A 110,414-nucleotide genomic window follows, 5' to 3' on the forward strand; every position below is an offset into this window, starting at 1 on the left:
TTAGGGCTGGGCCGCCTGCACCAACTCCGTCAGCATTCCTCCCACGTCCTTGGGGTGCAGGAACGCGATCTCGGAGCCCATCGACCCGTGCCTGGGACGCTCGTCCAGGAGCCTCACACCCTTCTCGTTGATCTTAGCCATCGCCTGGGCGACATCGGGCACCCCGAATGCCACATGATGGACGCCCTCGCCACGCTTAGCGAGGAATTTTCCCACAGGAGAGTCCTCGGAGAGAGGCTCCAGAAGCTGAATGTAGGAGCCCCCACCTTCGCCGTCGGAGATGCGCAGCATGGCCTCCTTCACGCCCTGCTCCTCGTTGACCTCCCTGGCGACCACCGTCAGCTCGAACGTCTCCGAGAAGAACGCGATCTTCTCTTCGATGTCCTTGCACGCGATTCCGATGTGGTCGATCCGCATGAACATATGTGGCCCACCTCCATAGCGAGCGTCCGCCTACTCGTGGGTATGGTGTCAAAGAACCCGACGTGAGCGTAGGAGGCCCCTGTCATGTCCAGTTCCGTCATCGTGGCCGGAGCTCGCACGCCCATCGGCAAGCTCCTGGGATCCCTGTCCGGGCTGGCCGCCGTGGAGCTCGGGGGCATCGCCATCAAGGCCGCGCTGGAGCGTGCCAGGGTCGCGCCGGAGGCCGTCGAGTACGTCATCATGGGCCAGGTCCTGCAGGCCGGCGCGGGCCAGATCCCCTCCCGCCAGGCCGCCGTCAAGGCCGGCATCCCGATGACCGTCCCCTCCCTCACCGTCAACAAGGTCTGCCTGTCCGGCCTCGACGCCATCGCGCTGGCCGACCAGCTCATCCGCGCGGGCGAGTTCGACATCGTGGTGGCCGGCGGCATGGAGTCCATGACCAACGCCCCCCACCTCCTGCCCGGCCTGCGCAAGGGCGTCAAGTACGGCGGTTCGCAGGTCGTCGACTCGATGGCCCACGACGGCCTGTTCTGCGCGTTCGACCAGCGCGCGATGGGCGAGTCGACCGAGCACTACAACGCCCGGCTCGGCATCGGCCGCGAGGAGCAGGACGCGCTGTCGGCCCGCTCCCACCAGCTGGCCGCCGCCGCCATCAAGAACGGCCTCTTCGACGAGGAGATCGTCCCGGTGGAGATCCCGCAGCGCCGCGGCGAGCCGCTGATCGTCAAGGAGGACGAGGGCGTGCGCGGCGACACCACCCCGGAGACCCTGGCCAAGCTCCGCCCGGCCTTCGCCGCCGACGGCACGATCACGGCCGGCTCCGCCTCGCAGATCTCCGACGGGGCCTGCGCCGTCGTGGTCATGTCGAAGTCGAAGGCCGAGGAGCTGGGCCTGGAGTGGCTGGCGGAGATCGGCAGGCACGGCAACGTCGCCGGCCCGGACGCGTCCCTGCAGTCCCAGCCGGCCAACGCCATCAAGCACGCGCTGTCGAAGCAGGGCGCGACGGCCGCCGACCTGGACCTGGTGGAGATCAACGAGGCCTTCGCCAGCGTGGTCCTGCAGTCCGCCATGGAGCTGGGCGTGCCGCTGGACAAGGTCAACGTCAACGGGGGCGGCATCGCCCTGGGCCACCCGATCGGGGCCTCGGGGGCGCGGATCGTGCTGACGCTGGCGTACGAGCTGAAGCGCCGGGGCGGTGGCCTGGGCGCCGCCGGGCTCTGCGGCGGCGGCGGGCAGGGTGACGCCCTGATCATCTCGGTCCCCAGGCAGTAGGAGTCTCTCGCGGGCCCCGGGGAGAGCCCCGGGGCCTTTCGCGTGCCCCGCGATGTAAAGAATTCTAGACATCGTGTCCGCGCTGCTTTACATTCGTAGGCATGGCACCCGAAGAGAGACGCGCGTGGATCATGGCCGTGGTCGCGGTCTGCGCGTACGGCGCGTACGTCGCGATCATCCTCGGCCGAGCGGCCGGCACCCCCATCACGGAGGTGCCCTACGCGGCGGCGCTGCTGTGGAGCATCGGGGGCGCGATCGCGGCGACGATCGTCCTCGACATTGCGCTCTCGGCGGTCTTCCGCCGGGACGCCGGCACGAAGGACCGGCGTGACCGCGAGATCTGGCGCTACGGCCAGTACGCCGGCCAGTGGTGCCTCGTTCTGGGCGGGCTGGCGGCGTTGTGGATGGCCCTGGCCGAGGCCGACCACTTCTGGATCGCGAACGTGATCTACCTGGCGTTCGTGCTGTCGTCGGTGCTGGGGTCCGCGCTGAAGATCGTCGCCTACCGCCGGGGCCTGCCGGCATGGTGAAGTCCACCAAGGTCACGAACTCGATCCGGGCCCTGCGGTTCGCCCGCGGGGAGATGACGCAGGCGGAGCTGGCCGAACGGGTCGGCGTGACCAGGCAGACCATCATCGCCATCGAGCAGGGCCGCTACTCGCCCTCCTTGGAGATGGCGTTCCAGATCGCGCGGGTGTTCGGGGTCCCGCTCGATGACGTGTTCCAGTATCCAGAGGAGTCGCCATGAAGGCGATCGTTCAGGACGCGTACGGACCCGCCGATGTCTTGAAATTTCGGGACATCGAGAAGCCCTCGCCCGGCGAGGCCGACGTGCTGTTACGCGTGCGCGCGGCCGGGCTCGACATGGGCGTCTGGCACATGATGACCGGCATCCCCTACCTGATGCGCCCGGCGATCGGGCTGCGCGCGCCCAGGAACCGGCCCGGCACCGACGTCGCGGGGGTCGTCGAGGAGGTCGGCGCGGGCGTGACCCGCTTCCGGCCCGGCGACCGGGTGTTCGGCACGTGCGGCGGCGGGGCCTTCGCCGAGTACGCGTGCGCCCGCGAGGACCGGCTCGCGCCGATCCCGGACGGCCTCGGGTTCGAGCCCGCGGCGGCCGTCCCGACCTCGGCCCTCACCGCCCTGCAGGCGCTGCGCGACCAGGCCCGGGTGCGGGCGGGGCAGCGGGTGCTGGTCATCGGCGCGGGCGGGGGAGTGGGGACGTACGCGGTGCAGCTCGCCAGGGCGTCCGGGGCGGAGGTCACGGGCGTGTGCAGCGCGGCCAAGGCGGACCTCGTACGGTCGATCGGCGCGTCCGAGGTCGTCGACTACGCCCGCGAGGACTTCGCCGGCCGGGGGAGCCGCTACGACGTCATCATCGACACGGCGGGCAACCGCGCGCTGCGCCACCTGCGGCGCGCCCTCACGCCCCGCGGGACGCTGGTCATCGTCGGCGGCGAGCGCGGCGGGCGGTGGCTGGCCGGCACCGACCGCCAGCTCAGGACGGTGCTGCTGGACCCGTTCGCCCGCCAGCGGCTGCGCGTGGTCTTCATGGCGTTCCGGGAGGCCGACCTGCGAGCCGTGGCGGAGCTCGTCGGCTCCGGCCGGGTCACGCCGGTCGTCGACCGGACGTACCCGCTCAGCGAGGTCCCCGAGGCCGTCCGCAGCCTGGAACGGGGACAGGTACGCGGCAAGGCCGTCATCACCGTCTGAGCCGCCTGGGCTGCCTGGGCCCGGACAGCGCGATGCCCCGGTCCGACCAGGAATGGACCGGGGCTCCGCGATCCAGGAACCCACCAGGATTCGGGTCCCTGACGTCGCCCCCTACGGGGGCTGTTCAGCCCGGCCGCGAGGGAGGGTGCGGCCGGGCTGCTTGTGGACGGTCATGACGCGAGGAACTTGGCGAAGACCGAGCGGCTGCGGCGCTCCGACCGCAGGCTCTTCTGCGCCTCGCGCACCCGCCGCTGCTCGGCCGCGGCGCGGCGGAGCTCGGAAGCGTGGTGCTGCATCATGGTGTACTCGAGTTCGGCGTTCATGGAGGCCCCTTGTGGCTCGTGGTGCTTCTTGCCTGCACTCTTAAGACTCCTCCTAAGGCCCTCCCGGACACATCGGGCGGATGCCTTATCTCCGGACGTAAGGCCAGATAGGAAGGTACTTAGGCAGGCGCACCAGGCGGCTAAGGCGCCGTGAGCCGTCCCTAGGGCTCGTCCGTGAACTTCACCGTGACCTTCGTGAAGCCGAGCGACTTCAGCAGGCCGGTCATCATGGCCTTGGTGTTGGCGTCCGCCCTGGCGCGCAGGTCGCTCGCCACCGCCGCCTCCGTGATCTTCTTCTCCGCCAGCAGATAGAGCTCCCGCTGGTCCCCCGGCGACCCGGACAGGAAGTCCTGCACCCGGTCGAACAGCCCGCGCTGCTGCGCGAACACGTACGAGCGGCTGTTGTCCAGGTTGGGCTTCTCCAGCTGGGAGCGGGGCAGGCGCACGGTCGCCTGGGTGCGGTCCTGCGAGACCGTCACGGCGTCCCCGCCCAGGGCGGAGAAGTCGACGTACGCGTCCACCCCGCCCGCCCCGACGAACAGCGTGCGGGTGCCCTTGATCGCGTCGGGCAGGAAGTTGGCGTCCTTCTCCAGGTCCACGACCACCTGGAAGTTCCCCGTGGCGGCCTCGAAGCGGCTCATGTCCTTGATGGACTGCAGGAGCACCGGCTGGCTACGGTCGATGACCTGCTCGCCGAGCGGGTTGAGCCAGGTCCAGGCCAGGCGGCCGCCCACCACGAGCAGGACCGCCAGGACCAGGAAACCCGCCGCGTATCGCCACCAGCGGCGCCGCGCGGACGTCACCTCGCGCGGCGTCGTACGGGAAGTCGTCATGGGTGCATGACTACCCGCCGGGCGATCATCATTGCCAGCCGTTTGGTGACATATTCAGATCCATTGGCCGCCGCCTAGCTCAGACCGGCCATGGACGTGCTGGGGGCCGAGTTCGGGGTGCCTTCGCCCTCCGGGTAGACCGGGTAGACGTGGCTCGACTCCGGCGTCGGGCGGACCGGCGGCGCCTCCTGCACCCTCGCCGCGCCTCCGCCTCCGCCTCCGCCGCCGCCGAAGTACATGCTCGACAGCCCGCAGTTCTGGAAGTCGCTGTAGAACATCCGCAGCCACTCCCTGCGCTGGTGCTCGCTCAGCCACGAGAACCACGACGCCGCGTACTGGTGCTCGGGCAGCGGCCCGCCGGGCAGGGGCTCCCCGCGCAGCCACGCCATCACGATCTCCCGGTAACCGTCCGCGACCGTGCCGGGGCAGCGGGCGGCCAGGGACTCGATGTACTCGTACGCCGCCTCCTCCGCGAACCCCGCGGACAGGTCGGGCACGTGGATGGGCGCCAGGCCGTTCGAGGGCTTCAGCTCCTCCTCCAGCGGCCGCTGCTCCACCCGCGTGAACGCGGCGGGCGTCCCCGCCAGCCGGGAGGCGATCTGCGTGAACGCCGCCCCCAGCTCGGTCAGCCCCGCCCGCATCCCCGGGTGCACGCACACCGTGATCGGCCAGTCCTGGCAGCTGTAGGCGATGTCCACGGCCGCGGCCGGCTTCGGCTGGGCCAGCACCCGGGACACGCCCATGCCGGCCGCCAGCACGGACAGCAGCGCGCACGCCAGCACCAGCGCCTGCCTGGTGACCAGCGCCGCCCAGCCGAGCAGCAGCGCCGCCGTGATGCCGAGCAGCCAGATCGTCTGGTCGAAGAACGGCGCCCCGTTCAACCCCTGGAACAGGTCGTACGGCTCCCCGGTGCCGGGCGCCAGCTTGTCCGCCCAGCCCCGGTCGTCGGCCAGCCACGAGAACAATCCATAACAGGCCAACCCGGCCAGCGGCGGCGTGAACGCCTTGGGCACCACCCAGCCGGCCACCCAGCCGATCACCGAGTAGAGCGCCAGCCCCGCCATGCCCATGCCCAGGCCGGACAGGCTCAGCCGCCCCGACTGGTCGGTGAGCACCGTCTTGACCGCCAACACCAGCACCGTCGCACCGAACGAACCCAGCACCACCACCACGATCGCCAGCGGCGCCTTGAGCGCCCGCCACGTCGTGAGCGAGCGCCCGCGCAACGCCCTGCGCTTGCGCAACGCCACCCACGCCGCGAACGCGGCGGCCACCGGCCCGGTCATCCGCAACGAGCCGATGACCGCGGCCACGATGTTCTCCCACGCGTCCACGCCAGGTATCAGGACGTTCCACGCCGCCAGCAGCCCGAGCGCCAGGAGCACGGCCACCGTGACGGCCGCGCTCTGCTTCAGCTCCTCTCGTGAAACGCCCGCGTGCTCACGCACCCTTTTCCCCGTTGACCTTCATCAAGCACCCCCCGTGCCCCTCGGCAAGGCCGAAGCGAATGAGTCCGGCCTGTCCCCACAGGCCGATGGACTTGGCTTCTGCGTCACCATACGTAGGAGAACCATAACTGAGCGTGATGATTGACGTCCGGATTCTTGGTCAAGCGGGGAAGCCTGTCGCTCCAGGTCACCAGACGAACCGGGACGAGGGGCGCGCTACCGTATGCGCTGTGTCGCACCCGAAGCCGCTCAACCTGCCGTTCGACCCCATCGACCGGGCCGCGGAGAGCTGGCGTGCCCACTTCGGGCCCTCCTCCGCCATGGCCGCCGTGACCTCGATCATGAGGGCCCACCAGATCCTGCTGTCGCAGCTCGACTCGCTCCTGAAGCCGTACGACCTGACCTTCGCCCGGTACGAGGCGCTGGTCCTGCTGACGTTCAGCAAGACCGGCGCGCTCCCGCTGTCGAAGATCGGCGAACGGCTCATGGTCCACCCCACCAGCGTCACGAACACGGTGGACAGGCTGGAGAAGTCCGGGTTCGTCTGCCGGCTGCCCAACCCGCGGGACGGGCGCGGCGTGCTCGCCGAGATCACCAAGGCCGGCCGGGACGTCGTGGAGCGGGCCACCCGCGACCTGATGGGCGCCGAGTTCGGCCTCACCATGTACGCCGAGGACGAACTCGACCGGATGTTCACCCAGTTGCGCACCCTCCGGGTGGCGGCGGGCGACTTCCAAGAGGGCGGCGGGTGACTGCGCCGCCCCGGTGATGCGGCAAGATGAAGAGCATGGCGGACTTCTCTAGGCCCGGGTCGCTCTACGGAGCGATTGACCTGGGCGCGCGCAAGCAGGCCCTCGAGGCGCAGGCCCGGCGTGAGGCGGCGGGTCCCCAGGCGGCCGCGTCGGCCTCGATCGTGGACGTGACCGAGGAGACGTTCACGACCGAGGTCATCGACCGCTCGATGACCACGCCCGTGGTCCTCGACCTGTGGTCGCCGCGGGCGCCGGGCAGCGCCCAGCTCAGCCCGGTGCTGGAGAAGGTCGTCGGCGACCTCGGCGGCCGGGCCGTGCTGGCCAAGGTCAACGTCGACGCCAGCCCGCAGATCGCCCAGGCGCTGCGCGTGCAGGCCGTGCCGACCGTGCTGGCCATCTTCCAGGGGCAGGCCGTCACCGGCTTCCAGCAGGTGCTGCCCGAGCAGGAGGTGCGCCGCTGGCTCGACGAGCTGATGGGCGCGGTCGAGCAGTTCTACCAGGCCAACCCCGACGCCCGGCCCGCGGCGGCGCCCGGCGAGGAGGAGGCGCCCGCTGGGCCGCCCGCCGACCCCGACCTGGTGGCCGCCGAGCAGGCCATCGACAGCGGCGACCTCGACGCGGCCGCGGCGGCGTACGAGCGGCTGCTGGCCCGCGCGCCGGGCAACGAGGACGCCAAGATGGGCCTGGCCGGCGTCAGCCTCATCAAGCGCACCGAGAGCGCCGACCCCGCCGACGTCCAGCGGCGCCTGCAGGACCCCGCCGACATCGAGGCGCAGCTGCTCGCGGCCGACCTGGAGATGCTGTCCGGCTCGGTCGACGAGGCGTTCAGCCGCGTCATCGCCGTGGTCAAGCGCACCTCGGGAGACGAGCGCGACAAGGCCAGGCGCCACCTGCTCGGCCTGTTCGACGCGTTGCCGGCCGACGATCCTTCTTTGGCGAAAGCACGTAGAGCTTTGGCGAGCGCGCTGTTCTAACCTGGGTGTATGCGGGTCGTCACGATATCCGCGACCTACGGCACGGCCGGTAGCCAGATCGGCCCGGCCGTCGCGGAGCGCCTCGGCGTGCCCTTCGTCGACCGCGCCATCCCCAGCGCGGTCGCCCAGGAGCTGGGCTGCACGCTGGAGGAGGCGCTCGCCCACGACGACCGGGCCGAGCACGGCCTCGGGCGGCTGCTGTCGGGGGCGATGCGGCTGCCGACCGTCACGTTCGGCGGCGTCGACATGTACGTGCCCGGCGCGATGCCGCACGCGCCGGAGGAGTTCGTCCGCCGTACCGAACGCATGCTCAAGGACATGGCCCGCGACCAGGGCGGGGTGTTCCTCGGCCGGGCGGGGGCCGTGGTGCTGGCCGACCACCCCGGCGCGCTCCACGTCCGGCTCGACGCGCCGATCCAGCGCAGGATCCGGCAGACGGCCACGCTGGCGGGGATGAGCGAGCGCGAGGCCCGCCGGATCATCGAGGACAACGACCGCGCGCGGATGGCCTACGTACGGCACTTCTATCGGGCGGATCCGACGGATTCCTGTCAATATCATCTGGTCGTCGACAGCACCACAATCCCCGTTCCCACCTGCGTCGAGCTCATCGTCACAGCGGCCGAGGCACTGGATTGACCTGGCGCCCCCTATCATGGGGGAATTCTTGGTCAGTCCCGAAGGAGCGATTGACGTGGCGACCGTCCCGAGTGTGTCGTACTCCATCACCGTGCGTCTCGAGGTGCCGGCCGGCGGCAAGGCCGTCAGCCAGCTCACCCACGCCGTAGAGTCGGCCGGGGGCGTGGTCACGGCCCTCGACGTCACCAACGCGGGCCATGAGAAGCTCCGCATCGACGTGACCTGCGCGGCCAGGGACACCGACCACGCCCAGGCCATCGTCGACCAGCTCGAGGCGGTCGAGGGCGTCGTCATCCACAAGGTGTCCGACCGCACGTTCCTCATGCATCTCGGCGGCAAGATCGAGATGAAGTCCAAGGTGCCGCTGCGCAACCGCGACGAGCTGTCCATGGCCTACACCCCGGGTGTGGCGCGCGTGTCGATGGCCATCGCGCGCAACAAGGAGGACGCCCGGCGCCTGACCATCAAGCGCAACACCGTGGCCGTCGTCACCGACGGCTCGGCCGTGCTGGGCCTGGGCAACATCGGCCCCGAGGCCGCGCTGCCGGTCATGGAGGGCAAGGCGGCGCTGTTCAAGCGCTTCGCGGGCATCGACGCCTGGCCGATCTGCCTCGACACGCAGGACGTCGACGAGATCGTCCGCACGGTGCAGGTGATCGCGCCCGGGTTCGGCGGGATCAACCTGGAGGACATCGGCGCGCCGCGCTGCTTCGAGGTGGAGCGGCGGCTGCGCGAGCTGCTCGACATCCCGGTCTTCCACGACGACCAGCACGGCACGGCGATCTGCGTGCTCGCGGCGCTCACCAACGCGCTGCGGGTCGTCGACAAGGACATCGAGTCCGTCAAGATCACCATGGCGGGCGCGGGCGCGGCCGGCAACGCGGTGCTGCGCCTGCTGCTGGCCGCCGGCGCGCGCAACGTGGTCGTCTGCGACTACCTGGGCGCCGTCCACCGCGGGCGCGACGACCTCGACGAGTCGCTGCAGTGGATCGCCGACCACACCAACGCCGAGGGCTACTCGGGCGACCTGCGCGGAGCGGTCAAGGACGCCGACGTCTTCGTCGGCGTCTCGGCGCCGGGCATCCTGACGGGCGACGACATCGCGACGATGGCCAAGGACGCGGTGGTGTTCGCGCTGGCCAACCCGGAGCCCGAGGTGTCGCCGGACGACGCGCGCGAGCACGCGGCCGTGGTGGCCACGGGGCGCTCCGACTACCCCAACCAGATCAACAACGTGCTGGCCTTCCCGGGCGTCTTCCGGGGGCTGCTGGACGCGCAGGCCAACGGGGTGACGCAGGAGATGCTGCTGGCCGCGGCCGGCGCCCTCGCCGCCGTCGTCACGCCGGAGGAGCTGGGGCCCAACTACATCATCCCCAGCGTCTTCCACCCGGACGTGGCGGGGGCCGTTGCTGCCGCGGTGCGCGAGTCGGCGGGGGGCCGTGCGAGAGGCTTCACCGAGGCATAAACATCGTTATTTACGGCAGAGCACGGGTGGCGCCAACCGCCGCCCGTGGCGTGAGAAGCGTCGCTTTTTACGGCAGAGCACGGGCGGCACCAACCGCCGCCCGTGGCTGGGGGCCTCCAGGGGGACGGCCGCTGACCCGCACGTGGCCGGCCGCCGTTACGGCGATCCTTTGACCGGCTCCGTGGCACCTGCCCGTCCCGCCGTGCCCGTCCCGCCGTGCGCGTCGCGCCGGGCTCTACTGCGCTCCCGTCCCGCCGTGCGTGTCGCGGCGGGCTCGACCGTGCGCCAGCCTCGCCGTCCGCGTGGTGTTGGCCTCCATGGCGAGCCCGTCTCGCTGTCCGCGTCGCGGCAGGCTCCCACGGCGCGCCCGTCCTGCCGCCCGCACTGCGCCGCGTTCCGCTGCGCCCCGTCCCGCCGTGCGCGTTGCGCCGGACCCCGCCGCACGGCTGCTCGCCGCACCGGCGCTCGCGGGGTGCTGGCTGTTGTCGGCGGCTGCGACGTGGGTGGCTGGTGGGCGTCATAGGGCTCGTGAGGCGAGCAGCGGCGGCTCGGTCCAGTGGTGGCGCCCGTGCGGTGGTTGCGCCCGTGCCCGTTCGGTGGCCTGCCCGTCCGATGGTGGCGCCCGTCTGACGGTGGCGCCCGTTCGGTGCCCCGCTCGTCTGGCGGTGGCGCTCGTCTGGCGATGGCGCCTGTCCGGTGGCCCGCTCGTCTGGCGGTGGCGCCTGTCCGGTGGCCTGCCCGTTTGGCGGTGGCGCCTGTCCGGTGGCCTGCCCGTTTGGCGGTGGCGCCTGTCCGGTGGGCCGCTCGTCTGGTGGTGGCGCCTGTCCGGTGGCCTGCCCGTTTGGCGGTGGCGTCCGTGCGGTGGTCCGCCCGTCCGATGGCTCGCTCGTCCGGTGGATTGTCCGGTTTGAGGGGTGGTTGGTCGGTGAGGTGTTAGGCGGGTTGGGTGGTTATGGCTGGGATGAGGTGGTAGCTCTCCTGGAAGACGAGGTTGTGCGCGTCGCCGGCGGCGATCGCGCGTAGCGTGTCGAGCTGGGCCTCGGCGTCCGCCGGGGCGAAGACGTTCAGCGGCCAGTCCCCGACCGTGTTGCCCCGCAGGTGCGGGTGGTGGAAGTCGCAGCCGTAGTGGGCGACGATCGCGATCGGCTGGTTGTGGGTGGCGCGCTGTTCCGGCCAGGTCAGCGACCACATCGCGTTGAGCCCGCCCTCGCGCGACCGGGTGACCCCGCTGGCCACCACCTCGCCGGTGCCGAGCAGCAGATCGGTGTTGATCTCGTCGAGGGCTCTGCGTGCCACCGGGTCGAGCAGTTCGGCCGCCGTGGCGAAAACGTGTTCCTTGTCCTCCCGCGTGACGGCCCCTCCGTGGTCGCCGTCACGCAGGTCGCGGAAGTGCCTGAGCAGGGCTTCGTTCATCGGAGTGCACATGTCTACCCCCTGCCCAGATCCGGGTCAGGTGAGCAGGGCGGCGATGCGGTCGCGTACGTCGGGCGTGTCGAGCCCGCGTACCGTCAGCGTCGTGCGGCGGCGTACGACGTCGTCCACCGTGGCCGCCCACTCGCGGTCGCGCGCGTAGACCGCCTGGGCCCAGATGTCGGGGCCGTCCGGGTGGATGCGCTCGCCGAGGGCCGGGTTGTCGCGGATGAGCCGGGCCAGGTCGAACGCGATCGACCCGTAGTGCGTGGCCAGGTGCCTGGCCACCAGCGGGTCCATGCGCGCGCCCGGGTCGCGGTCGGTCCACAGCCGCAGGGCCACCGCGTCGGGGCTGGCCAGCCCCGGCAGGGGCACGGCGGGCAGGATGTCGGCCAGGTCGTCGCCCAGGGGCCGGCCGGGCAGGTGGGCGAGCGTGTCGAGGACGTGCCTGCCGATGTGGCGGTAGGTGGTCCACTTGCCGCCCGCCACCGAGAGCATGCCGCCCGCCCCCCGGGTCACCACGGTCTCCCGCTTGGCGGCCGTCACCTGCCCTGGGCCGCCGGGCAGGACGCGCAGCCCGGCGAAGGCGTAGGTGATGTCCTCGCGCCTGAGCTGGGTGTCGCGTACGGCGTGACCGGCCTCGTCGAGGATCTGCGAGATGTCGGCCTCGGTGGCGCGCACCCCGCCCGGATCGCCCTCGTACGCCTCGTCCGTGGTGCCGAGCAGCAGGTGGTCCTCCCACGGGATGGCGAACGACACCCGGTACTTGTCGATCGGCGTGGTCAGGGCCGCCTTCCACGGTTCGTGGCGGCGCAGCACCAGGTGGGCGCCCTTGGACAGCCGGATGCTGGGCGCGGCGTCCGGGGCCTCCATACGCCGCAGGTGGTCCACCCAGGGCCCGGTGGCGTTCAGGACGAGCCGGGCGGAGACCCCGAACTCGGCCCCGTCCAGCCGGTCGCGCAGGTCGGCCCCTGTGACCGTGCCGCCCGTCTTGCGCAGCCCGACGACCTCGGCGTGGTTGAGCACGACCGCGCCCGCGTCCACGGCGGCCCGTACGGTCATGACCGCGACGCGGCTGTCGTTCATCTGGTGGTCGCCGTAGACGGCGGCGGCTCGCAGCCCCTCGGTACGCAGCGCGGGCACCTTGGCCAGCGCCTGGTGGGGCGTGATCACCTTGCCCATGCCGTCGCCGAACACCGACAGCGCCGAGTACAGGAACACCCCCGCGCCCAGCTTGGCCGCCCCGTGCGGCCCGCCCTTGTAGATCGGCACCAGGAACGTCAGCGGCTTGACCAGGTGCGGCGCGATGTCGGCGGCCAGGGCGCGGCGCTCGCGGTGGTTCTCGGCGACCAGCCGGACGTTGCCGGTCTGCAGGTAACGCAGACCCCCGTGGACCAGCTTGGAGGAGGCGCTGGAGGTCGCGCCGGCGAAGTCGCCCGCGTCCACCATCGCCACCCGCAGCCCGGCCTGCGCGGCCATCCAGGTCACGGAGGTGCCGAGGATGCCGCCGCCGATCACGAGCAGGTCGTAGGCGGTGCGCGAGAGCTCCTCACGGGTCTGCGCGCGGTCGGCGGCGGTCGTCGTCGTCATTGCCATGCTCCCTAGTGATCGACCTGCTGCTCGACCCAGTCGAGGGTCCGGGCCACGGCCTTCTTCCAATTGCGGTATTCGTGCTCGCGCGCGGCCTCGTCGATGGCCGGGCGCCACTCGGCGGCCTTGTGCCAGTTGGCGCGCAGGCTGTCGAGGTCGGGCCAGTAGCCGGTCGCCAGCCCGGCGGCGTAGGCGGCGCCCAGGGCGGTCGTCTCGGCCACCATGGGCCGGATCACCGGCACCGCCAGCACGTCGGCGAGGGTCTGCATGAGCAGGTTGTTCGCGGTCATGCCGCCGTCGGCGCGCAGCGTGGTCAGGTCGAGCCCGGAGTCGGCGTTCATCGCGTCGACCACCTCGCGGGTCTGCCACGCCGTGGCCTCCAGCACGGCCCGCGCGATGTGCCCCTTGGTGACGAACCCGGTCAGCCCCGCGATCACGCCGCGCGCGTCCGAGCGCCAGTGCGGCGCGAACAGCCCCGAGAAGGCCGGTACGAAGTAGCAGCCGCCGTTGTCGTCGACCGTCCTGGCCAGCGTCTCGATCTCGGCCGCGCTGGAGATCAGGCCCAGGTTGTCACGCAGCCACTGCACCAGCGACCCGGTGACCGCGATCGCGCCCTCCAGCGCGTAGGTGGCCGGGCCGTCGCCGATCTGGTAGCCGACCGTGGTCAGCAGGCCGTGCTTGGAGACGACGGGCTCGTGGCCGGTGTTCATCAGCAGGAAGCTGCCGGAGCCGTAGGTGCTCTTGGTCTCTCCGGGCGCGAAGCACGTCTGGCCGAACAGCGCCGCCTGCTGGTCGCCGAGCGCCGAGGCGACGGGGACGCCCGCCGCGGTGCGGCCGTAGACCTCGGCGGACGGGCGGATCTCCGGCAGCATCGCGCGGGGCACGCCCAGCGCGTCGAGCAGCTCGTCGTCCCAGGCCAGCGTGTGGATGTTCATCAGCATCGTACGGCTGGCGTTGGTCACGTCGGTGACGTGGCGGCCGGTGAGGTTCCACAGCAGCCAGCTGTCCATCGTGCCGAACAGCACCTCGCCGCGCTCGGCCCGCTCCCGCAGCCCGTGGGCGTCCAGCAGCCAGCGGATCTTCGGCCCGGAGAAGTACGTCGCCAGCGGCAGCCCCGCCTTCTCCTTGAACAGCCCCTCGTGCTCGGCCAGCGACCGGGTCAGCTGGTCCGTGCGGGTGTCCTGCCAGACGATCGCGGGGCAGACGGGCCGGCCCGTCGCCCGCTCCCACAGCACGGTGGTCTCGCGCTGGTTGGTGATGCCCAGCGCGGCGATCTGGCCGTCCTCGATGCCGGCGCCGCTGACGGCCTCGGCCAGCACGCCCTGCACGGCCTGCCAGATCTCGGCCGCGTCGTGCTCGACCCAGCCGGGCTTGGGGAAGATCTGGCGGTGCTCGCGCTGGGCGACGGAGATGATGTTGCCGGCCTGGTCGAAGACGATGCAGCGGCTGGAGGTGGTGCCCTGGTCGATGGCTGCGACGTATTGAGGTCGAGGCACGGGGCTCCTCGCTTGGTTCCGGTTCGGCAATGCCGAACGAATGCTATTTCGTGGTCTTAGGGATGTTCAAGTGAGCGGGTGATCGCGCGGGCGGCGTCCCGTACGTACGAGACGAACTCCATGTGCAGGGTGCCGTCGGGAGCCAGCCGCTCGAGGGCTCCGCGGATGCCGATGGCGCCCACCACCAGGCCGCGCGGGTCCTTGATGGGCGCGGCGACGGCCACCTCGCCCTCGGTGAGCTCCTCCGTCTCGGCGGCCCAGCCCCGCGTCCTGACCAGGTCGAGCTCCTTCTCCAGCGCCGCGGGGTCGACGATCGTGTGCTTCGTGTACGGCTGCAGCGGCGGCTCGGGCGGCTCGCCGTACGGGTCGTGGGCGAGCAGGACCTTGCCGAGCGCGCTGGCGTGGGTCGGCAGATACGTGCCCACCTGGAGCGTCTGCATGCTGTCATCGGGCCGGAACACGTGGTGGATCACCAGCACGTGGCCCTCGTGGAGGGTGCCGATCCAGGCGCTCTCCCTGCTGCGCCCCGCGAGGGCGTCGGCCCAGTTGATGGCGCGGGTGCGCAGCTCGTTGACGTCGAGATAGCTGCTGCCCAGATGGAGCAGCGTGGCGCCGAGCCGGTATTTCCCGCTCGCCGGGTCCTGCTCGACGAACCCGACGTGGACCAGCGTGCGCAGGATGCCGTGCAGCGTGCCCTTGGGCAGGCCCAGCGCCCTGGCCAGCTCGGCCACCCCGAGCTGGCGCGGCCCCGAGGCGAGCAGCCTCAGGATCGCGGCCGCCCGCTCGACCGACTGAATCGTCTCTCCCACAGCCCGCACACTAGCGCAGATTCGTTCGGTATTGCCGAACGGCTAATGGGATGGAACCGATCTTCGGATGGTTGCGTCCAGGAGGTGGGGGAAATGCGCCGTCAATCCTTAATGGGATGACAGTTCCGTTAAAATGGAACGTTGCGACAAGGAGCATAGATGGACCAACCTTCCCGTTCGGCGGGAACCGTGCGGCCAGGGGGCCGCACGGCGCGGGTGCGCGCGGCCGTCATGGAGGCCACGCAGGACGAGCTGGTCGAGCACGGCTTCCATGGCCTGACCATGGACCAGGTGGCGGCCAGGGCGGGTGTCGGCAAGACCACGGTCTACCGGCGGTGGGGGAGCAGGGCCGGCCTGGTCACCGATCTCATGACCGAGCTGGCCAACCAGTCCACGCCCCATGCCGACACGGGTGGCGTCGAGGCCGACCTACGGGCCAACGCGCTGTCCGTCCTGGGAGCGATCAACGACGGCCGGCTCGGTGCCACGTTCCAGGCGGTGATCGCCGCCGCCACGAGCGACGAGCAGGCCGCCGGCGCGCTGCGCGCCTTCTACCTGCGCAGGATCGCGGAGTGGGCCAACGTCGTGGACCTGGCCGTCAAGCGGGGCGAGCTGCCCGCGGGCACCGACGGCGCGGAGGTGATCCGCGCGATCTCCGCCCCGCTCTACTACCGGCTGGTGGTCACCAGGGAGCCGGTGACCGACAAGGACGCGGAGCGGTCCGTGACGCGCACGCTGGCCGCGGCCAGGGCCGGCGCGTTCGTCGTGGAGGAGCCCTAGCTCACGGGGTCGAACGCGGCCAGATGGACCCGTACCACCACAGGATGCCGCCCACCACGATCAGGCCGCCCGCCGTCGCCAGCTTCCCCATGAGGTCGGCGGGCGGGCCGGTGAAGGGCAGGTTGTCCAGGTGGTGGCCCCACGGGCAGTCGTTCTTGACGCGGGAGGAGTCGACGAGCGTGTTGCGCTGCGAGTCGGCCAGCGAGTACGCCTCCACGTCCGCGGTGCTGCCCTTGGGCACCGGCACCTGCTTGACGATCGTCTTGTGCGCCGGGATGGAGCCGTTCGCCACGCTGACCCCGTCGGCCTGGACGTCGAAGCGGGCGGCCTGCTCCGTCAGGTTGTGCAGGGTGACGTGCGCGCGCCCCGAACGGCAGTGCACGTCGTCCACCGTCATCGTGAACGGGTCGTCGTGATCCTCGTGCCAGGGCCACGCCTGCGCGCTCTGGGGGAAAAGCAGGACCGCGCACACCGGGAGTGCGGCCAGCACGAGACGTGTCCTGATATGCATGAGCTCCCCCCACCGAGTGATCTTTGCTACAGAAGGTGCCCAAGTGGGCACGAAAAGTAACATCGACGGACTGGGGGAGCGCGAGCCTCGCGAAGCCTTCATGATGGAGGTATGGCGGAAGCGATCTACGTCGGCGGTTTGTTGGTGGCGACGCCGCTTCTCGACGACCCCAACTTCCGGCGTAGCGTCGTGCTGATCCTCGAACACGACCACGACGGCGGCACCCTGGGAGTGGTGCTCAACCGGCCGAGCGACATCTCCGTGACCCAGGTGCTGCCGGTGTGGGACCCGCTGGTGACCGGGCCCTCCGTGCTCTTCGAGGGCGGGCCCGTGCAGACGGACAGCGCGCTCGCGCTGGCGGCGGTCCCCAGCGGCGAGGAGCCGCTCGGCTGGCGCAGGCTGCACGCGGGCACCCCGGCCGTCTCCAGGCTCGGGACGGTGGACCTGGACGCGCCGCCCGAGATCCTGCAGGGGGAGATCGCCCAGATGCGCATCTTCGCGGGGTACGCCGGCTGGTCGTCGGGCCAGCTGGAGAGCGAGATCGCCGAAGGCGCCTGGTACGTGGTCGACTCGGAGGTCGGCGACACCTTCCACGCCGATCCCCGCGCGCTCTGGCGGCACGTGCTGCGGCGGCAGCCCGGCGAGCTGGCCTTCGTGGCGACCTGCCCGGACGACCCGACGATGAACTGACTAGCGGTCCCAGCCCGGCCGCAGCGAGCGCTCGGCCAGCTCGATGGTCTCCGCCATCCGCTGCGTGATCTCCGGCAGGCCGCTGTCGCGCCGCGGGCACTCGAAGCCGACGCGCAGGGTGCAGGCGGCGAACGCCACGATCAGGGGCGTGAGCATGTCCTCGTCGGGGTCCACGCCCCTGCGTGCGGCGATCACCTCGATGAGGCGGCGCTCGGTCGCCGCGCCCCTGGCCACCGACATGCCCACCAGCCTCGGGTGGTCCTCCATGAGCCGCCGCAGCTTCAGGAACCTCGCCCTGTCCTCGGGCGTTGAACCCTCCAGGTCGCCCACGACCGCGCGCATGGCGGACATGAGCGCCGTGAAGGGCGACTCATCCTCCGGGCGGGACGCGAGCGTCTCGAGCATGATCTCCTCGCCGTGCTCGTGGTGCCACAGCGCCAGGTGGTCCTTGCTGTTGAAGTAGCGGAAGAAGGTGCGCGGCGAGATCTCGACCGCCCCCGCGATCTGCTCGACCGTGGTCGACTCGTATCCTTGTTCGAGGAACAGGTCGAGCGCGGCGTCGAGGATCGCCAGGCGCGTCTTCTCCTTCTTGCGTTCCCGTAGACCCACAGCCGTCACTCCCTCGCAACCTTTCTGTCACAGTGTGCCATAAGTCATAGGACGACGAATAAAACTCGTTTGTCATTAGTCAGCGACTGTCATAGATTACCTGAGGCTTACGAGATCTATGCCCCGGTGTGGGGCGGTTTGTGTACTTAGGGGGACTTCATGGCTCACGCGAAGGCGGTGGATGCGCCGTCATCGCACGGCCCGGTGAAAACGGGGACCGGCGGCAATCCTTGGCTCGTGCTGCTGGCGGTCAGCTTGGGCGTCATCATGGTCATGCTCGACGGCACGGTCGTCGGCATCGCCAACCCGTCGATCCAGGCCGACCTCAAGGCCTCGCTGTCCGACCTGCAGTGGGTGACCAGCGGTTACCTGCTGGCGCTGGCGGTGTTCCTGATCACCGCCGGCAAGCTCGGTGACCTGTTCGGGCACAAGCGGGTCTTCCTGATCGGCGTGGCGGGGTTCGCCATCTCCTCGGTGGGCATCGGACTCAGCGCCGAGCTGGCCGACATCATTCCCGGCCTTTCCCCGGTGGGCGCGCTGATCGCCCTGCGGGTGCTGCAGGGCCTGTTCGGCGCGCTGCTCCAGCCGGCCGCCCTGGCGCTGCTGCGTGGTGCGTTCCCCGGTGAGAAGCTCAACCAGGCCATGGGCGCCTGGGGTGCGATCATCGGCCTGTCCAGCGCCGCCGGCCCGATCGTGGGCGGCCTGCTGGTCGAGAACGCGAGCTGGGAGACGGTCTTCTTCATCAACGCCCCCGTCGGCCTGGCCGCCCTCGTCCTCGGCACCATCCTGATCAAGGACAACCGCGCGCAGACGCTGGCGCGGATCGACTGGCTCGGCGTGCTGCTGCTGTCGGGCGCGATGTTCTCGCTGGTCTGGACGATCATCAAGGCTCCCGAGTGGGGCTGGGGCGACAGCACGACGCTGACCTTCGCGGCCCTGTTCGCGGTGCTGATCGGCGGGTTCATCTTCTGGCAGAGCAGGGCGAGCCAGCCGCTGGTGCCGCTGTCGCTGTTCAAGAACGCCTCGATCTCCATCGGCACCGTGCTGATGATGATGGTCGCGTTCGCCATGTTCGGCGCGATGTTCTTCCTCGGCTTCTTCTTCCAGGGCGTGCACGGCCTGTCCCCGCTGGAGGCCGGCCTGCGCATGCTGCCGATGAGCGCCGGCATGATCGTCGCCTCGCCGCTGGCGGGCATGGCGATCGGCAGGCTGGGGCCGAAGATCACGATGGCCACGGGCCTGCTGATCACCGCGTTCTCGATGTTCCTCATGTCCCAGCTCAGCATCGACGCCTCGTTCATCGAGAGCGGCATCCCGTTCCTGCTGCTGGCCTTCGGCATGTCGCCGGTGTTCGTGGGCGCCACGGAGATCATCGTGGGCAACGCCCCGATCAACCTGACCGGCGTCGCGGGCGGCGTGCAGCAGTCGGCCATGCAGGTCGGCGGCGCGCTCGGCACCGCGATCCTGGGCGCCGTGATGGCCGGCGAGATCTCCGACAAGCTGCCCGGCTACCTCGGCCCGGCGGCCCAGGCCATCCCGCCCGCCCAGCTGACGGGGCTGGAGAAGGCCGCCGCGTTCGGCACCGTCCCGCCCGGCGTGCCGCAGCAGATCGGTGACGCCGTCCACAACGCCTTCATGGACGGCATGCACGTGGCCTTCCTGGTCAGCACCGGCATCGCGGTGCTGACGGCCGTGCTGACGCTGTTCGTCAAGGCCGGCAGGAAGACCGAGGGCGCGCCCGTCCACGTGGGCTGAGCCTGATTCCACGTACGGCCCTCGCCACGCGGCGGGGGCCGTATCGCTATATGGGGGACCTGGTCGTGCTCGGGCATAAACTCTGTGGGGTGAGCACCACGAAGATCCTCCCAGAGCAGGAGACCACGCCCCGGACGTCGCACGGCGACGGCGATCACGAGCGGTTCGCCCACTACGCGGACAAGCACAAGATCACGGAGAGCATGGTCACGGGCACGCCCATCCGGGCCCTGTGCGGCAAGGTCTGGGTGCCCAGCCGCGATCCGAAGAAATATCCGGTCTGCCCGGAGTGCAAGGAGATCTACGACGGCCTGCCCCCGGGTGGCGGCGACGGCGGGGACAACAACAAGCAGTGAGTGTTGCTGACCGGTAATCTCCCCAGGTCAAGCTACGGTCGGTAGCCAGACCGGCTCGATACGTAGTGGGGGATTGCATGGTCCGGCGCGTGACCGCCGTCTCGTTGGCATGTCTGCTCGCGGTCGGGTTCGCGCCGCCGCCGCCTACCGAGGCGGCGCAGGCGTCGCGTTGCGCGGGCCACGTCCCCCGCAGGACGGGGCCGCGATCGCCCAAGCCCGAAGACGTGGCCAAGGTCCTCGTCGAGCTGGGCAAGCGGCTCGCCGGCGTCACGACGCCCACCCAGGTCACCGTGCCCACGCGCGTGCACGTCATCACGCGCGGTGAACGCAAGGTGACCGACGAGGACGTCAAGGCCCAGATCGAGGTGCTCAACTCCGCCTATGGCGGCACCTACGGCGGCGTCGACACCGGCGTGCGCTTCCGCCTGGACGGCATCTCCGTCACCGACAACGCCTTGTGGTTCAACGACCCCGTCGGCAACGAGCGGCTGATGAAGGTGGCGCTGCACCAGGGCGGCGCCGACACGCTCAACCTCTACATCGCCCAGCTCAGCGAGCAGATGCTGGGCTTCGCCAGCTATCCGTACTGGTATCACGAGGCGCCCAGGCTGGACGGCGTCGTGATCGACTGGCGCAGCCTGCCCGGCGGCGCGATGACCAACTACAACCGCGGCTTCACCGGCGTGCACGAGATCGGGCACTGGCTCGGCCTCTTCCACACCTTCGAGAACGGCTGCGAGCTGCCCGGCGACGGCATCGCCGACACCCCGATGGAGGCCCGGCCGACCGAGGCCTGCCCGGCGGACAAGGACAGCTGCGCGCAGCACCCCGGCCTGGACCCGGCGCACAACTTCATGGACTACGCGCACGACAAGTGCATGTCGGAGTTCACCCCGGGGCAGGCGGAGCGCATGCACCAGATGTGGGCGGTGTACCGGAACACCACCACCCCTGCAGCCTAGATTTCCGGCAAACTACGATATGTAGGTGACAGGTCCAAAGGCACTCGACACTCCCTACGCATCCACCCGCATCCTCAGCCCCGAGTACCGCATCGCGACAGTCGGCATCGTCCTGACGATCACCCTGGTCGCCTTCGAGGGCATGTCGGTCGGCGTCGTCATGCCGGCGGTGGCCCGCGAGCTGAACGCCCTGGACCTGTACGGGATCAGCTTCTCCGCCTTCCTCATCGCCAGCCTGTTCGCGAACGTGGTGGCGGGCCTCTGGTCGGACCGCCGCGGCTACCAGCTGCCGTTCCTGTCCGGTGTGGTGCTGTTCGTGGCGGGGATGGCGCTGGCAGGGGCGGCGCACTCGGCGGGGCTGTTCCTCGTGGCGCGGGCCGTGCAGGGGCTGGGGGCGGGCGCCTCGATCGTCGCGCTGCTCGTCATGATCGCGCGGGTCTATCCGGAGGCCCTGCGGCCCAAGGTCTTCGCGGCCGTCTCCGCGGCCTGGGTGGTGCCCGCCATGGTGGGGCCGGCCGTGGCCGGGTTCGTGGCCGTGCAGTGGGGCTGGCGGTACGTCTTCTACGGGATCATCCCGCTGGTCGTGCCCGCGCTGGTGATGCTCGTGCCCGCGCTGCGCAGGCCGTCCTCGCCCCATGAGCCGTCGACCGGCCCGCGCTCCAGGCCGGTCGCGATGACGCTGGCCGCCACCGCCACGGCGGGCGGGGCCGGGGCGCTGCTGCAGGGCGTGGACCTCCTGCACCAACACGCCGTGACCGGGGCCCTGGAGGCCGTCGCGGGCCTGGCGTTCCTGGTCTACGGGCTGCACCGGCTGCTGCCTCCCGGCGCGCTGCGCTTCGCGCGCGGGCTGCCCACGACCGTGCTGATGCGGGGCCTGTTCTCGGCCGCCTTCTTCGGGGTGAACTCCTTCATCCCGCTGGCGCTGCAGGAGGTGAAGTCCTTCGACCTCAAGCTCGCGGGGATCGCGCTGACCACCGGGGCGCTGGGGTGGTCCACGGGGTCGTACCTGCAGAGCAGGCGGGAGGGGGAGGCGTACAAGCGGATCCGGCTGGGGGCGGGGTGCGTCACCGCCTCGATCCTGATCTGCATGCTCTGCGTCGTCCCCGGGGTGACCGGGTGGGTCGCGGTGCCCGCGTGGATCGTGGCCGGGTTCGGGATGGGGTTCGGCATGACCACCGTCAGCGTCACCGCGCTGCGGCAGTCCCCGGTCAACGAGCAGGGGGCGAACTCCGCCGCCCTGTCGGTCACGGACATGCTCGGGTCCGCCCTGGCGATCGGGGTCGGGGGCGCACTGGTCAACCTGATCGGGCACGCCCCGGACGAGATCGCCACCGGGTTCGTCGTGATCTCGCTCCTCATGGCCGCCATCGGCCTGGCCGCCACGCTGCTCGCCGGACGCACCCGCTGATTTCCGCCCCTCCTGTCACACCGATCACGGTTCTCCTGACCTTCGCCGCGCGGGGTGATAGGACAGCGGTCAGGGAGGTGCCATGGAGGATGACGCCGAGGACGACCGCCGGGTCTGGCCGCCTGCGCCCGCTCCCAGGCATCGCCGTCCTCCTCCGCGCTACGCGTGGGGCGCGCCCTACGAGGAGGAGTCGCGGCGGGGGCGTAAGAGCCCTCTGGAGGCCGTGCCGGACCCCGACCCGGAGCCGGTACGGCGGCATGCCCGCTCCAGCGGCCCCGAGCCGGTCCGCGGCGAGCCCGACCCGCTGGACCTCGAGCCCGAAGAGCCGTGGAACCCGCAGATCCGCAGGACCGCCGCCTACGGCCTGGACCGCGAGTTCGAGCCCTGGGAGTCGCTTCCCCCCTCCGCGCGCCTCTACGGCTCTCCCGCGGACCCCGGGCGGCGCACGGTCGTGCCCGCGAGGGCGCTGCGGCGGTGGGCCGTCGGGTCGGTGGCCCTGCTGGGCGGGCGTGGGCCTGGTGGCGGGGGCGACCGTCGTGGTGCTGCGGATCACCGCGCCCTCGGCGGAGAGCGGGCGGCTGAGCGACTCCCTGGCCAAGGTCTCGGTGACGCTGCCGCAGGGGTGGAGCCAGGAGGCGGTGCCCCCCGTGACGGGCTTCACCTCCGTGGCCAGGGACGGCGGCGGCGGGCTCGTCATGGCCAGGCCGGTGCCGGGGGCCGTGGCGGACGCCAGGAAGGCCACGGCGGAGGCGGCGGAGCTCTACTCCCGGCTGCTGCTCAAAGGGGACCGGGTGACCGTCGTCGAGGACAAGGAGCTTCCCGGCGGCCACACCCGGGCGCTGCGGGCGGAATATCAGGATGTGGCCAACCGGCCCGCGTTCCTGAGAGTGACGCTGCTCACTCGCGGGGGCTCGGCCGTCATGCTCCTCGGGCTGCTCCAACCCGAGGAAACCGCACGCAGACAGGCCCTCGACACGGTCATGACGAAGATCAAATAGACCGCCTATCACGTGGAGACGAGCTTGGCCAGAATCCTTGACTCACGGCACGTCTTGTCGGTCGGCCCGATTACTATCGGGTCACTGTGAGAGAGCGAAGCACACGAACCCCAGAGGTGATGCGGTGAGCACCTTCGCCGCGTCCCACCTATCGCCTTCCTATCCCGACCGAGCCGCATGGGGCACCGCCCCCAAGCTCCGCGCGTGGCAGCAGGAGGCGTTCGACCTCTACTTCAGGCGCGAGCCGCGTGACTTCCTCACCGTGGCGACCCCGGGCGCGGGCAAGACGACCTACGCCCTGCGCATCGCCAGCGAGCTGCTCGCCAACGGCGTGATCAGGTCGATCACGATCGTCACGCCCACCGAGCACCTCAAGCGGCAGTGGGCCGACGCCGCCGCGCGGGTCGGCATCGGCATCGACCCCGAGTTCAAGAACAGCCAGGGCACCACCTCGCGCGACTACACCGGGGTGGCGGTGACGTACGCGCAGGTCGCCATGCACCCCGCGCTGCACCGGGCGCGCACGGAGGCGCGCAAGACGCTGGTGATCTTCGACGAGATCCACCACGCGGGCGACGCCAAGTCGTGGGGCGACGGCGTGAGCGAGGCGTTCGAGCCCGCCACGCGCCGCCTCCAGCTCACCGGCACGCCGTTCCGGTCCGACGACAACCCGATCCCGTTCGTCGCCTACGAGGAGGACGCCGAGGGCCTCAAGCGCAGCGTCGCCGACTACTCCTACGGCTACGGCCCCGCGCTCGACGACGGCGTCGTGCGCCCGGTCATCTTCCTGGCCTATTCCGGCGAGATGAAGTGGCGCACGCGGGCGGGCGACGAGATCGCCGCGACGCTCGGCACGCCGCTCACCAAGGACCAGCTCTCGCAGGCGTGGCGGGCCGCGCTCGACCCGAAGGGCGACTGGATCCGCCAGGTCATGCAGGCCGCCGACCGGCGGCTCACGGAGGTGCGCAGGGGCGTGCCCGACGCGGGCGGCCTGGTCATCGCCACCGACCACGAGACGGCCCGGGCCTACGCCCGCCACCTGCGCAACATCACCGGCGAGGGCGCCACCGTGGTCCTCTCCGACGACCCCGGCGCGTCGAAGAAGATCAAGCAGTTCGCGGCCTCGCCGGACCGCTGGCTGGTGGCCGTGCGCATGGTGTCGGAGGGCGTCGACATCCCCCGCCTGTGCGTGGGCGTCTACGCCACCTCCACCTCGACCCCGCTCTTCTTCGCCCAGGCCGTGGGCCGCTTCGTGCGGGCCCGCAAGCGCGGCGAGACCGCCTCGGTCTTCCTCCCCTCGGTGCCCACGCTCATGGGGCTGGCCAACGAGATGGAGGTCGAGCGCGACCACGTGCTCAACAAGCGGCCTCCCGAGGACGGACTCGACGACAGCCTCCTCGAGCAGGCCAACCGCCAGAAGGACAATCCCGACGTCCTGGGCGACGAGCTCCCGTTCGAGACGATGGAGACGTCGGCCACGTTCGACCGGGTGCTGTTCGACGGCGGCGAGTTCGGCACGGGCGCGGCGGTCGGCTCGGCGGAGGAAGAGGACTTCCTCGGCCTGCCGGGGCTGCTGGAGCCCGACCAGGTGGCGACGCTGCTGCGCAAGCGGCAGTCCGACCAGCAGGCGGCCAGGCGCAAGCAGGCGGAGGAGCAGCCGGCCGAGACGCTGGCGCCGCACGAGCAGATCGCGGAGCTGCGGCGCGAGCTCAACGGCCTGGTGGGCGCGTGGAACCACCGCACGGGCCAGCCGCACGGGGTCATCCACTCGGAGCTGCGCCGCTCGTGCGGCGGGCCGCCGATCGCGCAGGCGACGGCGGAGCAGATCCAGGAGCGGATCGCCACCATCCGCCGCTGGGCCACCCAGCGCCGCTGACCGGCCGGCTCGCGCTCAGCCGAGCTTCCTGACCAGGATGCGGCAGAGCTCGGGCCGGAGTTCGAGCCCGCCGTTCGGGTGGTAGACGACGTCGGTGGTGGCCAGCTCGCCGTGCGGCCATTCGGCGTAACCGCGGCGCTGGTACAACCTCAGGGCGTCGGGGTTGTCCAGGCCCACGCCGAGGGCGACCTGGTCGTGGCCGTCGGCCAGGAGCCGCTCCTCGGCGGCCCAGAGCAGCGCGGTGCCGATGCCCCGGTTGCGCATCCAGGGCACGACCTCCAGGTGCGTGAGCAGCGCCACGCCCGGTAAGTGGGTACGCAGCTCGGGCTCCTCCGCGGGCCCCAGCCACACGTAGACGTCGCCGACCGCCACCCCGCTCTCCCAGGCGACGAGCAGGACGCCGTGACCGGAGTCCTGCCTGGCGAGCCGGTCGGCGAAGTAGCCCTCCTGCCCGAGCGAGCCGACCATGGCGGGCAGGTCGGTATGGACGGCCTGGCGGATGTCACGTGGCCCCACGGACGACAGTTTCCCGGTTTGCCCTCTTATGAATCAAATGAGGTCCACTGGCGCAGTGGTGGCGCGCCAGGTTTGACCAGCCATTTCATGGCATCGGCCACGTACGGCCCTAGTTGCGGGATCCTGGCGAAGTGGTCGGCCCACTGGTCGCGGTCCGCCGCCCACGCCTCGAGATATTTGACGCAGAACTGCGGCGTGATGCGGTTGAGCCGGCCCAGCGCCGCCAGCAGGGACTCCTCCATGGCCCGGCGGCTCATGGCCGCGTCCGGCGGGAGCTCCCTGACGCGGCGCAGCACGTCCTTGACGAAGTCGCCGCGCCTGGCGAGGGCGCCGACCCAGTACGCCGGGTCGGCGGCGGCCCGCCAGCCCGTGCCCTCGCCCCCGTCGAGCAGCCAGTAGACGCCCTCGGCCAGCACGTCGCCGAGCTCCTGGTCCCGCGCGCGCATGGGGCGGTCGAATGGGTCGTACGGGCGCTGCTTGACCATCCCCGTGACCGCGAGCGGGCGCACCGACCTGTCGCCCAGCAGGTAGAACCAGTCCTCGTTGTAGATGTTCGGGAAGAACGAGGGGTCGCGGGTCGTCTCGACGGCCAGGGCGCCGCCGCCCACGAACGACTCCTGATGCCCGCCGGTCAGCCGGTGGGCGTGGCACACCACCGAGTTGTCCGGGTAGCCGCCGATGTGCATGCCCACGGCGTCGTAGGAGTCGAGCAGCGCGGCCGCGTGCGCGACCTCCTCGTGCCCGCCCACCTCGATGTCGTCGTCCAGGAAGACGATGCGCCGCCAGCCCATCAGGCGGGCCAGGAGCAGGCCCATGTTGCGCTTGGCGCTGAGGTCGGTCGCGCGGGCGAACGGCGTGCCCTTCAGCAGGGCCGTCGTCGCGAAGTCCGGCAGGTTGAGGCGGGCCAGGTTGTCGATGTCGACGGAGAGGAACTGCAGGCCGGCCGGCATCAGGAGGAGGTCCGGCTTGCTCCACTTGCTGTGCAGGGTCACGAGGGGGCAGTCCAGGGCGATCGCCAGCCGGATCGCGTGGCTGAGCCAGACCGGGTGCCTGATGGTCGGCACGACGATGGCGTCGACGCGGCCGGACTTCGCGACTCGCGGGTGGAACTCGATCAGATCCCGGTGGGAGCCGTGGTGGTGCTCCGATCCGACCTCAGTCCCCACGAGAGGGCTCCGACCACTCATGCAGCCGGAACGTGTCGAGGGTCCAATCAGGTGTGACGACCACGCGGTCCCTGATCCTGACCCGCGTGAGAATGCTGTAGGCCGCGGCGGCGCCGAAACGCGTCCGCAGATAGACGGCGTTGCGGTCGCGGAATCGCTCGTCGGTCAGGGCCCGCACCGCACCGTAGACGCCTCTGCCGTACATGCCATTGCAAATGGTCAACGTGCGCTCGACATTGTCGGGATTGACGCCGCGGTAGAAGAACCCGACGTCCTCAAGGAGTTGCAGATTATCGCCGGACCCGGCGGTGACGGTGTAGTGCCGGCGCGTGTCGCCCCCCTCGATGACCTCGAAATACGGACCCTTTTCCCCCTCCCAGTCGGGCACCTGCCGCACCGGGAGTTCGGCCTGCGCGAGCACGGCCCCGGTCACCGCGTTGTAGTCGACGCCGCCCAGGAGCACCACGTGCGTCGTCAGGTCGTCGGAACGCAGATCCTCGGTGGAGACCAGCTTCACCGGGCTGCGCGGATTCGCGGCCCGCAGATGGCCCCACAGTTCGAAGAGAGAGTCGAGGTCGGAGTACTTGTACAGCTCGATGTAGTCGGGGCTCGACGGGTCCGCGTACGGGATCTTGGCCCGGTCCTCCTCCGGCACCTGCGAGCAGATGACCGTGATCGGCTCCCCGTCGCGGAAGTGCCAGGGGCCTGCCTGGAGCGCGTCCCGCGCGGCCGGCTCGCCGTTCTCGCCCGACGCCTGGGACTTCAGCGCGGCCTGGCGCAGCCGGTCCAGCTCGGCGAGCAGATGGCGGTGGTCCTCCAGCTCGCCCGGCGTCAGGTCGGAGACCGGGAGCACGCGTGCCTTGCCGTTGGAGACCGATCGCTTGGTCGCGAAGAACGCGGCGTACTTCTCCAGCCGGTGTAAGGGCGGGATCTTGCCCGCGTGGGCCGACTCCCACGACGAGATCAGCGCGACGCTGACCTGGAACGCCTCGCGCAGCTGTGCCTGGGTGACGCGCAGGTCAGGCCAGTGGCTCTCGCGCAGCTCGCGCAATCGGCGCGCCAGCGCGGAATTGACGCCGCTCATGCCAGCCCCATTGGTGTGAACTTCAGTAATCTCTAGTGAACATCAGCCTGGCGGCGGAATCGATGAAGAATCCGCAGCTAAGGCCTAACAGAACAGCCAACCTGCACAAACCGGTGCGCACAAGAGCCACCAGTCTAACCATTCAGCTGTCACCGCCGTGTACGAATAGGGCGGTTCAGTCGGGGTAAACCTCTAATTGGAGAAGATTCACTGAAGTTAGCTGAATATGGGTGGAGGTGGTTCGTGGCGAGGGTCCGATGAGCCACACCCGGCAGGAGCGGCATCCCCACGCAGAAAGACAGCGGAACACCCCCGCGACGAGCCCAATCATCGGCGGAGGTGCCCGCGAGCGAGGTTTCTGTCAGAGCGCGTCTCCGCACCAGGGAAAACCTTCATGACCACACTAGCCCTCCACCTCTCGGTGGCAATACCAACATCAACCGATACCAGAGCCTTGACCCTCTTCCTCCTGACGACCTTGATCACGCTGGCAGCGGCGGCCATCCGCTGGACGGTGAAGCGGGCGAACGTCGTCATGGTGATCAGTGGCACGGGCGTCCTGGTGATCGTCCTGTCCGTGCTGCTCGCCGCCTATGTGATCACCTTCGGGACATCCTGAGGGAGCCGTCGCGCGCGGCGCTCCGCCCCCCGGCGCTGCGCGCGTGCCGGTCGCCTGTGACGATGGGTGACTCTGTGCGTTTGGCCACAGAGCGGTGCCCATCTGTTAGAAACTCGACGGAAGAGGCAACAACCACTCTTGGCTTGTCTCGGGATACGCAGAAGGACTTTGCCCATGTCGTCTGAGGTCACCAGAAAGCCGATGCTGACCGTGACTTCCGGCCTCTCGCGAAACGCCGTCATCCTCAAGCTCGAGGGCGAACTCGACGTCAACGTGCTGCAGGTGCTGCGCGAGCACCTCGAGCCCGTCTGGGCCCTTCCCCCCAAACCCTTCCTGATCCTCGACCTGGGCGAGCTCTCCTTCTGCGACTCCATGGGGATGAACGAGCTCGTCGGCGTCATGCAGCGGTGCGAGTCCAGAGGGACCCGGCTGCTGCTCGGAGGGGTTCAGGGGGTCATGGCCAGGGTGCTGTCGATCACCGGGCTGCGGCACGCGTTCGAGGTCTTCGCCCGGCTCGACGACGCGTTACGGCTCGCCGTGGCCACGCCCTGACTACGTCTGGGGAATGCGCCGCCCGGTGCGGCCGTCGGTCAGGACGTAGTCCGGCTTCTCCCGCAGGGGCAGCTTCAGCGCGGCCCGGCCGCTCTCGACCTGCACCGGCAGGGTGAACACGCGCTGGTGGTGGCTCGTGAGCGCGGCCGGGTGGCTGCCGACGCCGGGCCCCTCGTACAGCCATAGGCGCAGCCTGCGCCCCTCGGCCCGGACCACGACCTCGGCCGCCCCGCACTCCTGCGGGGCCGCCGCCCAGGTCAGCACGATCTCGTGGGCCACCTTCGCCGAACGGGGGACCGGGACGCGCTCCTGGCAGGAGGCCACGAGGTCGGCCACGATCGCCGGAGGGGCGGGGGTGGGCCGCTCTTCGGCGCCCATCGCGATCGTCCCGCCTTCCAGCAGCATCAGCGTGACGACCGCGGCCACCCGTTCGCCGGTGCTCCCCCGGACGAGCAGCCACAGGCAGAGAGGGCCGAGGACGAGCCAGGCCGCACCCAGGGAGATGGCCAGCATGTATCTACCTCCCGCGACAAGGAGTTTGTGACTCACCGTATTACTACGGCTCCGGAGGGGGTTCGTCCTCTTGAATATCACATGAACGCAGCGTTGCCTATCGCATACGTTTGGTGATCAAGTGTGATGCTGGTCACCCCAGGACGGGCGCCCCCCGCAGGGTGGCGCCCGCGTCCTTCAGCTCCGCCAGCGCCACCTCCGTGGTCGTCGCGGCCACGCCGGCCGTCAGGTCGAGCAGCACCCGCACCGCCAGCCCGTGCTTGACCGCGTCGAGGGCCGTCGCGCGCACGCAGTGGTCCGTGGCGATCCCGACCACGTCCACCTCGTGCACCCCGCGCTGCCCGAGCCACTCGGCCAGCGGGACCCCGTCGCTCGAAAGGCCCTCGAAACCGCTGTACGCGGCGGCGTAGGCGCCCTTGCTGAACACTTCCTCCACCTCCGACACGTCGAACGACGGGTGGAAGTCGGCTCCCGGGGTCCCGGCCACGCAGTGCGCCGGCCACCTTGAGACGTAGTCGGGAGATTCGGCGAAGTGGTCGCCGGGCGAGATGTGGTAGTCGCGGGTCGCCACCACGTGGTCATAGCCGTGTTCGGCCATGTGGCGAGTGATCGCCGCCGCCACCTCCGAGCCGCCGGCCACGGGCAGGCTGCCGCCCTCGCAGAAGTCGTTCTGCACATCGACGATGATCAGTGCGGTCCCCATATTCAGCACTCTAATGACCGGGCCCGCCCTCCGGCCCCCCGCCCCGCTGCCGGGGGCGCGTCAGGCGAACTCCGTGGGGATGGCCGCGTACCCCCTGCCGAGGTGCAGGGCCTCCTGGGGGAGGCTGGCGACGGCGGCGGCGTGGCGCTCGCGGGCGGCGGTCAGGGGCTCCCTGCCCACCACCTGCCCGTCGCGCACCAGCTCGTGCAGCAGGGGGATGCCGCCTTCGGGGGCCAGGCCGCCGGTGGTGATCAGCTCGGTCTCCACGTTGCCCGCGTCGTCCAGGAGCCGGTACGCCTGCTTGCGGCCCCCGCGCGACGGCTTGCCCACCGAGCGCTTGGCCACGGCCTCCAGCCTGCCCGTGGCTGTCTCCCTCGCCACCAGCTTGTACACCAGGGCCGCCGTGGGCACGCCGGACCCGGTCACCAGGGACGTGCCGACGCCGTAACCGTCGACGGGGGCGGCGGCGAGCGCGGCGATGGCGTACTCGTCCAGGTCGGAGGTGACCAGGATGCGGGTGTCGAAGGCTCCGAGCGCGTCGAGCTGCTCGCGCACCTCCTGCGCGGCGGCGGCCAGGTCGCCGGAGTCGATGCGGACCGCGCCCAGCTCCGGCCCGGCCAGCTCCACGGCCGTGCGCACCGCCTCGGCCACGTCGTACGTGTCCACCAGCAGCGTCGTCTTGCGGCCGAGCGAGGCGATCTGGGCCTCGAACGCCTCCTTCTCCGAGTCGTGCAGCAACGTGAACGCGTGCGCCGCCGTGCCGGCCGTGGGCACGCCGTAGGCGTACCCGGCCATGAGGTTGGAGGTGGAGGCGAAACCGGCGATGTACGCGGCCCGGGCGGCGGCCACGGCGGCGCCCTCGTGGGTGCGGCGCGAGCCCATCTCGATGAGCGGCCGCTTGCCCGCGGCGTTGGTCATGCGGGAGGCCGCCGAGGCGATCGCGCAGTCATGGTTGAGGATCGACAGGGTGAGGGTCTCGAGCAGCACGGCCTCCGCGAACGTGCCCTCCACGATCATGATGGGGGAGGCCGGGAAGTAGAGGTCGCCCTCGCGGTAGCCGTAGACGTTTCCGGAAAACCGGTAATCGGCGAGAAACGCCAGAGTGTCGTCGTCGACGACGTGCCTCTCCCGCAAATAGGTGAGTTCTTCCTCACTGAAGCGGAAGCGTTCTAGCTCGTCCAGGACACGTCCGGTCCCGGCGACCACCCCGTAGCGCCTGCCACCCGGCAGATGCCTGGCGAACACCTCGAAAACGGCGCGCCTGTGCGCCGCCCCGCTCCGGAGCGCCGCCTGCAGCATCGTCAGCTCATAGTGATCTGTGAGCAACGCAGTGCTCATGGTCAATGTCACGACTCGAAGACTACGGCCCAGATAGGGCAGACTTCTGGATGTGGGTAGCACCGCTCCAATCGCCGTCGAGCGTCCGTCATCGGACGTCCGGCCCGATCTGCCATGGGTGACCATCGTCTGGAACGACCCGGTCAACCTGATGTCCTACGTGACCTATGTCTTCCAATCGGTCTTCGGCTACACGAGGGAGAAGGCCGAAAAACTCATGCTGGACGTACACCACAAGGGCAAGGCCGTCGTGTCCAGTGGCACGCGGGAAGAGATGGAACGCGATGTGCAGATTCTCCACTCCTACGGCCTGTGGGCGACGGTCCAGCCGGACTCGGTCAAGTGAGGCACATGAGGTCAGTGAGGCGGCACGGGTGACATCGGGGTTCTCGTCGGGCAAGGGCGGCGTCGTCGTCGCGGAGTTCGAGGCCGCGGAGGTCTCGCTCCTACGCTCGCTCGTGTCGATGATGCTGGGCATCGTGGAGCCCGGCCGGACCAGCGACGACCCGCTGGAGCGGGCGCTGGGCATCGGCGGGGGAGAGGCGCCGACCGACCCGGTGCTGGCCAGGCTGTTCCCGTCGGCGTACGAGGACGAGAAGGATTCGGCGGAGTTCCGCCGCTACACCGAGGCCACCCTGCGCGACGGCAAGCGGGCCGACGCGCAGACCGTCTTCGACACCGCCAGGTCGGGCCGCGCGGAGCTCACGCCCGAGCAGGCCCAGGCCTGGCTGCGCTCGCTCAACGACGTGCGCCTGACGCTCGGCACCAAGCTCGACGTGACCGAGGAGGTCCACGACGAGATCGCCGTGATGTCCGAGGACGACCCCCGCTACCCGGCCTACCTCACCTATGACTGGCTGACCTACCTCCAGGACAGCCTGGTCCGGGCCCTCTGGTAACTTCCGGGCATGCTGTCGATCTCGCAGGAACTGGTGGACAAGATCGTCGCCCATGCCCGCGCCGACCACCCCGACGAGGCGTGCGGGGTCATCGCGGGCAGGAACGGGGTCCCCGAGCGGTTCGTCCCGATGGAGAACGCCGAACGCTCGCCCACCTTCTACCGCTTCGACTCCATGGAGCAGCTGCGCGTCTGGCGTGAGATGGACGACCGCGACGAGGAGCCCGTCGTGATCTACCACTCCCACACGGCCACCGAGGCGTACCCGTCGCGCACCGACGTCTCCTACGCCTCCGAGCCGGACGCCCACTACGTCCTGGTCTCCACGCGGGACGAGGACGAGGTGGAGTTCCGCTCGTACCGCATCCTCGACGGAGTGATTACCGAGGAAGAGGTAAGGTTTCTCCCATGATGGCCAGGCCGGTGCAGAGCTTCCTCTTCGCGCATACTCCGGCTGTCGTTCTCTACGACTGTCCCGCGAGAAATCTGCCGCTTCACTGCCACTGGGCGTGACAGCAGGGCGGCAGCCCGACGAACAGATTTCTTGCCGGAAGGTCCCGCGGAATCCGCATCCCGCAATCGGTGTTGCTGCGGATGGGACGACCTGATCTGAGGAGACTGAGCGCGATGGCCATCGAGGTTCGCATTCCGACCATCCTGCGTAATTACACCGGCGGCGCCAAGGCCGTCGACGCCGAGGGCGCCACCCTCGAAGAGCTGATCAGCAATCTGGAGTCGCGCCACCCCGGCATCAAGGAGCGCCTGGTCGACGCCGGCAACCTGCGCCGCTTCGTCAACGTCTACCTGAACGACGAGGACGTGCGCTTCCTGGGCGGCCTGGGCACGCCGCTGTCCGACGGCGACACGGTGACCGTGCTGCCCGCCGTCGCCGGCGGGTGACATGCGGTTCGACTCGCTGATCGACTCGGTCGGCCGCACGCCCCTCGTGGGGCTGCCGAGGTTGTCGCCCTCCGCCGACGTGCGGATCTGGGCCAAGCTCGAAGACCGCAACCCGACCGGGTCGATCAAGGACAGGCCCGCCCTGTGGATGATCCAGGAGGCCGAGAAGGACGGCCGGCTCACGCCCGGCTGCACGATCCTCGAGCCCACCAGCGGCAACACGGGCATCTCGCTCGCCATGTCGGCCAAGCTCAAGGGCTACAAGCTGATCTGCGTGATGCCCGAGAACACCTCGGAGGAGCGCCGCCAGCTCCTGCGCATGTGGGGCGCGCAGATCATCTCCTCGCCCGCGGCGGGCGGCTCCAACGAGGCCGTGCGGGTGGCCAAGGAGCTCGCGGCCCAGAATCCCTCCTGGGTGATGCTCTACCAGTACGGAAACCCGGCCAACTGGCGCTCGCACTACGAGACCACCGGCCCGGAGATCCTCGAGGACCTGCCCACCGTCACCCACTTCGTGGCCGGGCTCGGCACGACCGGCACGCTGATGGGCGTCGGGCGGTTCCTGCGCGAGCGGGTGCCCGGCGTGCAGATCGTCGCCGCCGAGCCGCGTTACGGCGAGCTGGTCTACGGGCTGCGCAACGTGGACGAGGGCTTCATCCCCGAGCTCTACGACGAGTCCGTGCTGACCACCCGCTTCTCCGTGGGCTCGGCCGACGCGCTGCGGCGCACGCGCGAGCTGCTGGCCGCGGAGGGCATCTTCGCCGGCGTCTCGACCGGCGCGGCGCTGCACGCGGCGCTGGGCGTGGCCACGAAGGCGGTCAAGGCGGGCGAGCGCGCCGACGTCGTGTTCGTGGTGGCCGACGGCGGCTGGAAATACCTGTCCACGGGCGCCTACGAGGGCACCCTGGACGAGGCGGAAGAGCGCCTCGAAGGCCAGCTCTGGGCCTGACGGCACCAAAACCGGGCGGCACAAAAACCTGACGGCACAAAAAACCGGGCGGCCGGTCCCTCGTGGACCGGCCGCCCGGTTTCAGTTGAACAGCACCCGCAGCGAGAACGTCGCCTCGGTGTCGGTCTGCGTGCCGCTCATCCCCACGGCCCGCAGCACCTGCAGGTTGGCCTTGTCGTCGCCCTGCATGGACTTGAGGTAGAGGCTCTCCACCTTGTCCAGGTCCACGAAGACCGCGTAGTTGGCGTCGTCCGCGTTGGGGATCGCCGTCTGGAACGTCTCCGAGTCGCCCAGCGTGCCCTCACCGGCCAGCTGCTTGGCGTACTCGTCCGTCGTCGCCACGGTGAAGACGCCGTCGCCGGCGACCTTGGCGATCTGCGGCGCTCCCTGACCCTGGGAGGTCAGCGCCTGCTGGACCTTGTCGACGATGGCCTGCGCCTTGGCCGGGTCGGTGGCGATGCGCACGCCGCCCTTGATCTGGTCGCCGCCCAGGCCCTGGCTGTCCACGGCGAGCGTGAAGTTCTTGCCGAAGATCGTGGCCAGGTCGCCGGGGAGCTGCAGCCCGAGCTGGCTCTGCGCCTGCTCCAGCATCTGCTTGACCTCGGCGCCGCCGGTCGCCGCGGCCTGCTTCTGGATCTGGGCCCACTGCTTGGTGACCATCTGGTCGAGGCCGGAGATCGACACGGCGCCCGCCGTGGTGGCGGGCAGCGTGCCCAGGTTGGCCTTGGGCAGGTCGCCCTCGGGGGTCATGCCCTTGGCGCCGCGCACGAGGCCGGCGAGCTCGACGTACGCGCTGTCGAAGCGCAGCGCGCCGGCGAACCTGGCGTCCTTGACCTGGTCCACCAGGGCGGCCTGCTCGGCCGGGACCTCCTTCTTGGCCAGCTCCATGAGCCCGCCCATGTCGGCCCAGAACGACAGCACGCCCTGCTCGCCGACCGCGCCCATGTCGTCGCTGAACTCGGCGTTGTCGGCCAGGCTGCCCTCCGACTTCGCGTACTTGTCGGCCAGCTCCTGGGTCGAGCTCAGCAGCGCGTAGTCGTCACGGAAGGCGAGGCCGTACTTCTCGCCCTTCATCAGCTTGGCGATGCCGGCCTTGGCCTGCGCCTCGTCCTTGATCTGGACGGCCACCGCGAAGTCGGGCTCCTCCTTGCCCGAGGGCACGGCGGCGAAGCCGACCCTGCTGCCGAGCCAGGGGTCGACGTCCTTGGCGAAGTCGACCTTGGCATCGGAGTCGGAGTTGAGCGTGTCGAAGAGCGCCTTGCGCGGGTCCTCGCCGGTGAAGGAGTCCTTGGTGACCGTGAACTTCCTGGCGATCTGGAACAGCGCCAGCTTCTGGTTCGCGGCCGGGTCCAGGTCGAGCCGGGCGTAGGCGATCGAGTTGGCGGGCAGGACCTCGTTCGGCTGCGTGCCGCCGCCGCCGATGGCGTTCATGGCCCACACGGCGCCGCCGCCGAGCAGGATCACCGCGAGCGCGGCGGCCGCGGCGATGATCCAGGTCTTGCGGCCCTTCTTGGCCGGTTGCGCCGGGCCGAACCCCTCGGGTCCCTGCTGCTGCCAGCCGCCCTGGGCGTACTGGTCGTTCTGCCAACCTTGCTGCTGCTGTTCCTGCTGCCAGCCCTGGCCCTGTTGCCAGCCCTGCTGCTCCTGCTGCCAGCCCTGCTGCGGCGGCTGCTGCTGCTGCCAGCCGCCCTGGGCCTGCTGCTGGCCCTGCTGCCAGCTCTGCTGCTGGCCGTAGGAGCCCTGCTGGCCGTAGCCGGCGTCGTAGGGGGGCTGCTGCTGCTGCTGCCCGTACCCCTGCTGAGGGTTGTACGGCTGCTGCTGGCCGTAGGACGCCTGCTGGCCGTAGCCCCCCTGCTGGTAGGGCTGCTGCGGCGGGTACGGCTGTCCCGATGACTGAGGCATCGGCGCGGGGTTCTCCGGCTGCTGCCCCTGGTTCCAGTTGTACGCCGTGGTCCGGTCAGGATCCTGGCCGTAGGGGGGATTATTCGCAGACATCACTCAACTCACAATGTGGACTTTTGACCACAGAGAAGTTAGCTGATGTTGCTAGACGGGCGCTTGCAATGTGCTGAAGTGAGATTCAGACCCGGGTGAGTTCCTTTCTGAGCGCATTGATGTGGACCTCGCCGGTTCCGTAGTCGGCGACGCACGACCACGGCACGAATGTGCAGCCCACATAGACCAGGCGGGACAGCGAGCGGGACAGCCAGGACGCGCGGTCCTGGTTCTCCCGGGTGAGACCGAGCAGCAGCGGCGCCCGGCGGCTGGAGACGATCAGTCCGTAGACGGTGTGGCTCTTCTGGAGTTCGCCCCTGTGCTTGATCACGCGGATGTCGACCACGTGGCCGACCCATATCCCGTCGGAGTCCCAGACGGACTGACCGAGGAGTTCGGTGACACTTGCCATGATCGAACTTTCTCAACCGAATCATGTTTTCGCAGGTAGGCACGCTGATAGCGGGATGCCATAGACTATGCGGGCGCTAGAACATAATTCCGGAGTTGAGGCGGGCGCGGATGACCAAGTTCGACGAGGCGACTCAGGCGATCAGGATCGACGAGGGCACGTACGACGTGTGCCTCGACTCCGGATACGCGATCGGCGGCCCCCTCAACGGCGGCTACCTCATGGCCGTGATCCTGCGCGCTGCGGTGGACGCCTCGCCGTTCGAGCATCCGGTGAGCACGACGGCGCAGTTCCTCAAGGCGCCGGTCGCCGGGCCCGCGCAGGTCAGGATCGAGCCGCTCAAGGCGGGCAGGACGGCCGCGTTCGCCAGGGCCACGCTCGTGCAGGACGACGTGGCGCACATCGAGGGGCTGATCACGACGGCCACGTTGAACGAGGTCGAGCCGATCTACGCCGAAGAGCCGGCCTACGACATGCCCGGCATCGAGGACTGCGTCAAGCTCCCCGACCCCAAGCCCGAGTCGGGCATGAACCTCAATGCCCGGATGGAGCTGCTCTTCGACCCGCCCACGATCGGCTGGCTGAAGGGCGAGCCCTCCGGCAGGCCCGAGTCGCGGGCGTACTTCAGGATGGCCGAGCCCCAGGACCCGGACCCGTACGTGCTGGCGCTGGCCGTGGACGCGCTGCCGCCGGTGGTGTTCTCGGCGGGCGCGCGGGGCTGGGCGCCGACCGTGGACCTCACCTGGCACCTGCGGGCGCTGCCCGCCCCCGGCTGGCTCACGCTGCTCGGCAGTGGCCGGCTGGTCTCGGACGGCTGGTTCGACGAGGAGGTCGAGGTACGCGACTCCGCCGGCCGCCTTGTCGCCCAGGCGCGCCAGCTCGCCCGGGTCGGACGCGGCTGACCGGCCCAGATGATCGGCCCGGATGTGACCAAGACAACACCGCCGCACGCCCACGTGCCGTACTTGTGAGCATTCTTACGCAGAGTTGATCGTGCAGGTCGCCTACCCTCTAGAGCGTGCCGGACACGAGTATTGGGATCTTCGACAGCGGGGTCGGCGGCCTGACGGTCGCCCGCGCGATCATCGACCAGTTGCCCCATGAGTCCATCACGTACGTGGCCGACACGGCCCGTCAGCCGTACGGGCCCAAACGCATCGCGGAGGTCCGCGCCTACGCCCTGGAAGTGATGGACCACCTCGTCGAGCACGGCGTGAAGATGCTGGTGATCGCCTGCAACAGCGCCAGCGCCGCCGTGCTGCGCGACGCCCGCGAGCGTTACGACGTGCCGGTCGTCGAGGTGATCCAGCCCGCCACCAGGCGAGCGGTGCGCGCCACCCGTACGGGCAGGGTCGGCGTGATCGCCACCAGGGCCACGATCGAGTCCATGGCCTACCACGACGCCTTCACCGCGGCGCCCGACGTGCAGCTCACCGGCGTGGCCGCCCCACGCCTGGTGGAGTACGTCGAGCGCGGCGAGACGATGAGCGGCGAGCTCATCGAGGTGCTGAACGAGTACCTGGAGCCCATCAGGGCCGCCGGGTGCGACACCCTCATCCTCGGCTGCACCCACTACCCGCTGCTCACCGGCGCCATCTCCTATGTCGTCGGCGACGGTGTCACGCTGGTCTCCAGCGCCGAGGAGACGGCCAAGGACGTCTACCGGATCCTGCACGACCGCGATCTGGCGGCAGGAGGCGAGGCCACCCCCCGGCACCGCTTCCGCGCCACCGGCGACTCCCTGCTCTTCGCCCGGCTCGGGCGACGTTTCCTGGGGCCGGAGATCGATGTGGTCGAAGTCGCACCAGTGGGGGGTACTACCTCTAACGGCCACTCGGCCGCGCCGGTGTCGGGACTGACGAGCGACGACACCGGATTCCCGCGGCCGGGTCGCGACGCGGAGCGTCGCATCGGGAAGGAGCCCACATGAAGGTGACCATCGTCGGGTGTTCGGGCAGCTTCCCCGGGCCCGACAGCCCCGCGTCGTGCTACCTCATCGAGGCGGACGGGTTCAAGTTGCTGCTCGACCTCGGCAACGGGTCGCTCGGCGCGCTCCAACGCCACATCAGCCCGTACGAGGTGGACGCGATCTGCCTGTCGCACCTGCACGCCGACCACTGTCTCGACCTCTGCTCCTACCACGTGGTCCGCACGTACGGGCCGGGCGCGCCGTACCCCACCCTGCCCGTCTACGCGCCGGCCGACGCGCCCGCCCGGCTGTCGGCCGCGTACGGGATGCCGGACGAGCCGGGCCTGGACACCGCGTTCGACTTCCTGCCGCTGGCGCCGGGCTCGTTCGAGATCGGGCCGTTCACGCTGACCGCCGGGCTGGTCAACCACCCGGTCGAGGCGTACGGCTTCCGCGTGACCGGCGGCGGCCGGTGCGTGGCCTACTCCGGCGACACCGGCGAGTCGAGCGAGCTGGTGAAGCTGGCCACGGGCGCCGACCTGCTGCTGTGCGAGGCGTCGTTCGTTGAGGGCCCGGACCTGCCCGCCGACCTGCACCTGACCGGCCGCCAGGCCGCCCGGCACGCGGCCGAGGCCGGCGTCGACCGGCTCGTGCTCACCCACCTCGTCCCGTGGAACGACCAGGCCACCGTGCTGGAGGAGGCGATGGGAGGCGGGTTCGGGGGCCCGATCGAGCTGGCCCGCAGCGGCGCGGTCTACGACCTGGCCTGAGTCTCGGTGAAGTCGCGCATGCGGGGTAACGGGGAGAACAGCAGCGGCACGAAGGTCAGCAGCCGGGCCGCCATGATCGTCCACAGGGCCTGGCGCACCCCGATCTGCTGGGCCAGGATCCCGCCGAGCAGCGCGCCCAGCGGCATGATGCCCCAGGTCATGAACCTGACCGAGGCGTTGACCCGGCCGAGCAGGTGCTCGGGGGTCACGGTCTGGCGGTAGGTGACCTGGCCCACGTTCAATAATGTCGCGCTCCAAGTGAGCGCGATCGAAGTGATCGCGAAGCACACCACGCGCCAGTCGGCCTGCGTCATCGGCAGCAGCAGGCCGAAGGGCGAGCCGAGGATGACCGCCAGCCAGGTCATCCTGGCGGTGCCGTACCGCCTGGACAGCCACGAGCCGGTGAAGCCGCCGATCAGGCCGCCGATGCCGCCCGACATGAGCAGCAGGCCGATGGTGCTGGGGGGCAGCTTGACCACCTGGGCCAGGAACAGCACCGACAGGCCCAGCACGGCGCTGGTGCACAGGTTTCCGGCCACCGTCGAGACGGCCAGCATGCGCAGCAGCCGGTCGCGCCACAGGTAGGAGAGGCCCTCGCCGATGCCGCGCAACAACGGGGTGCGCTGGGTGACGGCGGGCGGCTTGTCGGGGACCTTGATCGTGCTCAGGAAGAGCACCGAGGCGAGCGCGCCGAGCGCGGTGGCGAACAGCGTGCGCGGCGCCCCGAGCAACTGCACCAGCGCGCCCCCCACGGCCGGCCCGGACATGAACGAGCCGGAGCGCACGATCTCCAGCTTGGAGTTGCCGTCGGTGAGCTGCCCGGTGCCGACCAGCTCAGGCAGGTACGTCTGGTCGGCCACGTCGTTGAAGACCTGGGCCATGCCGACCAGCAGCGCGATGGCGAACATCAGGCCGATCGACAGCAGCCCCACCTCCGCGGCCAGCGGGATGCAGGCGAGCAGCAGGAACCTGGCCAGGTCGGAGACCAGCATCACGCGCCGCCGGCGCATCCGGTCGACCCACACCCCCGCGGGCAGGCCGATGAGCAGGAACGCCGTCGTCTGCAGTGCTGACAGGACCCCGACCTCCACGGGACCGGCATTCAGCGCGAGTACGGCCGCCAGCGGAAGCGCAACACGGGAGATATTCGCCCCGAGTTCACTGGCAACGTGCGAACTGAGGAACCGGAGGAAGTCAGGGTTACGCAACACCCCCGTTGTCATTGCGTAAGGATCCATGTGGCGGACACATTTGGTCAAGAGTGTCGTGGCGCGGAGATAGGGTGATCTGCATGTCCCGACAGGATGGCCGCAACTCTGACCAGCTTCGCCCCATAACCATCACCAGGCAGTGGCTCGCCCACGCCGAGGGATCGGTGCTGGTCGAGTTCGGCGGCACGCGGGTGTTGTGCGCGGCCTCGGTCCAGGACAGCGTGCCCCGGTGGCGACGGGGCAGCGGCCAGGGGTGGGTTACGGCCGAATACGCCATGCTGCCCCGGGCGACCAATACCCGCAACGACCGCGAATCGGTCCGCGGCAAAATCGGCGGCCGGACCCACGAGATTTCCCGGCTGATCGGGCGTTCCCTCCGCGCTTGCGTCGATTACAAGGCGCTGGGGGAAAACTCCATTCTGCTCGACTGCGACGTGCTGGACGCCGACGGCGGCACCAGGACCGCCGCGATCACCGGTGCCTACGTCGCGCTCGCCGACGCGATCGCCTGGATGCGCGAGCGCCGGATGTGCCCGGGCGAGCCCCTGATCGGCTCGGTCGCCGCCGTGTCCGTCGGGGTGGTCGGCTCGGTGCCGCTGCTCGACCTCTGCTACACCGAGGACGTCGCCGCCGAGACCGACATGAACGTCGTGATGACCGGCGAGGGCAGCTTCGTCGAGGTGCAGGGCACCGCCGAGGGCGCCCCCTTCGACCGCGCGGTGCTCAACCAGCTCCTCGACCTGGCGGTGTCCGGCTGCGAGGAGCTCACGCTGATCCAGCAGGAAGCCCTGGGCTCATGAGGATCGTGCTGGCCACCCGCAACGGGGGCAAGATCGCGGAGCTGCGCCGGATCCTGTCCGGGTTCGACATCGTCGGGCTCGAGGAGTTCCCCTCGATCGGCGAGGTCGCCGAGACCGGCGTCACGTTCGAGGAAAACGCGCTGCTCAAGGCGCACGCCGTGGCCCAGGGGTCGGGGCTGCCCGCGGTGGCCGACGACTCGGGGCTCTGCGTCGACGTGCTGGGCGGCATGCCGGGCGTCTTCTCCGCCCGCTGGTCGGGGCGGCACGGCGACGACGACGCCAACCTCGATCTGCTGCTCGCGCAGGTCTCCGACGTGCCCGCCGGCAAGCTGACCGCCCACTTCGCCTGCGCCGCCGCGCTGGCGCTGCCTTCGGGGGAGTCCCGGGTGGTGGAGGGCGCGCTCCAGGGCCACCTCGTCTCCGCCCGCCGGGGGTCCAACGGATTCGGGTACGACCCGATCTTCGTGCCCGACGGCGAGGAGCGCACGACGGCCGAGCTGTCGCCGGAGGAGAAGGACGCGATCAGCCACCGGGGCCGGGCCTTCCGGGCGCTGGCGCCCCTCGTGCGTGATCTGCTCAGCTCGTAACCACCGTGTAAGAACCGCCCGGGGCCGGGCGGCGTAACGTCGGACTGTGCAGAGTAATTCGGTGGTGCCCGCCTGGGCGCGGGCCCTGATGGGGCTGGTGGCCGGGGGCGTAGCCCTCGGGATCGCGCAGCTCGTGGCCGCGTTCGCCGGGGCCGGGTCGTCGCCCGTGGTGGCGGTGGGCGACGCGGTGATCGACCTGACGCCCGCTCCGGTCAAGGACTTCGCGATCAGGACGTTCGGCGAGAACGACAAGACCGTCCTCATCGCGGGCGTGCTGATCGTGGTGCTCGGCGGGATCGCGCCCCTCATCGGGACGCTGGCCGTCCGCAGGCTCGCCTACGGCTTCGCCGGGCTGGCCGTTTTCGCGGTGATCGGCCTGGCGGCGGTGCTGACCCGGCCGGATGCCGGGGTTCTCGACGTGCTGCCGACCGTGGTGGGGGCGGCGGCCGGCGCCTGGGCGCTGAGATGGCTGGTACGGCGGGCCGCGGCCGAGCCCTTCACGCTCCCGGCACCCCCACCCGCCGGCACCCTCCCGGCACCCCCGCCCGCCGACGCCACGGAGCCCACCGGCGCCGCCGAAGACGTTGGAGCCGGCGGGGCCACCGACGCCACCCAACCCGCCAGTGCCGCCGAGTCCGGCGGTGCCCGTGGGGGCGGCAGCGGCGGGGGCGGCGATAGCGTGGAGCGGCCCGCGGTCATGCTGGCCGGGGCGGACCTGTGGACGTTCGACCGGCGGCGGCTGCTGACCGGAGCCGCCGGTGGGGCGGTGGTCGCGGTCGGCAGCGCCGTGCTCGGGCAGGCGCTCGGCGGGCGGCGGGCCGTGGACGCCGCCCGGGTGAGGGTGGCGCTGCCCAAGCCTGCGACCCCCGCCAAGCCCATCCCGGCAGGCGCGGACCTCCACATCAGGGGCTTGTCTCCATTTATTACGAAAAACAGGGACTTCTATAGGGTCGACACGGCGCTGGTCGTCCCCCAGGTGGATCCCAACGACTGGAAGCTGCGCATCCACGGCATGGTCGACCGGCCGGTCGAGCTCACGTACCAGGAGCTTCTCGGCATGCCGCTCACCGAGGCCGACGTCACGCTCACCTGCGTCTCCAACGAGGTCGGCGGCGAGTACGTCGGCAACGCCCGCTGGCTCGGCGTCCGCATGGCCGAGGTGCTGCGCCGGGCCGGCCTCCGGTCCGGCGCCGACATGCTCCTGTCCACCTCGGCCGACGGCTTCACCTGCGGCACCCCGGTCGACGTGGTCATGGACGGCCGCGACGCGCTGTTCGCGATCGCGATGAACGGCGAGGCCCTCCCCGTGGCCCACGGGTTCCCCGTGCGCCAGGTGGTGCCCGGTCTGTACGGGTACGTGTCAGCCACCAAGTGGGTCGTGGACATCAAGGTGACCAGGTTCGACCAGGACGAGGCGTACTGGACGCCGCGCGGCTGGGCGGCCAAGGGTCCCATCAAGACGCAGTCGCGGATCGACGTGCCCAAGTCGGGCGATTCGGTGAAGGCCGGGCGGGCCGCGATCGCCGGTGTGGCCTGGGCGCAGCACACCGGGGTGGACGCCGTGGAGGTCAGGGTCGATCAGGGGCAGTGGCGGCAGGCGAGACTGGCCGAGGTGCCGGGGCCCGACACCTGGCGGCAGTGGTCGATCGACTGGGACGCCACGGCGGGGGAGCACACGATCCAGGTGCGGGCGACCGACGCGGCCGGGCGTACCCAGACCGAGCAGGAGGCCCCGCCCGCGCCCGACGGCGCAACCGGCTGGCACACCATCACGGTGACGGTGACCTGAGCCCCGCTTGTCCCTGTTTCCGCAGGTACGGCCGGTGGTTCTGGTGGAGAATCTTGCCGACTTCCCCTCCCTGCCACGGCGACCCCTCTACGATCGGTCGTCGAGCATGACAGGAGGCAGGACGTGTTCCGCGAGCGCAAGCCGGCCGTCCGGTGGGTCCTTCCAGACGGACAGTACAACCCCGTGGTGGCGGAGGGGGTGCGGTGGCTCGACTACGAGCGCGCCGCCGAGACCGGCACCGCCCCCGCGCGCTCTGCGGGGGGCCCGGCCACCTTGGAGCCCGAAGCGCCCGCCGCCCCCTGGGCCGGAGGGCACGACCCCCGGACCGACCGCGACCCCCGGACCGACCGCGACCCCCGGACCGACCGCGACCCCCGGACCGGCGATCGCGATCGCCGGACCGGGGATCACGATCATCGGGCCGGGGATCACGATCATCGGGCCGGGGATCACGATTCTCGGTCCGACCGCGATCACCAGACCGGGCATGATCACCGGTCCGGGCACGATCACTGGCCCGGCCGTGATCACCGGTCCGAGCGTCCCCACCTGGCCGACGTGCCGGGCGACCTGCTCGACGCAGAGGAGGGCGACTGGTTCGATCGGACGCGCCGGCCGTCCAGGCTCGCCGACGCCAGGCCGTACGGGGTGCCCGGCGGGCTCGCCCAGCCGGACCCGCAGGTGGAGCAGGACCTCGCCGAGGCGCTGCGGCCCGGCGACCGCTTCCCCGACCCGCGCGGCACCTGGGTGCGCCTGATCAACGGCGGCGGGCCCGCCGACGACCCGTTCCGGGCCTCCAACGCCGCGGACTGCGCGCTGGCCGTGCTGTCCACCTGGCACGGCGAGCCCGCCACGGCCGCGCCCAGGTTCCCGGAGTACGACCGGATCGGCCGGCCCCTGCTGACCGGCGAGCAGGGGAGCCTGTCCAGGATCGAGCGGTGGATCGGGCAGCGCTTCCAGTACGCGGGCCAGGGCCGGCACGCCTATCCGATGATCGCGCGGCGGCTGCGCGACGCCGGGCACGGGGCCGCGGCCGTCATCGTGGTGCGCTGGCCAGGAGGCGGCTCCCACGCCTGGAACGCGGTCAACTACGACGGCGAGGTGATCTGGATCGACGCTCAGAGGGGGCACATGTCCGTCGAACCCGCCTATATGACGGTGACCGGGGTGTTCTGCGTGATACTCGACCGGCAGGGATGGCCGCGGTGAACCTCGACCAGGCCCGGGCACTGGCCGAGGAGTACTTCAACGGCGTTCTGGCGCCCGACGAGGCGGTGCCGGTGGGGGTACACGGGTTCCGCGACGGATATGTGGCGTGGGTACGCGAGCTCGAACCCGACGACCCTGCCACGCTGCCGGAGACGATCGGGGGCGGGTGCATCGTGATCGACCGCGCCACGGGCGAGGTGGTGGCCCGGCCGCTCCTCGACCCCGAGTCGGTCGCCGACCTCTGGCCCGGCCGCACACCACGCTGAGACAGCCCTGGTTCCGCGCCCGAGAGCCGCGGCTCCGCCCGAACGAGAGGCCCGAACGAGAGGCCCGAACGAGAGGCCCGAACGAGAGGCCCGAACGAGAGGTCGGACGGGCGGGCCGCCGGGGTCAGCCGGCGGCGAGGGAGCCGACGATCGAGGCGCGCGCGGCGCGGCGGGCCGGGAGTACGGCGGCCAGCACGCCGGCCGCCCCGGACAGCAGCACGAACAGCGCGATCTGCCCGATGGGCACCGACAGGACGGCCCCGTCCAGCATCGCCATGATCGCGGCCCAGCCGAAGACCCCGCCGAGCACCACCCCCACCAGCGCTCCGATCAGTCCGAGCACCAGCGCCTCGACGGACAACATGCGGCGAAGCTGCGGCCGGGTCAGGCCGAGGGCGCGCAGCAGCGCCGACTCCCGCGTGCGCTCGTGGACCGACAGGGAGAGCGTGTTGGCGATGCCCAGGAGCGAGATCAGGATCGCCAGGCCCAAAAGCCCAGTGATGATCATGAGCAGCATGTCCAGCGTCTCGTCGAACTGGCCGCGTACCTCCGTCGAGCTCGACACCTGCACGGTCGGATAGGCGGCGACGGCGGCGTCCACCACCTTGCGGGCCCGCTCGGGCGGCACGCCGTCCTTGATGTTGATCAGGACGCGGGAGTCGGGCAGGGCGCCGAAGTACGTGTCGAACGCCGCCTCCGCGACGATGACCGACGGGAGCGACGACTGGGCCCCGTCGAGCAGCGCCACCACCTTCAGCGAGACGACCCCGGCCTCCTCGGTCTTCAGCGAGACCGAGTCGCCGAGCCGCACGCCGCGCTCCGTGGCCACGTTGTCGGCCACCGCCGCCTGCCCGGGGCCGAGGCCCTTCATGGAGCCGGCGGTCACGGACGGTTCGATCGCCCCGCTGAAGGTGCCGACATCGAGCCGCCGGTCCGAGAGTTCGGCCTTGGTGGCGCGCACCTGCGCCACGGAGGCCAGCTCCGGCCTGCCGCGCAGCTCCGTGGTCACGGACCGGGGGATGACCGCCTCGCGCTGCTGGCCGGCCAGCATGTAGTCGATCGGGAACTGGTTGTCCAGCTTGGCCGTCAACGTCAGCCTGGTGGAGGCGGTGACCACCGAGATCAGCGTCATGAGCGTCACGCCGATGGTCAGCGCGACCGTGGTGGTCGCGGCCCGCTTGGGGTTGCGGCCCGAGTTGTCCACCGCGAGCCGCCCCGGCACCCCGAAGAGCCTGCCGGGGATCCAGCCGACCAGCGCGCTCAGCGGCCTGATCAGCACCGGGCCCAGGATCAGCACGGCCAGGAACGTCAGCGCGCCCCCGGCCATCACGACGAAGAGCGAGACCTGCTGGCCGGGAGTGATCATGAAGACACCGACGGCCGTCGTGCCGAGGCCCGCCACCAGGAAGAGCGCGGCGAAGATGCCGCGTACGAGGCTCGCCCGGAACGTCTGCTCCTCCACCTGGCTCCGCAGCGCCGCGATCGGCGCGACCCGGGTGGCCGACCGGGCGGGCAGCAGGGCCGCGCCCACCGTGACCGCCAGGCCGACGGCCAGGCCCACCCCGATCGTGGCGGGGCCGAGGGTGACGGCCGCGTCCGTGGGCAGCGGGGCGTCGAACGAGGCCAGGACCGTCAGCGTGAGCGAGGCCAGGCCGTACCCGATGACCAGGCCGAGCGCGGAGGCGATCAGCCCCACCACCGTGGACTCCAGCACGATCGCGCCGAACACCTGCCCGCGCGTGGCCCCGATGCACCGCAGCAGCGCCATCTCCCTGGTGCGCTGCGCGACGAGGATGTTGAAGGTGTTGTAGATGACCAGCGCGGCCACCATCATCGCCACGACGCCGAACATCAGCAGGCCCAGCGTGAACATGCGGGTCTCCACCCCGGCGGCCTTGGCCAGGTCGTCGGCCAGCTCGCCGCCGGTCTTGACCACGTACGCGCCGCCCACGGCCGCCGCGACGGCCTGCTTCAGCCCGGGGGCCCGGCCCGCCACGTCGATCTCGCGGTAGCCCTGCGCGCCCGTCATCCGCTGCGCGGTGGCGGCGGTGAAGCCGACCGCGCCGGTGTAGGAGAGCTCCTGGTCCACGCCGGGGTCGAGCAGGCCGACGAGCCTGAACTGGTGCCTGCGCTGCTTGGCGTCGAGCACCGTGAGCGGGTCGCCGAGCTTGAAGCCCTGGGTCTTGGCGGTGTTCTTGTCGAGCACGGCGGCCTGGTCGTCGGTGCCGGGGCCGGTGCCCGAGACGATGTCGGTGCGGTCGAGCGGCCCCTGGACGATGGACAGGGCCGTGGTGGGGGCGTTCCCGACGGTCTTGCCGTCCTTGCCGAGCACGGGAGCGACGGCGCGGATCAGGCCCTGGGCCTCGGTGACGCCGTCCAGGGCGCGCACCTGCTCCAGGACGCGCTCCGGCAGCAGGGCGTCGGGGCCCTTGGGCAGCACGGCCACGTCCACCTTGCCCGCGTCGGCCGTGACGCGCTGCGCGAACCCGGCCTGCACGGTGTCGTTCAGCACGAACGTGCCCGCGATGAACCCCACGCCCAGCGTGATCGCCAGCGAGGTGAGCAGCAGCCTGAGCTTGTGCGCGCGCAACCCGGCCAGTGCCGTCTTCAGCACCTCGTCACGCCCTTTCCAGCTGCACGAGCGTGTCAAGCACGGACTGCGGCGTCGGCGCGCCGATCTCGGTGACCAGCTCGCCGTCGCGCAGGAACACCACGCGGTCGGCGTACGAGGCGGCCACCGGGTCGTGCGTGACCATGACGATGGTCTGGCCCAGCTCGCGTACGGAGGTGCGCAGGAAGGACAGGACCTCGGCGCCGCTGCGGGAGTCCAGGTTCCCCGTGGGCTCGTCGGCGAAGATCACCTGAGGCTTGCTGATCAGTGCCCTGGCCACGGCCACGCGCTGCTGCTGGCCGCCGGACAGCTCGCTCGGCCGGTGTCCGAGCCGGTCCTTCAGCCCGACGGTCTCGATCACCCGGTCGAACAGCGCCTGGTCCGCCTGGCGGGCGGCGATGTCCAGCGGGAGGCGGATGTTCTGCTCGGCGGTGAGCGTGGGCAGCAGGTTGAAGGCCTGGAAGACGAACCCGATCCGCTCGCGGCGCAGCAGCGTGAGCTGCCGGTCGTTCAGCCCGGTCAGCTCCACGTCGCCGATGTGCACGGTGCCCGAGGTGGCGGCGTCGAGCCCGGCCAGGCAGTGCATCAGCGTGGACTTGCCGGAGCCCGACGGGCCCATGATCGCGGTGAAGGCCCCGGTGGCGAAGGACACGTTCACCGCGCGGAGGGCGTGCACCTGGGCGTCGCCCTCGCCGTACACCTTGGTCAGATCTCTGGCCACCACCGCGGGCGGTGCCTGGCGCCTGGTATCGGTGAGCGTCACTTTCACTCCTTGTCGCGGCTTTTCAACGCGACCCACGCTAGGAGTGGAAATTTCAGGATCTGTGGGACCTATGGATGGACTTTGTGTAGGACTACAGATGACTCCGGTCAGACTTTCGGCCGATGGCTTCCGGTCGATGTGACGGCACGATCAGCCCCGCCTCGTACGCGTACACCACGACCTGGGCCCGATCCCGCAGCCCCAGCTTGGCCAGCACCCGCCCCAGGTGCGTCTTCACCGTCGCCTCCGCCACCTGCAGCCGACCGGCGATCTCCATGTTGGACAGGCCGCGGGCCACCATGAGCAGCACCTCCCGCTCGCGCGGCGTCAGGTCGGCCGTCGCCACCGGGTCGTCCGTCGGGAGCTGCGCGGCGAACCTGTCCAGCATCCGCCGTAACGTGCTCGGCGACACCACCGAGTCGCCCGCGTGCACGATCTTGATCGCCTCGACCAGGTCGGCCGGCGGCACGTCCTTCAGCAGGAACCCGGCCGCGCCCGCCTTGACCGCGGCGAACGCGTACTCGTCGAGGTCGAACGTGGTCAGGATCAGCACCTTCGGGCCCTGGATGCGGCTGGTGGCCTCGACGCCGTCCATGACCGGCATGCGCACGTCCATGAGCACGACATCCACCTCGGTGCTCTCCAGCAGCTCCAGCGCCGCGGCGCCGTCGCCGGCCTCGGCCACCACCTCGATGTCCGGCTGGGCCGCGAGCACCATCCTGAACCCGGCGCGCAGCAGCTCCTGATCGTCGACCAGCATCACGCGAATCACCCGGCCACCTCCTCTATGCCGCCTTGACCATGGGCAACCTGGCCAGCACCTCGAACCCGCCGTCCCGCAGCGGCTCCGCCGAGACGGCGCCGCCGTACATGCCGACCCGCTCGCGCATGCCGATCAGGCCGTGGCCGCCGGCGCTCCTGGGGGCCGCCGCGCCCCGGCCGTCGTCGGTCACGCGTACGACGAGCTCGGGGCCGCTGTAGTCGATCTCCACGAGCGCCTGGACGCCGGGGCCGCCGTGCTTGAGCGCGTTCGTGAGGGCTTCCTGGACGATGCGGTAGACCGCGAGCTGCTGGCCCTCCGGCAGCTCGACGGGCGCGCCGCCGACCTGGAGCCGGGTGGGCACGGCCGAGCCGCGCACCAGGTCCTCCAGCTGGCCGAGCCCCGGCTGCGGCGTGTAGTCGGTGCTCTCCTGCTCGCCCTCGCGCAGGACGCCGACCAGCCTGCGCATCTCGGCGAGCGCGGCGCGGCCGGTCTTGGAGATGGCCCTGACGGCCTCGCGGGCCTGCTCGGGATCGGAGTCGAGGGCGTAGCCCGCGCCGTCGGCCTGCACCACCATCACGCTGACGTTGTGGGCCACGACGTCGTGCAGCTCCCTGGCGATCCTGGCGCGCTCGGCCGCGGCGGCCATCCTGGCCTGCTGGTCGCGCTCGCGCTCCGCCCGTTCCGCGCGCTCTTCGAGCCCTTCCAGGTATCGCCTGCGGGTGCTGGCGTACAGGCCGGTCAACCAGACCGTCACGGTGAAGATCGAGCCGCTGAAGAACATCCCCAAGGTAGGCGTGTCCCACCTGGCCAGGGCCAGGAACACCCCCAGCTCCGTCACCAGGCCCGCGGCCAGGCTCCAGCGGAACGAGCACCGGTACGCCACCGCCCAGAGGGCGACCAGCACGGCGAGGTTGGCGGGCAGCGGGTTGACCCCCGCCAGCCACTGCCCGAAGCTGATCAGCGCGATCACGGCGAACGAGGCGACCGCGCGCTCGCGCCAGAGCAGCGGCAGCAGCAGCGCCGCCGACAGGGCCAGATATCCGGCCACGCCGAAGTAGGGGCCGGCGGCCGTGGCCGGGGGGACGGCCGCGTACGGGATCGCCAGGATCGCGCACAGCGTGGCGAGCGGGGCGACCCGGAGGACGCCCGCCAGCTTCTCGTGGCGCCTCGACCACGCCCGCACCTTGCCGAACACACCATCACGATATGTACCGCCGTCTGACCGTTGTTCCGCCTGTAGGTGGAAGTGCGTCTACGACCCAGGTCTTACGCGGCGGGGGACTGGCGGGGGTCTTACGCCGGGCTTACGGTGACTTGGGCATTCTTGTCTCTGGGAGCGCCCCTCTTGCGGGCGAGTAAAGGGAGATCGTGATGGCGGATCATGATCGCGACGCCGGGTCGCGCGGTGAAGAGGAAGCACCGCGCGACCCGACCCCTGATGACGACCTTCACGAGTCCGGGGCGCGGAGCCGGCTGAAGTACGGCGAGGCCCCTCCGGGCCCCGGATTCACGACGCCTCTCGAGCCGCCTCGGCACCCCGACTCCTACCGGGAGTTCTTCCGGCAGAAGCAGGCCCAGGTCCTGGGCGCCGGACTCATCGGCCTCGTGATCGGCGCCCTGCTGGGCGGCACCGCCGTGGCGGTGGTCAGCGGATTCGCGCACCGGGACGAGGTGCACAGGGTGTACTGGCAGGAGCCGGACCCGATGCCCAGGCGCTTCCAGGTGCCCGAGCGCCTCGACTCCGCCTGCGAGGAGGAGGGGAAGGGCCGCGTCTTTTGCGGCTGGGTGGTGCCGAAGGCTCCGCAGTCCGTCGCTCCGCCGGCGCCGGTCCCGTTCCCTACCAGCAGCGGGCAGGTCCTCAACATGATCGAGTAGCAAACCGGGCGATTATTACAGTAAATGGTCGATCGGTGAGAACGGGCGAGATCGTTTTCGCGAAAGTGTCGGTCCCCGGCTTTATTCTGCGTCCATGTCGAACGCCGATCCAACCCCCGAAGAGCTGGCCGGATTCGTGCGCCGGGCTCGGTCGATCACCGAGGTCGTGTCCTTGCTGGGTCTGAGAAACTCCGGCGGCCGGCGGGCGAGCTTGAGCCGGAAAATAGCCGAACTCGGCATCGATACCAGCCATTTCCGTCGCATCTCGCGAAGTAAATACACTCTCCAGATCTTGACCGAGGCCGTGGCGGCGTCGACGAGTGTCTACGAAGTGCTCGATCGCCTCGAAATTCCACGTAGTGGTGGGGCGCATTCGCATATCAGCCGTCGGATCAAAGCCATGCGCATCGATGTATCACATTTCAATCGCCTTCCCGGGCATCGGGAGAGCGCGCTGCCCGAGGCGTTCGAGCGCGACGCTCTTGAAGAGGCGGCCAAGGGTGCGAAGAGCATGCGGGAAATTCTGCGGCGCCTTGGCGTGGCTGAGAGCGGGAGATCCCGGGAGGAGGTCCGTCGTCAGCTCCGAGCTTTCGACATCGCCGAACCCGCCGGCTTCCAGCGTCTCCGGCTGAATGAGCACGATGTTAGATCCGCGGCGAAAGAGTCCCGATCGGTGGCGTCGATGATGCGCCGGCTTGGCCTGCCCGTCAACGAAACGAATCGGCGGCGACTCCTTCGGCACATCGCACGCCATGGCATCGACACGGCCCACTTCGAACGCAAGATCACCAGTTCGGTGATGAGCAAGCCACGCAGAGACCCTGCCGCCGTTCTCGCGGAGCGCCCTCTTCGGACGAGCCGCACTTCAGGTGCGGTGCTGCGACGTGCCCTGGACGAGATCGGCGTGCCCGCACGTTGCGTCATGTGCGGGACCGGAGACACCTGGCAAGGGAAACCGCTGATCCTTGAAGTGGACCACATCAATGGCAATCCGCTGGACAATCGGCGAGAGAACCTGAGGCTGTTGTGCCCGAACTGCCACTCGCAGACAGCGACTTTTGCCGGGCGAAACAGAGGCCGATCCGGTGCACAGGTGTGCGGGCGGGGGGACTCGAACCCCCACGGTGTCTCCACCAACAGGACCTAAACCTGCCGCGTATGCCATTTCGCCACGCCCGCGCAGCCCCCGCCAATGCGGGCCTGACACAGTTTAGCGCTCTCAGCGGGAAAGAGGAGCGCATGTGAAGACGGGTACGGGCCCTCTGGGAGGGCCCGCCGGGGTGGTCAGCTGAGGCCGAGCTTCTTCTTGAGCCCGGCCACGTGGCCCGTGGCCTTCACGTTGTAGAGCGCCTGCTCCACCTTTCCGTCCGCGTCGATGACGAACGTCGAGCGGATGACCCCCACGACCTCCTTGCCGTACAGCTTCTTCGGGCCGTACGCGCCGTAGGCCTGATGCACGGTCAGGTCGGGGTCGGACAACAAGGGGAAGGTCAGGGCGTCACGTTCGGCGAATTTGGCAAGTTTTTCCGGTTTGTCCTTAGACACGCCGAGAACGACGAAACCCTCGGCCGTCAACTGGCCGAGGTTGTCGCGGAAGTCGCAGGCCTGCTTGGTGCAGCCGGGCGTCATCGCGGCAGGGTAGAAATAAAGGATCACCCGCTTGCCGCGGTAGGCGTCGAGCGAGACGGCCTCGCCGTCGGCGGTGGGTAGCGTGAACTCGGGCGCGGCGTCGCCGGGCGCGAGCTTGGTGTCGGTCAATTGGCCCTCCTGAGTTCCTTCCCGCCAACCTACCGGCCTGGCCGCCGTGCCGTACGGCGCGCCGACCTGACAGACTGATCAGCACCAAGAACGACGGAGCTCGCACGGCACGCGGAGCGGGCGCGGCCACGCGTGAGGCCGAGAGGAGAGCCATGGCTGACACCGATCCGGACGAGCTGGAGCGGCGGATCGCGCGGACACGCGCGGAGTTGGCGCAGACGGTGGACGCCATAGCCGACCGGGTGAGCCCCAAGCGGGTCGCCGAGCGCACGGTGTCCGACGTCAAGAGCAGGGCCACGCACTTCGTGGCGTCCGTGGGCGACGCGCTGGGGGTGACGCCGCGGCCGGTCGAAGCCGGCGACCATCCCGACGAGATGTGGGAGGAGGAGCGGCCCGACCTGGCGCCGGTGCTGATCGGGATCGGCGCGGTGCTGGTCGTGGGGGCCGCCATCGTGCTCTGGCGCCGCCGCAGGCGCCGCTGACCCGTGGGGGCTCGCCGGGGGCGGTCAGACCGCGGGGGCTGGCCGGGGGCGGTCAGAGGAAGGTCCGGCCCTCGCCCCGGTACGTGGGCACCGACTCCACCAGAGTGTCGCCGTCGATGAGGTGGAGCGCGTCGAAGCGCTCGCACATCTCGCCCGCCTTGGCGTGCCTGAACCACACCCGGTCCCCGATCCGCAGGTCCTGGGCCGCCTGGCCGAGCAGCGGGGTCTGCACCTCGCCCGCCCCCTCGTCCGGGGCGTAGCGCAGCCCGGCCGGCAGGTACGGCTGGGGCAGGCGGCTCCGGTCCGGCGTGCCCGAGGCCAGATAGCCGCCGCCGAGCACGGTCACGGTGTCCACGCTCGGGCGGCGCACCACCGGCAGCGCGAAGAGCGCGGCGGGGTGCCCGGTGAAGCGGCGGTAGAAGTCGAACAGCCTCGGGTGGAAGAAGCCGGATCCGGCCGCCACCTCCGTGATGGCCTTCTCGCGCACGGTGCGCTCGACGGACCCGGTGCCGCCGCCGTTGACGAACTCCAGGTCGGTGACCTGGCGGACGGCGTTCACGATGCGGCCGCGCCTGATGATGAGGTCCCTGGCGGAGCGGGCCTGCATGAGGCGGACGGCGCGGGTGTAGGCGGCGTTCGCGGGCGGGGCGTCGCCGACCCCGGCGATCTGGGCCTCGTACGCCATCAGCCCGGCCACCCGGAACCCGGGGCGCTTGGCGACGGCGGCGGCCAGGTCGGCGGCCCCTTCGGGCTCGCGGATCGGCGAGCGGAGCACCCCAGCCCGAAATTTCCCGCCAAAGGCGATATATCCGGCGTCGATGTCGATGCAGGTCCGGATCTCGGCCCGGGGGCTCACCCCCGCCACGGCCGCCTCAGCGAAGTCCAGGTGGGCGGTCGAGTCGATGGTCACGGTGATCTGCCTGGCCGCGTTCTCGTCCCCGGCCAGCTCGGCCAGCGCCTGCCGGTCGGCCGTCGGGTAGGCCACCAGGATGTCGGTGAACCCGTGGGAGGCCAGCCACAGCGCCTCGGGGAGCGTGAAGGCCATGATGCCGTGGAAGCCGTCCATGGCCAGGATGCGTTCGAGCACGGCGCGGCTGCGCACCGACTTGCTGGCCACCCGGATCGGCTTGCCCGCCGCCCGCCGTACGAGGTCCGCCGCGTTGGCCCGCATGGCCGCCAGATCGAGGATCGCGAACGGCGGCTCGAGGGCCGCTGTGGCGCGGTCATAGCGCTGGCGGTCGTCCATATGGGCAGCGTAACGGCATATCAGGCAAATGAATATGAGTGTTGTTCACCTTGTTGGCCGCCCCGTAATGTTCGGGCAAACGGGCGGCGGGGGCGCGGTTCCGGCCACGCGGGATCCGTGTACGTGTGTCGTTGTGATGACCACGCTTCAGCAGACAGTCACCGGCGCCGCGGTCCCCGCCCGGCACACCGGGCTGCGCCGGGCGAGCAGGGCGCTCAGGCCGGCCCGAACCCTCCCTGGAGCCCTCGTCGCGCTCACGCTGGCCGCCGGGCTGGGGGCGACGGCGGCCGAGATCGTGTCAGGGCTGCTCGGCCACCGGCTCGGCTGGGTCCCCGTGAACAAGCTGGTCGAGCTCGCGGGCAGGACCACCTGGCCAGAGCTGTTCACCGCCGCCGCGGCCATGGTGGGCGCGGGCACGATGATGCTGCTGCTGGCGATCGTGCCCGGCCAGTCGAGCCTGGTGCCGGTGGAGACGTCGGACCCGCGGATCGTCATCGGCATCACCCGCTCGGGCCTGCGCCGCACGCTCCGCGCGGCCGCCCAGCAGGTGCCGGGGGTGGACCGGGCCCGGGTACGGCTGCGCAGGAGCACCATCGAGGTCACCGTCATGACGGGGACGGAGAGCTCCGGCGCGATGCTCAGGCAGGTCGGCACGGCGGTGGGAGACCGGCTGGCGGGCGTGGGCACGCTGGGCACGGGCGAGGTCGTGGTCCGGCTGCGCAGAAAGGGAGCCTGATGCCCGAACCCACCGAGACGCTCCGGCCGCGCAGAGAGGCGGCGTGATGCCCGACGGCACCGAGACGCTCCGGCCGCGCGGAAAGGCGGCGTGATGCCCGAACGTACGGACGCGCAACGGACGCCCCCTCGCGCCAAGGGGGCCGCGATGCGGCAGTACGCGGGCAACCGCGTCGGCCTGGCCATCGTGGGCGGCACGCTGCTGGGCCTGGGCGTGTACGCCTGGCTCCGCGGCCACGGCCGCTTCTTCGACCTGCCCGCCACCGCCAAGGTCCTCCCGGCCCAGACCCGCCGGGTCCTCGCCGACGAGCCCTGGCCCCTGTGGGTGCTGGCCCTGAGCTTCCTGCTCCTGTCGCTGGTCTCGCTCCGCTGGCTCCTGCTCAGCCTCGGCTGGGGCCGCCGCGGCGCCCGCAACGGCACGGGCACCGCGATGCTCTTCGTCGGGCTGAAGGGCGTGGAAGGGCTGGGCCGGTCGGCGGTGCGGGTCACCGAGAACGGCCTGCGCGTCACCCTGACCTGCCCGTCCACCGCGGACGTGGGCGCGGTGGTGAGCAAGCTGGACCACGACATCGTCGGCAGGATCCGCCGCGAGGTCAGCGACGACGACGCCGGCACCGTCGTCCGCCTGCACGTTCGACGCTGACCCGGCCGTCAGGGCGAGGTCAGCACTCGATCACATTGACGGCCAGGCCGCCGCGTGAGGTCTCCTTGTACTTGTCCAGCATGTCCCGCCCGGTGTCCCGCATCGTCTTGATGGCACGATCCAGCGGCACGAAGTGGCGGCCGTCGCCGCGCAGGGCGATCCGGGCGGCCGTGATGGCCTTGTTGGAGGCCACCGCGTTCCGCTCGATGCACGGGATCTGGACCAGGCCGCCGATCGGGTCGCAGGTCAGGCCCAGGTTGTGTTCGATGCCGATCTCGGCCGCGTTCTCGACCTGCTCGGGCGTGCCGCCGAGGGCCTCCGTGAGGCCGGCCGAGGCCATCGAGCAGGCGGAGCCGACCTCGCCCTGGCAGCCCACCTCGGCGCCCGAGATCGAGGCGTTCTCCTTGAACAGCACGCCGATCGCGCCCGCCGTCAGCAGGAAGCGGACCACGCCCTCCTCGTCCGCGTGCGGGACGAAGCGGGTGTAGTACGTCAGCACGGCCGGGATGATGCCGGCCGCGCCGTTGGTGGGGGCGGTGACGATGCGGCCCCCGGCGGCGTTCTCCTCGTTGACCGCCAGCGCGAACAGCGCGACCCAGTCCATGGCCTGCAGCGGGTCCTTCTCCGCCGGCTCCGACTGCAGGCGGCGGTGGAGCTGGTTGGCGCGGCGCTTGACCTTGAGGCCGCCGGGCAGGACGCCCTCCTTGGAGATGCCCCGGCGCACGCACTCCGACATGACCGCCCAGAGCCGCAGCAGGCCCGAGCGGATCTCCTCCTCGGTGCGGCCGAACGCCTTCTCGTTCTCCAGCATCAGCGCCGAGATCGACAGGCCCGTGTTGGAGCAGTGCTTGAGCAGCTCCTCGCCCGTCGTGAAGGGGTAGGGCAGGACGGTGTCGTCCGGCTTGATGCGATCGGCGCCCGTGGCCTTCTCGTCCACGACGAAGCCGCCGCCCACCGAGAAGTAGACCTTCTCCCGCAGCTTCTCGCCGTCGGCGTCGTACGCGGTGAAGCGCATGCCGTTCGGGTGCTCCGGCAGCGAGATCTTGCGCTCGAAGACGAGGTGCTCGCCCACGACGAAGCGGATCTCGTGCGTCCCGTACAGCTTGACCGTGCCCGACTCGCGCATCTCGGCCAGGCGGCCGTCAATGGAGTCGACGTCGACCAGCTCGGGCTTCTCGCCGGACAGGCCGAGCAGGACCGCCTTGTCGCTGCCGTGGCCCTTGCCGGTCAGGCCGAGCGAGCCGTACAGGATGGCCTCGACCCGCGCGACCCCGGAGAGCAGGCCGTCGTCGTGCAGCCCGCGGGCGAACTTGTGCGCGGCCGCCATCGGGCCTCCCGTGTGGGAGCTCGACGGGCCGATGCCGATCTTGAAGAGGTCGAAGACGCTGATCGCCATGGATGGCGCCCTTCATGCTGGGGCCGGGGCCCCGCGTAGGGCCCCGGCAAAAGGTCAGGAATCGCCTGAGGTGAGCGCCTTGTACTCCTCGGCGGTGAGCACGTCCTCGGCGTCGCCCTCGACACGCACCCGGAACATCCAACCGTCGCCGTACGGGTCACTGTTGACCAGGCTCGGGTCGTCGACCACGGCCTGGTTCACCTCGACGACCTCACCCCCGACGGGGGTGTAGATGTCGCTCACCGACTTGGTCGACTCCACCTCGCCGACGGATTCGCCCGGCTCGACGCTCGCGCCGACTTCGGGGAGCTGCACAAAGACGACGTCACCAAGAGATTCGGCGGCGAAGGCCGTGACGCCGATGGTCACGGTGAGGCCGTCGTCGAGGCCGGCCACCCACTCGTGCTCCTTGGTGTAGCTCAGCTCGTCAGGGATGTTGCTCACTTGTTGTTCCTCCTGTAGAAGGGCAGCTCTACCAGGTCCATAGGTTCATGGCTGCCCCGGATGTCCACGGCCAGGCCTGCATCGGCGCCGGTGTCCACGTAGGCCATCGCGATGGGCCTGCCCAGGCTCTGGGAGGGCGCACCGCTGGTGACCTCGCCGACGACGGCGCCGTCTTTGGTGACCGGGTAGCCGTGACGCGGCACCCGGCGTCCCCGCGCGACCAGGCCGACGAGCCGGCGCCGGGGCTGGCCGTCCTTGACCGCCTCGAGCGCCGACCGGCCGACGAAGTCGCCCGGCTTGTCGAATTTCACCACTCTGCCCAGCCCCGCGTCGAACGGGGTCAGCTCGACGCCCAGCTCGTTGCCGTAGAGCGGCATGCCGGCCTCCAGCCTGAGGGTGTCGCGGCTGGACAGGCCGGCGGGCTTGAGGCCGTACGGCTCGCCCGCCGCCATGAGCGCGTGCCAGAGCGGCACCGCGTCCTGGTTGGCGACGAACAGCTCGAACCCGTCCTCGCCGGTGTAGCCGGTGCGGGCGATGAGCGCCTGCCGCCCGTCGACCAGGTCGGGCAGGCCCGCGTAGTACTTGAGCCCGTCGAGGTCGGCGTCGGTGAGGGTGGCGAGGATCTCCTGGGACCGGGGTCCCTGTACGGCGATCAGCGCGTACTGGTCCGACCGGTCCTCGACCAGCACGTCGTACGCTTTCGACCGCTCAATCAGCTCTTTTGCCACTTTTTCGTAGTTCGAGGCGTTTGCCACGACCATGAACTCGTCGTCGTCGAGCCGGTAGACGATGAGGTCGTCGAGGACCCCGCCCCGCTCGTTGACGATCATGGTGTATCTGGCCCGCCCGGTCGCCAGCGCCGACAGGTGGCCGACCAGCGCGTAGTCGAGCGCCTGCCCGGCCTGCGGCCCGGTCAGGAAGATCTCGCCCATGTGGGAGAGGTCGAACAGCCCGGCCGCCTGGCGAACGGCGTTGTGCTCCGCGGACTCGCTCCCGTACCGGAGCGGCATGAGCCACCCGGCGAAGTCGGTGAGCGTGGCGCCGAGGCTCTCGTGAACGTCGCGTAGCGGTGTTGATCGGGACATTTGTCGCACCTCTGGACAGGGTTGGATGCCAGGATCCTCCCCCTCTGTCATCGATGCCTGAGAGCTTCGCCCGAGTTTTGCCGGACTTTCACCTTCGGCGAGGCCCCGCGGGCCTGCTTTCCAGAGGTCACCATGAGCCGCGCGGTCCTTTGCCTTGAGAGGTTTGCGGGGAGGGCTTGCTCCTTCAGGGACCCTGACCGGCTGTCAGGGCGCTCTCCCGCACGGTTTCGCCGGTGATGCTCGTCAGCCTAGTGCCGCGATGGGGTTGTTGTCGCGTTCTGATCGCTCATGAACCACTCCGGGGGGTGGTGACGTCGTAAGGATATGAATCGGCGAACGGCGGCATTCGGCCTGCTGACCACCCTGGCCCTGGCGGGCTGCGGCGCATCGGAGGCCGCGTCCCCGACCCGTTACGAGGCCGGCGGGACGGTGCTCGAAGGCGGCGGGCACGGGCCGCAGCTGTGCATGATGGTCATGGAGTCGTCGCCACCCCAGTGCAGCGGTCTGGACATCGCCGGCTGGGACTGGAACAAAGTGGATCACGAGTCGCAGGGCGGCGTGAAGTGGGGCGAGTACCACGTCGTGGGCACCTGGGACGGCACCAGGCTGACGCTCACCGAGCCGCCGGGCGCCCCCGCCAAGGCGGCGGCCCCCGCGCACGAGGAGGACCTCACCAGCCCGTGCCCGGCGCCGGAGGGCGGCTGGCGGCCGGTCGATCCCGCCAAGGCCACGCAGCGGGCGCTGGACGAGGCGATGGCGCGGGCCGGCACGGCCCAGGAGTTCGCGGGCGCCTGGCTCGACCAGAGCTACATGAAGGGGCTCCCCGCGGAGTCGCCGGAGGCGAGCGACCCGCGGCGGCTGGTGCTCAACCTGAAGTTCACCGGCGACCTGTCCGGCCGCGAGGCGTGGATCCGCGAGGTGTGGGGCGGCGCGCTCTGCGTCAGCGGGGCGGCGCGCAGCCAGAGCGAGCTGGAGGCGATCCAGCGGCAGGTCGAGGCCGAGCTGGGCGACCGTCTCGTCTCGGCCTCCTCCAGCGTGCGGGGCAACCAGGTGACCGCGCAGGTCTGGGTGGCCACCGACGAGCTGCGCCGCGACCTGGAGGCCAGGCACGGCGCCGGAGCCGTGGTGCTGGACGGCGTGCTCAGACCGGCGGGGTGAGAGCGTTCAGCAGGCTGACACGAGCGCCTCGAAGAGGGCGCCGTCCTCGGCCGCCTCGGGGTGCCACTGCACGGCCACGGCGAAGGGGGCCGAGTCCAGCTCGACCGCCTCGATGGTGCCGTCGCCGGCGGTGGCGGTGACCGTGAGGCCGGGCGCGAGCCGGTCGACGGCCTGGTGGTGGTAGTGGGGGACGGTCACGGGCTCCGTGCCCAGCGCCTTGGCCAGGCGGCTGCCGGGGACGGGCGTGACGGGCAGCGGGCCGAACCGGCCGGGGGCGGGGGAGTGGCCGGTGTGCCCCACGACGTCGGGCAGGTGCTGGTGGAGGCTGCCGCCGAGGGCGACGTTGAGGACCTGGAGGCCGCGGCAGACGCCGAGGTACGGCAGGCCGGCGTCGAGGGCCGCCGCGACCAGCCCAAACTCCGCCTCATCCCGAAATTTGCGGATATAGCCGGTTTGATCCCCCGGCTCCTGCCCGTACCGGGCCGGGTCGACGTCCCCGCCACCGGCCAGGACCAGGCCGTCCAGGCGGCCGACGACCTGCGCGGGCTCGCCGGCCGGCGGCAGCACGACCGGCTGCCCGCCGGCGCGTACGACCTGCTCCACGTACATGTACGGCAGGAGCGCCACGGTCATGTCCCAGACCGTGAACTTCGCCGGCTCCACGTACGACGTGATGCCGATGACGGGACGCTGCACGATATGACCCCCGAGAACCAGACCAGAGCTAGAGCGGCGTGACGTAGGCGCCGGAGATGCCCCCGTCCACCAGGAACTCACTACCCGTGATGAACGACGCGTCGTCGCTGGCCAGGAACGCCACCGCCGCCGCGATCTCCGACGCCTCGGCGAAGCGCCCGACGGGGATGTGCACCAGCCGCCGCTGCGCCCGCTCCGGGTCCTTGGCGAACAGCTCCTGCAGCAGCGGCGTGTTCACCGGCCCGGGGCACAGCGCGTTCACCCTGATGCCCTCCCGGGCGAACTGCACGCCCAGCTCGCGCGACATCGCCAGCACGCCGCCCTTGGACGCGGTGTACGAGATCTGCGAGGTCGCCGACCCCATGACGGCCACGAACGACGCGGTGTTGATGATCGAGCCCTTGCCCTGCTGTCGCATGTACGGGATGGCGTGCTTGCAGCAGAGGTAGACGCTGGTCAGGTTCACCTCCTGGACCCGGCGCCAGGCGTCGATGCCGGTCTCCAGGATCGAGTCGTCGTCGGGCGGCGAGATGCCGGCGTTGTTGAAGGCGATGTCCACGCTGCCGTAGGTGTCGAAGGCGGTCCGGAACATCCTGACGACGTCGTCCTCGACGGTGACGTCGGCCTTGACGAAGAGGCCGCCGACCTCGTTCGCGGCCTTGACGCCGGCCTCCTCGTCGACGTCCACGCAGACGACCTTGGCGCCCTCCTCGGCGAACCTGCGTGCCGTGGCCAGCCCGATGCCGCTGCCCGCGCCGGTGATGACGGCCACCCGATCCTGCAAACGCTGCACTTTCACTCCCAGGAGATGAAGACGTTCTTGGTCTCGGTGAAGGCCGCCAGGGCGTCAGGGCCGAGCTCCCTGCCGAGACCGGACTGCTTGAAGCCCCCGAAGGGGGTCCAGTAGCGGACCGACGAGTGCGAGTTGACCGAGAGCGCGCCCGACTCGACGGCCCTGGCCACGCGGAGCGCCCGCCCGACGTCGCGGGTCCAGATGGAGCCGCTCAGGCCGTACGGGGTGTCGTTGGCGATGCGTACGGCCTCGGCCTCGTCCTCGAAGCGCACCACGGACACGACGGGCCCGAAGATCTCCTCGGTGAAGGCCGGGTCGGTGAGCTCCGGCGTCAGCACCGTCGGGGGGAACCAGTAGCCCCTGCCCTCGGGGCAGGATCCCTGAAGGTAGGGGGTGCCCTGGACGAAACCGCGCACCCGGTCGAGGTGTTCGGCGCTGATCAGCGGGCCCATCTCGGTGCCCTCGTCGAGCGGGTCGCCGACCTTGACGCCCCGCACGGCCGCCGCCAGGCGCTCCATGAACTCGTCGTACACCTCGGCCTGGACGAGCAGGCGGGAGCGGGCGCAGCAGTCCTGTCCCGAGTTGTCGAAGACCGCGTACGGCGCCGTACTCGCGGCCTTGCCGAGATCCGCGTCGGCGAAGACGATGTTGGCGGACTTGCCGCCCAGCTCCAGCGTGATCCGCTTGACCTGCCGCGCCGCCTTGGCGGCGATCTCCTTGCCCACCTCGGTCGAGCCGGTGAACACGATCTTCGCCACGTCCGGGTGCTCGACGAGCCGGGCCCCCGCGACCTCCCCTGCCCCAGGCAGCACCTGGAGCACCCCCTCGGGGAGGCCCGCGGCGAGGGCCAGCTCCGCCAGCCTCAGCGCGGTCAGCGGGGTCCATTCGGCCGGCTTGACGATCACCGTGTTGCCGGCCGCGAGCGCCGGGGCCACGCCCCAGGTCATGATCACCATGGGGAAGTTCCACGGCACGATGACGCCGACGACGCCCAGCGGCTCCTGGAACGTGAGGTCCACGCCGCCCGGCACCGGGATCTGCCTGCCGTGGTTGCGCTCGGGCGCGCCGGCGTAGAAGTGCAGCACGTCGCGTACGTTGCCGGCCTCCCAACGGGCGTTCCCGATCGGGTGCCCGGCGTTGGCCAGCTCCAGCCGCGCCAGCTCCTCGCCGTGCTCGTCCACCAGGTCGGCGAACCTGCGCAGCAGCCGCGCCCGGTCCCCGGGCGACACCTCGCGCCAGGTCGCGTACGCGTTCCTGGCACGCTCCACCGCCCGGTCCACCTCGGCGGCGTCGGCCAGTTCGACGTCGGCGAGGACGTCCTCCGTCGCCGGATCAACGATCTTCATGTGCTTCTTTCACATCCGCTCGAAACCACGGAACAGCTCCCAATCCGTCACCGCCGCGTCGAACGCGGCCAGCTCCACGCGCGCGTTGTTGGCATAGTGCTCGACCACGTCCTCGCCGAACGTCTCGCGGGCCAGCTTCGACCCCTCGAACAGCGCCAGCGCGTCCCGCAGCGTGTGGGGCACGCTCTCGGCGCCGGAGTCGTAGGCGTTGCCCTCGAACGCGCCCTCCAGCGGCAGCTCGTTGTCGATGCCGTGCAGCCCGGCCGCGATCAGCGCGGAGACCGCGAGGTAGGGGTTGACGTCGCCGCCCGGCACCCGGTTCTCCACGCGCAGCGACGGGCCGTGGCCGACGAGCCGGAGCGAGCAGGTGCGGTTGTCCACGCCCCACTTGACGGCCGTGGGCGCGAAGCTGCCGGGGACGTAGCGCTTGTAGGAGTTGATGTTGGGGGCGTACAGGAGGGTGAGCTCGCGCAGGCAGGCGAGCTGCCCGGCGATGAAGTGGGCGCCGAGCGGGGAGAGCCCGTGCGGCCCGTCGCCCGCCATCACCGGATCCCCGTCGCCGCCGCGCAGCGAGATGTGGATGTGGCAGGAGTTGCCCTCGCGCTGGTTGGGCTTGGCCATGAAGGTGATCGACTTGCCCTCCTGGGCGGCGATCTCCTTCGCGCCGTTCTTGTAGATGACGTGGTGGTCGCAGGTCCTGAGCGCCTCGTCGTAGCGGAAGGTGATCTCGTGCTGGCCCAGGTTGCACTCGCCCTTGGCGGACTCGACGTAGAGGCCGGCGCCCTCCATGTTCCGGCGGATCCGCCGCAGCAGCGGCTCGATGCGGGCGGTGCCGAGCAGCGAATAGTCCACGTTGTAGAGGTTGGACGGTGACATGTCCCGGTAGCCGCGCTTCCAGGCGTCCTCGTAGCTGTCGTCGTAGACGATGAACTCCAGCTCGGTGCCCACGTACGCGGCCAGCCCCCGCTCGGCGAGGCGAGTGAGCTGCCTGCGCAGGATCTGCCGGGGCGAGGCGGTCACGTCGCCGCCGCCCTCCCAGGCGAGGTCGGCCATCAGCATGGCGGTCCCCTCGTGCCAGGGCACCCTGCGCAGCGTCGCGAGGTCCGGCTTCATCACGAAGTCGCCGTAGCCGCGCTCCCAGGACGACATCGCGTAGCCGCCGACGGTGTTCATGTCCACGTCTACGGCGAGCAGGTAGTTGCACCCCTCGGAGCCGTGGTGCAGCACCTCTTCGAGGAAATAGCGGGCGGACAGCCTCTTGCCCTGCAGCCTGCCCTGCATGTCGGCGATGGCGAGGAGCACGGTGTCGATGCGCCCGAGCGCGACCTCGTCGCGCAGCTCGCTGACGGAAAGGAATCCGGTGCCCGATCTCTCGCTCACGCTGTCCCCGCTCCGATCTGGCCAGAGGCGCTTTCCCGTTGATTGGGCTAGTCTTAGACCATTGATGTGTATGGCGGGATCCGTTGTCAAGACCTGAGGACACGTTGGACGAGTCGGCGCGGTTGATGACGGTGTTGCGCCCGGTGCGGGCCGGCAACGCCTTCGAGGAGACGGTGGAACGGCTGCTCCAGGCCATCAAGCTCGGTGTGGTCCCGCCCGGCGACAAGCTCCCTCCCGAGCGCGAGCTGGCCGTACGGCTCGGCATCAGCCGGGTCACCCTGCGCGAGGCGATCCGCGCGCTGTCCGACGCGGGCTACCTCGACGTGCGGAGGGGCCGCTACGGGGGAGCCTTCGTCACGTACGTTCCCCCTCAACCCGACGCGGGCGACCTGCGGCAGGTCGTGGCGGAGATGGGCGGCGACGACCTGTCGGACGCGCTCACGTTCCGCCTGGCGGTGGAGTGCGGGGCGGCCCAGGTGCTGGCCACGTCCGGCCTCGCGGCCGACAGGCGCGAGCTGCTCCTGCGCCGGCTGTCGGAGCTGAACGAGGCCCCCATCGAGGACTACCGCCGCCTCGACACGGCCTTCCACCTGTCCATCGCCGAGCTGACCGGCTCGACCCTGCTCGCCACGGCGTGCGCCGACGCCCGCTCGCGGGTGAGCGACCTGCTGAACGCGATCCCCATGCTCCAGGTCAACCTGGACCACGCCGCCATCCAGCACCAGGCCATCGTGGACGCCATCCTGGCCGGCGACCCGGACGGGGCCCGCCGGGCGGTCACCGAACACCTGGAGGGCACAGCAGCCCTTTTGCGGGCCTTTCTCGCTTGACGGTCTAGAAGGTGCAGGGGCCCTCGTACCATCTCTTTCTAGAGTCATGGGGAACTGGTTCGAGCACAACATCGTCGCCACAGGACGGCTGCCGCTGTTCTGTTATTTCGTCACGCTCATCGTGGCGTTCATCGCCACGCGCATCAACGTCCGCCTGATCAGGGCGAAGGTCGGCTGGTTCCGCAACCTGAACGTGGGCGAGATGCACATCCACCACGTCGTGTTCGGCGTCGTGCTGATGCTGGTCGGCGGGGTCAGCGGGCTCATCGTGTCCTCCGCCTCGCAGGTCGGCTACGCCGTCGCGGCCTGCGTCTTCGGCATCGGGTCCGCGCTCGTGCTGGACGAGTTCGCGCTGATCCTGCACCTGCACGACGTCTACTGGGAGGAGGAGGGGCGCACCTCGGTGGACGCGGTCTTCATCGCGATCGCCGTCACGGGCCTGCTCCTCATCGGCCTGCGCCCTCTGACCTGGGACTACGGCACCCTGGTCAACCCCGGCGCGCTCATCGTGGCCAACCTGGTGCTCGCCGTCGTCACCCTGCTCAAGGGCAAAATCTGGACAGGGATGGCCGGCCTGTTCGTGCCGCCGATGCTGGTGGTGGGCGCGCTGCGGCTGGCCCGGCCCGGCTCCCCGTGGGCCCGCTGGTTCTTCGCCCAGCGCTCGCCGCGCAAGATGGCCAAGGCCATCCACCGTGAGGAGCGGTGGCGGCGGCCCGCGATCAGGGCCAAGATCGCCTTCCAGGAGTTCCTCTCAGGGCGTCACGATCTCCCTTCCACGCGGCGCGGACGTTGGCATACTTGAGCCATGGCACTTCCTTCGATCTACGAAGGGCTCGAAGAGAAGGTCCCCGACTCCCTGGATGACCTTCACGGCCCGGCCGAGGGCGTCGTCGCGCTGCCGATGCATCTGGCGTGGTCGGGGCTGACGGAGTTCGACCTGTCCAACTTCAAGCTGCGCCTGTCGATGTACAAGATCGTGATCACCGCCGGTCGGCGAGCCGATTACGAGGCATACCTCAACGCGGATCACCTCGTCACCGACTGGCCGTTGCTGCGGAAGGGGCTCGGGCGCGGCTACCGGCAGGCCTGGGAGAAGAAGCTCGCGTTGGCGCGGGAGATTCCCGCCTGATGCGCTTTCCCCCCTTCCAGGAGCGGCTGCTCCAGGGGGTCCTGCCTGTCTGCGATCGCTACGGCCTGGTGCTCGCAGGCGGATATGCGATCAAGGCGCACGGCTTCACCGACCGGCCCAGCAAGGACCTCGACTTCGCCACGGCGCAGGAGACGCCGCTGCCCGAAGTGGCCGACGGCGTCGTTGGAGCGTTCCGGAGCGCCGGGCTCAGCGCGCGGATCATCGAGGTGACGCCTCGGATGGGACGCCTGATGATCGAGGACGCGGCGACCGGTGAGACCTGCGAATTCGACCTCTTACGCGAGGCGTTGCAGGAGCGGCCGACCACCCACGGCCTGCTGAAGGTGCTCGGCCTGGAAGACGCGGTCGGGCTCAAGATGCGAGCGCTGCACGAGCGCAGCTACGCGCGCGACGTCATCGACATCGCCGCCGTGAGCCATCTCTACGCCTTCCGCGCGCTCGAAAGCCTCGCCAGGGTGCACCACGACGAGTTCTCGCTCTATGAGCTGGCCTCGCGGCTGGAGGCCGTCGACTTCATGGACGACGAGGAGTTCGAGCGCTACGGCGTCGGCGAGGCGCGGATCAAGGAGATCCGATGCTTCGCGCTGGACTGGCTGGAGGACATCAAGCTGCGGCGGGCGGATGACGGGGACATCGATTACGACGACCCGGATCTGCCGGACATCGACTGATCCCCGCTGATCACCGGGGTGAGCAGCGGGCGTTTGGCGGTGCGGCCGTCGCCGGAGGAGCGGCCGCGGAGGCGGCGGCCGATCCACGGGCCGGCGAAGGCGGCCAGCCAGCGCACCTCCGCCGACGCCGCCCGCCAGGCGCCCGGGGCGGGCAGCGGCGTCAGGGGCGCCATCCACGTGTCGTCGCTGCCGGGCAGGTCCAGGGCGTGTGCGACGGCGGCGGCGAAGCGGGTGTGCCCGGCCGGGCTCGCGTGCAGCCGGTCGGCGCTCCACATCCGGGCGTCCGTGAAGTCGAGCGGGAACGTGTCCAGCAGCGTGACCCCCGGGCGGGCGGCGGCCTCGCGGATGCGGGCGTTGAAGTCGAGCAGCCTGGGCCGCAGCGGGCGGGCCATCGGCGCGATCCTGGCGATGTCGGGGAAGGTCATGGTGACCACGTGCGCGCCCGAGGCGGTCAGCTGGTCGATCATGTCCGCCACGATGCCCGCCACCCTGGCGGCGTCGAAGCCGGGGCGGATGATGTCGTTCATGCCCGCCATGACCGTGACCAGGTCGGGCCGTAACGCCAGGGCGGCGGGCAGCTGCTCGGCCCGGATCTCGGCCGCCTGGCGGCCGCGGACCGCGAGGTTGGCGTAGAGCAGGCCGGGGTCGGCGGCGGCCAGGTGCTCGGCGAGGCGGTCGGCCCAGCCGCGGTGGCCGGTGACGTCGTCGCCGTCGCCGAGGCCCTCGGTCTGGCTGTCGCCGAGGGCGACGTAACGCAGGTAGGTCATGACTTCGTCCTCTCCGCGCGGGCCGCGCGGTCGGTCAGGGTCCGGGCGGTCTCCAGGCACCAGTCGCGCATCTCGCGTTCCAGGCGGCAGCCGGCCAGGCAGGACAGGTAGGGGCCGACGTGCTCGCCCCGGCGCAGGAACGTCTCCTCGTCCTGGTCGCCGCGCAGGCGCAGGAGGGTCTGCTCGAAGAAGGCGAGCTTGACCGCGGCCTCCTCGGCCCGTTCCCGGAGCTGCTCGATCACGGGCCCCGGGTCGACGTGGTCCACGGCGTGTACTTTGACGGCGAGGTCGTCGCGGATGAGCAGGGGCTTGGGCGGGGTCGCGGCGAAGGCGGCCAGCTCGGCGGCCCCGGCCTCGGTGACCGTGAACACCCGCTTGTTGGGCCGGCCCGTCTGGACGACCTCCCGGCCCGCGATCAGCCCGTGGGCCTCCAGCTTGGTCAGCTCCGCGTAGAGCTGCTGGGGGGCGGCGTACCAGAAGTTGGAGACGCCGACGTCGAAGATCTTGGTGAGCTGGTAGCCGCTGTATTCGCCGCCGAGCAGGGCCGCCAGCACGGCATGCCTCAGAGCCATGAATAGTCATGTCCATGAGTAGTCATGGACATGACTATAGAGGCGGAGGCGTGCGGACGCTAGAGGGTGGCCACCGAGCGGAGGGCCAGGCCCGCGCCGAGCAGCACCACCATCGCGGCCGTGCCCACCGGGGCCAGGCCCGAGAGCCTGGCGGCCAGGCGACGACCGGCCGAGGCGCGCTGTTCCAGGCGGTCCACCAGCTTGACCAGCAGGAGGCCGGTGGCGGTGAGGGTGGCGGCCATGCCGATGCCGTACGCGGTCACCAGCGCCACGCCGAACCAGGTGCGGCCGAGCGCGATGGCGCCGAGGAGCACGACGAGGGCCGACGGGCTGGGGACGAGCCCGCCCGCGACGCCGAGACCCACCAGCCCTGCCCGCTTTGTCCCCTCCTCGCCGCCGTGACCGTGCCCGTGCCCATGACCGTGCCCATGACCGTGCCCGTGACCGTGCCCGTGACCGTGGCCGTGCGGGGAGGTGTCGCGGCGGGCGTTCAGGAGGAGGCGGAAGCCGATGACGGCGATCAGCGCGCCGCTGGCCACCCCCAGCCACGCCAGCACGGACTCGCCCGCCAGCGCCGTGAACGCGCTCAGCAGCAGCCCCACCACCAGCACCCCGACCGTGTGCGTGGCCGTCACCGTCGCGCCCACCACGAGCGCGTCGCGCGGGCGCCCGCGCCGCCCGGCCAGGTACGCGGCCATGATGGTCTTGCCGTGCCCGGGGATCAGCGCGTGCCCGGCGCCCAGCACCACGGCCAGCCCGACCGCCAGCAGCCCGAGCGGGAGCGTCAGCGAGTCGGAGCCGATCAGCCCGGCGAACGTCCGGTCCAGGGCGGCCAGCGCGTCCCCGATCGGCCCGCCGGCGCCGATCCCGCCGGCGCCGATCCCGCCGGCGCCGATCCCGCCGGACCCGATCCCGCCGGACCCGGTGCCGCCGGACCCGGTGCCGCCGGGCGCGCCGGAGCCGTCCTGGCCGGGCAGGCCCGCGCCGGGCGTGACGGTGATCGTCGCGGTGCGCTGGTCGAGCGGATCGGCCAGCAGGTCCTCGGGGTAGGCGTGCAGCTCCTTGCTCACGCTCACCGGCGGCACCGACGAGCGGACCAGGCGCACCCCGTCGCCCACCGCCGTGATCTCCCGCCAGCCGATCCTGTCCTGCTCGAACCCGTCGGCGAACTCCACGGCCCCCGAGACCCGGACTTCGGCCACGAGCCGGCAGGTCAGGCGGCTGGTCTGGAGCCCCCCTTGGCCGGGGGCGTAGGCGAAGCCGGAGCCGGCCACCCGCCACGGCACCTCCGTGCCCGCCACCGTGAGCCGCTGGGCGGCGGCCAGGGCGCCGCAGCGGCGGGCCGCGTACGAGGCGTCCACCTGCGGCTCGGCCTGCAGCGTGGGCAGTTCGGCCGCGTCCACGACGGCGAGGTTGCGCACGTCGGAGGGCGAGATCCGCAGCCCGTTGTAGTGGTTGACGGTGAAGTTGCCCAGCGGGTGCATCGCCACGGGCGCCGCCTTGGCCGCGGCGACGAGGACGACGCTCAGGCCCGTCGACAGCACCAGCCCCATCGCGACGGACAGCAGGCCGAGCCGGATGACTCTCATGAGAACCTCGCCAGTGCGGACAATGTCGGGTCGAAGCCGGCGTCCACCTTGACGGACCGGCCCAGCGCCTGCTCGATCTTGGCGCGGTGATACTTCAGCAGCGGGTTCCGCCAGCCGGTCGCCGTGGCCTTCTCGGCGTACGGGAGCGCCTCGGCCGGCTTGCCCGCCTTGAACAGGGCCCAGGCGAGGGCGTCGGCGGCGACCAGGTTCGGGTTGCGCGCGTACTCGGCCCTGGCGTGCTCGACCGCCCGCGCCGGGTCCCCGTGGTCGGCCTCGAACTCGGCCCAGGTCAGGTCGTCACGCACGCCCGCGGCCCGGAACAGCTCGCGCTGCGCCCTCAGCAGGGTCCAGTCGGCGGGCCGGCCCGCCTTGATCCGGGTCTCGCCCTGCTCGATCAGGTATTGGGGGAGCGGGAGGCGTTCGACGACGCTCTGGTAGAGGCCCAGCGCCTCGGTCAGCCGGCCGCTCAGCGCGGCGGTCCTGGCCTGGCCCGCGAGCGCCGGGGTGTAGCCGGGGTAGGCCTGCAGGGCCTTGGCGTACCAGCCGGCCGCCGTGGCCAGGTCGCCGGAGTGCAGGGCCAGCTCGCCCAGGTAGTAGCGGGCGTAGGCGAGGTCGGCCGGCTGCCACGCGTCGTTCTCCGCCATTTCGAGGTATTCGCGGGCTTTGGCCGTGTCGCCGCGCAGCTCGGCCGCGTACGAGGCGCGGGCGAAGGCCGCGACTCCCGGGCGCAGGCCCAGCATCTCGTCCACGGCCCGCCGCGCCCCGCGCAGGTCCCCGAGCTGGGTCCGCGCGTCGGCCAGCACGCCGTAGGCCGGGGCGCCGTACGGGTTGACGTCGATCGCGCGCTCGGCCAGCCGCACCGCCTCGGCGAACTCGTGGCGCCCGGCGGCCAGCGCCGCCTGGCCGGTGAGCACCGCGTCGTCCTCGGCCTTGAGCCTGGCGGCGGTGGCGATCGCGCCCTCCGCCTTGGTGTAGTACGACGGGTCGCCGGTGGTCCTGGCCTGGTCGACGTACTGGGAGGCGAGCTGGGCCCAGCCGCGGTAGTCGCCCGGCAGGCGCTTGAGCCGATCCTGCAGCGTCTCGGTGAACGGCTTGTCCGCCACCGGCCCCGGCGCGGGCGCCGCCGAGAACGACAGGATCGTGAAGGTCATGGCCCCGATGAGGGCAAGCCCGGCGAAGATCACGAAGGCACGCATGTCCAAGGCTCCAGGGTGCTGGGGGAGTCGGCCGGCCGGCCGTGACGGGGGGCACGGCCGGCCGGCCTCAGGTGGGCGGCAGACGGTGGGAGACGGGTGTCTGCCGCCGGGGGGCTGACCGGCCCGCTTGGAGAGGGAGCGGGCCGGTCGGGGAGTCAGCGCTGGTTCACCGCGACGTTGCCGGGCAGCGGGATGTACGGGAACGCCTGGAGGATCGGCTTGTCGTTCCTGTCCACCTTGTCCGTCAGCCCGGGCACGAGCTTGCCGGTCACCGCGGCGCCCGCCACGGCCTGCAGCGCGATGTCCACGACGTCGTCGGAGAGCCGGCGGCCGTTCGGGAACCCCTGCAGGTCGCCGGCCAGCACGCCGAGGCGGTTCGGGTCCTTCGCGGGCGGGATGGCCATGTTCAGCCGCAGCATCTCGGCGGGGCGCAGCTTGCCCGCGTCCTTGTTGAGCACCTGCGAGTTCAGGTCGGCCTTGATCGGGCCGTTCTGCTTGGCGATGCCGGTCAGGAAGATCTCGACCAGGTCGTCGCGCGGGGTCGCGGGGGCCTTGATGCCGTAGATGGCCTCCAGCAGCCTGGCCACCTCGGGGTCGGTGACCCGCTTGACCAGCGGCGCCACGTCGGCGTCCCGCTCCGGGGGCAGGGCGTTGAAGGCGTCCTTGAGCCCGGCGGGCGATACGACCTCGTTCACCAGCGGGTTGCACAGGCGCGAGACCTGCACGTACCTGCTGCCGTTGAACTTGTCGGTGGTCGAGCAGACGCCGATCACCGGGTTGCGCCTGACGTCGCCCTTGAGCGCCAGCTCGGAGGAGGGCACCTGGAGGGCCACGCTGTTCACGTTGTAGCCCCTGGTGGTGTCCTGGCCGACCTCGGACAGGTTGCCGCCGTAGAGCAGGTCGAACACGCGCAGGTCCAGGAAGAACGCCTCGTCCGCCTGGCCGGCGAACGTCTTGCCGCCGCCGGGCAGGCTCTTGACGGACTGGGCGCGCAGGGTGCCGTAGTCGGGCATCGAGGCCGGACCGACGTTGCTCGGCGCCACGATGCCGTCGTGGACCAGTGTCCGGACGCCGCTGTGGGTGATCCTCCTGAGCGTGTAGCGCTGGCGGAAGAGCAGGTTCGGGTCGTCGAGCGAGGTGACGGGGCCGTTGTTGTAGAGGAACGTGGTGTTGCCGCGCTTGTCCTCGTTGCGGAACGTCCACTCGTACGTGATGTCGGGCCTGGCGTCGCCGTCGTTGTCGATCTTTATGTTGTAGCGGGACTTCGTGGCGAACGGGTAGAAGTTCGGGCCGCCGTGGGGCTCCTCGAACGGGATCCAGTTGGCCAGCAGGGTCACCGTGTCGGCCTTGTCGGGGCTCACGAACGCGTACACGTCCGTGTTGTCGTGCTGGGGGTCGCCCGCGATCATGGGGGCCTCGCGGTGCGAGGAAGCGATGCCGGAGTCGGTGCGGAGCACGGCCAACGACGACGCGGCGACAGCTGCGGCGAGGCCAAGTCCGACGAGAGCGCGCCGGTTGATCCGGAGCTCCATTTTCGGTCCTTTCGGAAGGGCTGATCGTTTTACTGCGAGGTTCCGGCCGGGTTCCTCGACGCCCTATTCGTCCGCCGGACGCTTCCGGATGTCGGCTCCTCCTCAAGAATGAGGGTCAACGAAAGTTGACATACTTAGGTCGTCAATTTAGGTTGACCCTGTCGAAGCGGTGCGGATCGCGCGGTCCCGTTCGTTGGAGCAAGTCGAGACATGTCGTGGAAGGAGATGTGGTGGTCAAGGAGTTGCTCTCCCACGTCCGCCCGCACCGGAAGATCCTGATCCTGGGCGGGTTATTGGGCTTGATCGGCTCGGCGGCGGGCCTCGCCATGCCGTTGCTGGCCAAATACGTCGTGGACGCGTTCGGCGAGACCGGCTCGATGGCCGGGCCGTTGCTGGGGCTGACCGCGGCGGTGCTGATCGGCGCGGTCGTGTCGGCCGCCGGAAGCTATCTGATGGAGCGCACGGGCGAGGGCATCGTGCTCGGCGCCCGGCGCAAGCTCGTGGACCGGATGCTGCGCCTCAAGGTCGCCGACGTGGACCGGCTCAAGCCCGGCGACCTGCTGTCGCGGGTGACGGGTGACACGACCTTGCTGCGGGCGGTGCTGACCAACGGGATCGTCGAGTCCGTCAGCGCCACGTTCATGCTGGTCGGGGCCATCATCATGATGGCGACCATGGACGGCGTGCTGCTGCTGGTCACGCTGCTCGTGGTGGTGGTGATCGGCGGGCTCGTCGCGCTGATCATGCCGAGGATCCAGCGGGCGCAGACCCACGCCCAGGAGGCCGTGGGCGAGATGGGGGCCGTGCTGGACCGGGCGCTGCAGGCGTACCGGACCGTCAAGGCCAGCGGCGCGGAGGAGCGGGAGATCGCGGTGGTCGGCGACGCGGCGGTGCGCGCCCGCGACCGGGGGCTGCAGGTCGCCGGGTGGACGTCGCTCGCGGGAGTGGCGACGTGGATGGCGGTGCAGATCGCGTTCCTCGCCGTGCTGGCCGTCGGCGGGGCCAGGGTCGCGTCGGGCACGCTGGAGGTGTCGTCGCTGATCGCGTTCCTGCTCTACCTGTTCTACCTGGTGCCGCCGATCGGGCAGCTCGTCCAGGGCGGCGTCCAGCTCCAGCAGGGGCTGGCCGCGATGAAGCGGATCAAGGAGATCGAGGACCTGCCCGCCGAGCCGGTCGGCGCCGCCGTCGCGGGGACCGCCGAGCCGGTCGGGGTGAGGTTCCAGGACGTGGTCTTCAAGTACGGCGACGACCGGCCGACCGTGCACGACGGGGTCACCTTCGAGGTGCCGCCCGGCGGGCTGACCGCGCTGGTGGGGCCGTCGGGCGCGGGCAAGTCGACGGTGTTCGCGCTGATCGAGCGCTTCTACGACCACCAGAAGGGGCTCATCGCCGTCGGCGGGCGCGACATCCGCGACTGGCCGCTGGGCGAGCTGCGCGCCGCCCTCGGGTACGTCGAGCAGGACGCCCCCGTGCTGGCCGGCACCCTCAGGGAGAACCTGCTCTTCGCCGCCCAGGACGCCACCGAGGACGAGCTGCGCCGGGCCGTCGCCCGTACCAGGCTCGACGACCTGGTGGACAGGCTGCCCGAAGGGCTGGAGACGCCGGTCGGGCACCGCGGCGTGCTGCTGTCGGGCGGCGAGCGCCAGCGCGTCGCCATCGCCAGGGCGCTGCTGCGCAAGCCCCGGCTGCTGCTGCTCGACGAGGCCACCTCCCAGCTCGACGCGGTCAACGAGCTGCGGCTGCGCGAGGTCATCGCCGAGGTGGCCACGGAGACGACCGTGCTGGTGATCGCCCACCGGCTGTCCACCGTGACGAACGCGGACCGGATCGTGGTCATGGAAGGGGGCGGCGTACGGGCGGTCGGGACGCACGAATCGCTGGTCGGGGAGGACGAGCTCTACAGGGAGCTGGCCGCCACCCAGTTCCTCGTCAGTTAATCCATGTAGGCGCGGGCTCCGCTGCCTGCAACGGCCCGCTGAGACGCGGTCCGTTGTACTCTGCGGGTGACATATGTGAATGTTTTCATTCAGGAGGGTCACGATGAGCCGCAGCGTGCGCGCGCCGCGAGGCACGACGATCACCGCCAAGGGGTGGCCGCAGGAGGCGGCGCTCCGCATGCTCCAGAACAACCTGGACCCGGAGGTCGCCGAGCACCCCGAGCAGCTGGTCGTCTACGGCGGCTCGGGCAAGGCCGCGCGTGACTGGGCGTCGTTCGACGCGATGGTCAGGACGCTGACGACGCTCGAGGGCGACGAGACCCTCCTGGTCCAGTCGGGGCGCCCGGTGGGCGTGTTCCGCACCCACGAGTGGGCGCCCCGGGTGCTCATCGCCAACTCCAACCTGGTGCCCGACTGGGCCAACTGGGAGGAGTTCCGGCGGCTGGAGGCGGCCGGGCTCACCATGTACGGGCAGATGACCGCCGGGTCGTGGATCTACATCGGCACGCAGGGCATCCTGCAGGGGACGTACGAGACGTTCGCGGCCGTGGCCGCCAAACGCTTCGGAGGTTCGCTGGCCGGGACGATCACGCTCACGGCCGGCCTGGGCGGGATGGGCGGCGCCCAGCCCTTGGCCGTCACCATGAACGGCGGGGTGGCGATCTGCGTCGACTGCGACCCGCGCTCGGTCACCCGGCGGATCGAGCACCGCTACCTCGACGTGCAGGCGTCCTCGCTGGACGAGGCCCTGCGGCTGGCGTACGCGGCGCGCGACGAGCGCCGCCCCCTGTCCATCGGGGTCGTCGCGAACGCCGCCGAGGCCGTGCCCGACCTGCTCGCCCGCGGGGCCGAGATCGACATCGTCACCGACCAGACCTCGGCGCACGACCCCCTGATGTACCTGCCGCTGGGGGTCGCCTTCGAGGACATGGCCTCGGAGCGGGACAAGGACCCGGCCGGCTTCACCGAGCGGGCCCGCACCTCGATGGCACGGCACGTGGAGGCGATGGTCGGCTTCAAGGACGCCGGGGCGGAGGTGTTCGACTACGGCAACTCCATCCGGGGCGAGGCGCAGCTGGCCGGCTACGGGCGGGCCTTCGACTTCCCCGGGTTCGTGCCCGCGTACATCAGGCCGCTGTTCTGCGAGGGCAAGGGCCCGTTCCGGTGGGCGGCCCTGAGCGGCGACCCCGCCGACATCGCCGCGACCGACCGGGCCATCCTGGAGCTCTTCCCCGAGAACGAGGGGCTCGCCCGGTGGATCAGGAAGGCCGGGGAGAAGGTCCACTTCCAGGGGCTGCCCGCGCGGATCTGCTGGCTCGGCTACGGCGAGCGCAATGTCGCGGGGGAGCGCTTCAACGACATGGTGGCCTCGGGCGAGCTGCGGGCGCCCGTCGTGATCGGGCGCGACCACCTCGACAGCGGCTCCGTGGCCTCGCCGTACCGCGAGACGGAGGCGATGGCGGACGGTTCGGACGCGATCGCGGACTGGCCCCTGCTGAACGCCATGCTCAACACGGCCTCGGGGGCCGCCTGGGTGTCCATCCACCACGGGGGCGGGGTCGGGATCGGGCGGTCCATCCACGCCGGCCAGGTGACGGTGGCCGACGGCAGCGCGCTGGCGGGGGAGAAGCTGAACCGCGTGCTGACCAACGACCCGGGGACGGGGGTCATGCGGCACGTGGACGCGGGTTACGAGGAGGCCGCCGACGTCGCCGCCGCCCGCGGCGTCCGCATCCCGATGCGCGAGTCCTGATCCTCCGCGCTTCCGCCACCCCTCGACCCAGGAGTGCGGCGTGGGGTGGGGGTTGTGGGGTTGGTGGGATGAGAATGCGGGGCGGGAAGCGTTGGAGGTGGCGTGGCGGACGGATATCACGGTGGGCTGAGCGTGCTGCTGGATGGCCGGAGGCTGTCGCCCGTGCAGCGGAGGATCGCGCACTACCTCACCGAGCATCTCGATGAGGCGATCTTCCTGTCGAGCGTGGAGCTGGCCGAGCGGGCAGGGGTGAGCCAGCCGTCCGTGACCCGGTTCGCGATGGTGCTGGGCTTCGCCGGATATCCCGAGCTGCGGCAGGCGCTGCGCCCGCTCGTGCTGGGCGGCGCGGAGGTGGCGCAGCCGCAGGAGAGCCTGCTGCGCGGCGCCATCGACTGCGAGATCCGCAACCTCGCGATCGTCAGGGAGCGGCTGGCGGCCTTCCCGCTCAAGGAGCTCGGCGAGCAGCTGGCCGCCACCGAGCCGCTGCCCGTGGTGGGGCTGCGGGTCTCCTGCGGGCTGGCCACCACCTTCGCCTACTACGCCCGCCGCATCCACCCCGACGTGCGGCTGCTCACGCACGGCGGGTCGGAGCTGGTCGACGGGCTGCACGCGGCCCGCCGGGCGGGCGCGGAGTGGGTGGTGGCCGTGGTCCTGCCGAGATATCCGGCCGAGGCCGTGCAGGCGCTGGAGTACGCGGAGAAGATGGGGCTGCGGGTGGCGGCCATAACGGATAAGTCGGATTTCCCGGCGGAGGTCGTGCTGGACGCCCCCGTCGGCGACCGGCTCGTGTTCGACTCGCACGCGGCGCCGCTCGCCCTGGCCATGGCCCTGGTCGAGGCCATGGCCGACGCGGCGCCGCTGCGCACCCAGGCCCGGCTCGAGGAGTACGAGCGGATGACCGACGAGACCGGTACGTTCCTACCCGGCGATCCTGCGTAGCGAGCGCATCGACCAGATCGTGGTGAACACCGCCAGCACGATGAACACCGCGAACGCGATCGGGATCGACGAGTCCGACAACCGGCCGGCGAACAGCGCCCGCCCCGCCTCGACCGCGTGGTAGAGCGGGTTGATCGGGGCGAGCGTCTGCATCCAGCCGGGCGCGAACGAGATCGGGATGAACAGCCCGGCCAGCAGCATGATCGGCAGCATGAACAGGTTGAGCGTCTGCGACATGCCGTTCTCGTCGCGCACGGTCAGCGCCAGCCCCTGGGACAGCCCCGAGGCGAACAGCCCGGTGGCGGCCATGAGCAGCAGCACCAGCACCACCTCGACGGCCCCGATGCGCACGCCCATCGCGACGGCCACGACGAGCACGAGGATCGCCTGGCACACCAGCACGACCATGTCCTTGGCCACCCGCCCGAGGACGATGGCCGGCCGCCAGGCGGGGCTGACGGCGTACCGTTCGAGCGAGCCGTTGCGCAGCTCGGCGATCAGCCCGAACCCCGAGAACAGCGACCCGAAGACCGCGATCATCATCATCGAGGCCGGCGTGAACATCCGCAGCGCGTCCACCGTCGAGCCGCCCGGCGTCAGCGACTTCAGCAGCGGCGCGAACATGAGCAGGTAGAGCACCGGCTGCATGATGCCGAACAGCGGCCAGATCGGGTTGCTGAACGACTTCTTCAGCTCGTAGCCGGTGAACAGGGCGATGTGGCGGATCACGAGGCGGCTCCGGTGTCGCGGAGGGAACGGCCGGTCTTGGCCAGGAAGACGTCGTCGAGCGTGGAGCGGTCGAGCGCGATCGAGCTCAGCCCCAGCCCCTGCTCCTCAAGGGCCCGCAGCAGCGCGGGCAGCGTGTGCTCGCCGTCGTCGACGTAGACGCGCAGCAGGTCCTCGTCGACGCGGGTCTCGCGGGCGTACGGCTTGAGCGTGTCCGCGGCCCGCTCCAGGTCGTCCACCCTGAGCGTGATCACGTCGCCGGAGACCTCCCGCTTGAGCTCTCCGGGGGTGCCCTCGGCCACGACCTCGCCATGGTCGACGATCATGAGGCGGTCGCACAGCGCGTCGGCCTCGTCGAGGTAGTGGGTGCTGAGCAGCACGCTCGTGCCGGCCTCGCGCAGCTGCCTGATGCGGTCCCAGAGGTTGGCGCGGTTCTGCGGGTCGAGGCCGGTGGTGGGCTCGTCGAGGAAGAGCAGCGGCGGGTTGTGCACCAGCCCGATCGCGATGGCCACGCGCCGCTTCTGCCCGCCCGACAGGGTACGGCCGGGGCGGTCGGCCGTCTCGGTCAGGTCGAAGCGCTCCAGCGCCTCGGCGGTGGCCCGCTTCGGGTCGGCCATGGCGTGGATCCTGGCGGCCATCATGATCTGGGCCCTGGCGCTCGTGGTGTCCTCCACGCCGCCGGCCTGGCTCACGTACCCGAGTTTGCGCCGGACGGCGGCGGGCTCCTTGAGCAGGTCGTGGCCCGCGACGGTGGCCCTGCCCGCGTCGGGGGCGATCAGCGTGGAGAGCATCCTGATCGTGGTGGTCTTGCCGGCCCCGTTGGGGCCGAGCACGCCGAAGATCTCACCTTCCGCGACCTCGAGGTCCACCCCGCGGACGGCCTCGACGGTCTGCGTGCCCTTCCTGCTCCTGGTGGTGAACGTCTTTCGCAGGCCCTGCGCCTGAATGATCATGGGGGGATTCAGCTCCTTAGGGCAATTCGTCGGCCTCAACCCGTTCGACGGCCTTCTCGACCCAGTCGAGCTGGGCCTGGACCATGGATCTGTTGAGGCGGAGGTTCTCGTCGATGTGCTGGGGAGCGCCGAAGCGCTGCTTGGCGCCCATGGCATGACCGAGGATCTCGACGCTCATTCTGAGCTGCTGCATCCTGCTGTAAAGAGCCTGCAGGAGCTCCTGCTTGTCCAGCCGGTCCATGAATGTCACCGCCACCTGGAACGGATCGACGATGGGCCTGACCTCGTGCCAGGCGGTCAGCAACATCCGGTGGAACTCTTCGCGGCCGTGCTCGGTCAGCTCGTAGACGACCTTGCCGCCCCTGCCCGCCTCGACGACGGCCAGGAGCCCTTCGTCGGCCATCTTGCTCAGCCCGTGGTAGATCGACCCGAAGGCGACGTTCGCCCATTGGTCGGCACCCATCACCTCCAGCCGCCGCCGGACCCCGTAGCCGTTCATGGGACCGTCGAGCAGGGCGCCGAGGATGAGGATGCGCGTCGAAGCAGACATGGGTGCAAGTTTGTATTCAAATTTGAGTAGCCGTCAACCTCAATAAGCTGATCTCCATGAACGAACGACCGACTGCGCTGGTCACAGGCGCTTCGCGCGGGATCGGCGCGGCCGTGGCCGAGGCGCTGGGCCCCACGCACCACGTGATACTCAACGGCCGCGACGAGGAGTCGCTGGCCGCCGTGGCGGCCGGGCTGCCCGACGCGCGCGTCTGGCCGGCGGAGCTGACGGCGCTCACCGAGGCGGCCGTCGCCGGGATCGGACGGCTCGACGTGCTCGTGCACTCGGCCGGGATCAACCGGATGGGCCGGATCGCCGACCTGTCCGCCGCCGCGTGGCGCGAGACGCTGGAGGTGAACGTCGTCGCGGTCGCCGAGCTGACCCGGCTGCTGCTGCCCGCCCTGCGCACGGCCGGGGGGCACGTGGTCTGCGTCAACTCGGGCTCGGGGCAGCGGGCCAACCCCGAGTGGGGCGCCTACGCGGCCAGCAAGTTCGCGCTGAAGGCGTTCGCCGACGCGCTGCGGCTGGAGGAGCCGCGGCTGAGGGTGACGACCGTCTACCCGGGCCGGACGGCCACCGACATGCAGCGCGAGCTGCGCCGCTACGAGGGCGGCGAGTTCGAGCCCGAGAAGTACCTCACGCCGCGGAGCGTGGCGCGGGCCGTGCTGGCCGCCGTCACCGCGGGCCCCGACGCCCACCTCACCGAGCTGACCCTCCGGCCCAGGGGAGGGCCTGTCAACTGAATGGATCCATTCACTACAGTGGGGCCATGCTTGAACCACTCGCGCACATAGGACGGGATCCGGCGACCGGGGGCTACGTCAGGGACGCCTGGTCGGCCGCTGACATGGAGCTTCGCGAGTGGTTCGCGGGCGAGGCCGGGCGACGGGGGCTCGACCTGCGCGAAGACCGCAACGGCAACCTCTGGGCGTGGTGGGGCGACCCTTCCGGCCGCCCCGGCGTGGTGACCGGGAGCCACCTCGACTCCGTACGGCAGGGCGGCGCGTACGACGGGCCGCTCGGGGTCGTGTCGGCCTTCGCCGCCCTCGACCTCCTGAAGGAGCGCGGGACCACGCCGGCCAGGCCGGTCGGCGTGGTCTGCTTCACCGACGAGGAGGGCGCCAGGTTCGGGGTGCCCTGCATGGGGTCGAGGCTGCTCACGGGCGTGCTGGCGCCCGAGCGGGCCCTCGCGCTCACCGACGACTCCGGCGACACGCTGGCCGACGTCATGACGAGGGCCGGGCGGGCGCCGCACGAGGTGGGGCGGGACGACGAGACGCTCGCCACGGTCGCCACGTTCGTGGAGCTCCACGTCGAGCAGGGCCAGGCGCTCGTCCACGAGGGAAGGCCGGTGGGCGTGGCCGCGGCGATCTGGCCGCACGGACGCTGGCGCTTCGACTTCCACGGCCGGGCCGACCACGCGGGCACCACCCGGCTGGCCGACCGGGACGACCCGATGCTGCCGTTCGCCCGCATGGTGCTGGCCGCCCGCGAGGCCGCGGCCGGCCGCGACGTGGTGGCCACGGTCGGCAAGGTACGCGTCTCCCCGGGCAACGCCAACGCCATCCCCGGCCTGGTCTCGGCCTGGCTCGACGCCCGCGGGGCGGACGAGGCCGCCGTGCGCGCCCTCGTCGCCGAGCTGACCGAGCTCACCGACCAGGCGGGGGCCGCGGTGCGGGAGGAGTCGTGGACGCCGATCGTCGACTTCGACGTGCCGCTCAGGGAACGCCTGGCCAGGGTCGCGGGAGGCGATACGCCCGCGCCCGTCCTGCCCACGGGGGCGGGCCACGACGCGGGGATCCTGGCCTCGGCGGGCGTCCCGAGCGCGATGTTGTTCGTCAGGAACCCCACAGGCGTGTCCCATTCCCCCGACGAGCACGCCGAGCGGGCTGACTGCGAGGCGGGAGTCGTCGCACTCGCGGACGTGCTGGAGGACCTGTGCGGCTGACCTACTGGTGCGAACAGGCCTGGCTGCCCGGCGGGGTCACCGACGGCGTGCTCATCGAGGTCGAGGGCGAAAGGATCGCGAGCGTCGCCCAGGGCCCGCCGGGCACGGCCGAGCGCCTGCCGGGGATCACCGTTCCCGGCCTGGCCAACGCCCACTCCCACGCCTTCCACCGCGCGCTGCGCGGCACCGCCCAGGAGGGCAAGGGCGACTTCTGGACCTGGCGCGAGCGGATGTACGAGGTGGCGGGGGCGCTGGAGCCCGACTCCTACCTGCGGCTGGCCCGGGCGGTCTACGCCGAGATGGCGCTGGCCGGGGTGACCTGCGTGGGCGAGTTCCACTACCTGCACCACGGGCCGGACGGCCGCCCGTACGACGACGCCAACGAGATGGGCCACGCCCTCGTCCGCGCGGCCCGCGAGGCGGGCCTGCGCATCGCGCTGCTCGACACCTGCTACCTGACCGGCGGCATCGGCGCCCCGCTGACCGGCGCGCAGCTGCGCTTCACCGACGGCGACGCCGAGCGCTGGGCGGTCAGGGCCGACGACCTGGCGGCGGCCTACGAGGGGCAGCCCGACGTGGAGATCGGCGCGGCCATCCACTCCGTGCGCGCGGTGCCGCCGGAGCAGATGCCGGTCGTGGCCGAGTTCTCCCACCGGCACGCGGGCCCCCTCCACATGCACGTGTCCGAGCAGCCCGCCGAGAACGCCGCCTGCGTGGAGATGTACGCGGCCACGCCGGTTCAGGTGCTGCACGAGCGAGGCGCCCTGGGGCCGCGCTCGACCGCCGTGCACGCCACCCACCTGACCGACGTGGACATCGAGCTGATCGCCCAGTCCGGCACCCACATCTGCATGTGCCCCACCACCGAACGCGACCTCGCCGACGGCATCGGCCCGGCCAGGGCGGCGGCCGACCGGGGCGCGCAGATCACGCTCGGCTCCGACAGCCACGCCGTGATCGACCTGTTCGAGGAGGCGCGCGGGGTCGAGCTGGACGAGCGGCTGCGCAGCGGCAGGCGCGGCAACTGGAGCGCCGCCGACCTGCTCGCCGCCGCGACCGCCGCCGGCCACGCCTCCCTCGGCTTCCCCGACGCGGGGCTGCTGGTGCCCGGCGCGTGGGCCGACCTGGTGTCGGTACGCCTCGACTCCGTACGCACGGCGGGCACGGGCGGGCCGGAGGCCGTGGTGTTCGCGGCCACGGCGGCGGACGTGCACTCGGTGGTCTCCGGCGGCCGCCGGGTCGTCACGGACGGGCGGCACCGGCTCGGCGACGTCGGATCCCTGCTGGCAGAGGCGATACGGAGGGTGAGATGAGCACGACGCTGATCGACGGGATCGGATCGCTGTACACCGGCGACCCCGAGCGCGAGGAGATCCCCGACGCGGCGCTGGTCGTGGCGGACGGCCTGGTCGCCTGGGCCGGGCCCGCCGCCCAGGCCCCCGACGCCGACGAGCGGGTGGACGTCGGGGGCCGCGCCGTCATCCCCGGCTTCGTGGACAGCCACGCCCACCTGATCTTCGCCGGTGACCGGACGGCCGAGTTCCAGGCCCGCATGTCCGGCGAGCCGTACACCGGTGGCGGCATCAGGACCACGGTCGCCGCCACCCGGCAGGCCGGCGACGCCGAGCTGGCCGCCCACGCGCGTGCCCTGGTGGCCGAGATGCTCGCCCAGGGCACCACGACCGTCGAGATCAAGAGCGGCTACGGCCTGACCGTCGAGGACGAGCGGCGCTCGCTGGAGATCGCCGCCGGGCTGACCGGCGAGACCACCTTCCTGGGGGCGCACGTCGTGCCCGCCGGCATGGACGCCGACTCCTACGTGCGGCTGGTCGCCGGGGAGATGCTCGACGCGTGCGCCCCCCACGCCAGGTGGATCGACGTGTTCTGCGAGCGCGGGGCCTTCGACGGCGACCAGACGCGCGAGATCCTGGGCGCCGGGCTCAAGGCGGGGCTGGGGGCGCGGGTGCACGCCAACCAGCTCGGGGAGGGGCCGGGCGTCCGCATCGCCTGCGAGCTGGGCGCCGCCTCGGCCGACCACTGCACCCATCTGACACCGGCCGACGTGGACGCGCTGGCGTCGTCGGACACGGTGGCGACGCTGCTGCCGGGGGCGGAGTTCTCGACGCGGTCGCCGTACCCGGACGCCCGGCGGCTGATCGACGCGGGGGCCACCGTGGCGCTGGCTACCGACTGCAACCCGGGGTCGTCGTTCACGTCGTCGATGGCGTTCTGCGTGGCGCTGGCCGTACGCGAGATGCGCATGACGCCGCTGGAGGCGATCAGGGCGGCGACGTACGGCGGGGCGCGCGCGCTGCGCCGTACGGACGTAGGCTGGCTGCGGCCCGGGGCCCGCGCGGACCTCGTCGTGCTCGATGCCCCCTCCTATGTACACCTTGCCTATCGGCCCGGCGTCCCCCTCGTTCACCAGGTGTTTCGCGGCGGTCTCCTCCTTTAGGAGGACATCCAGAACCATCCCTGCGGCGTACTGGTTTTGGGAATCTTTGCATTTGGTCGGACGTTGGCCGGGTATAGAACGCAGCTGCGGAACGAGGTGCGGGGATGGCAAGGCCTACGGGGAGTCGCACGCAGGAGCAGCACATCGCCGAGCGCGATCTGCTGGGGACATACCTGGCTGAGATCGGCAGGGTCCCGCTGCTCACGGCGGAGGAGGAAGTGGAGCTCGCCAAGCGGATCGAGGCGGGTCTCTTCGCCGAGCAGCTGCTCGACAGCGGGGGCTCGGAGCCGCGCATCGGGGACGCGGCCGACGAGGAGCTGGAGCGCCTGGCGATCTCCGGCCAGCGGGCGAAGGACGAGTTCATCCAGGCCAACCTGCGCCTGGTGGTGGCGGTGGCCCGGAAATACTCGGGGCGGGGGATGCCGCTGATCGACCTGGTGCAGGAGGGGAACCTGGGGCTGGTCAGGGCGGTGGAGAAGTTCGACTACCGGCGGGGGTACAAGTTCTCCACGTACGCGACGTGGTGGATCCGGCAGTCGGTGGGGCGTGCCATCCACGAGCAGGCCCGCCCGGTGCGCCTGCCCACGCACGCGGGGGAGCAGATGACGCGGCTGATGCGGGTCCGCCGCGACATGCTGGCGGAGTTCGACGCCGAGCCCACGGACGACGATCTCGCCGAGATCCTCGACCTGCCGATCGAGCGCGTACGCGAGCTGCGGCGCTGGGCCTCCGACCCGGTCTCGCTCCAGCTCGGGGTGGGCGACGAGGACGAGACGGAGCTCGGCGACATGATCGCCGACGAGACGTGGGCCGATCCCGAGCAGCAGGCCATCGACATCCTGGAGCGCGAGCGGCTGGACCAGTGGCTGACGGGGCTCGAGGGCGACACCAGCGAGATGCTGCGGTGGCGCTACGGGCTGGTGGACGGGCGCGAGCACACGCTCACGGAGGTCGGGGAACGCTACGGCATCGGCCGCGACCGCGCCCGCCGCATCGAACGCGACGCTCTGGCCCGCCTCCGCAAAATGGCCACCGCGGCCGCCTGACCCTGGGGCCGGCCGCCTGAGGGGTGCTGCCACGCCTCGCCGACGCGGCGCTTTGGGGTGACGGCCGCGGGTGGCGTGGCGAGCTGTATGACGCTTGGGCGTTGTTGCGGTGCGGGCGTTGTCGGGCTGGGCGGCGCTGTGATGCGCCGGTCTCCGCCGTGCCACATCCCGCCGACGCGGCGCTTCGGGGTGACGGCCGCGGGAGCGGGCGCGCGTGGCGGACGCGGGCGCGGGCGCGGTGTGGCGGGTCGTAGGACGCTCGGGCATTGCGGCGGTGCGGGGCGCGGCGGTGCGGCGTTCTAGGGCTGGAGGAGGCGGCGGAGGAATTCTTCGACGGCGGCCACCGCGGTGGTGTGGTCGCCGCCGCGGGCCACCATGAGGGCGCTCTCGTTGACGGCCGCCAGCAGCATGTGCGCGTGCAGGTCCAAAAACTCGGCCGGCACCGCCCCCGTGGCCCCCAGCGCCGCCTTCAGCATCCCGAATGAGTAGCGCTCCTCCATGGCCCGCCACCGTTCCCAGCCCATCACCGCGGGCGCGTCGATGAGGACGATGCGCTGGATGACCGGGTCCCCGGCGAGCGAGATCCAGGCCAGCACCCCGGCGCGCAGGGCCGCCGCCGGGTCGGTGATGCCGCGGACGGCCTGCCGGATCTTGCCGCCGATGGCCGACTCCGTCGCCTCCAGCACCGCCTCGAAGAGGGCGTCCTTGCCGGCGTAGTGGTGGTAGAGCGCCCCCCGGCTCAGCCCCGACTCCTGCAGGACCACCTCGATGGAGGTGTCGTCGTAGCCCCGGTCGGCGAACAGCCGCGTGGCGATCGCCAGGACCCTGTCGCGGGTGGCCGCGCCGCGTTCCGCCTTGAGGTTCATGGAACCACCATAGACAAACCGACCGTCAGTCGGTAATTTCGTAGACCGACAGTCGGTTTATAATCTGCCCGAGGAGGGTTCCATGGAAGGCCTCAGCTACGTCGACGTGGGGGAAGGGCCGGTCAGCCTGTTCGTGCACGGCGTCGGCACCAGCTCCTACCTGTGGCGCAACGTCATCGCCGCGTTCCGCGACGAGCGCCGCTGCGTGGCCGTCGACCTGCCGCTGCACGGCGGCAGCGCACCGCGCGACGACCTGTCGATCCCCGCGCTGGCCGAGGCCGTCGAGGAGCTGTGCGAGGGGCTCGGGCTCGCCGACGTGGATCTCGTCGCCAACGACACCGGCGGCGCCGTCGCCCAGGTCTTCGCCGTACGCCACCGCGAGCGCCTGCGTACGCTCACCCTCACCAACTGCGACGTCCACACCAACACCCCGCCCGAGGCGTTCAAGCCCACGGTCGACCTGGCCGCCAGGGGCGAGCTGGCCCCGCTCACCGCGCTCGTGCTGGAGCAGCCGGAGCTGCTGGCGCAGACCGCGTACGGCGAGGGTTACGAGCGGATCGACGACCCGGCGGCGCTGGTGGAGGCGTACCTGCGGCCGATCTTCGCCAAGCCCGGCGGCGGCCGCGCCTTCGAGCGCCTGCTGACCTCCATCGACGCCAAGGACATGATCGCCATCGAGCCGCGGCTCACCGTGCTGACCGTGCCGACGCTCCTGGTCTGGGGCACGGGAGACGTGTTCTTCGACGTGAGCTGGGCCCGCTGGCTGCGGGACACGATCCCCGGCGTCAAGGAGATCGTCGAGATCGAGGGCGGGCGGCTGTTCTTCCCCGACGAGCGGGCGGATGAGCTGGTGCCGCATCTCAGGCGGTTCTGGGCGCAGCCGTAAGATCGCCCCATGTACCTGGAGGCGCTGCGTCGCTACCCCGTCAAGTCGATGCTGGGGGAGGAGCTGACCGAGAGCGAGGTGAGCGAGCGCGGGCTGGCCGGGGACCGGGCGCGGGCGGTGCTCGACGTCGCGACCGGGAAGATCGCCAGTGCCAAGAACCCCCGCCTCTGGCGCGGCCTGCTCACGATCGACGGCACCGCGGTTCCCGGCGACGAGGAGCTGTCGTCGCGGCTCGGGCGCGAGGTGCGGCTGATCGGCGTGCCTCCGGACGGCGCCGAGTTCGAGCGCTCGGTCCCGGAACGGGTGCTGGCCGAGGGCATCGAGGCGGAGGTCCCCTACACCGTCGGCACGCTCGGCGGCGCCTCGCCCGCCGGGACGTTCTTCGACTTCGCCCCGATCCACCTCATCACGACCTCGGCGATCGCGCGGATCGGCGCGCTCGGCCCGCGCGGCACCGTCGAGGCCCTCCGCTACCGGCCCAACCTGGTGATCGGGACGGTGGCGGAGGGGTTCGTCGAGAACGACTGGGTGGGACGCGAGCTGCGCGTCGGTGAGGAGGTGGTGCTGGCGGTGATCGTGGCCAGCCCGCGCTGCGCGGTGCCGACGCTCGAACACGGGAGCCTCGGGCGCGACGCCGACGCGCTGCGCACGGTGGCCGGGCACAACCGGGTGCCCGTGTTCGAGATGGGGCCGCAGCCCTGCGCGGGGGTGTACGCGCGAGTGGTGCGGCCCGGGAGGGTCAGGAAAGGCGACCGGGTACGCCTGACGTGACCTACGACGCCAGCGGCGTGAGGTACTTGACCAGGTCGTCCAGGATCTTGCCGGCCGCCGTGACGCCGATGCCGGTCATCCAGATCTCATCGTCCACGTTGTGCGCGTTGTTCGACTTGACCGCGCCGAGGTTCTTCCACAGCGGCCCGCCGGTCACCGCGGTCTGCGACTTGACGGCCGCCTCCCCGTACGCGGTGTAGAAGATCGCGTCTGCGTCGGCCTGGGCGATGTTCTCCTGGCTCAGCTTGCCGAAGCGCTTGTCGGCCTGGCCGGCCAGCTGCTGCGCCTCGGGCCGCTGGATGCCCGCGTCACCCACCACGATGCCGCTGAAGGACTCGGGCCCGTACATGCGGATCTCGGTGGGCATGAACCGCACGATGCTCACCTTCAGCTTCGAGAACTTCGCGCCCACCTCCTTGGCCCGCGTCTCGAAACCCGTCAGCAGCTGCTGGGCCTGGTCCTTCTTGCCCAGCGCCTCGGCGTCGAGCAGGAAGTTGTCCTTCCAGGTGATGCCCACCTTCTCGGTGAACACGGTCGGCGCGATCTTGCTGAGCTTGTCGTAGAAGGCCTCCTGCCGGAACTTGCTGCCCAGGATGAGGTCCGGCTGGAGCGCCATGATGGCCTCGATGTTGGGGGCCTGGGTGGTGCCGACCGCCTTGGTGGCCGACAGTGCCGAGCCGAGGTAGGCGGGCCACTTCTGGTTCTGGGACGCCTGTGCCGCGCCGACGGGCGCCAGGCCGAGCGAGACCATCGTGTCGAGCTTGTCCGTGTCGAGCACCACCACCCGCTTGGGGGTCATCGGCACCTTCGTCTCGCCCATGGCGTGCTTGACGGTCCGGGTCGGTCCCGCCTCCTGCGAGGACGTGGAAGTGCCGCAGGCGGCGAGGGCGAGGAGGGGGAGCATGGCGGCGACGGCCAGGCGAAGACGCATCGGCATTCCTTGATCGAAGGTTAGGCAAACCTAAGTATCTCATGGCCGATATTGCTGAGCCGAAATGGGAGGAGTGAGAACACCGAAACGCGTCCGAAACACCAGTGTGGCGAGATTCACGAATGTGAAACACGCCTGGTCGAGTCATGAAACCCCGGACGAACACGCTGTGGCCACACGTCACATGTAAGGAGGGTCGCGTCGTGAAGATCGATAGCGGCACCACAGCCTGGATGCTCGCGGCCACCGCGCTGGTGTTGCTGATGACTCCGGGTCTCGCTTTCTTCTACGGGGGCATGACCAGGGCCAAGAGTGTCCTGAACATGATGATGATGTCGTTCGGCGCCATCATCACGGTGACCATCGCCTGGGTGCTGTTCGGGCACTCGCTGGCGTTCACCGACAACCCCAGCTCGGCGATCAACAACGTGGTCGGCGGCTTCGACGCACTCGGCCTGCAAAGTCTGGTGGAGACGGCCACCAAGACCGACGGCACCGGCATGCCGAGCCTGGTCTTCTCCGCCTTCCAGCTGACCTTCGCCATCATCACCGTCGCGCTGATCAGCGGCGCGATCGCGGACCGGGCGAAGTTCGGGGCGTGGATCGTCTTCTCCGTCCTCTGGGCGACGATCGTCTACTTCCCGATCGCCCACTGGGTGTGGGGCACCGGCTGGCTCAACACGATGGGCATCGAGGACTTCGCGGGCGGCACGGTCGTCCACATCAACGCCGGTGCCGCGGGCCTGGCCCTGTGTCTCGTGCTCGGCAAGCGCGTCGGCTGGCGCAAGGAGCCGATGCGGCCGCACAACCTGCCGTTCGTCCTGCTCGGCGCGGGCCTGCTGTGGTTCGGCTGGTTCGGCTTCAACGCCGGCTCCGAGCTGGCCGTCGACGGCACGGCCGGCCTGGCGTTCATGAACACCCAGATCGCCACCGCGGTCGCCGCGGGCGCCTGGCTCGTCGTGGAGAAGCTGCGCGACGGGCACGCCACCAGCCTCGGCGTCGCCTCCGGCGCGGTCGCCGGCCTGGTCGCCATCACCCCCGCCTGTGGTTTCGTGGACCCGTGGGCCGCGATGCTCATCGGCCTGCTCGCCGGTGTCCTGTGCGCCTACGCCGTCGGGCTGAAGTACAAGCTCGGCTTCGACGACTCCCTCGACGTGGTCGGCGTGCACCTGGTGGGTGGCGTCATCGGCGCCGTCTCGCTCGGCTTCCTGGCCGCGTACCCCTTCCTCGACCAGCAGAGCAAGGGCCTGTTCTACGGCGGCGGCTTCGGCCAGCTGGGCCTGCAGGTGCTCGGCCCGGTCGCGGTCGGCGGCTACTCCTTCGTCATCACCTGGGTTCTCGGCAAGATCATCGACAGGACGATGGGCTTCCGGATCTCCGCCGAGGACGAGCGCACCGGTATCGACGTCACCGCGCACGCCGAGACGGGGTACGACCTCGGCACGGTCTACGCCTCCGGCGTGACCTCCCCCAACGGGCCCACCGCCCCGGCAGCTAAGAAGGTGGACGCATGAGACTCATCACCGCGATCATCAAGCCTTTCAAGCTGGATGACGTGAAGGCCGCACTGGAACAGTTCGGCATCAAGGGAATGACGGTCAGCGAGGCGAGCGGCTACGGTCGCCAGCGCGGCCACACCGAGGTCTACCGCGGCGCCGAGTACCAGGTCGACCTGGTGCCGAAGGTCCGCCTGGAGGTCCTCGCCGAAGAGGATGACGCCGAGGACGTGATCGACGTCATCGTCAAGGCGGCGCACACCGGCAAGATCGGCGACGGCAAGGTCTGGTCCGTCCCGGTGGACACCGTCGTCCGTGTCCGCACGGGAGAGCGGGGTCCTGAGGCCCTGTGACCCGGCGGGGCTCGGCCGATACGACGTATCCACGGCGACGCCCGGACGACGGCGTCCGGGCTGAGCCCAGCAAGGGGGCACAGCTTTGAGGGGAGAGGCCCGTTCGTTCGCCGCGGCCCGCAAGGAGCGGACCGCGGACACCGACCGCTGGCTCAAGGATCTCTTCCGCACGGCGAGCGACGGCGACCACGTCTCACTGGTCGCCGTCGGGAGCCTCGGGAGGGGCGAACTCGCACCGGGCAGTGACCTCGACCTGGTCCTGCTGCACAACGGGCGGGCCGACGTGGCCAGGATCGCGGACCGGATCTGGTATCCGGTCTGGGACTCCGCGGTCAACCTCGACCACTCCGTGCGGACGGTCGAGGAAGCGGTGAGCGTCGCCAGGCAGGACCTGAAGGCTGTGCTCGGCCTCATCCAGGCCAGGCACGTGGCCGGTGACGCCGAGCTGACCAGGAAGGCCAGGGAGGCGGTGCTGGCCGAGTGGCGGGCCGACTCCCGGCGCCGGCTCGGCGAGTTGCGTGACGCGGCCGACAAGCGGGCGCAGGTGAGCGGCGAGCTGGCCTTCCTGCTCGAACCCGATCTCAAGGACGGGCGCGGCGGGCTCCGCGACGTCCAGGCCATGCAGGCGGTGGCCGCCGCCTGGGTCGCCTCGGCGCCCGGCCCCAGGGCGCGCGAGGCGTACGAGTTCATCCTCGACGTGCGGCACGCGCTGCACGTCGTCACCGCCCGCGGCACCGACCGGCTGGTGCTGCAGGAGCAGGACGCCGTGGCGGGGGTGCTCGGCCTGCTCGACGCCGAGGCGCTCATGCGCAGGCTCGCCGAGGCGGGCCGTACCGTCTCCCACGCCTTCGACGGCACCTGGCGCACCGTTGACAGGCTCCTGTCAGGCCCCGCTCCCCGAGGCCGCCGCCCGCTGGCGGACGGCGTGGTCGAGCACGCCGGCGAGGTGGTGCTCGCCAGGGGGGTCGACCCGCGCAAGGACCCCGTGCTGGTGCTGCGCGCCGCCGCCGCGGCGGCCGACTCCGGGCTGCCGCTCGCCCCGGCGACGGTGTCCGTGCTCGCAGCTCAGTCACCTCCCATGCCGGTGCCGTGGCCGGAGGAGGCACGCGACTCGCTGGTGTCGATCCTCGGCGCGGGCCGCGCCGCCGTGCCCGTGTGGGAGGAGCTCGACCAGGCGGGCATCCTTGTCAAGTTGCTCCCTGACTGGGAACGCGTACGCCACCGTCCCCAGCGCAACCCGATCCACCGCTTCACGGTCGACCGGCACCTGATCGAGGCCGCCGCGAACGCCGCCAGCCACACGCGCGAGGTCTCCCGTCCCGACCTCCTGCTGATCAGCGCGCTCCTGCACGACGTCGGCAAGGGCTGGCCGGGGGACCACTCGGCCACCGGCGAGGTCGTGGTCCGCGACATCGCCACCCGCATCGGCCTGCCCGCGCAGGACGTCGACACCCTGGCCACCGTCGTACGCCACCACCTGCTGCTGCCCGAGACCGCCACCCGCAGGGACCTCGACGACCCCGTCACGATCGAGAAGGTCGCCGCCACCGTCGGCACCCGGGAGGTCCTCGACCTGCTGGCCGCGCTCGCGATCGCCGACGGCCACGCCACCGGGCCGGCCGCCTGGAACAGCTGGAAGGCCGGGCTCGTCGCCGACCTCGTGCGCCGGGTCAGGTCCGTGCTGGCCGGCTCGCCGCCGCCCAAGCCGCCGACCCTGTCGGCCGACCAGACCGCGCTCGCCCGGCACGGCGGCGGGGCCGTCCGCGTCAACGGGGGAGCCGTCACGGTCGTCGCCCCCGACCGGGTGGGGCTGCTCTGGAGCGCCGCCGGCGTGCTGTCCGCGCACCGGCTCATCGTGCGCTCCGCCTCGTCCGCCTCCGCGGGCTCCACCGCGGTGATCGAGTTCTCCGTCATCCCCGAGTACGGTTCCCCGCCCGACCCCGCGACCCTGGAGTCCGACCTCCGTCTCGTCCTTGCCGGCCGTCTTGACATCGAGCAGCGGCTGGCCCGCCGTGCGCGGGCCATGCGCCCGCCCCGCGTACCTGTGGCCCCACCTCGGGTGACACTGGTCGACGACGCCTCCGCGACCGCCACCGTGGTGGAAGTCAGGGCCCATGACAGGCCGGGGCTTCTGTGGCGTATCGGGCGGGCGTTCGGCGAGTGCGGTCTTGACGTGAGGGCCGCTCGCGTGGAGACTCTCGGCGCGGAGGCGGTGGACGTCTTCTATGTCGTGGATCGCGCCGGTCGCCCCCTCAGCGACGCCGCACAGAGGGCGCAAGTCCGCGATCAAGTCCTGGCCGCACTGCGATAACCAACAGCACACGACTACCGGTCACATGTGTAACGATTGTGTCCGAAATGCCCGGTAAGTCAGAAGCTGCGGATACCTTGTGGACGGCTTGAAGGCCCGTCGGGGACGGGACGATTGAGGGGTAGCGGAAGCAGTGACGGGGAACTCCGACAGCGGCCCAGCCGTGAAGCGGGACCGCGCGAAGCGGCCACTGCCACGCCTGGGCCTGAGAAACTGGCGCGTACGGTGGCGGCTCACCGCCCTCATCCTGGTGCCCACCATCGCCGGCGTCGTGCTCGGGGGAGCGCGAGTCGTCGGATCGGTGCAGAGCATCGGCGACTACGACCGCACGGCGACCGGGGCGGAGCAGGCGACCCATATCCGCGACCTCCTGCAGGCGATCGGGCTGGAGCGTGACACGGGCGGCTGGATCGGCGCCAACCGCGCCATGCGCAAGAAGCTCGCCCAGCCGCTCGCGGAGCGCAAGGCCGCGGTGGACGCGCTGGTCAAGACCGTGAACGCCGACCTCGACACCATCGACGACTCCTACGGCCCCCGCATCGTCAAAGCCGCCCAGCAGGTGCGGTACGACCTGGGCCGGCTGCCGAGGATCCGCGCCGAGGGCCAGACCGAGACCATCCGGTACGACTTCCTCACCGACACCCTGCTCAAGCTGCACGACGAGCTGAGCCTGCTGTCCGACGACCCGCAGATCATCGGCCAGTTCCGCGCCCTGAGCGCGCTCGCCGCGGCCAAGGAGGAGGTCTCCCGCCAGCGCGTCCAGCTGCTCCAGGCCTCCTACGACACCCGGCGGGTGGACGCCAAGGAGGTCGAGCAGTTCATCGCCTCCAACGCCCGCGAGCAGAGCGACATCTCCCAGGTCGGCGCGGAGGCCGGCGTCGAGGTCGGGCTCCAGCTGTCCAAGGCGCTCACCTCCCAGCCCGAGTACGTCAACGTCCAGCTCACCAAGGCGCGCGCGATCACGCTGGCCAGCGGCCGGGCGCCGGGCGTCCGGATCAGCGACAACCTGATCTCCGCCAACGGCAGCCGCGAGCAGTGGTTCAACGAGAACTCCGTGGCCGTCGACGTGCTGCACGGCATCGAGAAGGAGCTGGCCGGCCAGGTGAGCCTGCGCAGCAAGGAGCTGCGCGAGGCCGAGATCCGCAACGCGATCGTCGCTGGGATCCTGATCCTGGCGCTGCTGCTGCTGGTCCTGCTGCTCACCGTGGCCATCGCCCGCTCCATGGTCACCCCGCTGCGCCGGCTGCGCACCGAGGCGCTGGAGGTGGCCGGCTTCCGGCTCCCCGACGTGGTGCACCGGCTGCGGGCCAGCGGCGACGCGTCCGCCGGCGAGGTACGGCCGATCGAGGTCGAAGGCAACGACGAGATCGGCGAGGTCGCCAGGGCCTTCGACCAGGTCCACCAGCAGGCGGTGCGGCTGGCGGGCGAGGAGGCCGAGCTGCGCAGCAACATCAGCTCGATGTTCGTCAACCTCTCGCGCCGCACCCAGACGCTGGTCGAGCGGCAGATCTCGCTGATCGACGGCCTGGAGAAGGGCGAGCAGGACGGCACCCGGCTGGCCGACCTGTTCAAGCTCGACCACCTGGCCACCCGCATGCGCCGCAACTCCGAGAACCTCCTGGTCCTGGCCGGACACGAGGCCACCCGCCGGCGCAGCCAGCCGGCCAAGCTGGTCGACGTCGTACGCGCCGCGCTGTCGGAGGTCGAGGGCTACGAGCGCGTCCAGGTCAAGGTGCACCGGGCCACCTCCGTGCTCGGCAGCGCCGCCAACGACCTGGTCCACCTGGTCGCCGAGCTGGTCGAGAACGCCATCCAGTTCTCCCCGAGCAACTCCCAGGTCGTCGTCACCAGCAGCCTCATCGAGGGCGGCGGCGCGCTGCTGTCGGTGAGCGACACCGGCATCAGCATGACCGAGGAGGAGCTGGCCGAGGCCAACCGCCGCCTGGCCGAGCCGCCCGTCGTGGACGTGTCGGTCTCCCGGCGCATGGGCCTGTTCGTGGTCGGCCGCCTGGCGCTGCGCCACGGCATCCGGGTCCAGCTCAGGAGGGGCGACGGCGCCGGCCTGATCGCGATGGTGCTGCTCCCGCCCACGCTGATCGCCGACGGCACGCAGCAGCAGCCGCTGCCGCAGCGGCCCGCGTTCGGCGGCGGCACCGTGCCCACTCCGGCGAGCCCGCCCGTGCAGAACGGGACGTTCAGGTCGTTCGGCAGCTTCGACTCCTTCGACGGCGGCCGGCGTCCCGACGGGCCCGCCCCCAGACACAGTTTCCAGACCCCCGAGAGCACGCCGCCGGGACCGCGCTCGTTCGACAGCGGGCCGTACCACTCCGACCCCGGCAGGGCGGGCGTGAACGGGTTCACCGCCGACACCGACGGCGGCTCCTACCGCAGGCAGACGCACTCGCTCGACTCCGGCGTCTACCCGTCGTTCCCGAACACGGGCTCCTACCCATCCGGAAATGGCGCGTTCCAGACGCCTGCGCCGCCCCCGTCGTACCCCACGAACGACGTGCGCCGGCCCGACCCGACGCCCTCCGTCGAGGTGTCGCCGATGGAGCCGGAGCAGGAGGAGTTCCTGCCGATCTTCGCGGCCGTGGAGTCCGCCTGGTTCCGCAGGCCGCCGGAGGAGGCGGCGCCGCAGGTGCCCGGAGATGGTGAGGACAAGCCCCCGCAAGCCGTACCCTCTGGGGAGGAAGCGTGGCGAACGGCGGCCGACGCCGGTTGGCGCGCGGCGGCCGCTGCCGCCGAGCCCAGCCTCGGCGGCATGACCGCCGCCGGGCTACCGAAGCGCACCCCCAAGGCCAACCTGGTTCCCGGTACGGCGAACCAGCAGGCGCAGCCGCAGCAGCCGCAGCGGCCGGCTCCGATGCCGCCCGTATCGGCGGATCGGATGCGTAGCCGGATGGCCAGTTACCAGCAGGGTGTGCGACGGGGCCGCCAGGAAGTACGTGGACAGGAGGAACAGAGTGAGTGAGCGTCCCGCCGGGGAGGATGCGTGACAACCCTTAGCCACGAGGCGCACAGGTTCGACTGGCTGATCACCGACTTCGTGCGTAACACGCCCGGAGTCGCGCACGCCGTCGTCGTTTCGGCCGACGGCCTGTGCCTGGCCGCCTCCGAAGGCTTCCCGCCGGACCGGGCCGACCAGCTCGCCGCGGTCTCCGCGGGCCTGCTGAGCCTGACCGTGGGAGCGTCCAGGGTGTTCGAGGGCGGTTCTGTGACGCAGACCGTTGTCGAGATGCAGCGCGGCCTGCTCATCGTCATGGCGATCAGCGACGGCTCCGTCCTGACGGTGCTGGCGGGCCCCGACTGTGACATGGGTCTGGTGGCGTACCAGATGACGCTGCTGGTCGACCGGGCCGGGCAGGCGCTCACGCCGGCCCTGCGGGCTGAACTCCAGGCCGCCAGGACCCGGTGATGTGATGGAACTGATGGGAGAGGGCCGTGTACGGCGTTGACGGAGCCGGGGACGAAGAGCCCCTGTTCCGTCCTTACGCGGTGACGGGCGGCCGATCCGAGCCGCGCTATCACCTCGCGATGGAGACGTTGATCTCGTCGATGTCGATCCCGGACGACGAGATGGCCATGCTCACCCCCGAGCAGGAGGCCATCATGCAGTTGTGCAGGTCGTTCCGGTCGGTCGCCGAGATCTCGGCCCTGCTCCGCGTCCCGCTGGGCGTGGCCAGGGTGCTCGTGGCGGACATGTCCGACGAAGGACTCGTCCGCCTGCACCAGCCACGCCTCAGCCAGGGACAGCCAGACCTCAACATGCTCGAAAGGGTGCTCAGTGGACTACGCAGGCTCTAGCCCCGGGCTGACGTCGACGAAGATCGTCGTCGCCGGTGGGTTCGGCGTCGGTAAGACGACGTTCGTGGGGGCGGTGTCCGAGATCCTTCCGCTCACCACAGAAGCGGTGATGACGGACGCGTCCGCGGGCATCGACGACCTCGGTCTCACCCCCAACAAGCAGACCACCACGGTGGCCATGGACTTCGGCCGCCTCTCGCTCGACCGTGACCTGATCCTCTACCTGTTCGGCACGCCCGGGCAGCACCGGTTCTGGTTCATGTGGGACGACCTCGTACGCGGCGCCATCGGCGCGGTCGTGCTGCTCGACACCCGCCGGCTCGCCGACAGCTTCCCCGCCATCGACTACTTCGAAGAGGCGAAGCTGCCGTTCGTGGTCGGCGTCAACGGCTGGGACGGGCAGTTCCCGCACGCCGAACAGGAGGTCAGGGAGGCGCTCGCGCTGTCGCCGCACGTGCCGATCGTGCGGACCGACGCCCGCAACCGCGAGTCGGTCAAGGCGACGCTGATCTCGCTGGTGGAGCACGTCGTACGGCTGCGTGCCGCGCCCGTGCGCTAGCTCCAGGGAACGCTCTCCAGCGAGTTGAGCACCGGCACCAGCTGCTGCTCCTCGTAGGCGAAGTGGGCCTCCATCTCGCCGGCGATGCGCTCCAGCGTCGCCGGCCCGGGGGCCTCGCGCAGCTCGGCGACCAGCTCGGCGATCACCGCGTGCTCGGCGCGCAGCCGGTCGAGCGGCTCCTTCAGCTCGGGGAAGAGCTTCTCCAGATGCGGGAACGCCACCCGGTCCTCGCCGTTGTGATGGAAGGTCATCGCGTCGCAGAAGGCCAGGCAGTGCGCCCGCAGGTCGCCGGCGGGCGCCCCCTGGCGGACCTTGGCCAGCTCGCCCCTCAGGTGCTCGTGGATCCTGGCCAGCTCGTCCCCGAACGCCTCCAGCCGCTCGCGCTCGGGGTAGAGCGCGATGACCGGGATGACGCGCTCGGTCTTCTCCTGGTACGCGGCGAAGGCCGGGTCGATCGCGGCCTGGCGGGCGTACAGGCGGTCGCGCTCCTCGCCTTCGAGCGGCGCCGCCCGGGCCGCGAACCGGTCCGCTCCCAGCTCGACGACGACCCTCGGGTTGGCGAGCACGTTGTGGTACCAGGCCGGGTGGGCGTCGCCGCCCGCGTTGGAGGCGAACACCAGGACCCGCTCGCCGTCCCTCAGGTAGACGGCCGGGTTGGTGCGCCGCCGGCCCGTCCTGGCGCCCGTGGTGGTGAGCAGCACGAGGGGAGCGCCCTCGAACATGCCGCCCACCTTGCCGCCGTTCGCCCGGAACTCCTCGATCACCTGCTGATTGAAATCGGTCACGTCATATCCTTGGACGAGGCTTCGTATTTGCTTTGCAAGCAAAGCTAATTTAGACATCAAGGTGTTGGACATGTCAACAGACGGCTTGAGCGTGGACGACGGGATCAGGACGCTGCTGCTGCTGATGCCGCGCATGGTGGGGCGGGTCAAACGGCTGGGGGTGCCCCCTGAGCTGCAGTCGTTGTCCCTGGCGCCCCGGCACCTGTCGCTGCTGGCCTACCTGCTGTTCGACGGGCCGATGACGGTGAACGAGCTGGCGGCCCGGCTGGAGGTGGCGCCCGCGACCGTCAGCCTGATGGTGGGGGACCTGAGCAGGAAGGGCGTCCTTGACCGGCGCGAGGACGACGCGGACCGGCGCCGTACGATCGTGAGCATCGCGGACCGGCACCAGGAGTCGATCAACGAGTGGCTCGGCTACGGCGCCAAGGCGTGGCGCGAGGCCCTGGAGCCGCTCACGCCGGAGCAGCGGCGGATGTTCGTGGACACCCTGATGGCCTACGAAAGGGCCCTTTCAGGCTGAGCTGTCAGGCTGGGCGGCGGTTTATCAGGGCCTCGACGCCGTCGAGGACGCGCTCCAGGCCGAACTCGAAGGCGTGCTCCGGGCTGTAGGCGGCGTTGAGGGCCTCGCCCGCCGCCTGGCCGACGCGCGCGGCCGTGGGGTAGCGGGCGGCGTCGGAGATCCGGCTGAGGAAGGGTGCGTGCGCGGCCCACCACTGCTCGTCGGTCATGCCCGTCAGGCTCTCGGCCTGCGCCGCCTCGACCGCGCCGCGCGCCGCCCCGTGCACGAACCCGCTGACCAGCGTGATCACCGAGTCCATCTCCAGGTCCGTCAGCCCGATGCCGTCCACGGCGCGCAGCTCGTAGTCGTACTTGGCCGTGACGTTGGGCCCGAGCACCGGGCGGCTCGCCGCCACCTGCAGCAGCCACGGATGGCGCAGGTAGAGGGCCCAGTTCTCCCTGGCGATCTGCTCCAGCCGGCCCCGCCAGCCCCCGGGCACGTCGTCCGGCCTGGCCGTCTCGCCGTAGACGGTGTCGAGCATGACGTCGAACAGCTCGGGCTTGCCCGGCACGTACGTGTAGAGCGACATCGTCCCGACGCCCAGCCGCTCGGCCACGCGGCGCATGGACAGCGCCGCCAGCCCCTCGGCGTCGGCCACCTCGATGGCCGCGCGCACGATGCGGTCGACGCTCAGCTCGGGCTTGCCCTTGCGGCTGGCGCGCTCGCTGGTGCGCCAGAGCAGCGCCAGGCTGCGCGCGGGGTCGCCCTTCCCCGAGTACTCAACGGTCACAAACGTACGGTACACCGTACGGTTGCCGTCGTGAACCGTATGCTGTACGGTACAGCGTACGGAACTAGGGGAGGGGACACGCATGCCGGCGGTGCTCGCGCAGGACCTGCGCAAGAAGTACGGCGACAAGGCGGCGCTCGACGGGATCGACCTCGACGTGGGCCAGGGCACGGTCTGCGGCCTGCTCGGCCCCAACGGCGCGGGCAAGACCACGACCGTCCGCATCCTCACCACGCTCCTGCGCGCCTCGGGCGGCCGCGCGGAGGTGGCGGGGTTCGACGTGGCGACCCAGCCCCGGCAGGTACGCCGCAGCATCGGCCTGGTCGGCCAGCACGCCGCCGTGGACGAGATCCTGACCGGGCGGCAGAACCTGGAGCTGTTCGGCCGCCTCCACCACCTCGGCGCGTCGCGGGCCCGGGCCAGGGCGGATGAGCTGCTGGAGCGGTTCGGGCTGGACCACAAGGGGCCGGCCAAGGAGTATTCGGGCGGCATGCGCCGCAGGCTCGACCTCGCGGCCAGCCTGATCCTGGCGCCGCCCGTGCTGTTCCTCGACGAGCCGACGACGGGGCTGGACCCGCGCAGCCGCACGGAGATCTGGCGCGCGGTCCGCGACCTCGTCGCCGGCGGCACCACCGTGCTGCTGACCACGCAGTACCTGGAGGAGGCCGACCAGCTCGCGGACCGGATCGCGGTGATCGACGCCGGGCGGGTGGTGGCCGAGGGCACGCCGGACGAGCTCAAGTCCAAGCTCGGCGGCGACCGGCTCGACGTGGTGATCCACGACCCGGCGCGCCTCGACGAGGCCGCCGGGATCGTCGGCGGGGCGGCCTCGGGGCCGGCCGAGGTCGATCGGGACACCAGGCACGTGAGCGCGCCGGTGAGCGACCGGGTGCGGGCGCTCACGGAGGCGCTCGCGGCCCTGGCGGCGGCCGGGATCGAGGCCGAGGACGTGGCGGTGCGCCGCCCCACGCTCGACGAAGTCTTCCTGAACCTCACCGACCGCCGAGGGGGCGCCGTATGAGATGGGCTCTGGCAGACGGCTGGACCGTCGCCCGCCGCGACCTGATCCACTGGGCGAACCAGCCGATGACGGTCGTGTTCGGGATCCTCTTCCCCGTGGTGATCACGCTGGCCTTCGGCTACCTGTTCGGCGGCGCGGTCAAGGTGCCCGCGGGGGCCGACTACTTCGCCTTCCTCATGCCCGGCATGTACGGCATGACGATGCTCTTCGGTCTCAGCGCCACCATGATCGCCGTCGCCACCGACGTCTCCAAGGGCGTCACCGACCGCTTCCGCTCGATGCCCATGGCGCCTTCGGCCGTGCTGATCGGCCGGGCCGTCGCCGACCTGCTCAACTCGGTCCTGATCCTGGCCGGGCTGCTGGTCTGCGGCCTGGCGGTGGGCTGGCGGCCGTCCTCCTTCGCGGGCGCGCTGGGCGCCGTGGGCCTGCTGCTCCTGCTGCGCTTCGCGCTGCTCTGGGCCGGCATGTACCTGGGGCTGCTGCTCAGGGACCCGGGCGGGGTGGTGGCGATCCAGGTGCTGGAGTTCCCGGTCGGCTTCCTGTCGAACGCCTTCGTCGCCCCCGGCACGATGCCGGGCTGGCTGGGCGCGATCTCGGAGTGGAACCCGCTGTCGTCCACGGTGGCGGCGGCCAGGCAGCTCTTCGGGAACCCCGGCTGGGGCGGCGACTCCTGGGTGGCCCAGCACGCCGTCCTGATGGCGGTGTTCTGGCCGCTGGTGATCACCGCCGTCTTCTTCGTCCTGTCGGTACGCCTCTACCAGCGGCTCGACCGGTAGGGCGTCACCTCACCCGCTGGGTGAGCAGGGCGATGGAGCGCTGGGCCGAGCGGATCCGCCGGATCCGCTCCTCGTCCTCCCCGCCCAGCTCCAGCCCCTCCTCCGCGATCTCCCCGAACGCGGCGAACGAGGCCAGCCGCTGCCGCACGACCTTCTCGAACGCGTCGTCCTCGATGCGGTAGTACGTGGTGCGCTCGCCCGGCCGGGTGCGCCGCCGGACGAGGCCGATGGAGGTCAGCAGGCGCAGGTTGGACGTCATGGACGCCCGGCTGGCCCCGATCGCGTCGGCGATCTCGCCGGCGGACTGCTCGGCGGGGGTGCAGATCAGCAGCCAGCCCAGCACGCGGCCGGTGATGGGCGCCAGGCCCCAGGCCTCGCCGCAGAACGTCGCCACGCGCTCGACCCACTCGAGCGTCCGCTCGCGGTCGTCGGAAGGAGCCATGGGTTCAGCCTAGGCTGAAACGACTGTCACCCATGCCGCCTCGATCGCCGTCCCTCAGCGCGGGATCCAGTCCTTCCACACGATCTTGTTGTCCCGCACCCACCGCTCCGCGGCCTGCTCGGCGGTCATCTTCTCGTTGATCATGTCGCTGGCCACGGAGTTCTGGTCGTCGTTGGTCCAGGTGAAGTTGCGGACCAGCTCGTACGCCTTGCCGCCGGTCTGCGCGAACTTCTTGCTGACGATCTTGTCGAGCAGGTACGGCGGGTAGTCGCACGCGACCCGCTTGGCGTCGTCGTCGCAGCCCAGGGCGTAGGGCGGCAGCGCCACCTTGACCAGTTTGACCTTGGTGAACAGCCATTGCGGCTCGTAGAAATACATCAGCAGCGGCGTCCGATTCTTGGTGGCGAACTCGGCCGCTTTGATCAGCGCCGCCTCGCTGCCCGAGTAGACGACCCGGTAATTGAGCCCGAGGTTCTTGATGAGGACCTCGTCATTCGTCACGAATGTCGGATCTCCGTCCAGAACCTGTCCGGCATTTCCGGTTTTGTCGGTCCGGAAAAGGTGCGCGTACTTATTGAGGTTTCGGTAGTCCGTAATGTCGGGATATTTCTTGACCATCCACTCGGGGACGTACCACCCGATGACGCCCTGGTTCCCCGTGAGCCCGGCCGACAGCGCGACCTTCTTCTGCTCGATGAACTTCTTTTTCAGGTCGTTGTGGCCCCAGTTCTCGACGATCACATCGACCTTGCCCTCCTCGAAATCCTCCCAGGAGTCGCCCTCCTTCATGGTCCGCTTGTGCACCGAGTAGCCCAGCTCGTGCTCGAGCAGGTACGCCAGCACGGCGGCCTGGGCCTCGTACCCGACCCAGCCGTGGATGTCGATGTTGACGACGCCCTTCGGCCCCGTGGCGGAGCCGGGCTCCTCGCCGGAGCAGGCGGTCGTCAGCAGCAGGGCCGCGACCAGCGGCCCGACGAGCTTGTTCGTTCGCAGCATGAGGTCTCCCGGTGACCGCGGCCCCGCCCGGGGCCGCGGTCAAGAGGGCGTCACTTGGGGATCCAGGCCTGCCACTTGGCGGTGTTGGCCTCGATCCACTTCTTGGCGGCCTGCTCGCCGGTCAGGCCGTTGTTGGTCATGTCGTTGGCGACCGCGTTCTGGTCCTCGTTGGTCCAGCTGAAGTTCTTGACCAGCTCGTACGCCTTGCCGCCGGTGTCCGCGAACTTCTTGCTGACGATCTTGTCGAGGTCCATCTCCGGGTAGTCGCAGGCGACCTTCTTGGGGTCGGCGTCGCAGCCTTCGGTCCAGGCCGGCAGGTTGACGCGGACCAGGTCCACCTTGTCGAAGATCCAGTGCGGCGTCCAGAAGTAGAACAGCAGCGCCTTCTGCTGCTCCTGCGCCTGCGTGGCGGACTTGAGCAGGGCCGCCTCGCTGCCGCCGGTGACGACCTTGTAGTTCAGCTTCAGGTTCTTGACCAGGGCCTCGTCGTTGGTGACGTAGCTGGGATCACCGTCGAGGAGCTGGCCCTTGCCGCTGGACTCCGAGGTCTTGAACAGGGAGGCGTACTTGTTGAGGTTCTTGTAGTCGGTGATGTCCGGGTACTTGTCGGCCATCCACTTCGGGACGTACCAGCCGATGATGCCCTTGTTGCCGGTGGAGCCGGCCTCGACCGCGACCTTCTTCTCCTCGATGAACTTCTTCTTCAGGTCCGGGTGGCCCCAGTTCTCGATGATGACGTCGACGTCGCCGGTCTCGAAGCCCTCCCACGCGAGCTGCTCCTTGATCTCGGGCAGCTCGACGTTGTAGTGGAGCTCGTTCTTCAGCAGGTACGCGACGACGTTCGCGCTGGCCTCGTAGCCCACCCACGGGTTGATCGCGATCTTCACGGTCCCGGTGGCGGCGCTCGATCCGGAGGCCGCCGGAGCGGCGGAGGAGCTGGGAGAGGTCTCGACCGTGGCCCCGCCGCAACCGACAGCGGTGAGCCCGAGGGCGAGGAGGCCTGCGAGCAGGCGAATCTTCATGTGGATTTCCTTTTTCGGGGGGAGGGGCGCCTGTCGGCGCCCTGCGTGATGCGGTCGAGCATGACGCCGAGCAGCACGGTCGCGATGCCGGCCACGAAACCCATGCCGAAGTCGGGTCGCTGGGAGAATCCGACGACCACGTCGTAGCCGAGGGCCCCCGCCCCGACCAGACCGCCGACGACCACCATGGCCAGCGTCATCACGATGCCCTGGTTGGCCGCGAGCAGGATCGCCCGCCTGGCCATGGGCAGCTGCACCTTCCACAGGAGCTGGCCCGAGGTCGAGCCCGCCGAGGTGGCCGCCTCGACGACCGTGGCGGGCACGCCCTTGATGCCGTCCTCGACCAGCCGCACCACCGGCGGCACCGCGTAGATGACGGAGGCGAAGATCGCCGTGAACCGGGTGGTCTCGAACAGCGCCAGCGCCGGCAGCAGGTAGACGAACGCCGGCATGGTCTGCGCGGCGTCGAGTATGGGCCGCTGCACGGCCGAATATCGCGGCGAGCGGGCCGCGGCCACACCGAGCAGCAGGCCGGCGACCAGCGTGACGAGCACCGCGACGACGACCGTGGTCAGCGTCTGCATGGTGTGCTCCCAGACGCCGAGCAGCGCGATGGCCAGCAGGCAGCCGAGCGCCGTCAGCGCCGGGCGTACCCCGCTCACCCGCCAGGCCACGGTCAGCACCGCCAGGGCGACCAGCCACCACGGGGCCGAGGTGAGCAGCGTCTCCAGCGGGTTGAGCAGGGCGGCGGTCGTGAGGTCCTTGATGGACGTGGTCACCCCGTACCAGCTGGTCTCGGCCCAGCGGACGGCGTCGTTCACCTCGGCCACGAAGTTGACCGTGAGGCCGTCCGGCCACGTCCTGGGCAGCACGGGGATGAGCGCGACCCCGGCCACCGCCAGCACGCCGGCGGCGGCGAGGTCGAGCTTGCGAAGCCCCGCGTGGGGCCCGCGGTGGGCGATCGCCATCATGGTCCGGTCGAGCAGCACCGCCATGATGACGATGGCCAGGCCCGCCGGGAGCATGATGCCGACCTGCGCCCGCGACAGGCCGCGGATGATGTCGCCGCCCAGGCCGGGGGCGGAGATCAGGTTGGCGATGACGACCATGGACAGGGCCATCATGATCGTCTGGTTGACCGCCAGCGCCATCGTCGACCTGGCCAGCGGCAGGTGGACCTTGAACAGCGTCTGCCGGCCCGTCGCGCCCAGCGAGGCGGACGCCTCGACGGCCGTGGGCGAGACCTCGGAGATGGCCAGCGCGGTGATGCGGATGGCCGGCGGGATCGAGTAGATCATCGTCGCGATGGCCCCGGCCGGGGCGCCGATGTGGAAGAACAGCGCGAGCGGCGCCAGGTACGCGAACGTCGGCATGATCTGCATGACGTCCAGCACCGGCGTGATCACCCGCCGGACGCGCGCGGAGAGCCCGGCCCAGACGCCCAGCGGGATCCCGATCGCCAGCGACAGCAGCACCGAGACCGCGACCAGGGCCAGCGTGTCCACGCTCGACTGCCACAGCCCCAGGAACCCGAACGCGCTCACCCCCGCCACCGCGGCCAGCCCGATCCGCCAGCCGCCCGCCAGCCAGGCCAGCGCGCCCAGGACGCCGGTGATGCCGGGCCAGCCGAGCGCGTACAGGGTGGACTGGAACAGGCCGTACAACCAGCCCACGAAGAGCCGGATGTAGTTGAGGAAGTACAGGAAGAGCGGGTTGTCGTTGCGGTGGTCGTCGATCCACTCGCGCAGGTCGGTGACGGCCAGGAACTGCGGCGCCTCCTTGTCGTGCGGCAGCGTCGCCGTGCCGCGGAAGACCAGGTACGCCACCACGAACAGGACCGCCACCCCGGCGGGGGCCGCCCACTTCGGCAACCTCAGCCGGGAAGGCGTGCTGACGGCGGTACTGCTCATGCGCCCTCCTTCGTCGGTCGCATGAGCAGTGCCTGACTGTGTCCGATTGTTCGCTCGCTGCGCTCGCTCATGCCTTCACCGTGACGTCCGCGCCGGACAGGAAGGTCAGCAGGTCCACGCGGTCCACGACGCCCACGAGGTCGTCGCCGTCCACGACCCTGATGGGGCGGGAGGAGGCGGACGAGGCGCCGATGGCGTCCATGATGAGCGTGGTGGCCGGCAGGACGGGCCCGTCCAGCGGCTCGCCGGGCTCGGGCTCTCGGCAGATCCAGCGCAGCGTCAGCACGTGGCTCCTGGGCACGTCGCGGACGAAGTCGGCCACGTAGTCGTCGGCGGGCGCGCCCACCAGCTCCTCCGCGGTGCCGAGCTGCACGATCGAGCCCGCCCGCATGATCGCGATCCGCTCGCCCAGCTTCAGCGCCTCGGACAGGTCGTGCGTGATGAAGACCATCGTCTTGCCGACCTCCCGGTGCAGGCGGATCACCTCGGCCTGCATGTCGCGCCTGATCAGCGGGTCGAGCGCGCTGAACGGCTCGTCGAACAGCATCACCTGCGGGTCCACGGCCAGCGCGCGGGCCAGGCCGACGCGCTGCTGCATGCCGCCGGAGAGCTGGTCGGGGTAGGCGTCGGCGTACCCGTCGAGGCCGACGAGGGAGAGGATCTCCGCGGCCCGCGCGTGCCTGGCCGCCTTGGCGGTGCCCTGGATCTCCAGCCCGTACGCCACGTTGTCGATCACCTTGCGGTGCGGCAGCAGGCCGAAATGCTGGAAGACCATGCTGACCCGGTGGCGGCGGATCTCGCGGAGCCGGGCGGGGGAGGCGCGGCCGATGTCCTCGCCGCCGATCCTGATCTCGCCCGCGCTGGGCTCGATCAGCCGGGTGAGGCAGCGTACGAGGGTGGACTTGCCGCTGCCGGACAGGCCCATGACCACGAAGACCTCGCCCGGTCGCACCTCGAAGCTCACGTCTCTGACGGCGGCGGTGCAGCCGGTCTTCTCTCTCAGTGCGGCCTGGTCGAGATGCCTGTCCTCGCTGTCCAGGACTTTCTGCGCCCTGGATCCGAAGATCTTCCAAAGGCCCTCAACAGTGATGGCCGCGCTGTCGGGAGAATCCCCCACCCTCGCCTCCTTCTTTGACCGCCACAACATATGGGGCGATTAACGGAAATCTCAACGCCGTGACACTCCAGAGACCTCCATGCTTCTGGCGTGTTATGAGTTTGGAACGCGCCAAACCCCCACATTGGGACATTCAATGCCTTAAAGGCTTATTTCCCGCTTTACGATCACGAATCATGGAGCTCCAGGTTTTGGCACTTGAGTCACACGAGTCGCTTTTTGTAGCGTTATGTTCGGGTGGGCCACACTGCTGTGGGATGTGTTCTAATTGGCCGGCACTTAGCTGATTTCCCACGGGACACAGCCCCCTCAAATACGCCGATTCGGGCGAGGTGCGTTCGGTGACTACAGCGTTGGGTGAGAGGCAGGCCAGTAACGGCAACTGGCGGCTGAGCAATTGGCGTGTCCGCGCGCGCCTTGTTGCCCTCATCCTGATCCCGACGGCCGCCGCCGTCCTGCTCGGCGGCATCCAGGTGCTCGCCAGGACGTCCGCCGCCGGTGACTACGCGCGTACCAACCAGTTCGCCCGGCTCTCCGCCGAGCTGGGCGCGCTCACCCACCAGGTCGCGGCCGAGCGCGCCACGACCGCCTGGTACATCGCGCGCAACCGGCCGGCGGGCATGCTCTCCACGGTGCAGGCCCAGATGGACCAGGCCGACCTGGCCGTCAGGCAGGTACGCGGCACCGCCGGGCAACTGCTGACCGAGGTCAGCGGCCGCAGCGCCGACCAGCTCGAGAACCTGCTCAGCCGCCTGGACGACCTGACCGGCCTGCGCAAGCAGGCGCTGGAGGCCAACCTGCTGCCGGGGCCCGCCGTCGAGCTCTACACGACCGTGATCGGTGACCTGCTCTCCGTCCACAACGAGCTGATCAAGGACAGCGTGGACGACGAGCTGTTCCGCCAGACCCGCATGCTGAACGCCCTGGCCAGGGCCAAGGAGAGCGTCTCCTACCAGCAGGCGCTGGTCACCGCCGTGCTCGTCGAGGGCGCGTTCGACCAGGAGCAGCTCAAGCGCTTCCTCGGCGAGCAGTCCAAGGAGCTGAACGAGCGCAAGGCGTACTCGACCGAGGCCACCGCCGACGAGCGCCGCTTCTTCGACGAGACCGTCAACGGCAGGTCCGCCGACCGCATGCTGTTCCTGCGCGAGCTGGTGCTGATCAGGAGCACGAAGGGGCTGCCGCTGCGCGGCCTCGACCTGAGCAGGCGCGACGACGCCAAGGAGTGGTTCGACGCGGCCAACGTGGTCGTCGACTCCATGCGCGAGGTGGAGGAGCGCCAGGCCCAGGGCATCGTGGCACGCAGCGAGGCGCTCAGCGCGGACGAGCGGCAGCAGGCGTTCGTGACCGCGGGCGCCGTGCTCGCCCTGCTCGTGGCGGTCCTGCTGATCACCACCGGGGTGGCCAGGTCGCTGGTGCGCCCGCTGCGCCGCCTGCGGGGCGAGGCGCTGGAGATCGCGGGCAGGCGGCTGCCGGACTTCGTCCAGCACCTGCGCGAGTCCCGCGACGGCGCCGTCCAGGCCGAGGTCCCGCCCATCGGGATCTTCTCCAGGGACGAGGTCGGCGAGGTCGCCCGCGCGTTCGACGAGGTGCACCGCGAGGCCGTACGGCTGGCGGGCGACGAGGCCAAGCTGCGGGCGAACGTCAACGCCATGTTCGTCAACCTGTCCAGGCGCAGCCAGACGCTGGTCGAGCGGCAGCTCACGCTGATCGAGCGGCTGGAGCGCGGTGAGCGCGACGACACCCGGCTCGGCGACCTGTTCAAGCTCGACCACCTGGCCACCCGCATGCGCCGCAACAGCGAGAACCTGCTGGTCCTGGCCGGCCAGGAGGCGGCGCGCAAGTGGAGCGAGCCGGTCGAGCTGATGGACATCGTGCGGGCCGCGCTCGGCGAGGTCGAGAGCTACGACCGGGTCAGCACCCAGGTCCAGTCGGACGTCGCCATCGCCGGCCAGGCCGTCACCGACGTGGTGCACCTGCTGGCCGAGCTGGTCGAGAACGCGGTCTCGTTCTCCTCGCGGGACACCAAGGTCATCATCTCCAGCAGCCGCATCGACACCGGCTCGCTGATGTTGTCGGTCACCGACCACGGGATCGGCATGAGCGCCGAGGAGCTGGCCGAGGCCAACTGGCGGCTGGCGAACCCGCCCGTCGTGGACGTGTCGGTGTCGCGGCGCATGGGCCTGTTCGTGGTCGGCCGGCTGGCGCTGCGGCACAGCATCCGCGTCCAGCTGCGCATGCAGGACATCGGCGGGCTGACCGCCATGGTGCTGATCCCGCCCGCGCTGCTCACGGCGGTGTCGGGCGCGGTGCCGGGCGCGGTGCCCGTGCCGGCGCGCATCCCGGTGCCCAGGCAGGCTCACCCGCCGACGCCGGCCGCGCCCTTCCCGGGGCATCCGTCCTTCGGGACCCTGCCGCCCGCCGACCCTTTCCCCGGCCCCCTGCCTGGGCATCCGTCGCTGGACGTCGTGCCCGCGGCGCCCGGGCCGTCGTCCTGGTTCAGCTCGTCGCAGACGCACTCGGTCGAGCAGTTGCCGCCGGACCTGGGCGGTCCCGCGGACGCCTACCCGTCGTTCGCCACCCCGCCGGCGTCCTCCAAGGACGAGGAGTTCCTGCCCATCTACTCCGCCGTCGAGGGGAGCGGCTGGTTCACCAAGACCACGCCGACGGCCGACCACCGCGACCCGGGCTGGTCCTCACCCGCCGATCAGGGCTGGCAGGCGGCCGGCGCCGCCGCCGAACCCGCGCAGAACGGCATGACCACCTCCGGCCTGCCGAAGCGGACACCGAAGGCGAATCTGGTGCCGGGCACCGCGAGTCCGAAACCCCCGCCCACCCCGGCTCCTCCGGTGTCGCCCGATCGGCTGCGCAACAGGCTGGCCAGCTACCAGCAGGGCGTGCGCAAGGGCCGCGCCGAGCTCGAGGAGGACTCATGAAGGAGCTCAGCCAGGCGGCCAGGGACATGAACTGGCTGGTCAGCAGCTTCGTCGACGAGGTCCCCGGCGTGGCGCACGCGGTGGTCGTGTCCGCCGACGGGCTGCCGATGGCCTACTCCAGGGGCTTCCCCAAAGACCGCGCCGACCAGCTGGCCGCGATCGCGGCCGGGCTCGTCAGCCTCACGCAGGGATCGGCGCGCGTGTTCGAGGGCGGAGGGGTCACCCAGACGCTCGTCGAGATGGACCGCGGCCTGCTGCTGGTCATGTCGATCAGCGACGGATCCTGCCTGGCGGTGCTGGCCGCGCCCGACTGCGACATGGGCCTGGTGGCCTATCAGATGACGATCCTGGTCGAGCGCGCCGGGCAGGTGCTCACACCTGCCGTGCGGGCGGAACTGTCGGCGGCGCGTCCGTGATGGATACCGCTGGGGCCGGACAGACAGGGTGATGGGAGCAGACGTTGGCATCGTGGCACAACGATGAGCCGGAGCAGGAGCGCAGTTCGCTCGTCCGGATGTACGCCGTCACCGGTGGCAGGACGACTCCTCGTACGGAGCTCGCCATGGAGGCCCTGGTATCGTCGGCCACCTCGGCACGCCTCGGCATGACGTACACCCGTGAATACCGCGCGATCAGCGAGCTGTGCCGGCAGGTGCGCTCCGTGGCGGAGATCTCCGCGCTGCTGAGCGTTCCTCTCGGGGTGGCGAGGGTGCTGGTGGCCGACATGGAGGCGGACGGGCTGGTCAGGGTGTACCAGCCCCAGCTGGACGCGGGGCTCCCCGACAGGAGCCTGCTCGAAAGGGTGTTGAGTGGACTTCGCAGGCTCTAGCCGGCTCACCTCCACGAAGATCGTCGTGGCGGGCGGGTTCGGTGTGGGGAAGACCACGTTCGTGGGCTCCGTGTCCGAGATCATGCCGCTGACCACGGAGGCGGTGATGACGGACGCGTCCGAGGGCATCGACGACCTCGGGCTCACGCCGGGCAAGACCACCACCACCGTGGCCATGGACTTCGGGCGGCTCTCGCTGGACCAGGACCTGATCCTCTACCTGTTCGGCACGCCGGGGCAGCACCGGT

114 protein-coding genes, 1 tRNA gene, 1 pseudogene and 1 riboswitch (1 of these 117 running past the window's edge) are annotated in these 110,414 nt (G+C 70.8%); of the genes and pseudogenes, 65 read left to right on the forward strand and 51 right to left on the reverse strand.

Features of this window, described 5'->3' with window-relative positions; translation table 11 throughout:
• Nucleotides 1-423 (reverse strand): methylmalonyl-CoA epimerase, encoded by a 423-nt coding sequence (gene mce / locus H4W80_RS44650; RefSeq protein ID WP_192790593.1) that lies wholly within the window; start codon nt 421-423, stop codon nt 1-3.
• Between the two features lie 84 nt (nt 424-507).
• Here mce and H4W80_RS44655 point away from each other — a divergent pair, with 84 nt between their 5' ends.
• The 4 genes from H4W80_RS44655 (at nt 508) to H4W80_RS44670 (ending at nt 3,408) form a co-directional block, all read left to right on the forward strand.
• Nucleotides 508-1,695, forward strand: a complete 1,188-nt coding sequence (locus tag H4W80_RS44655) for an acetyl-CoA C-acetyltransferase (protein WP_192790594.1) — start codon at nt 508-510, stop codon at nt 1,693-1,695.
• A 101-nt stretch (nt 1,696-1,796) separates the two neighbouring features.
• Entirely contained in the window at nt 1,797-2,225 is a 429-nt protein-coding gene (locus tag H4W80_RS44660; protein WP_192790595.1) for a hypothetical protein, read from the forward strand.
• Nucleotides 2,219-2,443, forward strand: coding sequence for a helix-turn-helix transcriptional regulator (locus tag H4W80_RS44665; protein ID WP_192790596.1), 225 nt, complete (start codon nt 2,219-2,221; stop codon nt 2,441-2,443). Before H4W80_RS44660 ends, H4W80_RS44665 begins: the two co-directional genes overlap by 7 nt.
• On the forward strand, nt 2,440-3,408 hold the full coding sequence (locus H4W80_RS44670) for an NAD(P)-dependent alcohol dehydrogenase (protein WP_192790597.1): 969 nt from the start codon (nt 2,440-2,442) through the stop codon (nt 3,406-3,408). The genes H4W80_RS44665 and H4W80_RS44670 overlap by 4 nt, the downstream gene beginning before the upstream one ends.
• 170 nt (nt 3,409-3,578) lie before the next feature.
• Here the strand turns inward: H4W80_RS44670 and H4W80_RS44675 are convergent, their stop codons facing one another.
• From H4W80_RS44675 to H4W80_RS44685, 3 genes are all read right to left on the reverse strand, one after another.
• Nucleotides 3,579-3,731: a hypothetical protein gene (locus H4W80_RS44675; protein ID WP_192790598.1), complete on the reverse strand. Its 153-nt coding sequence runs from the start codon at nt 3,729-3,731 to the stop codon at nt 3,579-3,581.
• A 161-nt stretch (nt 3,732-3,892) separates the two neighbouring features.
• Nucleotides 3,893-4,564, reverse strand: a complete 672-nt coding sequence (locus H4W80_RS44680; RefSeq protein WP_192790599.1) for a DUF4230 domain-containing protein — start codon at nt 4,562-4,564, stop codon at nt 3,893-3,895.
• A gap of 74 nt (nt 4,565-4,638) precedes the next feature.
• A complete protein-coding gene (locus tag H4W80_RS44685; protein ID WP_192790600.1) occupies nt 4,639-6,012 on the reverse strand; it encodes a hypothetical protein in 1,374 nt (457 codons plus the stop codon).
• A gap of 230 nt (nt 6,013-6,242) precedes the next feature.
• On the opposite strand from H4W80_RS44685, the gene H4W80_RS44690 reads away from it, so the two are divergent.
• From H4W80_RS44690 to H4W80_RS44705, 4 genes are read left to right on the forward strand one after another with little or no spacing between them, the layout of a single operon-like run.
• Nucleotides 6,243-6,764 carry a MarR family transcriptional regulator gene (locus H4W80_RS44690; protein ID WP_318787341.1) on the forward strand — a complete coding sequence of 174 codons (522 nt, stop codon included), beginning with the start codon at nt 6,243-6,245 and terminating at the stop codon, nt 6,762-6,764.
• A 35-nt stretch (nt 6,765-6,799) separates the two neighbouring features.
• Complete coding sequence (locus tag H4W80_RS44695; RefSeq protein ID WP_192790601.1) at nt 6,800-7,738, forward strand: tetratricopeptide repeat protein; 939 nt, start codon at nt 6,800-6,802, stop codon at nt 7,736-7,738.
• A gap of 9 nt (nt 7,739-7,747) precedes the next feature.
• Entirely contained in the window at nt 7,748-8,377 is a 630-nt protein-coding gene (locus tag H4W80_RS44700; RefSeq protein ID WP_192790602.1) for a cytidylate kinase-like family protein, read from the forward strand.
• A 55-nt stretch (nt 8,378-8,432) separates the two neighbouring features.
• Nucleotides 8,433-9,842 carry an NAD-dependent malic enzyme gene (locus H4W80_RS44705; RefSeq protein ID WP_192790603.1) on the forward strand — a complete coding sequence of 470 codons (1,410 nt, stop codon included), beginning with the start codon at nt 8,433-8,435 and terminating at the stop codon, nt 9,840-9,842.
• Between the two features lie 933 nt (nt 9,843-10,775).
• Here the strand turns inward: H4W80_RS44705 and H4W80_RS44710 are convergent.
• Genes H4W80_RS44710 through H4W80_RS44725 form a run of 4 tightly spaced genes read right to left on the reverse strand, consistent with a single transcriptional unit; the run spans nt 10,776 to nt 15,147 of the window.
• Nucleotides 10,776-11,255, reverse strand: a complete 480-nt coding sequence (locus H4W80_RS44710; RefSeq protein ID WP_192790604.1) for a hypothetical protein — start codon at nt 11,253-11,255, stop codon at nt 10,776-10,778.
• Nucleotides 11,256-11,291: 36 nt separating this feature from the next.
• Nucleotides 11,292-12,848 carry a glycerol-3-phosphate dehydrogenase/oxidase gene (locus tag H4W80_RS44715; protein WP_225964000.1) on the reverse strand — a complete coding sequence of 519 codons (1,557 nt, stop codon included), beginning with the start codon at nt 12,846-12,848 and terminating at the stop codon, nt 11,292-11,294.
• Nucleotides 12,849-12,853: 5 nt separating this feature from the next.
• Nucleotides 12,854-14,338, reverse strand: coding sequence for a glycerol kinase GlpK (glpK, locus tag H4W80_RS44720; RefSeq protein WP_192790606.1), 1,485 nt, complete (start codon nt 14,336-14,338; stop codon nt 12,854-12,856).
• A 56-nt stretch (nt 14,339-14,394) separates the two neighbouring features.
• Nucleotides 14,395-15,147 carry an IclR family transcriptional regulator gene (locus tag H4W80_RS44725; RefSeq protein WP_192790607.1) on the reverse strand — a complete coding sequence of 251 codons (753 nt, stop codon included), beginning with the start codon at nt 15,145-15,147 and terminating at the stop codon, nt 14,395-14,397.
• Between the two features lie 159 nt (nt 15,148-15,306).
• Between H4W80_RS44725 and H4W80_RS44730 the strand changes: the two genes are divergently transcribed.
• Nucleotides 15,307-15,927 carry a TetR/AcrR family transcriptional regulator gene (locus tag H4W80_RS44730; RefSeq protein WP_192790608.1) on the forward strand — a complete coding sequence of 207 codons (621 nt, stop codon included), beginning with the start codon at nt 15,307-15,309 and terminating at the stop codon, nt 15,925-15,927.
• A gap of 1 nt (nt 15,928) precedes the next feature.
• On the opposite strand, the gene H4W80_RS44735 is transcribed toward H4W80_RS44730, so the two are convergent.
• Entirely contained in the window at nt 15,929-16,417 is a 489-nt protein-coding gene (locus H4W80_RS44735) for a hypothetical protein (protein ID WP_192790609.1), read from the reverse strand.
• A gap of 132 nt (nt 16,418-16,549) precedes the next feature.
• On the opposite strand from H4W80_RS44735, the gene H4W80_RS44740 reads away from it, so the two are divergent.
• Nucleotides 16,550-17,128, forward strand: coding sequence for a YqgE/AlgH family protein (locus H4W80_RS44740; RefSeq protein WP_192790610.1), 579 nt, complete (start codon nt 16,550-16,552; stop codon nt 17,126-17,128).
• Here H4W80_RS44740 and H4W80_RS44745 read toward each other — a convergent pair whose 3' ends face one another.
• A complete protein-coding gene (locus tag H4W80_RS44745) occupies nt 17,129-17,737 on the reverse strand; it encodes a TetR family transcriptional regulator (RefSeq protein ID WP_192790611.1) in 609 nt (202 codons plus the stop codon).
• Between the two features lie 159 nt (nt 17,738-17,896).
• Here H4W80_RS44745 and H4W80_RS44750 point away from each other — a divergent pair, with 159 nt between their 5' ends.
• The 6 genes from H4W80_RS44750 to H4W80_RS44775 all read left to right on the forward strand — a co-directional run bounded on the left by H4W80_RS44750 (nt 17,897) and on the right by H4W80_RS44775 (nt 25,092).
• Complete coding sequence (locus H4W80_RS44750) at nt 17,897-19,492, forward strand: DHA2 family efflux MFS transporter permease subunit (protein ID WP_192790612.1); 1,596 nt, start codon at nt 17,897-17,899, stop codon at nt 19,490-19,492.
• Nucleotides 19,493-19,581: 89 nt separating this feature from the next.
• Nucleotides 19,582-19,848, forward strand: coding sequence for a DUF3039 domain-containing protein (locus tag H4W80_RS44755; RefSeq protein ID WP_378525679.1), 267 nt, complete (start codon nt 19,582-19,584; stop codon nt 19,846-19,848).
• An 89-nt stretch (nt 19,849-19,937) separates the two neighbouring features.
• Nucleotides 19,938-20,810: a zinc metalloprotease gene (locus H4W80_RS44760; RefSeq protein ID WP_318787342.1), complete on the forward strand. Its 873-nt coding sequence runs from the start codon at nt 19,938-19,940 to the stop codon at nt 20,808-20,810.
• Between the two features lie 25 nt (nt 20,811-20,835).
• Nucleotides 20,836-22,218, forward strand: coding sequence for an MFS transporter (locus tag H4W80_RS44765; protein ID WP_192790615.1), 1,383 nt, complete (start codon nt 20,836-20,838; stop codon nt 22,216-22,218).
• Nucleotides 22,219-22,727: 509 nt separating this feature from the next.
• Entirely contained in the window at nt 22,728-23,216 is a 489-nt protein-coding gene (locus tag H4W80_RS44770; RefSeq protein WP_192790616.1) for a hypothetical protein, read from the forward strand.
• Between the two features lie 124 nt (nt 23,217-23,340).
• Nucleotides 23,341-25,092 (forward strand): DEAD/DEAH box helicase, encoded by a 1,752-nt coding sequence (locus H4W80_RS44775; RefSeq protein ID WP_192790617.1) that lies wholly within the window; start codon nt 23,341-23,343, stop codon nt 25,090-25,092.
• A gap of 15 nt (nt 25,093-25,107) precedes the next feature.
• On the opposite strand, the gene H4W80_RS44780 is transcribed toward H4W80_RS44775, so the two are convergent.
• The 3 genes from H4W80_RS44780 to H4W80_RS44790 are packed head-to-tail and all read right to left on the reverse strand — an operon-like array spanning nt 25,108 to nt 27,858.
• A complete protein-coding gene (locus H4W80_RS44780) occupies nt 25,108-25,608 on the reverse strand; it encodes a GNAT family N-acetyltransferase (RefSeq protein ID WP_192790618.1) in 501 nt (166 codons plus the stop codon).
• 26 nt (nt 25,609-25,634) lie between these two features.
• Entirely contained in the window at nt 25,635-26,774 is a 1,140-nt protein-coding gene (locus H4W80_RS44785) for a hypothetical protein (protein ID WP_192790619.1), read from the reverse strand.
• Nucleotides 26,764-27,858, reverse strand: coding sequence for a helix-turn-helix domain-containing protein (locus tag H4W80_RS44790; protein ID WP_192790620.1), 1,095 nt, complete (start codon nt 27,856-27,858; stop codon nt 26,764-26,766). Before H4W80_RS44790 ends, H4W80_RS44785 begins: the two co-directional genes overlap by 11 nt.
• Nucleotides 27,859-28,312: 454 nt before the next feature.
• Here H4W80_RS44790 and H4W80_RS44795 point away from each other — a divergent pair, with 454 nt between their 5' ends.
• Entirely contained in the window at nt 28,313-28,477 is a 165-nt protein-coding gene (locus H4W80_RS44795; RefSeq protein WP_192790621.1) for a hypothetical protein, read from the forward strand.
• 174 nt (nt 28,478-28,651) lie between these two features.
• A complete protein-coding gene (locus H4W80_RS44800; RefSeq protein ID WP_192790622.1) occupies nt 28,652-29,029 on the forward strand; it encodes an STAS domain-containing protein in 378 nt (125 codons plus the stop codon).
• On the opposite strand, the gene H4W80_RS44805 is transcribed toward H4W80_RS44800, so the two are convergent.
• The 3 genes from H4W80_RS44805 to H4W80_RS44815 all read right to left on the reverse strand — a co-directional run bounded on the left by H4W80_RS44805 (nt 29,030) and on the right by H4W80_RS44815 (nt 31,583).
• Entirely contained in the window at nt 29,030-29,542 is a 513-nt protein-coding gene (locus H4W80_RS44805; RefSeq protein WP_192790623.1) for a hypothetical protein, read from the reverse strand. It lies immediately after the preceding gene.
• A 133-nt stretch (nt 29,543-29,675) separates the two neighbouring features.
• Nucleotides 29,676-30,245, reverse strand: coding sequence for a nicotinamidase (locus H4W80_RS44810; RefSeq protein WP_192790624.1), 570 nt, complete (start codon nt 30,243-30,245; stop codon nt 29,676-29,678).
• 60 nt (nt 30,246-30,305) lie between these two features.
• Entirely contained in the window at nt 30,306-31,583 is a 1,278-nt protein-coding gene (locus tag H4W80_RS44815; protein ID WP_225965941.1) for a nicotinate phosphoribosyltransferase, read from the reverse strand.
• A 52-nt stretch (nt 31,584-31,635) separates the two neighbouring features.
• Here H4W80_RS44815 and clpS point away from each other — a divergent pair, with 52 nt between their 5' ends.
• The 5 genes from clpS (at nt 31,636) to H4W80_RS44840 (ending at nt 34,330) form a co-directional block, all read left to right on the forward strand.
• Complete coding sequence (gene clpS, locus H4W80_RS44820) at nt 31,636-31,929, forward strand: ATP-dependent Clp protease adapter ClpS (protein WP_185071427.1); 294 nt, start codon at nt 31,636-31,638, stop codon at nt 31,927-31,929.
• Between the two features lie 28 nt (nt 31,930-31,957).
• A complete protein-coding gene (locus H4W80_RS44825; protein ID WP_185071428.1) occupies nt 31,958-32,482 on the forward strand; it encodes a DUF2017 domain-containing protein in 525 nt (174 codons plus the stop codon).
• Between the two features lie 9 nt (nt 32,483-32,491).
• Complete coding sequence (locus H4W80_RS44830) at nt 32,492-32,893, forward strand: M67 family metallopeptidase (protein WP_192790626.1); 402 nt, start codon at nt 32,492-32,494, stop codon at nt 32,891-32,893.
• A gap of 215 nt (nt 32,894-33,108) precedes the next feature.
• Nucleotides 33,109-33,381 carry a MoaD/ThiS family protein gene (locus tag H4W80_RS44835; protein ID WP_192790627.1) on the forward strand — a complete coding sequence of 91 codons (273 nt, stop codon included), beginning with the start codon at nt 33,109-33,111 and terminating at the stop codon, nt 33,379-33,381.
• A gap of 1 nt (nt 33,382) precedes the next feature.
• Entirely contained in the window at nt 33,383-34,330 is a 948-nt protein-coding gene (locus tag H4W80_RS44840) for a PLP-dependent cysteine synthase family protein (RefSeq protein ID WP_192790628.1), read from the forward strand.
• 81 nt (nt 34,331-34,411) lie between these two features.
• On the opposite strand, the gene H4W80_RS44845 is transcribed toward H4W80_RS44840, so the two are convergent.
• Nucleotides 34,412-36,325 carry a DUF3352 domain-containing protein gene (locus tag H4W80_RS44845; protein ID WP_192790629.1) on the reverse strand — a complete coding sequence of 638 codons (1,914 nt, stop codon included), beginning with the start codon at nt 36,323-36,325 and terminating at the stop codon, nt 34,412-34,414.
• Between the two features lie 85 nt (nt 36,326-36,410).
• Nucleotides 36,411-36,737: a hypothetical protein gene (locus tag H4W80_RS44850; RefSeq protein WP_192790630.1), complete on the reverse strand. Its 327-nt coding sequence runs from the start codon at nt 36,735-36,737 to the stop codon at nt 36,411-36,413.
• A gap of 110 nt (nt 36,738-36,847) precedes the next feature.
• On the opposite strand from H4W80_RS44850, the gene H4W80_RS44855 reads away from it, so the two are divergent.
• From H4W80_RS44855 to H4W80_RS44865, 3 genes are all read left to right on the forward strand, one after another.
• Nucleotides 36,848-37,639, forward strand: coding sequence for a thioesterase family protein (locus H4W80_RS44855; protein ID WP_192790631.1), 792 nt, complete (start codon nt 36,848-36,850; stop codon nt 37,637-37,639).
• A 116-nt stretch (nt 37,640-37,755) separates the two neighbouring features.
• A complete protein-coding gene (murI, locus tag H4W80_RS44860) occupies nt 37,756-38,667 on the forward strand; it encodes a glutamate racemase (protein ID WP_192790632.1) in 912 nt (303 codons plus the stop codon).
• The gene (locus H4W80_RS44865) at nt 38,664-39,416 is read left to right on the forward strand and encodes an MBL fold metallo-hydrolase (protein WP_192790633.1); all 753 of its coding nucleotides are present in this window, start codon (nt 38,664-38,666) and stop codon (nt 39,414-39,416) included. The genes murI and H4W80_RS44865 overlap by 4 nt, the downstream gene beginning before the upstream one ends.
• Here H4W80_RS44865 and H4W80_RS44870 read toward each other — a convergent pair.
• Nucleotides 39,401-40,654 carry an MFS transporter gene (locus H4W80_RS44870; RefSeq protein WP_318787343.1) on the reverse strand — a complete coding sequence of 418 codons (1,254 nt, stop codon included), beginning with the start codon at nt 40,652-40,654 and terminating at the stop codon, nt 39,401-39,403. The two genes, H4W80_RS44865 and H4W80_RS44870, sit on opposite strands and share 16 nt — an antisense overlap.
• A 53-nt stretch (nt 40,655-40,707) precedes the next feature.
• On the opposite strand from H4W80_RS44870, the gene rph reads away from it, so the two are divergent.
• From rph to H4W80_RS44895, 5 genes are all read left to right on the forward strand, one after another.
• The gene (gene rph, locus H4W80_RS44875) at nt 40,708-41,427 is read left to right on the forward strand and encodes a ribonuclease PH (protein ID WP_192790635.1); all 720 of its coding nucleotides are present in this window, start codon (nt 40,708-40,710) and stop codon (nt 41,425-41,427) included.
• The gene (rdgB, locus tag H4W80_RS44880) at nt 41,424-42,014 is read left to right on the forward strand and encodes an RdgB/HAM1 family non-canonical purine NTP pyrophosphatase (RefSeq protein WP_192790636.1); all 591 of its coding nucleotides are present in this window, start codon (nt 41,424-41,426) and stop codon (nt 42,012-42,014) included. Before rph ends, rdgB begins: the two co-directional genes overlap by 4 nt.
• A gap of 88 nt (nt 42,015-42,102) precedes the next feature.
• Entirely contained in the window at nt 42,103-43,803 is a 1,701-nt protein-coding gene (locus H4W80_RS44885; RefSeq protein WP_192794096.1) for a molybdopterin-dependent oxidoreductase, read from the forward strand.
• Between the two features lie 123 nt (nt 43,804-43,926).
• Nucleotides 43,927-45,012 carry a toxin glutamine deamidase domain-containing protein gene (locus tag H4W80_RS44890; protein WP_318787345.1) on the forward strand — a complete coding sequence of 362 codons (1,086 nt, stop codon included), beginning with the start codon at nt 43,927-43,929 and terminating at the stop codon, nt 45,010-45,012.
• Nucleotides 45,000-45,278 (forward strand): hypothetical protein, encoded by a 279-nt coding sequence (locus tag H4W80_RS44895; RefSeq protein WP_225964002.1) that lies wholly within the window; start codon nt 45,000-45,002, stop codon nt 45,276-45,278. Before H4W80_RS44890 ends, H4W80_RS44895 begins: the two co-directional genes overlap by 13 nt.
• Before the next feature lie 124 nt (nt 45,279-45,402).
• Here the strand turns inward: H4W80_RS44895 and H4W80_RS44900 are convergent, their stop codons facing one another.
• The 4 genes from H4W80_RS44900 to H4W80_RS44915 form a co-directional block, all read right to left on the reverse strand.
• Complete coding sequence (locus H4W80_RS44900) at nt 45,403-47,892, reverse strand: ABC transporter permease (protein ID WP_192790638.1); 2,490 nt, start codon at nt 47,890-47,892, stop codon at nt 45,403-45,405.
• 4 nt (nt 47,893-47,896) lie between these two features.
• Entirely contained in the window at nt 47,897-48,652 is a 756-nt protein-coding gene (locus H4W80_RS44905; RefSeq protein WP_318787346.1) for an ABC transporter ATP-binding protein, read from the reverse strand.
• Nucleotides 48,653-48,743: 91 nt separating this feature from the next.
• Nucleotides 48,744-49,424: a response regulator transcription factor gene (locus H4W80_RS44910; protein WP_318787347.1), complete on the reverse strand. Its 681-nt coding sequence runs from the start codon at nt 49,422-49,424 to the stop codon at nt 48,744-48,746.
• A 13-nt stretch (nt 49,425-49,437) separates the two neighbouring features.
• The gene (locus tag H4W80_RS44915; RefSeq protein WP_192790639.1) at nt 49,438-50,610 is read right to left on the reverse strand and encodes a sensor histidine kinase; all 1,173 of its coding nucleotides are present in this window, start codon (nt 50,608-50,610) and stop codon (nt 49,438-49,440) included.
• 176 nt (nt 50,611-50,786) lie between these two features.
• Here H4W80_RS44915 and H4W80_RS44920 point away from each other — a divergent pair, with 176 nt between their 5' ends.
• Nucleotides 50,787-51,290 carry a hypothetical protein gene (locus tag H4W80_RS44920; RefSeq protein ID WP_192790640.1) on the forward strand — a complete coding sequence of 168 codons (504 nt, stop codon included), beginning with the start codon at nt 50,787-50,789 and terminating at the stop codon, nt 51,288-51,290.
• A 415-nt stretch (nt 51,291-51,705) separates the two neighbouring features.
• Here the strand turns inward: H4W80_RS44920 and H4W80_RS61790 are convergent, their stop codons facing one another.
• Nucleotides 51,706-52,062: a hypothetical protein gene (locus tag H4W80_RS61790; protein WP_225964003.1), complete on the reverse strand. Its 357-nt coding sequence runs from the start codon at nt 52,060-52,062 to the stop codon at nt 51,706-51,708.
• A gap of 150 nt (nt 52,063-52,212) precedes the next feature.
• Between H4W80_RS61790 and H4W80_RS64795 the strand changes: the two are divergent.
• Nucleotides 52,213-52,326: pseudogene (locus tag H4W80_RS64795) on the forward strand (HNH endonuclease); the annotation flags it as partial.
• Nucleotides 52,327-52,386: 60 nt separating this feature from the next.
• Here the strand turns inward: H4W80_RS64795 and H4W80_RS44930 are convergent.
• A tRNA-Leu gene (locus H4W80_RS44930) sits at nt 52,387-52,469 on the reverse strand.
• 105 nt (nt 52,470-52,574) lie between these two features.
• The gene (gene bcp / locus H4W80_RS44935) at nt 52,575-53,048 is read right to left on the reverse strand and encodes a thioredoxin-dependent thiol peroxidase (RefSeq protein WP_192790641.1); all 474 of its coding nucleotides are present in this window, start codon (nt 53,046-53,048) and stop codon (nt 52,575-52,577) included.
• A 152-nt stretch (nt 53,049-53,200) separates the two neighbouring features.
• Here bcp and H4W80_RS44940 point away from each other — a divergent pair, with 152 nt between their 5' ends.
• Nucleotides 53,201-53,530 (forward strand): DUF3618 domain-containing protein, encoded by a 330-nt coding sequence (locus H4W80_RS44940; RefSeq protein ID WP_192790642.1) that lies wholly within the window; start codon nt 53,201-53,203, stop codon nt 53,528-53,530.
• A gap of 52 nt (nt 53,531-53,582) precedes the next feature.
• Here the strand turns inward: H4W80_RS44940 and H4W80_RS44945 are convergent, their stop codons facing one another.
• Nucleotides 53,583-54,776 carry an amino acid deaminase/aldolase gene (locus H4W80_RS44945; RefSeq protein ID WP_192790643.1) on the reverse strand — a complete coding sequence of 398 codons (1,194 nt, stop codon included), beginning with the start codon at nt 54,774-54,776 and terminating at the stop codon, nt 53,583-53,585.
• A 136-nt stretch (nt 54,777-54,912) separates the two neighbouring features.
• Here H4W80_RS44945 and H4W80_RS44950 point away from each other — a divergent pair, with 136 nt between their 5' ends.
• Together H4W80_RS44950 and H4W80_RS44955 are read left to right on the forward strand one after the other, a co-directional pair.
• Nucleotides 54,913-55,512, forward strand: a complete 600-nt coding sequence (locus tag H4W80_RS44950; RefSeq protein WP_192790644.1) for a DUF6286 domain-containing protein — start codon at nt 54,913-54,915, stop codon at nt 55,510-55,512.
• Between the two features lie 93 nt (nt 55,513-55,605).
• On the forward strand, nt 55,606-56,154 hold the full coding sequence (locus H4W80_RS44955; protein WP_192790645.1) for a hypothetical protein: 549 nt from the start codon (nt 55,606-55,608) through the stop codon (nt 56,152-56,154).
• Between the two features lie 19 nt (nt 56,155-56,173).
• Here the strand turns inward: H4W80_RS44955 and H4W80_RS44960 are convergent, their stop codons facing one another.
• From H4W80_RS44960 to gcvT, 3 genes are read right to left on the reverse strand one after another with little or no spacing between them, the layout of a single operon-like run.
• On the reverse strand, nt 56,174-57,550 hold the full coding sequence (locus H4W80_RS44960) for an L-serine ammonia-lyase (RefSeq protein ID WP_192790646.1): 1,377 nt from the start codon (nt 57,548-57,550) through the stop codon (nt 56,174-56,176).
• A gap of 54 nt (nt 57,551-57,604) precedes the next feature.
• Nucleotides 57,605-57,994: a glycine cleavage system protein GcvH gene (gcvH, locus tag H4W80_RS44965; protein WP_192790647.1), complete on the reverse strand. Its 390-nt coding sequence runs from the start codon at nt 57,992-57,994 to the stop codon at nt 57,605-57,607.
• Nucleotides 57,991-59,079, reverse strand: a complete 1,089-nt coding sequence (gcvT, locus tag H4W80_RS44970) for a glycine cleavage system aminomethyltransferase GcvT (RefSeq protein ID WP_192790648.1) — start codon at nt 59,077-59,079, stop codon at nt 57,991-57,993. Before gcvT ends, gcvH begins: the two co-directional genes overlap by 4 nt.
• A 132-nt stretch (nt 59,080-59,211) precedes the next feature.
• Nucleotides 59,212-59,309, reverse strand: a riboswitch (glycine riboswitch).
• Between the two features lie 94 nt (nt 59,310-59,403).
• Here gcvT and H4W80_RS44975 point away from each other — a divergent pair.
• Nucleotides 59,404-60,237: a hypothetical protein gene (locus tag H4W80_RS44975; protein WP_192790649.1), complete on the forward strand. Its 834-nt coding sequence runs from the start codon at nt 59,404-59,406 to the stop codon at nt 60,235-60,237.
• A gap of 6 nt (nt 60,238-60,243) precedes the next feature.
• Here H4W80_RS44975 and H4W80_RS44980 read toward each other — a convergent pair whose 3' ends face one another.
• Genes H4W80_RS44980 through H4W80_RS44995 form a run of 4 tightly spaced genes read right to left on the reverse strand, consistent with a single transcriptional unit; the run spans nt 60,244 to nt 64,452 of the window.
• Nucleotides 60,244-60,933: a gamma-glutamyl-gamma-aminobutyrate hydrolase family protein gene (locus tag H4W80_RS44980; protein ID WP_192790650.1), complete on the reverse strand. Its 690-nt coding sequence runs from the start codon at nt 60,931-60,933 to the stop codon at nt 60,244-60,246.
• A 28-nt stretch (nt 60,934-60,961) separates the two neighbouring features.
• Entirely contained in the window at nt 60,962-61,726 is a 765-nt protein-coding gene (locus H4W80_RS44985) for a 3-oxoacyl-ACP reductase (protein ID WP_318787348.1), read from the reverse strand.
• 2 nt (nt 61,727-61,728) lie between these two features.
• The gene (locus H4W80_RS44990; protein WP_192790651.1) at nt 61,729-63,072 is read right to left on the reverse strand and encodes an aldehyde dehydrogenase family protein; all 1,344 of its coding nucleotides are present in this window, start codon (nt 63,070-63,072) and stop codon (nt 61,729-61,731) included.
• 9 nt (nt 63,073-63,081) lie between these two features.
• On the reverse strand, nt 63,082-64,452 hold the full coding sequence (locus tag H4W80_RS44995; RefSeq protein ID WP_192790652.1) for a glutamine synthetase family protein: 1,371 nt from the start codon (nt 64,450-64,452) through the stop codon (nt 63,082-63,084).
• A 125-nt stretch (nt 64,453-64,577) separates the two neighbouring features.
• Here H4W80_RS44995 and H4W80_RS45000 point away from each other — a divergent pair, with 125 nt between their 5' ends.
• Genes H4W80_RS45000 through H4W80_RS45015 form a run of 4 tightly spaced genes read left to right on the forward strand, consistent with a single transcriptional unit; the run spans nt 64,578 to nt 67,103 of the window.
• Entirely contained in the window at nt 64,578-65,282 is a 705-nt protein-coding gene (locus H4W80_RS45000) for a FadR/GntR family transcriptional regulator (protein WP_192794101.1), read from the forward strand.
• 46 nt (nt 65,283-65,328) lie between these two features.
• Nucleotides 65,329-66,084 (forward strand): hypothetical protein, encoded by a 756-nt coding sequence (locus H4W80_RS45005; protein WP_192790653.1) that lies wholly within the window; start codon nt 65,329-65,331, stop codon nt 66,082-66,084.
• Nucleotides 66,085-66,087: 3 nt separating this feature from the next.
• Entirely contained in the window at nt 66,088-66,411 is a 324-nt protein-coding gene (locus H4W80_RS45010) for a hypothetical protein (protein ID WP_192790654.1), read from the forward strand.
• Complete coding sequence (locus tag H4W80_RS45015; RefSeq protein WP_192790655.1) at nt 66,411-67,103, forward strand: nucleotidyl transferase AbiEii/AbiGii toxin family protein; 693 nt, start codon at nt 66,411-66,413, stop codon at nt 67,101-67,103. Before H4W80_RS45010 ends, H4W80_RS45015 begins: the two co-directional genes overlap by 1 nt.
• On the opposite strand, the gene H4W80_RS45020 is transcribed toward H4W80_RS45015, so the two are convergent.
• The 5 genes from H4W80_RS45020 to H4W80_RS45040 form a co-directional block, all read right to left on the reverse strand.
• Nucleotides 67,070-67,870, reverse strand: a complete 801-nt coding sequence (locus H4W80_RS45020; RefSeq protein WP_192790656.1) for an SGNH/GDSL hydrolase family protein — start codon at nt 67,868-67,870, stop codon at nt 67,070-67,072. The two genes, H4W80_RS45015 and H4W80_RS45020, sit on opposite strands and share 34 nt — an antisense overlap.
• Complete coding sequence (locus tag H4W80_RS45025) at nt 67,867-68,442, reverse strand: PadR family transcriptional regulator (RefSeq protein WP_192790657.1); 576 nt, start codon at nt 68,440-68,442, stop codon at nt 67,867-67,869. The genes H4W80_RS45020 and H4W80_RS45025 overlap by 4 nt, the downstream gene beginning before the upstream one ends.
• Nucleotides 68,443-68,501: 59 nt before the next feature.
• Nucleotides 68,502-70,031 (reverse strand): nickel/cobalt transporter, encoded by a 1,530-nt coding sequence (locus tag H4W80_RS45030; protein WP_225964004.1) that lies wholly within the window; start codon nt 70,029-70,031, stop codon nt 68,502-68,504.
• On the reverse strand, nt 70,028-71,227 hold the full coding sequence (locus tag H4W80_RS45035; protein ID WP_192790658.1) for a tetratricopeptide repeat protein: 1,200 nt from the start codon (nt 71,225-71,227) through the stop codon (nt 70,028-70,030). The genes H4W80_RS45030 and H4W80_RS45035 overlap by 4 nt, the downstream gene beginning before the upstream one ends.
• A gap of 155 nt (nt 71,228-71,382) precedes the next feature.
• Entirely contained in the window at nt 71,383-72,759 is a 1,377-nt protein-coding gene (locus tag H4W80_RS45040; RefSeq protein ID WP_192790659.1) for a DUF4331 domain-containing protein, read from the reverse strand.
• Nucleotides 72,760-72,989: 230 nt separating this feature from the next.
• Between H4W80_RS45040 and H4W80_RS45045 the strand changes: the two genes are divergently transcribed.
• The 3 genes from H4W80_RS45045 (at nt 72,990) to H4W80_RS45055 (ending at nt 77,388) form a co-directional block, all read left to right on the forward strand.
• A complete protein-coding gene (locus tag H4W80_RS45045) occupies nt 72,990-74,696 on the forward strand; it encodes an ABC transporter ATP-binding protein (protein WP_318787349.1) in 1,707 nt (568 codons plus the stop codon).
• A gap of 103 nt (nt 74,697-74,799) precedes the next feature.
• Nucleotides 74,800-76,449 carry a urocanate hydratase gene (gene hutU / locus H4W80_RS45050; RefSeq protein ID WP_225964005.1) on the forward strand — a complete coding sequence of 550 codons (1,650 nt, stop codon included), beginning with the start codon at nt 74,800-74,802 and terminating at the stop codon, nt 76,447-76,449.
• Between the two features lie 102 nt (nt 76,450-76,551).
• The gene (locus H4W80_RS45055) at nt 76,552-77,388 is read left to right on the forward strand and encodes a MurR/RpiR family transcriptional regulator (protein ID WP_192790662.1); all 837 of its coding nucleotides are present in this window, start codon (nt 76,552-76,554) and stop codon (nt 77,386-77,388) included.
• Here H4W80_RS45055 and H4W80_RS45060 read toward each other — a convergent pair.
• The 3 genes from H4W80_RS45060 to H4W80_RS45070 are packed head-to-tail and all read right to left on the reverse strand — an operon-like array spanning nt 77,368 to nt 79,617.
• Nucleotides 77,368-78,117, reverse strand: coding sequence for an ABC transporter permease (locus H4W80_RS45060; protein WP_192790663.1), 750 nt, complete (start codon nt 78,115-78,117; stop codon nt 77,368-77,370). The genes H4W80_RS45055 and H4W80_RS45060 overlap by 21 nt on opposite strands.
• Nucleotides 78,114-79,067, reverse strand: coding sequence for an ATP-binding cassette domain-containing protein (locus H4W80_RS45065; protein WP_225964006.1), 954 nt, complete (start codon nt 79,065-79,067; stop codon nt 78,114-78,116). The genes H4W80_RS45060 and H4W80_RS45065 overlap by 4 nt, the downstream gene beginning before the upstream one ends.
• A 16-nt stretch (nt 79,068-79,083) precedes the next feature.
• Nucleotides 79,084-79,617 carry a PadR family transcriptional regulator gene (locus H4W80_RS45070; RefSeq protein ID WP_192790664.1) on the reverse strand — a complete coding sequence of 178 codons (534 nt, stop codon included), beginning with the start codon at nt 79,615-79,617 and terminating at the stop codon, nt 79,084-79,086.
• A gap of 56 nt (nt 79,618-79,673) precedes the next feature.
• On the opposite strand from H4W80_RS45070, the gene H4W80_RS45075 reads away from it, so the two are divergent.
• The 5 genes from H4W80_RS45075 (at nt 79,674) to H4W80_RS45095 (ending at nt 85,066) form a co-directional block, all read left to right on the forward strand.
• On the forward strand, nt 79,674-80,360 hold the full coding sequence (locus H4W80_RS45075; protein WP_192790665.1) for an SDR family oxidoreductase: 687 nt from the start codon (nt 79,674-79,676) through the stop codon (nt 80,358-80,360).
• 26 nt (nt 80,361-80,386) lie between these two features.
• A complete protein-coding gene (locus H4W80_RS45080) occupies nt 80,387-81,565 on the forward strand; it encodes an allantoate amidohydrolase (RefSeq protein ID WP_192790666.1) in 1,179 nt (392 codons plus the stop codon).
• Nucleotides 81,556-82,878, forward strand: coding sequence for a formimidoylglutamate deiminase (locus tag H4W80_RS45085; RefSeq protein WP_192790667.1), 1,323 nt, complete (start codon nt 81,556-81,558; stop codon nt 82,876-82,878). Before H4W80_RS45080 ends, H4W80_RS45085 begins: the two co-directional genes overlap by 10 nt.
• On the forward strand, nt 82,875-84,020 hold the full coding sequence (gene hutI / locus H4W80_RS45090) for an imidazolonepropionase (RefSeq protein ID WP_192790668.1): 1,146 nt from the start codon (nt 82,875-82,877) through the stop codon (nt 84,018-84,020). The genes H4W80_RS45085 and hutI overlap by 4 nt, the downstream gene beginning before the upstream one ends.
• A 104-nt stretch (nt 84,021-84,124) precedes the next feature.
• The gene (locus H4W80_RS45095) at nt 84,125-85,066 is read left to right on the forward strand and encodes a sigma-70 family RNA polymerase sigma factor (RefSeq protein WP_192790669.1); all 942 of its coding nucleotides are present in this window, start codon (nt 84,125-84,127) and stop codon (nt 85,064-85,066) included.
• Nucleotides 85,067-85,365: 299 nt separating this feature from the next.
• On the opposite strand, the gene H4W80_RS45100 is transcribed toward H4W80_RS45095, so the two are convergent.
• Nucleotides 85,366-85,932 (reverse strand): TetR/AcrR family transcriptional regulator, encoded by a 567-nt coding sequence (locus H4W80_RS45100; protein WP_192790670.1) that lies wholly within the window; start codon nt 85,930-85,932, stop codon nt 85,366-85,368.
• Between the two features lie 82 nt (nt 85,933-86,014).
• On the opposite strand from H4W80_RS45100, the gene H4W80_RS45105 reads away from it, so the two are divergent.
• Complete coding sequence (locus tag H4W80_RS45105; protein ID WP_192790671.1) at nt 86,015-86,818, forward strand: alpha/beta fold hydrolase; 804 nt, start codon at nt 86,015-86,017, stop codon at nt 86,816-86,818.
• A gap of 9 nt (nt 86,819-86,827) precedes the next feature.
• Nucleotides 86,828-87,589, forward strand: a complete 762-nt coding sequence (locus H4W80_RS45110) for an MOSC domain-containing protein (RefSeq protein WP_192790672.1) — start codon at nt 86,828-86,830, stop codon at nt 87,587-87,589.
• 1 nt (nt 87,590) lies between these two features.
• Here the strand turns inward: H4W80_RS45110 and H4W80_RS45115 are convergent, their stop codons facing one another.
• On the reverse strand, nt 87,591-88,520 hold the full coding sequence (locus H4W80_RS45115; RefSeq protein ID WP_225964007.1) for an ABC transporter substrate-binding protein: 930 nt from the start codon (nt 88,518-88,520) through the stop codon (nt 87,591-87,593).
• Nucleotides 88,521-88,723: 203 nt separating this feature from the next.
• On the opposite strand from H4W80_RS45115, the gene H4W80_RS45120 reads away from it, so the two are divergent.
• From H4W80_RS45120 to H4W80_RS45150, 7 genes are all read left to right on the forward strand, one after another.
• Complete coding sequence (locus tag H4W80_RS45120) at nt 88,724-90,034, forward strand: ammonium transporter (RefSeq protein WP_318787350.1); 1,311 nt, start codon at nt 88,724-88,726, stop codon at nt 90,032-90,034.
• A complete protein-coding gene (locus tag H4W80_RS45125; RefSeq protein WP_192790675.1) occupies nt 90,031-90,369 on the forward strand; it encodes a P-II family nitrogen regulator in 339 nt (112 codons plus the stop codon). The genes H4W80_RS45120 and H4W80_RS45125 overlap by 4 nt, the downstream gene beginning before the upstream one ends.
• Nucleotides 90,370-90,454: 85 nt before the next feature.
• Nucleotides 90,455-92,680, forward strand: coding sequence for a [protein-PII] uridylyltransferase (locus tag H4W80_RS45130; protein ID WP_192790676.1), 2,226 nt, complete (start codon nt 90,455-90,457; stop codon nt 92,678-92,680).
• A gap of 163 nt (nt 92,681-92,843) precedes the next feature.
• Nucleotides 92,844-95,654, forward strand: coding sequence for a sensor histidine kinase (locus H4W80_RS45135; protein WP_192790677.1), 2,811 nt, complete (start codon nt 92,844-92,846; stop codon nt 95,652-95,654).
• 21 nt (nt 95,655-95,675) lie between these two features.
• Nucleotides 95,676-96,098 carry a roadblock/LC7 domain-containing protein gene (locus tag H4W80_RS45140; protein ID WP_192790678.1) on the forward strand — a complete coding sequence of 141 codons (423 nt, stop codon included), beginning with the start codon at nt 95,676-95,678 and terminating at the stop codon, nt 96,096-96,098.
• 26 nt (nt 96,099-96,124) lie between these two features.
• Nucleotides 96,125-96,487: a DUF742 domain-containing protein gene (locus H4W80_RS45145; protein WP_185071484.1), complete on the forward strand. Its 363-nt coding sequence runs from the start codon at nt 96,125-96,127 to the stop codon at nt 96,485-96,487.
• Nucleotides 96,468-97,046: a GTP-binding protein gene (locus H4W80_RS45150; RefSeq protein ID WP_192790679.1), complete on the forward strand. Its 579-nt coding sequence runs from the start codon at nt 96,468-96,470 to the stop codon at nt 97,044-97,046. Before H4W80_RS45145 ends, H4W80_RS45150 begins: the two co-directional genes overlap by 20 nt.
• Here the strand turns inward: H4W80_RS45150 and H4W80_RS45155 are convergent.
• On the reverse strand, nt 97,043-97,831 hold the full coding sequence (locus tag H4W80_RS45155) for a nitroreductase/quinone reductase family protein (protein WP_318787351.1): 789 nt from the start codon (nt 97,829-97,831) through the stop codon (nt 97,043-97,045). The genes H4W80_RS45150 and H4W80_RS45155 overlap by 4 nt on opposite strands.
• 70 nt (nt 97,832-97,901) lie before the next feature.
• Between H4W80_RS45155 and H4W80_RS45160 the strand changes: the two genes are divergently transcribed.
• A complete protein-coding gene (locus H4W80_RS45160; RefSeq protein ID WP_192790681.1) occupies nt 97,902-98,351 on the forward strand; it encodes a MarR family winged helix-turn-helix transcriptional regulator in 450 nt (149 codons plus the stop codon).
• Nucleotides 98,352-98,355: 4 nt separating this feature from the next.
• On the opposite strand, the gene H4W80_RS45165 is transcribed toward H4W80_RS45160, so the two are convergent.
• Nucleotides 98,356-99,120: a TetR/AcrR family transcriptional regulator gene (locus H4W80_RS45165; protein ID WP_318787352.1), complete on the reverse strand. Its 765-nt coding sequence runs from the start codon at nt 99,118-99,120 to the stop codon at nt 98,356-98,358.
• An 82-nt stretch (nt 99,121-99,202) separates the two neighbouring features.
• Between H4W80_RS45165 and H4W80_RS45170 the strand changes: the two genes are divergently transcribed.
• Complete coding sequence (locus tag H4W80_RS45170; protein WP_192790683.1) at nt 99,203-100,141, forward strand: ATP-binding cassette domain-containing protein; 939 nt, start codon at nt 99,203-99,205, stop codon at nt 100,139-100,141.
• Entirely contained in the window at nt 100,138-100,917 is a 780-nt protein-coding gene (locus tag H4W80_RS45175; protein ID WP_192790684.1) for an ABC transporter permease, read from the forward strand. Before H4W80_RS45170 ends, H4W80_RS45175 begins: the two co-directional genes overlap by 4 nt.
• A 4-nt stretch (nt 100,918-100,921) precedes the next feature.
• Here the strand turns inward: H4W80_RS45175 and H4W80_RS45180 are convergent, their stop codons facing one another.
• The 5 genes from H4W80_RS45180 to H4W80_RS45200 all read right to left on the reverse strand — a co-directional run bounded on the left by H4W80_RS45180 (nt 100,922) and on the right by H4W80_RS45200 (nt 106,434).
• Nucleotides 100,922-101,359, reverse strand: coding sequence for a GbsR/MarR family transcriptional regulator (locus H4W80_RS45180; protein ID WP_192790685.1), 438 nt, complete (start codon nt 101,357-101,359; stop codon nt 100,922-100,924).
• Between the two features lie 54 nt (nt 101,360-101,413).
• Nucleotides 101,414-102,355 carry an ABC transporter substrate-binding protein gene (locus H4W80_RS45185; protein WP_192790686.1) on the reverse strand — a complete coding sequence of 314 codons (942 nt, stop codon included), beginning with the start codon at nt 102,353-102,355 and terminating at the stop codon, nt 101,414-101,416.
• Between the two features lie 50 nt (nt 102,356-102,405).
• Entirely contained in the window at nt 102,406-103,377 is a 972-nt protein-coding gene (locus H4W80_RS45190; protein ID WP_192790687.1) for an ABC transporter substrate-binding protein, read from the reverse strand.
• A complete protein-coding gene (locus H4W80_RS45195; protein ID WP_192790688.1) occupies nt 103,374-105,287 on the reverse strand; it encodes an ABC transporter permease in 1,914 nt (637 codons plus the stop codon). Before H4W80_RS45195 ends, H4W80_RS45190 begins: the two co-directional genes overlap by 4 nt.
• Nucleotides 105,288-105,354: 67 nt before the next feature.
• Nucleotides 105,355-106,434 (reverse strand): quaternary amine ABC transporter ATP-binding protein, encoded by a 1,080-nt coding sequence (locus H4W80_RS45200; protein WP_192790689.1) that lies wholly within the window; start codon nt 106,432-106,434, stop codon nt 105,355-105,357.
• 311 nt (nt 106,435-106,745) lie between these two features.
• Between H4W80_RS45200 and H4W80_RS45205 the strand changes: the two genes are divergently transcribed.
• The 4 genes from H4W80_RS45205 to H4W80_RS45220 all read left to right on the forward strand — a co-directional run.
• Complete coding sequence (locus H4W80_RS45205) at nt 106,746-109,337, forward strand: nitrate- and nitrite sensing domain-containing protein (protein ID WP_192790690.1); 2,592 nt, start codon at nt 106,746-106,748, stop codon at nt 109,335-109,337.
• Nucleotides 109,334-109,753: a roadblock/LC7 domain-containing protein gene (locus H4W80_RS45210; RefSeq protein WP_185071497.1), complete on the forward strand. Its 420-nt coding sequence runs from the start codon at nt 109,334-109,336 to the stop codon at nt 109,751-109,753. The genes H4W80_RS45205 and H4W80_RS45210 overlap by 4 nt, the downstream gene beginning before the upstream one ends.
• A gap of 98 nt (nt 109,754-109,851) precedes the next feature.
• Entirely contained in the window at nt 109,852-110,166 is a 315-nt protein-coding gene (locus H4W80_RS45215) for a DUF742 domain-containing protein (RefSeq protein ID WP_264086193.1), read from the forward strand.
• A protein-coding gene (locus tag H4W80_RS45220; protein WP_192790692.1) for a GTP-binding protein crosses the window boundary here: on the forward strand, nt 110,147-110,414 show its 5' end (the start). It continues 299 nt past the right edge of the window; the window shows 268 of its 567 coding nt (coding positions 1-268); it begins with the start codon at nt 110,147-110,149; the stop codon falls past the right edge of the window. The genes H4W80_RS45215 and H4W80_RS45220 overlap by 20 nt, the downstream gene beginning before the upstream one ends.

The sequence above is a fragment of the Nonomuraea angiospora genome, from assembly GCF_014873145.1.
GTDB lineage: Bacteria > Actinomycetota > Actinomycetes > Streptosporangiales > Streptosporangiaceae > Nonomuraea > Nonomuraea angiospora.

Bases quoted from the DNA above. Each gene is read 5' to 3' on its own strand.
- mce (WP_192790593.1), bottom strand. From the start codon at position 423: ATGTTCATGCGGATCGACCACATCGGAATCGCGTGCAAGGACATCGAA.
- H4W80_RS44655 (WP_192790594.1), top strand. From the start codon at position 508: ATGTCCAGTTCCGTCATCGTGGCCGGAGCTCGCACGCCCATCGGCAAG.
- H4W80_RS44660 (WP_192790595.1), top strand. From the start codon at position 1,797: ATGGCACCCGAAGAGAGACGCGCGTGGATCATGGCCGTGGTCGCGGTC.
- H4W80_RS44665 (WP_192790596.1), top strand. From the start codon at position 2,219: ATGGTGAAGTCCACCAAGGTCACGAACTCGATCCGGGCCCTGCGGTTC.
- H4W80_RS44670 (WP_192790597.1), top strand. From the start codon at position 2,440: ATGAAGGCGATCGTTCAGGACGCGTACGGACCCGCCGATGTCTTGAAA.
- H4W80_RS44675 (WP_192790598.1), bottom strand. From the start codon at position 3,731: ATGAACGCCGAACTCGAGTACACCATGATGCAGCACCACGCTTCCGAG.
- H4W80_RS44680 (WP_192790599.1), bottom strand. From the start codon at position 4,564: ATGACGACTTCCCGTACGACGCCGCGCGAGGTGACGTCCGCGCGGCGC.
- H4W80_RS44695 (WP_192790601.1), top strand. From the start codon at position 6,800: ATGGCGGACTTCTCTAGGCCCGGGTCGCTCTACGGAGCGATTGACCTG.
- H4W80_RS44700 (WP_192790602.1), top strand. From the start codon at position 7,748: ATGCGGGTCGTCACGATATCCGCGACCTACGGCACGGCCGGTAGCCAG.
- H4W80_RS44710 (WP_192790604.1), bottom strand. From the start codon at position 11,255: ATGAACGAAGCCCTGCTCAGGCACTTCCGCGACCTGCGTGACGGCGAC.
- H4W80_RS44715 (WP_225964000.1), bottom strand. From the start codon at position 12,848: ATGGCAATGACGACGACGACCGCCGCCGACCGCGCGCAGACCCGTGAG.
- H4W80_RS44730 (WP_192790608.1), top strand. From the start codon at position 15,307: ATGGACCAACCTTCCCGTTCGGCGGGAACCGTGCGGCCAGGGGGCCGC.
- H4W80_RS44740 (WP_192790610.1), top strand. From the start codon at position 16,550: ATGGCGGAAGCGATCTACGTCGGCGGTTTGTTGGTGGCGACGCCGCTT.
- H4W80_RS44750 (WP_192790612.1), top strand. From the start codon at position 17,897: ATGGCTCACGCGAAGGCGGTGGATGCGCCGTCATCGCACGGCCCGGTG.
- H4W80_RS44790 (WP_192790620.1), bottom strand. From the start codon at position 27,858: ATGAGCGGCGTCAATTCCGCGCTGGCGCGCCGATTGCGCGAGCTGCGC.
- H4W80_RS44800 (WP_192790622.1), top strand. From the start codon at position 28,652: ATGTCGTCTGAGGTCACCAGAAAGCCGATGCTGACCGTGACTTCCGGC.
- H4W80_RS44805 (WP_192790623.1), bottom strand. From the start codon at position 29,542: ATGCTGGCCATCTCCCTGGGTGCGGCCTGGCTCGTCCTCGGCCCTCTC.
- H4W80_RS44810 (WP_192790624.1), bottom strand. From the start codon at position 30,245: ATGGGGACCGCACTGATCATCGTCGATGTGCAGAACGACTTCTGCGAG.
- H4W80_RS44815 (WP_225965941.1), bottom strand. From the start codon at position 31,583: ATGAGCACTGCGTTGCTCACAGATCACTATGAGCTGACGATGCTGCAG.
- H4W80_RS44830 (WP_192790626.1), top strand. From the start codon at position 32,492: ATGCTGTCGATCTCGCAGGAACTGGTGGACAAGATCGTCGCCCATGCC.
- H4W80_RS44835 (WP_192790627.1), top strand. From the start codon at position 33,109: ATGGCCATCGAGGTTCGCATTCCGACCATCCTGCGTAATTACACCGGC.
- H4W80_RS44840 (WP_192790628.1), top strand. From the start codon at position 33,383: ATGCGGTTCGACTCGCTGATCGACTCGGTCGGCCGCACGCCCCTCGTG.
- H4W80_RS44845 (WP_192790629.1), bottom strand. From the start codon at position 36,325: ATGTCTGCGAATAATCCCCCCTACGGCCAGGATCCTGACCGGACCACG.
- H4W80_RS44850 (WP_192790630.1), bottom strand. From the start codon at position 36,737: ATGGCAAGTGTCACCGAACTCCTCGGTCAGTCCGTCTGGGACTCCGAC.
- H4W80_RS44855 (WP_192790631.1), top strand. From the start codon at position 36,848: ATGACCAAGTTCGACGAGGCGACTCAGGCGATCAGGATCGACGAGGGC.
- H4W80_RS44865 (WP_192790633.1), top strand. From the start codon at position 38,664: ATGAAGGTGACCATCGTCGGGTGTTCGGGCAGCTTCCCCGGGCCCGAC.
- H4W80_RS44870 (WP_318787343.1), bottom strand. From the start codon at position 40,654: ATGGATCCTTACGCAATGACAACGGGGGTGTTGCGTAACCCTGACTTC.
- rph (WP_192790635.1), top strand. From the start codon at position 40,708: ATGTCCCGACAGGATGGCCGCAACTCTGACCAGCTTCGCCCCATAACC.
- rdgB (WP_192790636.1), top strand. From the start codon at position 41,424: ATGAGGATCGTGCTGGCCACCCGCAACGGGGGCAAGATCGCGGAGCTG.
- H4W80_RS44885 (WP_192794096.1), top strand. From the start codon at position 42,103: ATGGGGCTGGTGGCCGGGGGCGTAGCCCTCGGGATCGCGCAGCTCGTG.
- H4W80_RS44895 (WP_225964002.1), top strand. From the start codon at position 45,000: ATGGCCGCGGTGAACCTCGACCAGGCCCGGGCACTGGCCGAGGAGTAC.
- H4W80_RS44920 (WP_192790640.1), top strand. From the start codon at position 50,787: ATGGCGGATCATGATCGCGACGCCGGGTCGCGCGGTGAAGAGGAAGCA.
- H4W80_RS44940 (WP_192790642.1), top strand. From the start codon at position 53,201: ATGGCTGACACCGATCCGGACGAGCTGGAGCGGCGGATCGCGCGGACA.
- H4W80_RS44945 (WP_192790643.1), bottom strand. From the start codon at position 54,776: ATGGACGACCGCCAGCGCTATGACCGCGCCACAGCGGCCCTCGAGCCG.
- H4W80_RS44950 (WP_192790644.1), top strand. From the start codon at position 54,913: ATGACCACGCTTCAGCAGACAGTCACCGGCGCCGCGGTCCCCGCCCGG.
- H4W80_RS44955 (WP_192790645.1), top strand. From the start codon at position 55,606: ATGCCCGAACGTACGGACGCGCAACGGACGCCCCCTCGCGCCAAGGGG.
- H4W80_RS44960 (WP_192790646.1), bottom strand. From the start codon at position 57,550: ATGGCGATCAGCGTCTTCGACCTCTTCAAGATCGGCATCGGCCCGTCG.
- gcvT (WP_192790648.1), bottom strand. From the start codon at position 59,079: ATGTCCCGATCAACACCGCTACGCGACGTTCACGAGAGCCTCGGCGCC.
- H4W80_RS44975 (WP_192790649.1), top strand. From the start codon at position 59,404: ATGAATCGGCGAACGGCGGCATTCGGCCTGCTGACCACCCTGGCCCTG.
- H4W80_RS44990 (WP_192790651.1), bottom strand. From the start codon at position 63,072: ATGAAGATCGTTGATCCGGCGACGGAGGACGTCCTCGCCGACGTCGAA.
- H4W80_RS45000 (WP_192794101.1), top strand. From the start codon at position 64,578: ATGACGGTGTTGCGCCCGGTGCGGGCCGGCAACGCCTTCGAGGAGACG.
- H4W80_RS45005 (WP_192790653.1), top strand. From the start codon at position 65,329: ATGGGGAACTGGTTCGAGCACAACATCGTCGCCACAGGACGGCTGCCG.
- H4W80_RS45010 (WP_192790654.1), top strand. From the start codon at position 66,088: ATGGCACTTCCTTCGATCTACGAAGGGCTCGAAGAGAAGGTCCCCGAC.
- H4W80_RS45015 (WP_192790655.1), top strand. From the start codon at position 66,411: ATGCGCTTTCCCCCCTTCCAGGAGCGGCTGCTCCAGGGGGTCCTGCCT.
- H4W80_RS45020 (WP_192790656.1), bottom strand. From the start codon at position 67,870: ATGACCTACCTGCGTTACGTCGCCCTCGGCGACAGCCAGACCGAGGGC.
- H4W80_RS45025 (WP_192790657.1), bottom strand. From the start codon at position 68,442: ATGGCTCTGAGGCATGCCGTGCTGGCGGCCCTGCTCGGCGGCGAATAC.
- H4W80_RS45030 (WP_225964004.1), bottom strand. From the start codon at position 70,031: ATGAGAGTCATCCGGCTCGGCCTGCTGTCCGTCGCGATGGGGCTGGTG.
- H4W80_RS45035 (WP_192790658.1), bottom strand. From the start codon at position 71,227: ATGCGTGCCTTCGTGATCTTCGCCGGGCTTGCCCTCATCGGGGCCATG.
- H4W80_RS45040 (WP_192790659.1), bottom strand. From the start codon at position 72,759: ATGGAGCTCCGGATCAACCGGCGCGCTCTCGTCGGACTTGGCCTCGCC.
- hutU (WP_225964005.1), top strand. From the start codon at position 74,800: ATGAGCCGCAGCGTGCGCGCGCCGCGAGGCACGACGATCACCGCCAAG.
- H4W80_RS45065 (WP_225964006.1), bottom strand. From the start codon at position 79,067: ATGATCATTCAGGCGCAGGGCCTGCGAAAGACGTTCACCACCAGGAGC.
- H4W80_RS45070 (WP_192790664.1), bottom strand. From the start codon at position 79,617: ATGTCTGCTTCGACGCGCATCCTCATCCTCGGCGCCCTGCTCGACGGT.
- H4W80_RS45075 (WP_192790665.1), top strand. From the start codon at position 79,674: ATGAACGAACGACCGACTGCGCTGGTCACAGGCGCTTCGCGCGGGATC.
- H4W80_RS45080 (WP_192790666.1), top strand. From the start codon at position 80,387: ATGCTTGAACCACTCGCGCACATAGGACGGGATCCGGCGACCGGGGGC.
- hutI (WP_192790668.1), top strand. From the start codon at position 82,875: ATGAGCACGACGCTGATCGACGGGATCGGATCGCTGTACACCGGCGAC.
- H4W80_RS45095 (WP_192790669.1), top strand. From the start codon at position 84,125: ATGGCAAGGCCTACGGGGAGTCGCACGCAGGAGCAGCACATCGCCGAG.
- H4W80_RS45100 (WP_192790670.1), bottom strand. From the start codon at position 85,932: ATGAACCTCAAGGCGGAACGCGGCGCGGCCACCCGCGACAGGGTCCTG.
- H4W80_RS45105 (WP_192790671.1), top strand. From the start codon at position 86,015: ATGGAAGGCCTCAGCTACGTCGACGTGGGGGAAGGGCCGGTCAGCCTG.
- H4W80_RS45110 (WP_192790672.1), top strand. From the start codon at position 86,828: ATGTACCTGGAGGCGCTGCGTCGCTACCCCGTCAAGTCGATGCTGGGG.
- H4W80_RS45115 (WP_225964007.1), bottom strand. From the start codon at position 88,520: ATGCGTCTTCGCCTGGCCGTCGCCGCCATGCTCCCCCTCCTCGCCCTC.
- H4W80_RS45125 (WP_192790675.1), top strand. From the start codon at position 90,031: ATGAGACTCATCACCGCGATCATCAAGCCTTTCAAGCTGGATGACGTG.
- H4W80_RS45160 (WP_192790681.1), top strand. From the start codon at position 97,902: ATGTCAACAGACGGCTTGAGCGTGGACGACGGGATCAGGACGCTGCTG.
- H4W80_RS45170 (WP_192790683.1), top strand. From the start codon at position 99,203: ATGCCGGCGGTGCTCGCGCAGGACCTGCGCAAGAAGTACGGCGACAAG.
- H4W80_RS45175 (WP_192790684.1), top strand. From the start codon at position 100,138: ATGAGATGGGCTCTGGCAGACGGCTGGACCGTCGCCCGCCGCGACCTG.
- H4W80_RS45180 (WP_192790685.1), bottom strand. From the start codon at position 101,359: ATGGCTCCTTCCGACGACCGCGAGCGGACGCTCGAGTGGGTCGAGCGC.
- H4W80_RS45185 (WP_192790686.1), bottom strand. From the start codon at position 102,355: ATGCTGCGAACGAACAAGCTCGTCGGGCCGCTGGTCGCGGCCCTGCTG.
- H4W80_RS45190 (WP_192790687.1), bottom strand. From the start codon at position 103,377: ATGAAGATTCGCCTGCTCGCAGGCCTCCTCGCCCTCGGGCTCACCGCT.
- H4W80_RS45195 (WP_192790688.1), bottom strand. From the start codon at position 105,287: ATGAGCAGTACCGCCGTCAGCACGCCTTCCCGGCTGAGGTTGCCGAAG.
- H4W80_RS45200 (WP_192790689.1), bottom strand. From the start codon at position 106,434: ATGTTGTGGCGGTCAAAGAAGGAGGCGAGGGTGGGGGATTCTCCCGAC.
- H4W80_RS45210 (WP_185071497.1), top strand. From the start codon at position 109,334: ATGAAGGAGCTCAGCCAGGCGGCCAGGGACATGAACTGGCTGGTCAGC.
- H4W80_RS45215 (WP_264086193.1), top strand. From the start codon at position 109,852: ATGTACGCCGTCACCGGTGGCAGGACGACTCCTCGTACGGAGCTCGCC.